Source organism: uncultured Cohaesibacter sp. (assembly GCF_963556055.3).
Lineage (GTDB): Bacteria > Pseudomonadota > Alphaproteobacteria > Rhizobiales > Cohaesibacteraceae > Cohaesibacter.
Genome location: NZ_CAUVYE020000008.1, coordinates 460628 through 575970, shown reverse-complemented (window position 1 = coordinate 575970; position 115343 = coordinate 460628). Strand labels below are relative to the sequence as shown.

The following is a 115343-nucleotide window of genomic DNA, read 5'->3' as shown; positions in this document are numbered from 1 at the left end:
CCGCTTTGCTTGTCGCGGCCAAATTGCAGATCCAGCTCAAATCCATCGACCGTTTCGAGGTTGACCTTGGCGATCCGGACCCTGTTGCGTCCCTCACCCTTGGCAATATAGAGCGCCTTGTCTGCCCGCTCGACCATTGCGGCAAAGCTGTCACCCTCGCCAGACCATTCGGTAACGCCTGAGCTGATGGTCAGACGGAAGGGATGGCCTTCCCAATAAAAGGGTGAATTGGCGATATTGTCCCGCAGCCGTTCGGCAAAGTTGCTTGCGCCGTAAATATTGGAGCATTGGAGAATGATCGCGAATTCCTCCCCGCCCCACCGAGCCGCAAGGTCAAATTCGCGGCAAGTATGGCGCAAAAGGCCCGAAATATGCTGAAGAGCGGTGTCGCCGGCCAGATGCCCTATGCTGTCATTGATCTGTTTGAAATGGTCAATGTCAAACATGATCAGGGACAGAGGCGTGTTTTCGATATCCGCATGCATGACCATTTCCTGACCTTTGGTCAGAAAACCGGCCCGGTTGGCCAAACGGGTCAGATCATCCCTATGTGCAATTTCCGACAGGTAACGATTTTGCTGATGCAGACGCGAAAAGCCCTGAATGAGCATGAAGCTGGAGCCAAAGACAAGCAGGAAAGGCAGAAAATAGGCCAGAACTTCGACAAGCGGCATGATCGGAGACTCGAAATCTCGAAAAGCCAATTGCGTTCCGGTAAGGGACGCCAGACTGCAAAAACCCGCAAAGATGCCGGACACCATGAAAGCATGCCCCGGTGTCCTGATCTTGCTGAGATAGCGATAAAAATTGTCAAAGAATGTCTGCTGCCCTTTTGTCACCATTACCCCCTTCTTGTTCTTCACGCCGGTATTCAGAATCAAGAGCCCCCCCTTGGTTCAGTGGCCCTGTTTAGCCAGACTTTTGATCCAAAGTCACCGAGGGTGCAGGAGTTAGTCGCAACTTACAGCAAGCTTATCGCCGCATTTCCCATCGCAGCCTTAATCAAGGGTTGAAGCCTTCGCTCAACTTGATTACATGCACAGATGGACGGGACAGATGTGTCCCCCCGTCCAGGAGGCTGCGAACCGGTTCGAGCCACTCTGACAGGAAACAGGAGAGACAATCATGACCAATTCGACTCTCAACCGATTTTTTGGCGGGTCACCCGGCCCCGTGATTCTGCGACTGGTTGGCCTGTCCGTCGTCGTGGGTATCGTTCTGAGCGCACTCAATCTGCATCCGCGCCAGATTCTCATCTATTTGCGCAATTTCGTGCAGCATATCTATTATATGGGCTTTGATGCCATCCACTGGGCAGTCGAGTATTTCCTGCTCGGAGCGCTCATTGTCATCCCGATCTGGATCATCATCCGCTTGCTCAAACTGGGGCGCAACGAGCCGTAACATATTGATTTTTTAATTCTTATCATATGCATTATATAAGGCCTTTTCCCTATCTCTCATTGATTTGAGTGCACAGTCCGTATGACTTTGGAATTTCTATAAAGTGAACCTTTCCAAGACATTACGGAGTTTTAAGATGACTTCCCGGCTCCGATGAGTAATAGTGTCATTGTCAGTGATGATCTTCAGAACACAGGAAGCAATCCTTTCAGGGTCGCGTTTTGAAGGTCGTTTGAGAAGGGCACAACCCGGTCATTTTCCTTCTCACAGATATGCGGATGAACCTCGAGCCTTGTGCTCGCTTTCAGGTTGATCAAGGTACACTCGCAACAAATCAACCGTCGCACGATTGGTCCCCGTGTGGCGGTTGCTTGTTTTGGTGACCAGCTTTCGTCGAGATCTCAAACCCTCCCTTGCGCATATTTTGCTTTTCTTTCCGCTTCCCCGATGCTAGGGGGAAGAAACCTCGCGGACCTCTGCCGCACATCGCTTTTCTATCAAACCTGGCATACGGAATTTCTCCATGGAAACGGCCCCAGCAGCTGTCAATGTGCGCGCCTTTACGGTTACCCATCGCATGGTGCTCGGCATCGCGATCCCGATGACATTGGGTCTGCTTACGGTGCCAGTGGTAGGGATTGTCGATATGGCCGTGATCGGACAGTTGGGACAGGCGGCCCTGATAGGCGGAATCGCCATCGGCTCCACCCTGTTCGATCTGGTCGCTGCATCCTGCAATTTCCTGCGCATGGGCACAACGGGCCTGACCGCGCAGGCGATAGGAGCAGGAGACAAGGTTTCCGAACGCGCGGTGGCCTATCGCGCCTTGATGCTTGCCCTCATGATCGGCTTTCTGACGATCCTTATTGGCCCCATGGTGCTGCCATGGGCCCTCACGGCGATGGGTGGGTCCCAGGAGGTCAATGAAGCGGCGCGAAGCTATTTGCTCATCCGGCTTTATGCCATGCCCTTCAGTCTCAGCAACTTTGCCATTTTTGGCTGGCTGTTCGGGCTCAGCAAATCGCGGCAGGGGATGGTGCTGCTGTTCTTGCAGAACAGCGTCAACATCATTCTGACGGTCTGGTTCGTCATGGGGCTGGGACTGGGGGTGACGGGTGCGGCGCTCGGGTCGGTAACGGCTGAAGCGGTGACCGTTCTTGCCGGCCTTGGCATGATGGCCCATCACCTCAGGGATGACTGGCGCGTTCCGACAATGCGTCTGTTTGCCAGAGAAGCCTTTCTGCGCTTCCTTGCAGTCAACAGCGACATTTTCATTCGCTCCATGGTCATGCTCTTCACTTTCACCCTGTTCACCTCTTTGAGTGCGCGGCAGGGCGACGATATTCTGGCGGCCAATGAGCTCTTGATGAAATTCTTCATGTTCGGAGGGTTCTTCCTCGATGGCATTGCCACCGCCGCCGAGCAGTTGGGCGGGCGGGCCATTGGTGCACAATATCGGCCAGCATTTGACCGGACGGTGCGTCTCACGCTTGTTTGGGGCGTTGGCCTCGGGCTGTTTCTCTCGCTCTTGATGATCGGCTTCGGGTCTTCCATCATCAATGCCCTGACCACCGCCGAAGGCGTGCGGGAACTCTCTGGCCACTTTCTCATTTGGGCCGCCCTCACCCCGCTCATCGGAACCTTTGCCTTTCAGATGGACGGGATCTATGTCGGAGCGACCTGGTCGTCGACAATGCGCAATGTCTCCATTCTGTCGACGAGCGTCTTCATCATACTGCAATATCTGGCCATGCCGCATCTAGGCAATCACGGTCTCTGGCTGAGCCTGATGATGTTTCTGGCCACCCGTGGCCTCAGCCTTGCGCTGATGCTCCCAAGGCGGCGGGATGCGGTCTTTGCCCGAGGCTGAACGATCAGCGGAAAGGTTCGGGCGAGATCAGAGAATCTCGAGAATCGCTTCGGTTGGGCGTCCGATCCGGGCCTTGCCCTTGTTGATCACAACCGGTCTTTCGATCAATCCGGGATTGGCGACCATGGCGGCGATCAGCTTTGCCTCATCCTCTTCCTCATCAAGCGCCAATTCCTTGTAGAGCGCTTCCTTGGTCCGCATCAGATCGCGGGCTCCGATATCCAGCATGGCAAGGACCGCCCTGATTTCGTCTGCGCCGGGAACATCCTCGAGATATTTGCGGACTTGAGGCTCAACGCCCTTTTCCTCGAGCAATGTCATTGCCTGACGTGATTTGGAGCAACGTGGATTGTGCCAGATGGTTACGGTCATTGATGTCTCCGATCCGCATGCAGCACTCCCTTGCCGGTGCGCGACACGCTGTTGAGGGGTCCGGTTTGCCAGATGGGCGGGCCATACACGCCCGGTCCTGCCGTGGCAGGTGATGGCTCATGAGTTCAGGGGGCGCTTTGCCCAGTCCTCGCAACTCTCGCCGCGAATATCATCAAGGCTCTTGACGCCGCGGTCCTTCAATTCGGCGGCCATGATGCGCAGCATATAGCTCACGGTTGAAACCCCGCCATAGACCAGACCGGTGTAAAACTGAACGAGATTGGCACCTGCCCGGATCTTTTCCAGAGCGGAAATCGCATCATTGACACCACCGACTCCGATCAGTGGCATGGCCGGTCCAACCCGTTTGCGGGTTTTGGCAAGCGCAATCGTCGATTTGTTAAAGATCGGGGTCCCGGACAGCCCCCCCATCTCATGGGCCACAGAGGTGCATTTGAGACGTGCGGGACGATCGAGCGTCGTGTTGGAAACGACCATGCCGTCAATACCGCGCGCGACAGCCACCGAACAGATATCATCAAGTCCGAACTCGTCGACATCCGGTGCGATCTTGAGAAGAATGGGAACCTTGCGGTTCACCCATTTTGTCTGGGTGTCGCGTTCCTCGAGCACCCTCGCAAGAAGATTGTCAAGCGCGTCACGGGCTTGCAGGTCTCTCAGGCCAGGCGTGTTGGGCGAGGAGATATTGACCGTGAAAAAGGATGCCACATCGGCGAAGGCGGCGATGCCTTTCACATAATCCTCGATGCGATCCTTGCTGTCCTTGTTGGCCCCGACATTGACGCCGATGATGCCGGACTTGTGCTTTTTCATGCGGGCTGTCAAACGCACATGCGCGGCGGCGTGGCCTTCATTGTTGAACCCCATCCGGTTGATCACTGCATCGTCTTCGACAAGGCGGAACAGACGCTTTTTCGGATTGCCCGGCTGGGCCTTGGGCGTCAGCGTGCCAACTTCAACAGCCCCGAAGCCAAGCCCTAGCACCGCGTCAGGCACCTCGGCATTCTTGTCATAGCCAGCTGCCAGCCCCAGCGGATTTGGGAAATCCAGATCCCACAACTTGACGCGTAAAAGTGGCTCGTCAGGTAACTTCGCGCCGCGTACCAGACCGGTTTTCAGGGCCAATATCGACAGATGGTGGGCGGTTTCCGGATCGAGCGTGAAGAGCGCCTTTCGGGTCAGGGTGTCAAGAAGTGTATTCGGCATCGGGCTTCGCTCTTTTTCTATTCCTATTTCAGGGGTGGAAAGACATGAAAACCATTGTCATCCATGGCCAATTCATCTTGTTCGAGAATGGCGTCGAGGGGCAAGTCATCATAAAGATGGGGAAACAGGGCGCCACCGCGGGACGGCTCCCAGACAAGCTTTTTGCCATGCTCTTGCAGTGTCTCGACAGAGACTGTCAGCAGAAGCAGAGAGGGCACATTCCTGAAATGCTTGCGGGCGGTTTCCTCCACCTGACCAGCACTGGAGAAATGAATGAACCCGTCCTCGATATCAATCGGGGCTCCCTTGAAGCGGCCAGTTGACTTTGCGTCATCCCATTGCTCTATGGTGGCCAGCTTGTAGATCAGTTTCTCCATGTCAGCTCATACTCCAGTCGACATTGCGACAGCCTAGGTCTCCTCGGGAAAATACGCAGATTCGCTGCAATTCCAGACTATTTTAATAGCAGCCGATTTCGCCTCGGGAAAGTATCAATCTGTCCGGTTCAACCGAAGCAATCCCAGCTTGTTGTCCCGTTGAGCAAAGTGCCCCCATTTCAGGTGCCTATTATGCGATTTCAGAAACATATAGCCACTACCCTTGGTTGATATTTTGAAATTAATCTTTATGGTTGTTTCTATATTGAATCATGAGGCACGATGTCTAGCTATGCTATCTCACGAACGCATTTGGAAAGCGATCGATTCTCTGGCCAGCCGACAGAATGTCTCCGTCTCCGGCCTGGCGCGGGCTGCGGGGCTTGACCCGACCAGTTTCAATCAGTCCAAGCGTTTTGGCACAAATGGCCGCCCGCGCTGGCCTTCGACCGAATCGATTGCCAAAATCCTTGATGCAACGTCCGTTTCCCTTGAGAGCTTCTTTTCCCTTGGAGCAGACGATACCGAGGGCAAGGACTGGTCATTTGACGATATCCTTGCGCAGAAAGCCCCGCCAAGCTGGCCTGTCCTTGCCGAAGCGGGCTTGATAGTCCCGGCAAGTCAGGAGTACCGGGTGCCGAATGCCCTTTCGGTTCATGATACCCGCGGTGCTCTGACTGCCGTGTTTCCCTTCGCTGTGTTCCATGTCACCCATGACAGGTTCGAGCCCCATTTCAGGAAGGATGCCATATTGCTGCTGGGCCAGCCCTCATCCCTGGCCGAGGGGGATCGGGTGCTGCTCTTCCATTCCCTCAAGGGCATCCTTGCAGGCCTTGTCAGGACAATGGATCGCGGACAATTGAGCATCGCCCCGCTGCGAAAAACAGCCTCCGAAGAGTCCGAGGAAAGACTTCAGGCCTCTTCGGCCCAGTGGATCGCCAAAATTCTCTGGGCAAGTCAGTAGTTTCAGACACCGGTGAGCAAACAGGGATTGTAAAACGACTTCAAATCCTGAAATTTCCGATTATATTGAAGCAATAAGACGTTATCCTGTTTTTCCGCCTGCCTGACAGACAATCGCCAATGCGCAAAATGCCGCAAATGCCTCATAGCCCATCCGCAGATGGCCTTTCGGACGAAGAGACCAAGCGCTCCTTCGTCGGCAGGCTCGTCGGTAACCTTGTGGTTATCGGTGCGGGCACGGCACTGGTGGGACTGATCTTCTATCTCCTGTGGTTCTGGCAGGGCGATGCGGTGGCCCCGGTGGACGCCTACCGGTCCAGTTCCGAACGCATCAAGGCCGAAACAGTGAAGCGGGACGCCCAAAAGGCGGCTGAGGCAGCCAAGTCGAAGGCCGATGAGAATGTCCAGATTCTGCTACAGGGTCCCAAAGCCGGGCAGCTTGTCGCTCCTCCAAGGCGCAATGTGACACCGGGCTTTCAACTCTCCCCGTTCAATCAGGCCACCCCTCTGATCAGGGAAGAGGGGATCCCCATTCCCCCCGAGCCCGAGCCCGAGCCCCTGCCCGATGTCTTTCGCAAGGTTCTGGTGACAAGCCCGACTCGCCTTTCGCTTGTCGTCAGCAAATATCGCAAGGAGGATGTCAATCTGGCCCATTTGCAGCCCGTCTCAAGCGATCTGGATTGCTGGATCGGCGGGAGGGCCGTCAAATGCGAAAAACTGGGCGCAACGAGCCTGCAACGCTTCATAAGGCGCCGTGCGGTGCGATGCGACTGGATCGGCGAGGAAGGCGTAACCAACGATGAGAAGGCCAAGGCGGGATCCTCCGAGGCGGTCTGCTATCTCGGGCCTGGAATAAGGGATTTCAAGGCAGGCGAAGAGCCGAAGAATGTTACGGATCTGGCAAGCTATCTGGTTCAGTTCGGCTGGGCCGAACCCGAGGAGGGCTTCTATCAGGATGAGCTTTTCGAAGCAAAGCAGGCCAAACGGGGTTTGTTTGCAACCAAAGGCAGTTCGGCAAGCGGCGACATTCTGGAACGGCAGCAGGAAAGCCGAGAGGTCTCGGACATTCTGAGCCAGACGACCAAAACCATAACGCCGTCCGACGGCACCAGTCTTCTGTCCGGCAAGCGGGCGGATGCTCTCACGATCATGGAACCCCCGTCAAGCGAACCGGAGGAGGAAAAGGAATTGCCCTTGCCGCCGGGCTTTGAACTTCGCTAGAACGGGATGCGGGGTCTGCCTTGTTCATCTTTTGAGGGGGCGCTATCGTTGAGACCGGCTGCCATCAGAGGCCTTGCGCGGAACCGGCTCACTCGAAACCGGGTCATTCGGGACTGGCTTAATCAGACTGGCTTAATCAGGGAACGGGGTCATTCTTATGCATATTCCTTCAATTGCCAGCGCCCCGGGCGGACGCATTTCAACCCGACTTGACGATGGCGGTCTTGTGGTCGCCTTGCCACCAAAGCGCAACTGGTTCGTGATCGGGTTTCTTGGCGTATGGTTCACATTATGGAGCGTGGGGGGCGTGTTCGCTATCTCCGCCGTTTTCGATCCGGACGAGCGGTTCGATTCCGACAAGGTCTTTGTGCTGTTGTGGCTGTGCGGTTGGGCCCTGGGATGGGTTGCAGCGGGGCGCAAGCTTGTCTGGCTGTCTCTGGGCAAGGAATATATCTGGGCCAACACCGACACGCTTGCTCATAGAAAGCAGGTTCTGGGCCTTGGTCGCGCCCGCGCCTTTCCCAGCCGGGACATTACAAGGCTCGATTGGGAAAAGGCCGATCAGGAAGACGAACCAAGCTCCGCCTTCGACATGAGCGAGAAAGGAAGGCTTGTGCTCGACTGTCGAGGCCAGACGCAGACCTTGGCCAAGGGCATCAATGCAACGGACGGGGCGTTCATACTCGACAAGATCAGGTCGGTTTGCCCGATCGGCTGATCGGGCTGCTATTTTTGCGCAAGCGATGAAAAGGCGAGATCCCCAGAGCGCAAACACCCCCTGTCGAGCGCATCGGCCTTGGCTCCATCGAGAAACTGGGCCGCGATGCTCCGTGCGCAGGAAAGCTTGCTGAGCACATCATGGCCAGCATAGGGCATCTCGATCCGTATCGCATTGGAATAGAGCGGCAAGGTGCTCGCCATGGCCTCCGGGTTGACAATGGTATCCAGCTCCCCGTTGAGAACGAGAATAGGCAGGTTCGATTTCGCGGCCTTGCCGCTCACCATATCCGGCCTGATGGTGTTTGCCGTGGCGTTTTCGATTTGCTCGCAGGCATCGCGATAAAAGAGCAGCGTCATGGGCTGTGCCATTTCATAAAGGGCCTGATCTGCAAGGGGGTGGACATCTTCAGCGCAGGAAATGGCCAGATGCATCAAGAGCCCTATCCCCTTCATCGGCTGCGGCAGGGGCGGCGGAGGCGTCCAGATGCTATCCTCTGCCAGAGCCTTGTCGAGGCTTTGCACCGTTCTGGTGATGTCGGCCGGCACTTGCTTGGCCTTGTGGCGGGCCAGAAAGGCGTTGAGTCGGGTTTGATAGAGGAAGGGAAGCGCTGCCGGTGGCGTGGCCTCTTCGTCGGCAACCCTGGCCTTTCTCATGTCGAAGCCAAGGCGCTGATAATCCCAATAGAGATTGGGGAAGTCGGAACGGCATTTATCCTGAGCGTCGCAAAGCTCGATTACCTTGTCGATCTGCTCGTCAGGTTTCCAGTCAAACAATCGGGTCGCGGCAAAAAGCGGACCATTGAAAATCACCCGATCAATGCCTTTCTCGTCTCTGCCAATCAAACCCTGAGCCACCCGTGCCCCATAGGAATTGGCGATGACGGCCCATGTCTCGATCTTGAGTGCATAGCGCAGGGCACGATAGTCCTCGACAGCAAAGGCGGTGCGATAGTCGGACAGGAGTCTACCGGCTTCCTCGCTCCTCTTGACGCATTTGACTGCGGCCTCCATGTCGATTTCTTCGCCTTTTCTGATCGCCTCGGCGCAGGCGATATCGCCCGCGAGCGGCCCCGTTCCGCGCTGATCCATGAGGATGAGTTCGCGGTCCTTGCGCAGGAATTTGAGGTTTCTGCTAATGCTCTTTTCCAGCCGGATGACCGACTGTCCCGGCCCGCCGGCGAGCACCAGAAGCGGCGGTTTGGTCGCCTTCGGCCCAAGCGGGGCAAAGCGCATGACTGGCAATTGCAGCGACCGATGGGCGATATCGTTCCAGTCAGCCGGGACATGAAGAATGAAGCAGACCGCCTGCTCGCCAGACAATCGAGAGCCGGGACATTCGATCGGCTCCAGGGGCGTGTGACTGTCCTCTGCCCTTGCCGAGACGGCTAGGAGGCCAAAAACGGCAAGACAGAGAAAGAAAGCTCGCAGAAAACAGCTCAGACAGGGCTTTCCACCAGCTTTCATGTCACATCTCCAGAATTCTGAACGGCGAGCCGATCATGCTTCGAGCAAGTCCCCTTTGACGCCCTTTTCAATCAGGGCGATGGTATTCTCGACCCCGTAGAGCGCAATGAAGGAACCAAAACGGGGACCCTGGTCCTGACCAAGCAGAACCTGATAGAGCGCCTTGAACCAGTCACGCAGATTTTCGAAGCCGTGATCCTTGCCAACTGCAAAAACTTCTGTTTGCAGCACTTCGGCATCGGTTTCGTCCATCATTGCAACAAGACGCTTTGCCAGATCTTCCATGGCAGCGGCCTGTTGCTCGGTTGCCTTGTGGAAGGTCTTGTTCGGTTTGACAAAATCGTCGAAATAGCGGATCGCATAGCCCGCCAGCTCGTCGAGCTTGGGATGGGTCTGGGCGCTTGCTCCCGGCGCGTAGCGGGAGATGAAGCCCCAAAGCACATCCTTGTCCTGAGCATTGGCCGCACTCACCAGATTGAGCAGCAGGGCAAAGGTCAGCGGCATATCCGCTTTCGGCGGCATGCCGGAATGGATGTGCCATGCAGGATTGTTCAGCTGCTTGTCGATGTCTTCCTTGCCGATATTGCCAAGGAAAGTGAAATACTCATCCACCGCCTTGGGGATGACATCGAAATAGAGTTTCTTGGCGGTCTTCGGCTTTTGATACATGAACAGCGACAGGCTTTCGGGCGAAGCATAGGTCAGCCATTCCTCGATCGTCAGGCCATTGCCTTTGGATTTGGAAATCTTGGCACCCGTGTCATCCAGAAACAGCTCGTAGGACAGGCTTTCCGGTTGCGGCTTGCCCAAGGCACGACAGATCTTTGTCGAGAGCTTGACCGAGTCAATCAGATCCTTGCCGCTCATCTCATAGGCGACATCCAGAGCGGCCCAACGCATGGCCCAGTCTGCTTTCCACTGACATTTCACCGCGCCACCCGTCACCGGCACCTTGACCTTTTCACCGGTTTCCGGATCGAGATAGACAACCGTACCCTCGGACACATTCCGCTCGATCATCGGCACCTGCAACACCTTGCCGGTGCGCGGGCAAACCGGCAGGAAGGGCGAATAGGTCTTGCGGCGCTCCTCACCGAGGGTCGGCAGGATGATATCCATCACCTTGTCATAGACCTCGAGCATTTTCAGCAGGGTCTCGTCGAAACGGCCAGAGGTGTAATAGTCCGTCGAGGAGGCAAATTCATAGTCAAAGCCGAACTGATCGAGGAAGGCGCAAAGGCGGGCATTGTTATGCTGGGCAAAGCCTTCATGAGTGCCGAACGGGTCGGGAACCTTGGTCAGCGGCAGCCCCAGATGCTGGGCCAGCATGTCCTGATTGGGCAGATTGGTCGGCACCTTGCGGAAGCCGTCCATATCGTCGGAGAAGCACAGCATACGGGTTTTCACCGCGTCGTTGGTGATGGCGCGAAAAGCGGTGCGAACCATCGATGTGCGAGCCACTTCGCCGAAGGTGCCGATATGAGGCAGACCCGATGGGCCATAACCGGTTTCAAAAAGAACCTCGTCAGGCATGCCGGATTTGGCATAGCGCTTGACCAGCTTTCGTGCCTCTTCAAACGGCCAGGCCTTGGACGTGGCCGCAGCTTCAACGATTTCCTCGGTGAGCGCGAGCGGAAGGGCAGATTGCGACGTCATAATAGGGTTCCTTAAGTCAACCTTGAGAATCGGAGCACAGACAGACCGGATGTCTCGGTCTTGCCCCCAAAGGGCGCGACGAGCCGGTTTGTCACATTCATAAATGCAGCGCGGCCCACCCATCCGAGGCGAGCCGCAGGGGCAGTTCTAGCCCATTGGCCGGAACAAGAAAAGAGACTTGTGGTATCAGAAAGCCCCCGGATCCGGCTCTTTTTCACAAAAAGGCATATGAAAATCACGCTTTGATACGCAGGGTTACAAAAAAGAGACACTTCTTTGCTTGATCAAGGCTCTTGGCATGCATAAGTTCGGGCAGTATTTTGAATCTTGAGGCAACTGTGCCCAATTGATGCGCAGGCATCCGAAAAACAGGAACAAAAGAATGACAAAGATCGTCTCACCGGAAGAAGCTCTGATTTATGTGATGGTTTCGACGTCTGCTGCCGACCGGACCATGACCGATTCCGAGCTGTTCAAAATCGGCGAAGAAGTGCAGACCCTGCCTGTCTTCTCCGGCTTCGATCGGGAACGTCTGGTTCCCGTTTCCCGCGATTGCTCGGACCTGCTTGCCGAGGGGGGGGTAGATCTCATTCTGCAAGTGGTTCGGGCAAGTCTGCCCGAAAGACTTCGTGAAACCGCCTATGCCCTTGCGGTGGAAGTGGCCGCAGCCGATTTGCAGGTAGAGCAGGACGAATTGCAATTCCTGCTGATGCTGCGCGACGAGCTGGAACTCGACCGCCTGCATGTGGGAGCCATCGAGCATAGCGCCCGGGTCCGTTATCGCAAAATGTGATCTTGCCTCTTGCGCAAAGGAACAAGCCAACAGGGCAGATGTCTCGGGCGCACGGCGTCAGGCGTGGCAAGCGCTGCTTTTTGTTGGCTTTTCTCAGACGTCTCGCTTACGGACGTGAGACGAGCAATGTCAGGCGAGCAACGTTCGGACAGCACCCGAAGCGCTGTCGATGGACTGCTGGATGGAAATCCGGGCGTGCTTGCAGATTATACGAGTTTCCACTGAGAAGGCTGAATTCTGCCATACCTTTGTTCAACTGGTGCCGTAATTTTGTACATGTCATCAATTTGTCATGGGTTTCATGAATTCAGTCTGCCTTAACCGGGCGTGCTGTGTCGCTGTTCATCCGTTTGCCATATTCGTCGAGACTGGCCCCGATGGCGGCGACATCGAGTGACTGAAAAAGACCTTGCTGTTTCTTGTCATTGCCGGGCGGCTTTTTCATTGTTACGTGTTCCGAGGGGGAGAATGAGCTATGGGAGAAACGTTGACGAGAAAGTCCATGCGCGTCATCAATGACGGCATGAACAAGGCTCATTCGTCTTTCACGGCCCGTCAGACCCGCCGCCATCTGGAACGCACGGCTCACATTTCGTCCGACGTCAGGGAACTGGTAGACTGGTATATCGAGGTCCGTGCACGCCATCTCGTCACCGGGCGTTTTGGCCCCGCTTATGCGCCGCTCATCCGGAAAGCTGTCCGCTATGACAATCTGTGCCGCCTCGTGTCTGGCTGGCGCTATAACGAGAGCGGAATCGAGATGGCCGAGGCCATGCTGCGCCTGATGGAGCCGCAGGTAACCACGACCGGTCTTGAGCGGTTGCCCGCCCATGGGGGCTGCCTGGTGGCAACCAACCACCCTACGGGATTGCCCGACGGACTTGCGCTGTTCGATCAGGTCCGCGAGGTTCGCAAGGATCTGGCGCTGTTTGTCTTTGCCGATCTTTTGTCGATCAATCCCAACGCAGCCGATCTGATGATCCCCGTCGAATGGCGACCACATTTGCGAGACCGCTCGGCGATGCGGCGGACCATGGCCATTGCAGCCGAGGCCTTTCGCAACAATCGCTGTGTGGGGATCTTCCCCTCTGGCAGACTGTCCTACTGGAATGGCTGGCGGCTCAAGGAACGGCCCTGGAATTCCAGCTTCCTGCGCATGGCCAAGAAGCATGATATCCCGATTGTTCCCGGCCATATCCGGGCACGCAACTCGATCACCTTTTATGCCCTGAGCCAGATTTCCACGGAATTGCGGGACATCCAGTCCATTCGCGAATTGCAGAACAAGCATGGAGCAAAATTCCATATCACATTCGGCGAGCCCATCGATCCCGCGACCCTTGCCGGTGATCAGGACGAGATTGCCCGCAAGATGCAATCCTATGTCGAGAATGATCTGCCGCATCATCCGGACCGGGTGTTCGACCCTTCGGCATGAAAAAACAGGCCAGCCCATCCACATGTTGGTCGCCTGGTCGCGGTTCCTGTCTTGCCGAATCTGAGCAGGCGTTTTAGCTAGAGAGGTGAGATCAAGACATCGCCCCTTCACAGCGACCGCAAAGTGCATTGCCCATGGCCAAACTCTATTTCACCTATTCAGCAATGAATGCAGGCAAATCCACCTTGCTGCTGCAAGCTTCCTACAACTATGCGGAACGGGGCATGAGAACGCTCCTCTATACGGCGGCGCTCGATAACCGCACCAAGGTTGGCGAAATTTCCTCGCGTATCGGGCTGAACAGAGAAGCCTTTGTTTTCGAGCAGGGCACAAATCTGTTCGACCATGTCGGCGCACAGTATGATCGGGAAACGGGCAAGGGCCGTCCCGACTGCATCTTTTTTGACGAAGCACAGTTCCTTTCCGAAGATCAGGTCTGGCAATTGTGCCGGGTGGCTGACGAGAAAGGCATCCCGGTGATGTGTTACGGACTTCGCACCGACTTTCAGGGCAAGCTGTTTCCCGGCTCGAAACAGTTGCTGGCTCTGGCAGACGAGTTGCGCGAGGCCCGTACAATCTGCTGGTGCGGACGCAAGGCATCGATGGTGGTCCGCATTGACCACGATGGCAAGATCATTGCAGAAGGGGATCAGGTGGTCATTGGTGGCGAGGACCGCTATGTCTCCCTGTGCCGAAAGCACTGGGCGGAGAAGAATCTGGGAGACAAGGATCGCTCCGATCCGCAGGGCGATCTGCCTTTTGGCATTTGAACGCTTCCATTTTCCTTTACAGCCTCACGCTCTGGCTGATATTTGTCCGGCCTTCTTGTGACCATTTTGTCAGTTGATGAATTGGATCATGCGCAGGACCAGCGTTGGACGCAAAGATGAAGCCATCTTACAGGGATCAGAACGGAATGACGTTGCAAGGCCTCGGGCTTTCGCTGCTGCTTCATTGCGTCCTTTTTGCCGGTCTGGCGCTGATCGCTCCCAGGATCCTTGACCCCATCATGGAACAACCCATAGCGGTCGAGATCATCCCGCCCCCCATACGGCCCGCCCCCATGAAAGGATCGGGCGAAGCCAACGCGAGGCGTGTGTTGGCTCCCCCTGCCCCGGATGATGCGTCCGACATGGCATCGGGGCAGCAAGAGGCAACGGACTCGGGCACTCTCCCGGAGGAGGATGCAAAGGACGGCATGGTCCATGCCAGAGTGATGCTGTCGGCGAATGCACTCAAGGTGCACGCGGATGACGAAACGAGACAGGACTTCAAACACTTGACGAGCGATGAGCGACGCGAGCAGCTCTGCGCGCTGGAGAGCCTTCAACAAATTGCAGCCTGGAGTGATGCTTACAAGCCCGAACGCATGGTCACCTACACATTCGAGGAGGTCCGCTATGAAGAAGGGCATGTCATAGCCAATGGTGCGGTCTTCTGGAGCCATGACAACTGGCACCGGGTCAAATTCGACTGCGAGCTTTCGCAGGATCTGTCTGAAGTGCTGAGCTTTGCCTTTGCCGTGGGAACCATCGTGCCCAAAGAGGATTGGGAAGCCTATTATCTGACCGAATACAAATAGATCAATTCAAAATTGCACTCCGCTCAAAAACAACTTTCTGATATGTACTAATACGAAATTATTGAAGATAAAAAATCCACTCGTTTGCATTTTGTTCTTTATTGTTATGACGTTGAAGATTAATGCGAATCTTTTTGCAAGGAAGCATTTAGTTATAACTATATAACTTTTTGAATCATGTTTCTCTAGATTTCCCTTATTGCTGGAAATAAATGCTTTCGCCAGTCTTCATGTCTCTCGCAGACATCATGATGCAAAAATGAGGATTGATAATGAAAAAACTTGCTTTCGTTGCATTGGCCGCAGGCCTGTTTTCCCTTGGTGTAGCAGCATCGCAGGCTGCTGACAGCGCGAATACCAATGTGCTTTCGCTCGGCAACAAATCTATTGTTCTGGCAGGTTTCAGCGCTGACAACAGCTCTTCCCTGCTGCCTGTTTCAAAGCCTTTCCAGGTTGAAATCGGTGCCTCCTGCGGAGAAACCGGTGACAGCTGCAAGTCCAAGTCCGACTGCTGCTCGGGACTGACCTGTAGCTATTCCAACGGCAAAAAATATTGCTACTAGGAAACGTCTTCGCGGACCAGGAAAGACGAAGGGGCGAGTGATCGCCCTTTTCCCTATTCTTCTCCGTCCTCTTCGGCCTCGTCCTGAAACTCGACGATCGGCAGGGGAGGATTGGCTGCAAATTGGGCTGCGAGCCGGGCGGCAAGCTCAAGGTTGCTTTTCATGGTCGCCTCGGACTTGCCTGTCGGGCCCAGATCGTGGCTGCCGTTGGGGATCCATTCAAGGCTCACCTGTGGCGGCAGGTCAATCGCATCCACTTCATCCCACCAGCCGAAATCATCCCGCTCACCCTGACAGATCAGGATCGGCAGCAGGCTCTTTTCAAGCGGTTCGAGACGCCAGTTCTCCGGCTCGGATTTGCTGATCGGATGGAAGGGATAGCCGAAAACTACGACGCCCTTGACCGCCAGATCAAGCTCTTCATCGCAAGACAGCATGGTAGCGACCCGCCCGCCCATGCTCTTGCCACCGATGAGAAGCGGGAGCCCGTTCCACTCCGCTTTCCAGCTTTCGCCCGCAAGCAACTCGTCAACGGCGCGGAAATAGTGATGGGTCCAGCGTTCCGCCCGTCCGGCCGGACGGCGTTTGCCATCTACGCGTCGACGCGCCATATAGGAAAATTCAAACCGGACCACGACAATGCCATTGGCATTCAGCATGGCGGATATCCGCTCCATGAAAGACGAATCCATCGGCGCACCAGACCCATGGGCCAGCATCAGGACGGCTTTTACCTCTCCTTCGGGCTCGGTTATGAGAAAGTCGAAGGGACTATCGGCGGTGATCGGTGGATTGTCGGACATGTAGAGACTTCTTTTCTGACTAAGCGAGGATCGGGGATGGCTTTCTAGCAGGTTCGTGGCCCGACGCCAAGCAGCATAATGGAGCATTTGCGCATTTCCCGGCTAACGCGCCGCGGATCTCTTTTTCAGAAATCCAGAGCCATTTGTCACGGGATTTTGAGCAGATATTGCAACAAGCGATTTGCTTCCCCTTGCATGGCCCGATAAGAATGCAAATATACGAAACTACTGGAATGAACCATCTCGAGGATTGCATGCAAAACGACAGTCTCTTCTCTCTTTTCGGCCTCGCAGAAGGCACCCTTCGCGTGAGCATTTTTCTGGCCGCCTTTGCTGTCATGGCGCTGGCGGAGTGGATGCTGCCAAAACGGGAAAGAGTCCAGCCAAAGGGGCGCAGATGGTTGACCAATTGGGGCATCGTCATTCTGGACAGCATCCTGACACGCCTCATCATGCCGATCCTGCCCATCGGCGTTGCGCTCTATGCCAGCGCGCACCAATGGGGCTTGTTCAACTGGCTTGCCGTACCCAACTGGCTGGGGCTGATTGTCGGTTTCCTGCTGCTTGATTTTGCAATCTGGCTGCAACATCTGCTCTCCCATGTGGTGCCCATCTTCTGGCGCCTGCACAAGGTGCATCATGTGGATCGGGATATCGATGTGTCAACGGCGCTGCGTTTCCATCCCATCGAGATCCTGCTCTCGCTGGTTTACAAGATTGTCTGGGTGCTGGTGTTCGGAATGCCCGCAATTGCGGTCTTTGTGTTCGAGGTTGTGCTCAATGCTGCGGCTCTGTTCAACCATGCCAATGTGAATTTGCCCGAACGGGTGGACAAGATCCTGCGACTGGTAATCGTCACCCCGGACATGCATCGGGTTCACCACTCGGATGTTCCGCGCGAAACGCATTCGAACTATGGTTTCAATCTCTCGATCTGGGATCGGGTTTTCGGTACCTATGTCGCCCAGCCGGAAAAGGGGCATCTGGGCATGACCGTCGGGCTCAGTCCCTATCAGGATGAAAAGCCGGCACAGTTTGTCTGGTCCCTGCTGTTGCCCTTTCGCAAGCGCCGCGCTGCGCCATCGAAGGGATGAAGCCCTTTTTACGCTTCCTGACCACGGCTTTCCAGAGCCTAAAACTGCGCATAAACGTCCAGTGCGAAATGGCGGGCATAAAGCTCGGCCAGGCGACCCTTTTGAGCCAGTTTCTGCAATCCGTAATTCAGCAGGTTTGCCAGGTCGTTGCGGCCATCGCCATAGGCCATCGACATGCCATCACCGAAAAAATAGTCGTCGTAATAGGGTTTTCCGGCAAAGGAGAAGGGACTGTTTCTTTCCGAAGCGAAAGGCAGCAGCTGGAAGGCATCGGCGAAAATTGCCACCACCTTCTCTTCCTCAAGCAGTTGCCGCGCAGCCTTCAGGTCTGTCACCGGCACCCGGTTGACCCTTTCGAAATAGGCTTTGAGAAAGGCCTCGTGCGAGGTCCCGCCGATGACAGCGACCGGGGCACCATCGAGCGACTGCTTGTCGGTTCTGATATTCTTGTCCTTGAGCCGCAGGAAGCGACCGGGACGCTTCAGGAAAGTGTTGGAGAAAGCGAGCCGCCCCTCCAGATCGGGATGCCGGGTCAAGCCAGTCAGAGCCACGTCGGCATCGGCACCAAGGATCATGTCGGGAATGTCTTCGAAAGGCACGACCTTGATCGTGCAAGCCAGATTGAGCTGCTCGCAAAATGCGCGGGCAAGCTCGACATGATATCCCATCGGCTCGCCACTCTTGTCGCGATAGTTGAAGGGCGGAAAGCCATCCGAGGTCAAAAAGCGCAGACCATTTTCCAGCAATTGCGGATTTGGCTGCTTCAGGCGCTGAGAAATATCGATGAAACCGGTAAAGCTTGCCTCCGCCCATCCCTCGCTGGCGACGGGCTCCTCGGAAAGCGAGGGCCGGTTGCTGGGTGCAAGCCCGGAGGCAGCGGCGCCTGAGCCTTGCCCATTCTCATCCTCTGTTGCTTCCAGAGAGATTTCCGCAGGAGCCCCAAGCTGCGTCTGGTCTTCGCTCTGCGTCTGGGCCACCACCGGAAGAGAGGTGAAAGACAGAAAACCAAACAGAAGCAAAGCCGCCATGGCACAGGACTTTGCAGAATGACAGGCCCCTCGGCGCCAAGACGAGGGCATGAGCGACGGCGAGTTGGCAACAAACCTGCGACAAAACCTCGCATTTAAGGAAAAAGTGTCAACAACTCTTGGTTTTATATTGGTTGCGCAAGCCATGGACTACTCTTTTGGATATATTCTAGCGAGACGTGTTCAATCGATTATTTGATATAAGTTTATTGCCCGACATTTGTCATGACATTTCTGAACAAAGGCCCAATTAAAGCGGATCGGGGAGCAAATCCATCCATTTTCCCTAGCAGATCGACGACCAAAACGCGGGGCCGTTCCAACAATGGCTCCGACTGCCGGGCAGCACCATCCCTGCCTTTCCATCTTGATCTCATAGCATCGGAGTTTTTAGCAAGCTCTCAACTGTCCGTATCCTCTCTGCATCTGGCCGCCAGCAGAGGAAAGGACCTTGCCAGACACCTGATTCGCGCGGGCAAAATCGATGAAGTCGCCTATTTCGCGCAGGCTGCAAAAAGGATTGGCGTTACCTTCGATGCCTCCCCACGCCCTGATCGCGTCATTCCGGTATCCAAGGGGTGCCCGCTTGAGGAATTGAGGCACCATTCGTCCATCCTGATGAAGCCCTTTGCAAGATCACGGGACAATGCTCCGGTCTCAGACAGCTCTCTTCTTTGCGCCCCATCCGGGGCCGACCTAGACCGTCTGGCGGCGCGTTTGCAGGATGATCCGCAGCTCAGAGCCAGGATCATCATGACAACGCCGAGCGCCCTGCGAGCCGCGCAACGAGCCGCCGGTGCGAAAGAAGCAATGCGGACACGGGTGTTCCATCTCAAACAGGCTTTTCCGCACCTGTCTGCTCATGGCCGGATTGGCAGCTATCAGTCCGCTGGTCTGCTGATCGGGCTTGTCGTGGTGCTCATTTGTGCTCTCCTGTTCTTCCCCTTTGCCCTTGTTCTCAATTTGGGCCTGATTCTCGTCTTCCTGACGATGAGCACCCTGCGGATGCTGGCCCTTTGGAAACTGCCCCGGACCAGGGCTGGAGAAGCGGCCACCTTGTCCGGGTTGATGGCGCGCTCTGGCAATCTGACTGAAGATGGCTGGCCCAGCTACTCGGTTCTGGTGCCGCTCTACAGGGAGGGGAGGATTGTGCCAGATCTGCTGCGTGCCCTTTCCGCCCTTGATTATCCGCGCGATCGGCTGACCTGCTATCTGCTGCTGGAGGCAGACGACGACGAAACAAGAGACGCCCTTGCAAGGGTCCATGTCCCGGCCTTTGTCGAGCTGGTGGATGTGCCCGAAGGCGGACCGCGCACCAAGCCCAAGGCGCTCAATTATGCGCTTGCCTTCATCGATTCAGACCTTACGGTGATTTATGATGCCGAGGATCGTCCCCATCCCTTCCAGTTGAAAATGGCGGCGCTTCAGATGATCGCAGGCGACGAGAAGCTCGGATGTCTTCAGGGGCGCCTTGCCATCGACAATGCCAAGGCCAATTTTCTCACGCGTCAGTTTGCCATTGAATATGCAGCCCTTTTCGACGGGCTGCTGCCTTTCCTTGCCGACCAGAAGATGGTCGTGCCGCTTGGGGGCACGTCCAACCATTTCAAGACACGGCTGCTCAAGGATATCGGTGGTTGGGATCCCTACAATGTGACGGAGGACGCGGATCTGGGCATGCGCTTCTGCCGACTTGGCTACCGCATCGAAACCCTGCGCAGCGCTACATGGGAAGAGGCACCGGAAACCTATCTGGCATGGGTCAAGCAACGCACTCGCTGGTTCAAGGGATGGATGCAGACATGGCTGGTGCATATGCGGGAGCCGGTGCGGCTCTATACGCAACTGGGTCGGACCGGTTTTCTGTCCTTCCATATCATGATCGGCAGCATGCTGGTCTCGTCCCTTGTACACCCGCTTTATATCCTGACCTTCGGGGCAAGTATTGCCAGCATCTTCCTGAACACGACGGGCAATCGGGCACTTTTCTGGTCGCTATTCCTGGCCAACAGCATCAATCTGATTGCAGGATATAGCGGGGCCATGCTGCTGGGGCATCACTGGAGCCGGAAACGCTATGGCTTCGAATGGCGAACAATCGCGGGTATGCCTCTTTACTGGCTGCTGATGACACCTGCGGCCTGGCGTGCCCTATTTCAGCTCATGCTCCGCCCGCATCATTGGGAGAAGACCGAGCACGGGTTATCCAAGATCCGGCCACCGGTGGCGCTTGGCACTAGCGTCCCTTCCCTCAATGTGCCAAACATAGCAGACAAAGCGACATCATTCAGACAGAGCGAGTATTTCATGCGCCGTGATCCGTCCATTCCAAAGGGAACGCTCACTTCCTTCTTCCTGCCATCGGACAGTCTCAAATCCAACATGCTCGGCGACCCGACCGAGCGCGAAATCGTTGTCTATGTGCCAAAGGGGCATGACGGCAAGGGATTGCCGTTGCTGGTCGATCTGGTTGGCTTCACGGCGGGTGGTCCGGCGCACACCAACTGGAAGAATTTCGGCGAGAATGTACCTGAGCGGCTGGATCGACTGATCGCAAATGGCGACATGCCGCCGGTCGTGGTTGCCTTCCCGGACTGTTTCACCCGGCTCGGCGGCAACCAGTATGTCAATTCCGCAGCCATGGGCAACTGGGAGGATTTCCTCATCAACGAGATGGTTCCCGCCATTGAAGCGCGCCTTGGCTGTGGCGGGGCTGGCAAGCGTGGCCTGTTCGGCAAATCCTCGGGCGGTTACGGCTCCATCATCCATGCGATGCGACACGCGGATTGCTGGTCGGCAGCGGCTTGCCTTTCCGGCGACATGGCCTTTGAGCTTTGCTATTTGCCCGACATGCCCAACATCCTGCGCACGCTTGCCAAATGGGACTTTTCCGTTGAGGCCTTTCTCGAGAATTTCGAGGCGGGCCCCAAATGGGACGGCAAGGATATCCACGCTCTGATGACGCTTGCCATGGCAGCAACCTATGATCCGGACCCGAGCGCCTTTTGCGGTATCCGCCTGCCGGTCAATCTGCATGATTGCAGCCTGATACCGGAGCTTTGGGACAACTGGCTGAAGTGGGACCCGGTTCTGCTCGCCGATCAGGACGAGGTGATCGACAATCTCAAATCCCTGAAAGCCCTGTGGGTCGAATGCGGCCATGTGGATCAGTATAATCTGGTCTACGGGGCAAGGCGGCTTCACGCCAAGCTCGAGGCGGCCAATGTGCCCCACATCTATGAGGAGTTTGCCGACAATCATTCCTCAATCGATTATCGCATGGACAAGTGCCTGCCCTATCTGGCCAAGGCCCTTTGCCGCGCTTGATATTTTCCCCATCAGGAAGAGAAGATGACAGACCGGCGGGGCTCCTTTCAGGGGCCCTTTCCCATGCCATTCATGGCCTCCTTGTGCCAAGCGGTGACCAAGCGGTGACCATGCAGGGCCGGGCAGTTCACAGCCTCCTTGCTGTCTGTCTGCCTGTTTGGGAATTCCGGTTTACGAGCAAGATGCAAATCAGATAGCTTGAGTGCATCCTTTCGTCATGAGTGATTTGTTTTTCATGTCTCCACCCGCACAGCCAGCCATTGCTCTTTTGTCAGCAGAGACCGAGCCGGATCTGTTCGGCGTGATCGACGAAACCGCGATTGACGCCTCTCTGCCGCCAAAGGAACAGGCCCTGAAGCTTCTCAAGACTGTCTATGGCTATGACAGCTTTCGTGGCAAGCAAGCCGATGTGATCGAGAGCCTGCTTCATGGCAAATGCACCCTGGCGGTCATGCCGACGGGCATGGGCAAGAGCGTCTGTTTCCAGATCCCGGCCCTGATTTTTGGTGGCCTGACGCTGGTGGTCTCGCCGCTTGTTGCCTTGATGGAAGATCAGGTGATGGGACTCAAGCTGGCAGGCATTGCCGCCGAGACCATCAACAGTTCACGGTCCCGACAGGACAATGTGGCTGTCTGGCGCAAGGTGGCTGCCGGAGACGTGCGCCTGCTCTATATCGCGCCGGAACGGCTGATGACAGAACGCATGCTCACCGCGCTTGCGAAACTGCCCGTGAGACTGATCGCTATTGATGAGGCCCATTGCATTTCGCGCTGGGGGCCAAGCTTTCGGCCCGACTATGAGGGCCTGACACGCCTTGGCGATTTCTTCCCCCATGCCCCTGTTGCAGCGCTGACGGCAACCGCGGACGAAGCAACGCGGAATGATATTGCCGACAAGCTTTTCCCCAAGGATGTCCAAGGGGCAAGGGACGGCACGGTCATCGTCTCCGGCTTTGACCGGCCCAACATCCGCCTCTCGGTCGCCTTGCGGCGCGACTGGAAAAAGCAGCTTCTCGACTTTGTCGATCAGCGCAGGAACCAGTCCGGTATCGTCTATTGCCTGTCCCGTCGCAAAACCGAAGAAACAGCCGAGTTCCTCAAGGAGAATGGCGTCAAGGCCTTTGCCTATCATGCGGGGATGGATGCCAATATCAGGGCGGCCCATCAGGCGCTGTTCATGCGCGAGGCAGGCACGGTGATGGTCGCGACCATTGCCTTTGGCATGGGGATTGACAAACCTGACGTGCGCTATGTCTTTCACACCAATCTGCCTTCCAACATGGAGGCCTATGCCCAGGAGATCGGTCGTGCAGGACGTGACGGAGAGCCGTCCGAAGCGATGATGCTCTATGGCCTTGATGATATCAGAATGCGGCGCAGCTTCATCGACAATGAAGGGGGCGACGAGGATCATCTGGCCCGCGAGCATAAACGCCTCGATGCCCTGATCGCCTATTGCGAGGCCCCCTCCTGTCGCCGTCAGGCGCTGTTGACCTATTTTGGCGAGGCCAGCGAGCCTTGCAACAATTGCGACATTTGCCTTGATCCGCCCGTTCTGAAAGACGGAACGGACGAAGCCGCCAAGCTCATTGCTGCGGTCGAGCAGACCGGTGAAAGTTTCGGAGCGGTCCAATTGATCGACATCCTGCGCGGGTTGACCCACGAAAAGATCAAGAAATACGGCCATCACACTCTTTCCTGCCACGGAACGGGCAAAGACAGCCCGAAAGAGGATTGGCGCGCAATCCTGCGGCAGATGGTGGCGGCGAATTTTCTCCGTCTCGACATTCAGCAGCATGGTGCCCTGAAGCTGACGGACAAGGCAAACCAACTGAAGGCGGGACAACTCGGATTTTCCTATCGCCCCGATGTCATGGCTACGGGCGAGCTTTCACGCCCCAGAAAAGCCAAGACCCAGTTGCCTGAGCTTGACGCGGGCGATCAGGATCTGTTCGAAGCCCTGCGCAGCCTGCGGGCGGATCTGGCGCGGGAGCTCAAGGTGCCCGCCTATGTCATCTTCACGGACAAGACCCTACATGAAATCGCCATTCAAAAACCCACGACACGCCCCGACTTCTTGCAGATCCATGGGGTGGGCAGTTCAAAGCAGAAGAAATTTGCCGATCAATTTATAGACGTAATAGAGGCATGGTTGAACTTCTAGTCGTTAAATCTTCACTAATTCTGCTACTTCTATACTTGATATCGATACAGGAAAATTTAACACTCGACATGTTATACATCACTAAACAAAGTTGAGCCCCTTACTTATTGAGGCGACATGTCAAATACGCTGGATCTGGCAACCGTTCTGCTTTTACAGAAAAGCACCTATATTGTTGGGATATTTGCGTTCGTCTATCTTTGGTACACGACCAATCGGCCCACCAGTCTGGTTTTACTGGCGACAGGTTTTCTACTCATGGCTGTCGGCTCAACATTGGCCGGTCTTGGCGAATGGCAGGCAATTCCCGATATCGTCTGGATGCTTGGCAGCCTGTTGCTTGGCATGTTCGGCTACAGCTTCATCTGGTTCGGAGTGAAATCTCTGAGCAGTGGAATGCTCAGGAGATCCGACTTTCTGGTTCTGGCCCTTCCGGTGGGGATCACCTTTGTCGCCATGGCGACCCGTTTTGATGAAGTCAACGCCTATCGGGCGACGGTCTTCAATGCAGCAGCGGCACTCTCCTTCTTTGCCTGTGCGGTCCGTATATATCATGATGGTTCAAAGGAACCGGTGCGGGCCCGCACCGTTCTGACTGTCATCTGTCTGACCTCAGCGCTCCTTAGCGCTGGCAATGCCATCGCCTTCATAGAACCGGCACTGATGGTCATCCATCCCATCGACTCCTTCTTCTACACCATCATGCTCAACTTCGCTCTGGTGCTGTTCATCGCGGCACTGCTTGGCGAACGATCACACGGGCTGCTTCGCAAACAGGCCAATACCGATCCCTTGACCGGGATCTCCAATCGCCGCTCTTTCTTCATGAATTTCATCGCCCAGCCTAAGGATGGAGATGTGGTGTTGCTGCTCGATCTGGATCATTTCAAGAAGATCAATGATCGCTTTGGCCATATTGCCGGTGATGTCGTTCTGCAAACCATTGCGAGGCGGATCGAGGGCTGCATTCGGAGCGAGGATGTTCTGGCGCGCTATGGCGGCGAGGAGTTCATCATTCTTCTGCCGCGGGCCGGACGCGTTCAGGCAGAAATCATCAGCGAGCGGATCCGCCATGCGGTGTGCGCCAATCCGGTGATCTGTGGCGATGCCTCGATATCGGTAACAGTGAGCATCGGGGTCGCACTGGCAGAAGGCGAGAGCGGCTCGCTGCAAGCCTTGATCAACACCGCAGACAGCAATCTCTACCAGGCCAAGGATCTTGGCCGGAATCGGGTCGAGCCCAACAGTTTCAAGCAGGTTGCCTGAGCAGCCTGGCTCCTGTGCTGGCCTGCCCGCCCCCCCCCTGTCCGATTGTCAAGGCACGGCGCAAACCCGTGACGTGCATCTTCCTCGCTCACAATCCCATCAAGCCTGCGTGAAGGCCCTTGTTGTGGCAAGACAATGCCATAAATCCATGTCATGCTTGGCTTCACCCCCTGTGTCTTGCGGAGAAAAACGATGTCACGAGCCCTTTGCCATTTTGTCATCACGACCTTTGCCTTGTTGCTGCTTGTCGCCTCTGCCGAGGCTGAGGAAAAGCTTGAGACGGCAATTTTCGCGGGTGGCTGCTTCTGGTGCGTCGAGAGCGATTTTGACCATGTTCCGGGCGTCATCGAAACAATTTCAGGTTATTCGGGCGGAACAACCACGCAGAATGTCACCTATAAAAATCACGCCGACGCCCAGCATCGGGAAGTCGTCAAGATTACCTTTGACGCCAACCGGATCAGCTATGGCGAACTGCTCGACATTTACTGGCGCTCGGTCGATCCGACCGATGCCGGGGGCCAGTTCTGCGACCGTGGACACAGCTACACAACTGCAATCTATACCCTGACCGAAGATCAGGCCAATGAGGCAGAAGCGTCCAGGAACAAGCTCGAAGCGAGCGGCGTGCTTTCGGCCGCAATTGCAACAGAGATCGCTCCAGCCAAACCCTTCTTCGAGGCGGAGGGCTATCATCAGGACTATTACAATACAAACTCGATCCGATATCGCTATTACCGTTTCGCTTGCGGGCGGGATGATCGCGTCAAGGAAGTCTGGGGCCCTGAAGCCCACAAAGGCATCGAAAAATAGACCCCTTTGGCATGTCGCCTTGTCTTTAGGGCGGATCCCGCTAGGCTTGTCCCATTACCTGATTCCAACAAGGGGCAAGCCATGAAGCTTTACGGCATCAAGACATGCGACACCTGTCGCAAGGCTCTCACGTTTTTGCAAGACGGTGGGGTGGACGCAACATTTGTCGATTTTCGCAAGGACGGCTTGCCGGAAACCGAACTTGACCATTGGCTCGATGCGGTTGGCTGGGAAAAGCTGCTCAATCGGCGCTCGACCAGCTGGCGCGCCCTTGAGGAGGCTGACAAGGCCGACATTACAAGAGACAAGGCTCGTGCGCTCATGCTTGCCAATCCGACCTTGATCAAGCGGCCCGTCTTTGCCATGGCGCATGAAATCATCGTCGGTTTTGGCAAAGAGGAAAAGCAAAGGCTGATGTCCCGGATCCCGGCCTCAGGGGAGACGCCGGGACATGATGGCTGACGCCAAACCGGATGTTGCCAGTCAGCCAACCTCTGGAAAGGCGAGCGGAGTGGAATCACTTCCGCTCAAGGCGTTTCAACGGCGCAAGGACACGACCATTTTGGGCGTCATCCGAATAGGACGCAGATCCTGAACTGGCTCTTGCGACAAGGTCCCTGAGATCCTGCGTGGTAGCATAATCGACGGAGCCGTCCGGGTTCTCCCTTTCCTTCAGTTTTGATGCACAGGAGACCTGGCACCGCCCGCTGTCCTTGGCCACATAGAGCGCCTTGTCTGCACACCTGATGATAGACTTGACGGTCAAGGCATCATCCGGCCACCATGCAACGCCAATCGAGGCACCAACCTCGGCAACGCCGCCGGGCACATTGATCGGCAGACAGACATCAGCAATCAGATCCTGACAAAGCGCGATCACCTGCTTTTCTTCAAGTCGTTCAAACAGCATTATACTGAATTCATCCCCACCTATGCGGGCGACAATACCGGACTTGCCCACCCGTTCCCGAATCCGGCAGGAAATGGTGATCAAGACTGCATCGCCCGCCTGATGGCCGAACTTGTCGTTGACCATCTTGAAGCGGTCCAGATCCATGCAGAGAATGGCGCATCGATCCTGTTTTTTCGCCGCGATGACGCGCTCCAGCTCGCGATCAAAAAACAACCGGTTCGGCAAGTCCGTGAGAGCGTCATGCAACGCTAGAAAACGGTTCTGCTCTTCGCTTTTCTGAAGAGAAACCAGCATCTTGCTGAAGCGCCAGACGATTGCAAGAAGCGTAAGCGCAGCAATCAGGAAAGGCACGGCCAGAGTTGGCAGGGTCTCTGACCAAATCGCCAGAGAGGGCTCGTGTGGCGTCCAGCGCGCATGCACGATCCGTTTGTCCGGTGACAATCCGATGGGCAGCGACCCATAGCTATGGTCAATCTTGTCATCGAGGGTCATTTGAAAATCCTCGACCAGCAACTTGTCTCCCACTGCCTTGAGGAAAGCTTCGTTGACGACCTTGAAGGTCAGCAGCACAGGTGGCGAAGACCCCTGCGCAATCGTGACATCCTCGGGCGGCGTCAAGGCTTCGGCCATCACATAGAGCAGCTTGCCCTTGAATTCCCGAATGGACCAGGCAAACCGGCTGCTCTTCTTGCCTGAGCGATATTTGTCCCGATCAATCTCGGATATCGATTCTGTTGGTGCAGGTATGTCGCCGAAATACCGGGCGCGGGCTTCCTTGATCAGATCAAGGCTTTCGGCAATGGCTATGTCGACTTTTTCGCCACCAACAACCTCGTCCTTGTAGACAGCAACAATCGGGGTGTTTTCAGAAGACACGACGATGGTGAAGGGGATGTCGAAATCAGGCCAGAGCCAGCCGGCGATCTCGCGCTCTACGAAGCCCTCATCCAGATCACCGGTCAAGGCAATATAGGCTTCGTCCCAGCCAGAAATCTGTGCCTGATCGTGAGCGAACAACAATATCTGATTGTCGATTTCAAGGCGTGCCAGCTTCTTTTCCTGGTCATACTGCACCTTGTTGGCGATTTCGCCGGTTCGCTTCAGCAAATAGACATTTGAAAAAACCAGTGCAGCAAGGACACCAAGGCCCGCAAGACCGATCATGAAAACGAGATTTCGCTTGGCTTTCGCCGGTTCTCCAGTCATTTCTTTGCCCTAAAAAACGTCATTTAGAGCCAATTTATCTGACAATAATAAATTTCTCGTTATTAACGGATACTCGCACAGCCCAGCGTTAAACCACAAGCTTAAGCAACATATTCAACAACCTGTGCAATATATGGGCGTGTACAATCAGCGTTCTTGCCACTCGTTGCAATAAAAAAACCTCCCCGGACGAACCGGGAAGGTCGTTTTATTACTCTTGTACTCTCTTAGACTTATTTGGCGATCATAGCTTCAGGTTTCGGAGTTTCCGCCGTTTCTACCGGCAAAATCGGATACTCAACCTTTGGCTGTTCCCCGGTCAGGGTTTTCAAGAAAGCGGTAATTTTCTTGATCTGATCGTCGGTCAGCTCTTCGCCCAGCTGGCTGCTGCTCATGATCGCAACCGCCTGTTCCAGATCCCAAACCTTGCCGGAGTGGAAATATGGAGCAGTCAGCTCGATGTTGCGCAGTGGCCCTGCACGGAAGACATATTCTTCATCGGCAGTCTGGGTAACGGCAAAGCGGCCCTTATCGCTGGCTGGCAGGATGTCAGCGCCCGGTTTTTCGACAACACCGAATGGATAATAGTCTTCACCACCGAGGTTGACGCCAGAGTGACAGGATGCACAACCGGTATCCATGAAGAGTTGCAGGCCCGCCTGCTCTTCTTCGTTGAGCACACTGGTATTGCCTTCCAGGAACTGGTCGAAGCGGGAATATGGCGTAATCAGCGTGGCTTCGAACGCTTCAATCGCCTTTGCCATATTGTCAAAGGTCACCGGCTTGTCTTCGCCAGGGAACGCCTTGCCAAATGCTTCAACATATGCAGGCATGCTGTTGAGCGTTTCTTCAACACGGGCTGGCGTTGAAGCCATTTCAACACCGGCCTGCACAGGGCCCTTGGCCTGTGCCTTGAGGTCTTCCGCACGACCGTCCCAGAATTGGGCGACGTTGAAAACAGCGTTCAGCACGGTTGGGGCATTTCGTGGTCCTTTTTGCCATCCGTGACCGATTGATGTTTCCAGATTGTCGTCCCCACCCATGCCAAGATTGTGGCAGGTATTGCATGAAATCAATGCGGATGAGGATAGACGTGGATCAAAGAACAGCATCTTGCCCAAATTGATTTTATCGCTCGTGACGGCATTGTTTTTCACTGCCGGTACAACCGATGGAATTGGAGCAAAATAGTCTTTGGCCTCTTCTAAGAGATCATTGGCAAATGCCGTTGCCGGTGCTGCCAGGAAAACAGCACACGCCAACGTTGCCCGAAGAGTAGAGTTGGTCATTTAAACCCTCCCATTAGGTTACAACCGTTATAAAGTAACCGGAAGGATGTTTTGTCGCATTGCGTCACGCTATGGCATGATGTTATTAGAACTGTTATAAACAAAGGGGTGGAGAGCTTCAATTTGCTCGACAGGGGTTCATGCGCGTATTTTCAGGAAATGAAAATAGCGAACGGATTTTTGTGCGCTCGCCAATAGTATTTTTACCTAGTTTTTACCCTCCCGGAAAATCCCTTCCCGTCAAGTCATGAACAGGCAGCCGTTTGAGCAATCTTGTTCTTTTGTATAATCCCGCCAATTGTCCCCACCTCTCCTGAGGCTTCAGGCAAGGCCTTCCTCCCCCCGAATCAAACCGGAATGCCAAAAAACAGGCCCGTCCTCACAAGAGGAAAATGACCTGCTTCTCTCATGTGCTGACAATCAGGAAACATGATGAACCGGGACAGACGCCAGATATCCGAACGCGGAGCGCGGAGCGAGAAAGCGCGCTTCATCGCGCCGTCTCTCTCCGATTGCCTTGGGCGGGCACGGCTCACCCGCCTCCCGAACTCATGCATCACTGTCGAGATCGGACCCTTCGTCTCTTGCCCTGAACGCTTCAAGAAAGCGCTGAACCCACGGCTTGGGGTTGTTTTTCAAACCAATCAGATGGAGATCTATCGTCAGGGAAATCGGAGCATCTACCGGTTTGATGAGAATGGATGACGGTGCGAACTCACCCTGACATTCCAGAATGAAGCAAAAATAGTCTGCGTCGGCGATGGCTTGCAAGGCCGACAGGGGAGACTCGCAGGATGTCCGGTTTTCCTCAAAGCTGATCCCGCTCAGCTCGGCGATCCGCTTGATCGAGCTGCCATAGAAAGGAACAGAATCCATGTCTGGCAGCAGCAACTTGAGCGACATGAGATCCTGGATCGGGACAACATCCAGATCAGCAATGGGCTGGTTGACGCTGAAGGCGGCATGCAAAGGCAAACTGATGACCGGCAGCGAAATCAGCTCGTCGCTCATGACAGGTCCGGCCATGAATGCAAAATCGATGTTGCCTTCGCGCAGGCGGTCCCGCATTTCCGCTTCGTTGCTGGAACGGATGGACACCTGGCTGTCAGGCTGGATCCTGCGCACCACCGAGAGGACATGGTCAAAGAACAGACTTTCAATGCCGGAGGCGACCCCGACATTGATGCGGCCAGCCATCGGGTCCGATGCTTCGCGAACGAGCTGAATGGACGCCCGCGCCTGGCGCAGCAGTTTCTTTGCTTCCACAAGAAACAGCTTGCCCGGGGGGGTCAGGATCAGTTCATGCGACGTGCGCGTGAACAAGGGCACCTCGACAATCTCCTCAAGTCGCTTGATCTGACGACTGATCGAGGGCTGAACCGTGTTGAGCAATGCTGCGGCTTTGGTGAAACTGCCGCTTTCTGCTGTCACCACGAAATATTTCAGGTATCTCAGGTCTAGATAGTCTTCCGCTGTCCGACGTGCAAATTCGCCGGCTTCCTCCATGTCATTTTCCCGCATGACGAGCCCGCCTGGTCCTCCTAGCGATCCTGCGATTCGGTTGCGCAGTTCCTCCATCGCTCTGGTCACTTTATCCGGCCTTCGCGCCAATTGCACGCCCGATTCATGCGTTTGGCTGCGGCAACCCGGATTCCGAATATGCGTGCAGGCTTTGATTCAAAAAGCCTTCTTACGCTTGTCTGGTCTTTTTGCGTTTCGCGTCAGGGATAGGTTGCCCTTACGCGCAAACAGCCGGTCTGTTCGGTCTTGCTTCTGTTTCCCCGTCACAGTCAGCAAGGAGCAACACGACCGGAGAACCGGTCGTGTCTGCAAAGCCTTGTCAGCCTTTGATATAGCGATAAACCGCATCGCGGCCCTTGCCATCGACTGACAGATCCGTGAAAGGATTGCGTCTGGGATCCTCGACAACGCGGTAGAGGTTGTAGATCTGCGGCAGGAAGACGCCCCAGTTACCGATTTCCTCGCCGCAATGGGCAGACCAGATAATGCCATCTTCCTTGGTTTCGATCTTGCGCGTACCAATGCCCGAGGATTTGCCGATAACGCCGTAATCGGTTTTCTCCCACTGGTGGATGCGATAGCCCCACGGTTTCGGATCTTCCAGATCCTTTTCGTCAAGACCAAGACCGGCAACGATGATCACATGCTCATAGCAAATATAATCGCGCACTTCCGGCTCTACGTCGGCAAGATCTTCAAAGCGGATGAAGAGATTCTGGCGACGCCCGTCATTCCAGGTTTGCGGTGCATTGTGAATGGCGCCAATCGGGTTGCCATGCTTTGGCGGGATTGGCCATTCGAGAGGCTCATGCTGGGACGGATGCCACAGGATGAAGCATTTTTCCATGTTGCTCCAGAACCAGTCGATCATGCGCGGGGTGACACCCTCATGCTTCCAGTCAAGATGCGTGCCCATGTCGTCTTGAGTAACGGTATAGTCCATATTTTCCTCACAATCGATATTTGCCAAAATCGGATCCAGGCAAACTCAGCTCATTGTTGGGGGCGCAGTCATTACGGGAATCTTGAACGCCGGACGCGGCCCCATTGCGCCATGGCGAAGCGGGCGGGAGCCAGTTGCCCCCGCTCGCTGGAATGATCATTCCGCAGCAACCGGCGCCGGGGCGTTATCCGGATGGTATTTGTAGGTTTCGATCGGAAGATCTTCGAGGGTGACGGACATTTCGCCATCCTTGTCCTGCAACACCACATTTTTGCGGAAGTTCACATCGTCGCGTTCCGGATAGTCTTCGCGGATCATCCAGCCACGGCTTTCCTTGCGCTCCAAGGCTGCACGATAGAACATTTCAGCACAGATGACACCGGAGCGAAGCTCGTTCGCACTCATCAGATAGTGAGGATCCGGAGCAACCACGTCATTCAGCTTGGCTTTCAGGCCCAGCACGATGTCGAGCGCCTTGGTCATGCGTGCTTCATGCTTCCAACCGGAGAACTCGATTGCACTCATGACGTCCTTGAGTTCGTTCAGAACAGACTCGACCGGCAGACCGCCAACGCGTTCCAGCGGAGCAAAGGTGTCCGCACGGAGCTGTTCTGCCTGATCTTCATTGATCTGGCCGAACTCGGTGTTGCCCGCATAGTCCGCAGCGCTTTCACCAGCCCTCAGGCCCATGAACCAGGACCACATGATGCCCGTGCCACGGTTCCGGCCCGGAGGTGTTGGCACCGCACCGGTTGCCCCGTTGCCGCAAGCGCAGACATCACCGGCCGCGAACAGACCTTTGAGGTTGCTTGCCATGGAGCGATCAACATAGAGCGGGCCACATTCACCAACAAAGCCTGGCAGGATTTCCTGCATCACATTGTCATTCTTGAAGGCGGTCTGCTTCTTCTCGTGCAGTCTGTGCCAGAAGTCATGAGCCACAGGGCGGAACCATTCCGGATCGGCCGTTCCGATTTCCGGGCCAAGGTTGCGACCGATCGGAGACGTTGCAAAGCCGTTTTCCAGTTTGTTCTGATAGATCGGGCCATTGCCTTTCTGATTTTCCCAGAACATGAAGAGCGCATGGTTGCCGCCAAGGTCGACGCCACCCAAAGCCCCAAGGTTCGGGTTGTCTTTCATGTGCGGGCGAGCAAATTCGGTAAGGCTTTCACCTTTGGCATTGTAGAGATGATCTTCCGCGCCATAGACAACCATGTGGTGGTCAGCGCTGATCATGTTGATGAAGGACCCGAATTCGGCGTTACGCATTTTCGCACCGGCGCGATAGGCTGCGGCAATGCCATCGCCACGACCAGAGGACCACATACGCATGATGCGCCAGTTCTGGCCACCATTTGCCATGATCACGGCCTTTGACTTGATGATGATCACTTCACCGGTCAGCATCGAGAAGCCCATGGCGCCGACAATGGTGTCGCCATCGGTCAAGAGGTCGGTGATTGAGACCTTTTCAAGATGCCGGACTTTTTTGCGGCGGCACTGACGTCCCAGCACCTGCATGAAATCAAGGTCAACCGTCATCATGGACCATGGAATCATCGGGTGCGCGTTGAAGGGCTTTTCCTTGCCGTAAAACTGAACGCCATAGCCTTCGACGCGTTCAATGGTCGCGCGGGTGTTGCTGGCATAGTCGCGCAGAAGATGCTCTTCGGAGATATAGTCACCCAGGTTGCGCGTCTGATATTCAACATAGGCCTCTTCTCCCCCTTCAGGGATGAAAGAGCAGTGGCCGCCACCCTTGTTGGCCTTGCCACCAAAACCGACAACGGACTTGTCGACGGTCATGACATCAAGTTTGGGGTTGGCATCCTTGGCGGACAGCGCGGCGCACAGGCCCGCAGAGCCGTGTCCAACGATCAGGATGTCGGTTTCAAATGTCTGGCCCATTTCGGAAAGACTGGTCATGGTCTTCGCTCCTGATTTCTATTCGGCTGGATGGGAATGTGGGTTTGCAGGAGTTTCTGACGGGGCCGGAATCTCCTTGTTCAAAGTGCTGGCGACGTAGGTTTCGGGCCATGTTTTGCTGAAATCCGGGCTCACCTTGATGATATGTTCCGAGCAGCTGATTTCACAGAAGTTGCATTCGACGCAATCTTCCGGATAAGCAAAGATGGGGCGTTCCGCTTCCTCGTCCCAGCGGATCACATCCAGCCAGCAGGCGTTGTAGCAATTCTTGCAACCGGTACACAGGTCCGGTTCATACTTGATGGTATTCATGTTTCACTCCCTTTTCATTTCAATGTAGAGCTGATTGCCTCGCTCGCTTCAGAGCCCGCCGGAGCGGATGCCTTGCAGCCAGCAAAGGAAAGGATGAGACCGAGCGCGATGCTCAGATAAGCGGCGCAAATGACGCGATATTCAGATGGCAAGCTGAAGGTGATCGTGTGGGCGGGAACCCAGAAGATAACCATCGAGGGGATGACGATCCTGGCCCAGCCAAGCGCTTCAGGACGACCAAGCAACTGCCAGGGCCAGACGAATTCGCCGTCAACCAGATGATCGATCCAGTAATGGCTGAACATCATGGTAAAGGCGTAGCCGCTCAGAATGTTGCCCCAGATGCTCTGACTGAGAGGCCGGAAGGCCTGCCACCAGACGCCGGTTTCAATGAGGTGGTCAGTCCCCACCGCGACGAGTTGGAAGTCGGCAGATATCCAGATACCGAAACAGCCCCAGACAATCATGCGCAGGGGAATGCGCGAAGGCAGCCAGTAGCCATTGGCAATCCGGCATTTGACACATTCGCCATAGGTGGCCAGCAAGGCAAATTTCACAAAGCTCATGAAGCTGCCATGGGCCTGGGTCAGGCGCCCGATTTCGCTGTGGTAAAGAATGAAACCGATGGTGATCACAACCGGGTAGAGGATGCCCAGACCGTCTGCCAGGCGAAAGCCGCCTTTGCGGGCAGGGCTGGTGTGAGAGGCTGATGTCATTGTAAGCCCTCCGGTTGAAGAAATTTGGGATCTTCCTCGCCATTGAGGACGCGCACCACGCCTTCTGACAGGGCGGTCAGTTCCTCTTCGCCCGGATAGACCGTGACGGAAGCAATCCATTCGACATAGCGGGAGACGGCATCGACGAGGCGGTCGGAATAGGCCATGCCGCCTGTCAGGATGATGGTGTCAAGCCTGCCTTCCAGAGCAGATGCCATGCCGCCGATGGCCTTGCCGATCTGGTAGGCCATGCCATCAAAGGCGAGCTTCGCCCCCTTGTCACCGGCCTCAATGCGCTCGATTACCTCGCGCAGGTCGCGGGTGCCCAGATAGGCATAAAGCCCGCCTTCGCCGCTCACCATCGCCTTGACTTGCTTTTCGCTTGCCTTGCCCGAGAAGCAGTATTCAACCAGTTGCAAGGTGGGCAGATCCCCTGCCCGTTCTGGCGAATAGGGGCTCTTGTCACCGGCATCGGTTGCATCGAACATCAAGCCATCCGCATGGGCAGCAATGCAGATGCCACCTCCCAGATGGGCGGTGATGAGACGCAAGTTCTTGTAGGGTTTGCCTTCTTCCCGAGCGTAACGCTTGGCGACGGCCTTGGAATTGAGAGCGTGACAAAAGCGGCCGCTTTCAAACAGCGGCGAGCCGGAAAGACGCGCCACAGGGCTGCGCTCATTGACCGAGACCGGATCAACGATATAGGCCTTGACGCCCGCCCTGTCGGCGAGCCTTTTTGCCAGTACCGCCCCGAGATTGGAGGCATGCTGAAGGCGGGCGCGGTGGCGGACCTCGTCCAGCATGACATCATTGACTTCGTAGGTCCCCGAGGTCATCGGGCGGATCAGACCGCCCCGACCGACAGTGGCATCGATCCTGTCGAAATCGACACCATGTTCCCTGAGTGCCTCCAGAAGGATCGCGAAGCGATAGTCTTCCTGCTCCATGATCGGTTTGCCGGCAAAGGGTGCCAAATCCTGCTCGGAATGGGAAAGGCTCCAGTCGTGCACCAGTGCATTCCCCTCATAGAGGCCGAACTTGGTGGAGGTCGAGCCGGGATTGATGGCAAGGATGCGGTAATTAGCGGCTGGCATAAAGAACCCCCAGAGCTATCGCGTTGAGCTTGTCTTCAGCGCTTTCAACACGGGAGGGAATAAGCACGGGAATCTTGGCCCCAACCACCACATGGGCGCAGGCCTTGCCACCGAAATATTTTACGGACTTGCCTAGGAAATTCCCCGCTTCGACAGAGGGCACGATCAGGCAATCGGCTTGCCCGGCAACGGGATGGGAGATCCCCTTCGCCTTGGCCGCAGACATGAGCAAGGCATTGTCAAGCGCCAATGGTCCGAAGACGACCGCATCACCGAACTCACCTTCTTCGCCCATGCGGGTGAGCAATTCGGCGTCAACAGTGGAGGGAACGCCTTCGGACACAGCTTCAGAGGCGCTCATGACCGCTATTTTCGGCTGTTTTATGCCAATGCAATCCAGCATCTCGATTGCGTTTTTGATGATGTCCTTTTTCTGTTCAAGTGTGGGGGCCACATTCAGGCCACCGTCCGTGATACCGACCAGCCTCTGCCGTTCCGAGAGGGTATCTTCATAAAACAGGACATCGCTCAGCAGTCGGCCGGTTCTCAGGCCATAACTCTTGTCGAGCACCGCCTTGAAGATCTGGTCAGTGCGCAGATGCCCTTTGAGCAGGATATCGACATGGCCATCGGCAGCCAGTTTGGCGGATGTGACCGCAGGCTCGGCGCTGTCGATGATCTCGGTATTGTCAACCAGATCCCGATAATCGAGTGCACGGGCCATTTCGACGATCTTCTCATAATTGCCAACCAGTGTCGGCATGGCGATGCCAAGGCGCATGGCGTCTCCGGCCGCACCAATGGCAATCTCGTCCTCTGCCTTGACCACGCAAACGCGCTTTGGCCCCAGGGCCTGGGCTCGCTCGCGGATTTCGGCTAGTGATGTCATAGGAGTGGAAGCCACAGTTTTCTCCCTTGAATGTTCGGTTCTTGCAAATGGGCAAGGCGCTCTTGCCTTGCGTGCTGGTCCGGTAACCCGCCCTACAGGAGGATGGGGAATGAGGGCCGACTACCGGACCAACAGCTCTTGACGGCGCAAGTTGCTAAAAATCGCTCTGCCTGACGCTAGTGGAGAACCGCGGTCCGCCCTGCATTCAGGGCTTTGACGTTAAGATCGATGAAGGCCTTCTTGACCGTCTTGGCAACAATGTCGTCCCAGTTGACGTTGGTTAGACCCATGCGCTCGACGAGCGAGCCCAACAGCACGACATTCTGACAGCGCAGGTTGCCCAGTTCCCTGGCGATGGCTTCGGCATCAATCACGTCGGTCTCGACCCTGCCTTGCAAAAAGGCGATGGCGTCATCGGGATAGCTGGCTTTGCCTGCAAGGATGGGCGCAGAGGCGATCTGCTTGTTGTTGACCACGATCTTGCTGCCTGGCTTGACGTAATTCAGCCAGCGCAGGGCTTCCATCGCTTCAAAGGAAACCAGAATGTCGGCCTGACCTTCCCCAATGATCGGAGAGGAAACCTTTTCGCCGAAGCGGACGGTGGTACTGACGCTTCCGCCGCGCTGGGACATGCCGTGCACTTCGGACATTTTTACGTCATAGCCCGCTTCAACCAGACCCTTGCAGAGAATGGAACTGACCAGAATGGTGCCCTGTCCGCCAACGCCGACGAGCAAAATATTGGTGACATCGGACATGTTATTCTTCCTCCACTGGATCGATTGCAAAATGCTTGCAGACTTTCTCGCAGACGCCGCAACCATCGCAGGCCACTTCGTCAATCAGGGCTTTCTTGCCATCAGTCAGCGAGATTGCCGGGCAGCCGATATTGATGCAGTCCATGCAGCCGGTGCAGACATCGGGTTCTACACGATAGGCTGGTGCCTCACGCTGATACTGGGCCGCCTCTTCCTCGTTCAGTTTCTTCAGAACACAGGGCCATTTGGTAATGATGACGGAAGGCTCGTCGAGCCCGACTGCCCATGTCAGCGCACCGCGCACGCTTCTGAGGTCATTGGGATCGACGGTACGGACATGCTCGACACCGAGGGCACGAACCAGCGGCTCGATTTCCAGCTCCTTGGTTGGGGCTCCCTGAAGGGTGAAGCCGGTGCTCGGATTTTCCTGCTGGCCGGTCATGCCGGTGATGCGGTTGTCAAGAATGCAGGTGATGGTGTTGGACTTGTTGTAGACCACATTGACCAGCGAGTTCATGCCGGTGTGAAAGAAGGTTGAATCGCCCATGGTCGCCACCAGACGCGCATCCTTGCCAAACTTGTTCATCACTGTCTGTGCGCCGTGGGCGATACTCGCCGAGGCTCCCATGCAGATGCAGATATCCTTGGCGTTGAGAGGGTCGGCGCCACCGAGACCGTAACAGCCAATGTCACCGGAAATGATCAAATTGCGCTTTTTGGACAGGTTGGCCAGCTCGACAAAAAAACCGCGATGGGGACAGCCTGCACACAGAACGGGAGGGCGGCCAACCACCTTGTCGGCAACGTCTGTCAAATCGATCTGAACAGGATCTTCGCCCTTGAGGGCCTTGGCGACAATCGTCGGGTTCAATTCGCCGATACCCGGAATACGGTCCTTGCCGATGCATTCAATTCCCATCAGCTTGATCTGATTTTCCAGATAGGGTTCAAGCTCTTCGACAACATAGAGCACTTTCACCTTTGCAGCGAAGTCTGCGATCAGTTTCCTGGGCAGAGGATAGGTCATGCCCAGCTTGAGATAGGAGGCATCCGCGCCAAAGACTTCCTGTGCGTATGTGAAACCGACGCCGGACCCGATGACACCGATTTCGGAGCCATTGTCCTCGATGCGATTGAAACGGCAGTTTTCCGCATAGTCCTCAAGCTTGCGCAAGCGGGCTTCCAGATCCACGCGCAGCTTGCGGGAGTTGGCTGGAATCAGATCGAATTTCGGCAGCTTTTCGTATGGCTTGAGCACTTCCTCCTTGCGCTCACCGGTCTTGACGAGCGATTTGGAATGACAAACGCGGGTTGTCATGCGAAACAGCACCGGCGCGTCATAGGTCTCAGATACCTCGAACGCCTCGATGACCATGTCATGGGCTTCCTGACTGTCCGAAGGCTCGAACATCGGAATTTTCGCGAAAGGTGCGTATTGGCGATTGTCCTGTTCGTTCTGGGACGAATGCATGCCGGGATCGTCTGCGGAAACCAGAACGAGCCCGCCATTGACTCCGCTATATGCAAAGCTGAACAGCGGATCGGCGGCAACATTGACGCCCACCATTTTCATTGTTGACAGGGCGCGAGCGCCCGCAATGGACGCTCCGATTGCCGACTCAAGGGCCACTTTTTCGTTGGGTGCCCATTCTGCAATCAGCTCATCCTTGAGCGCTGCCATATTCTCCAGAATTTCCGTGCTTGGCGTTCCTGGATATGCCGAGGCAAAAGAAAGCCCGGCCTCATAGGCTCCACGAGCAACTGCTTCGTTTCCCGTTAGAAATTGTGCCATTTTTGTTTCCTCTCCAGTCCCGTTTCGGGCATGGTCTTGCATGAACAAACCGCTCCCGCGCCGAGACGAGCGCCGAACGCAGAGCGGCTGTTTGGTCCGTTTCTGGCAAGGCATGGAAAGGCCACACCCGACGCGCCATAAACACGCAGCTGAAAAGTCGACAATGCTGGAGAGTGAAGTATTTCCATTGATCCGCGGGAAGCAAAAATGAATATAACTATCCCGTTCTCCCAACTGATGCCTGAAAAAAATCAAGAACTTGAAGGAAGTTGAAATATAATATTCACAGTCGCAGGATCAGGTCCTCCAGTTGCGCAACTAGTCCTCTGCTACAACATGGATCTAATATAGTTCGGAAGGGTTTTGTTTTACCAATACCTTTGATTGCGGATAAGCATACAGATAAGGTATGTAGCCAATAGGGATATTTTTGCGCCAAATCAAAGACAGGAGCGGCATTTTGCTCTCGAGATGCGCGCGCGGTCTGCAATCGACCTGACTGATTGTCAATTCCCCCTATATTCTACACTTCAAAACGAAAAACGCGGCCCCGCTTTCGCAAGGCCACGCTTCTATTTGCCATACTCATCAGGCAGGCTCAGGGAAACTGCGGATAGAGCCAATTGCCCTACCCGCCGGTCTGATATCGTCGGGTCAGAAAGTCAGATTGACCGATCCAACGACGCTCTGGTTGATCTCATTGCCATTCACGCCATGGTGGACGCTATAGAGCAGATCGAAGCGATTTCCCTTGAAGGTCTGGTAGGAAAGCCCCGCCCCGGCAATCGCGAAGGTGCTTTCGTCCAGATAGTCTTCCAGATCATCGACCAGTTCATGCTCGATCCCGAGGGTCAGGCTCGGGATCAGCGTATTTGGCCCGGCATCCTTGGCAAGGGTCAGCTTTGCCCAGACTTCCGAGTAATCCTCTGTGTCACCTTTGACGCCAGAGGAAACAACGCCGAGACTGTCAGCCGTTGCCTCAAGCGTGTTGCGCTGGAACAGCCCGCCGACATCCGGGTGCAAGACCCATCCTTCGGGCACGATGCCAAGATCCTTGGAGCGATATTGACCAACCAGATCAACCTGGGTGTAGAAGCGGTCATCCCCCTGCTCATGGTTCACCGTTGCGAACGGAAGAACATGCTTGAAGGTGCTTTCGCCGAATGAATATTGCATGCGAGCGGCGATACCCCAATGGTCGGAGAATTTGTGAACGACATCAACGCGCCCACCAATTCCGTCCCTCTGGATCACGGCCTCGTCGTCATTCAGGTCCAGAGCTGTCTTTTCGACGAAAAGAGAGGCGGACAAGAGGGTGTCAGGGTTCGGGAAGAACATATATTCGACTTCCGCCTTGCTGATGAACCCGTCTTCCACGACATGGTTGGGCTGTCCATCCGTATATGTTCCCGATGCAGAAAAGTTCAGGTAGGAATTTTCGGAGAGAGCAACCTTGGCACCCAAAGGAATGATAACCGCAAAGGTGCTGTCTTTATAGCCACTCGTCGGGCCGCCTCCGGTGGCCGCACCGATGCGGTCTCTCGAGAGACCCATGCGGCTCTGAACATTCCCCATTTCTTCATCAGAATTATAGGGAGTGAGCAAGCCAGCACTGCCCAGGTTGGCTTGCGCCGCAACACCGAGCGGCAGTGCGTGCCCGCCATTAGACCCCATGTCAGCAGCAAGGGCGCTGCTTGCCATGGAAGCGGCGAAGACACCAATCAAGAAGGTGGATTTTTTCATTCTGTTCCTCCAGTTCGTCAAATTTGAAATCGCTGACGGGTCCCAACAGCAGAGTTTTCGCCGCTTCCTTAAGACGTAGCTGAGCATCCTGGTTCTCAAGAGCGCCTTGTCTCGACCCGCCCCTCGGGCGGGACGAAACAAAGTGCCATGCTCCTTTGGATTACAGCAGGTGTTGCTCACATTCAGCTTGCAACACCTGCCCTCGATCCGAGTCGAAATTGGCTTGGAGCCAGCGATCACGGTAAAGTTTAGGAAATGTAAACGGCCCGTTACCAATACCTTTGCCGCTATGAACCCATACCTCGAAGATAGGCCAACCTTTCAGGTATGGGCTGCGCGTCCTCATGCGCCCTAGCGGGTTGTGTTGTAGCCCCGGAATTGCTGCAAGTGGTCGGACTCTGGCCGATCAAGCAAAAAGACACCGACAAAATCCTTGTAGGGTTCGAAATAGGGGAAGCGATCATAGGTGGCCCAATCAGGCTTTTCGATCTTGTTCCAGATCGTGGCAATCGCCTCTTCCCATTCGCGGCTATTCTCAAACCAGATTTCCGCCAGCCGATGGAAATGCGATTTCATGGGCGTATCCAGAACGGGGCTCGACAAGGCACGGGTGACTTGTGGCAGTTCGCAGATTTTGGCCATAAATTCCTGATCGAACCAGGCATCGGCTGCCTGCGGGTCGACGCCATCGGGATAGTGGAAGGTGAAGATCCAGCGATAGTTCGCTCCATCCTCGATGGAGCGTGGCCCCTTGTATTCCTTTTCCCAGAACATGGGCAGAAACACAAAGGCGGTCGGGTGATATCCTTCCCGCGAGCCCGTCCATGTGCCAGGGCGCAACCCCATGCCGGTCGGCTGGCGGGTGATGTTCAGATAGTCATCGGTAAAGTGTTCGGTAAAGGCCAGACCCTTTGGCGCATCCCCCTGGATGAAAGGAGAAATCAGCCAGTAATGCTCGGTCATGATGAAATTGTATGTGCCGAACTCTTCAGCGCTCTGAGACAATGGCAAGGCGCGGTAGGTGCTGTATTGCGTCACATAGGGCGCGAATTGCGAGATGCTGTCATTGACATGATGCTTGTAGAGCCAACGATAGGCGGCTGGCAGATCGCTGTCATCACGCACGCTCACCATCAGCATGCTGCGCATGGGCTGCCAATTCGGGAACCGGGGATTTTCCATCGATATTTCCTTTCGCGCCCGATTTCTGCCGATCCGGGCTGAAACGCGGGAACCTGGTGCCGCATTGCACTGCTTGCCAATGCGGACTGTCATTTCGGGATAGTCAGCAAAGAGGCGAGTGCCTCTTTGCTTTGGAGGCTGTCTTGCGGAGGGGAGAAACCTTGCAAGAGAGCACGTCGTTCTTTTCGAAGGATGAGCGTTTCGCTCAGCCCGCAGGCGTGGCGGTCTGTTCCTCAGGGTCCTTCTTGAAGGCACCCCGTGGGGCACAGACAAGGATAAGGATCACCGCAACGGCCAGAGCCAAAACGCCATAGCCCCCCATGGCAACCAGAGGCGAGCCACCAACCGCCTTGACAAGACCGGCAAATGCGGCCCCGGCAATTGGCTGGGCGATCATGAAGCTGGTGAAATACATCCCGGTGCCTCTGCCCCGTTGCGCATGGGGCAACAGGCTCAGCACCCAGATCATCATTCCGGCCAAGATGTAGCCGGAGCCATATTGCTGGATGGCGAAGCCGACGATCAAACCCGTCAGGGACTGGGTCAGCGCGATGGTCATGTGGCCAATGCCGATGATCAGGAAGGCAAGGGTCACAAGGCTTGGCACGGAGAAGCGACGGGCGCGCAATTGCTGAAAACTGATAGCCCCGAGGGGGACGGCAAGGCTACAGCCAGCGCCGATCATTCCGGCCGTGGACGGAGACGGCTGACCGGCGGCGGAAACCAGCACACCGACAAACAGCAGCGGAGAAATGAAGACCATGCCGCCACAAACAACCATGAGGCAGAGAATGAGCAATGGTCCCCAGCGGAAGTCTCCTGCCTCGTCAGCCTGCTCGGTCGCCTGTTGATGATTCGGCTCCCACGTGAAGGCAAGAATCAGCACGAAGAAAACCGCCGCGATCGCATAGCAAATGAACGGAACATTCCATCCAATCGAGCCCAGAAACCCGCCGGTTGCAATGGTCAGAATGGCAAAAATCGCAGCGAAGGCAGCGTTGATTTCAAGATAATGCTCGCGCTCCTTGCCCGAGAAGAAATCGCCCAGAAGCGTCATGCTGGTGGTCATGACCATCGCTGTCGCGGCCCCCAGGAACAGACGAGAGACGAGGATACCGATCAGGTCGCCGACAAAATAGGGAATAATGCCAAAAGCGGCATAGCACAGGAGGCCAATCAGGAGCGGTGTGCGGCGACCAATCCGGTCGACCATCGTTCCGGCCAGAGGAGAGAGAATAGCAAGGCTCAATGCCGGGCTTGTGATGGACAAAGTCGTGAGGATCTCGGCATTGGGATGGCTGCTAAAAGCGGCCATCATGCCTGGCAAGACGGGCGAAACCATGGTTATCAGCATGGTTTGCAGCAGAGCCCCCGTAGCGACCAGCAAGATGCCCTGAAGCGCGCCTGCCCGGCGCTCCATCGGCATGGTTCCGGCATTCATTGTCATTGAAATTCCTCCCGAACTCGTTTTGACAATTGAGACAAATTGTTCGACTTCGAAAGGACTCAAAGACTTTTCCAGACGCGACTGGCCCTCATGGGAGGTGCGTCTGAGGAGGTGCGTCTAATCGTTCATGACATGGGTGAGAGACCGGCTTGTCAAAAAGACGGAAGCCAGGCCATTTCCGAGTCTTGGCAGCTCGATCCAAGCAACCAATCTGCTCTTTTTCCTCTCCAAACCACACAACTCCGCTCGAACTGGAAATATTCCAATCCGTTAAAGCCCTTTCTTATCGTTTAATTATTGTGAGAGGCTTTGGAAATATTCGCCAATACCTTAAGTGCGAGGAGTCAATACCTTGGAGGTATAAGAATTTTTACTTAGTAAATACATGAAGTATACTGATCAGAAAGGTCAATACATGGCCACAGCGCCCTGTAAAGCCATCCATCATTTGGGCAAAATCCTCTGTCAGACCGTTCAGACCTTCAGAGACGGCGTTCTTTGTAGGTTCTTTGGTCCAGAGGCAAAGACAGGATGTGGGCCTGGCATAGCCGGAGAAATTCCGCCTCGGCCTCGGCAAAGCGCCGTTTCGGGTTTGAGACGAAATGGACATTGACCATTGGCAGATCGTGATAGGGCGGCAACTGGTGCAGAAGACCGCGCATGACTTCGCGCTGGGCGATGTGAACCGGCAAGGCACCGATGCCAATATTGGCTATGATCATGCGGCGCAATTCCACAAGATTGGATGAAACCCCGCGCCAGCGGGTTGCGGCCTGAATGCGCGCACGCAAGTTGGCCACCGGCTCCAGCGGGCCCCCTTCCACCTCGGTCTGAAAGGACACACTGGGTTCGCCTTCCAATTCGGCAATGTCAATATCGGTGCGGCCAAACAGGCGATGACTGGGGCCGCAATAGAGCGCGAAATATTCGCGGTATAGAATGTCGGCCTGTAGATTTTGCGGGATCTTGTTGAGCAGACAGACACCAAAGCTCGCGCGGTTCTGGGCAACCCGATTGGTGATCTCCTCGCTGTCTGCGACGGCAATCGAAAAGGAGACACGTCTGTGCATTTCGGCAAATGTCTGAAGCAGCTTGTCAAAATGAGGGCACATGACATGGCTGGCGACCACAATATTCAACTGTCCACACAACTCTTCTTCACCCCGTTCCAGAAGAGATGGCAACTGGGAAACCGAGCCGAAAATTGTCGAGCATTCATAATAAAGGATCTCGCCAGCGCTGGTGACACGAAACTGGTTCGGCTTTCTTATGATCAGCCTGTGGCCCGTCATTTCCTCAAGCCTTTTCAGGGCGGCGCTGACCGTGGGTTGCTTCAAACCCAGAAAATCAGCCGCTTTGGTAATGCTCTTCTGCTCAACGACAACCATGAAGGTGCGCAGCAGGTTCCAATCCAGGTTCCAGGGAAATCGTTGCTCATATGGTCGCATCATAGATCTCATCTATATTGGAAATTGGTATTATTTAGTTGCTTGATGATACATCCCGTGTATCTTTCAGCGCAAGGTGACAAAAAATTAGTCACTGCTAAAAATTAGGCAAAACGCCTTGGGAACAGTTCATAGCTTCAAACAGGAGAAATCCATGATCAATCGCCGCAGCATCACAAAAGTCATCGCGGGCGCTGGTGCCCTCATGCTCGCAGGTCTCAGCCTTTCCGCCCCAGCGGTTGCTGACGAATTGGAAGCCATCAAGAAAAAAGGTGAAATCAGCATCGCGATGAGTGGGGCCTATCCTCCGTTCAACTTTGTTGATGAAGAAAACAAGGTGGTTGGCTTCGACCCGGCCATCGGTACCGAAATCGCCAAACGCATGGGCCTTGAAACCAAAATCGTCACCACTGCATGGGATGGCATCATTGGCGGTCTGCTGGCGAAAAAATATGATGCCATTGTTGGCTCCATGACCATCACCGAAGAACGTGACAAGGTTGTCGATTTCGTTGGCCCTTACTACGCTACCAAACGCGCCATCTTCACCAAGGAAGGCTCGCCTATCACCAGCGTCAAGCAGCTGGATGATGCGACCCTTGGCGTAACACTGGGCGAAACCCATGAAGCATGGGCCCGCGAACAGGGCTACAAGATCCGCACCTACAAAGGTCTGCCGGAACTGATGCTCGAGTTGGAAAATGGCCGTGTTGATGCCATCGTCAATGACCGCATCGCCGCCATGCTCGCAATGAAGAAAAACGGCTACAAATTCGTCGAGATCGAAGATCTGGTAGCCGACAAATTCGGCGCAGGCATTGCCATTCGTGAAGGCAATCCGGACTTGCAGGCAGCCATGCAGAAAGCCCTGGATGAAATCATGGCTGACGGCACCTACCTCAAAATTGCTGAAAAATGGGTAGGCGGCGACATTCGCTAACATGCCGTTTCAAGAAGGGGATGCCATCTCAAAAAGGTGTTCCCTTCTTCTTATCCTTTTGAAAGACTCTTTCCATGACCACCGCATATGGCAAATTGACCTGGGAAGAGGTGCGTGACGCGGACAAGGATCGCGTCGTCATCCTCAATGTCTCAGCAACCGAAGACCATGGCCCGCATATGCCGCTTGATACCGACACGGTGCTCGGCATGGCTGTGGCCAATGGAGTGGCTGACAAGGCACCTGAAGAGGTGTTGGTGATGCCACCCATTTCCTATGGCTTCAATGAACATCACAAGGACTTCCCGGGCGTTATCTGGATCCAGCCCGAAACGCTGATCGCGTTCGTGACCGACGTAACCAAATCGCTGGCTCATCACGGATTTCGGCGGATCCTGCTGCTCAATTCCCATGGTTCGAACCACTCCATACTCGATCTCTCGGCCCGCAAGACCGTGATCGAGACAGGCATTATCTGTGTTTCGGCGTCCTATTGGAATCTTTGCGCGGCGCGGATCAACGAAATCCGTGCATCTGAGATTGGCGGAATCGCACATGCCGGGGAATTCGAGGCGGCGATCTATAAATATCTGCATCCGGACCTCGTTGATTTGAGCAAGGCGAAAACCCAGAATCTGCATGACCCTGACAGCCGGTTCTTCAATCTCGATCTGGCAAAAGGTGGCGGCAAGGCGATGCTCATGCGCTGGTGGTCCGAGGTATCCGAAGATGGCACGATGGGCGATCCGACCGTTGCGACCGCAGAAAATGGCAAGGCCTTCCTTGAAGCGGCCATTGAAGAGACGACGGCCCTTGTTCGCGAAATGCGCAAAATGCCGTTTCTGGAACGCAAAGACCATCATTGAGGACCTTCGCATATGGACATAGATCTCATCCTCAAAGTCTATCCCCATTTTCTGAATGCGGCAGTGCTGACCATAGAATTGTCTGTCCTGACATGCCTTCTGGGTCTCATCTGCGGGTCTCTTGGAGCAGCTGCACGTCTGTCCCGCCTCAAGGGCATTCGCTTTATAGGCTCGGCCTATGTCAGTCTGTTTCGTGGCACCCCGGCGCTCATCCAGCTCTTTCTGCTCTATTTCGGCGGCCCGCAGGTCGGCATTCAGCTTGACGCCTTCGAGGCAGGGGTGATCGGGCTTGGGGTCAATATCGGAGCCTATATGACAGAGACGATCCGCGGGGCAATCGTGGCGGTTCACAAGGGCCAGACCGAGGCGGCCCGCACCCTTGGCCTCAGCCGCTGGCAGGCCATGCGCTATGTGATCCTGCCGCAGGCCTTTCGGCTGATGGTTCGCCCGCTCGGGGTCAATATCAACGCCCTCATCAAGGGTACGGCGCTGGTTGCTGCCATCTCGGTGATCGAATTGACCTACACGGCCCAGCGCTTCATCGGCTCGACCTACAAACCCTTTGAAATGTTCATTCTGGCGGGTGTCCTCTACATGATCATCATTTATGTGACAGGACGCGGCATCAACTGGCTGGACAGAAAGGTGCGGATCCAATGATCAATCCAATCTTCAAGGGAGGCCGCCATGGGACTTGATTTTTCCGTTGTGCCAGGCTTCATCGACGTCATTCTGATGGGGATCGTCTGGACCATCGCCATCACGGCCGCGGCCGCTGTCCTGAGCTTTTTCGGCGGTATTTTCTTTGCGGTCGTCGCTCTTTATGCGCCCCCGGTCATCCGCTGGCCGATGAAGGGCTTTGAATGGCTGTTCATGGGAACACCGCTGCTGTTGCAACTGTTTCTGATCTATTTCGGGCTCATTCAGGTTGGCATCGACCTGCCCGCCTTCGTTGCAGGCTCGCTCGGGCTTGGACTGCATTTCGCCGTCTACAATTCGGAACTGATCCAGACCAGCATTCTGGCGGTTGACCGGGGACAGATGGAAGCGGCGCGCACCTTGGGGCTAAGCCGGGGTCATGCGCTTCGCTATGTCGTCATTCCGCAGGCGGTTCGGGATGTCATCCCGCCCATCGGCAACAATATGATTGCGTTGCTGAAGGACTCTGCTCTGGTCTCCGTCATCGGCGTAACCGAGCTTACCCTGTCGGCCCAGCTCGCCATCGGGCGCACCTATCGCCCGTTCGAGTTCTATGCTGTGGCTGCGGTCTGTTATTACATTGTCAATCTGGGCATGGAAGCGGTGTTGCGTCGTTTGGAACGCCGTGTTCAAGCCTCCCGCTAATCGTGCCTGAAGGATCCTATCATGAGTAGCAAACGTCCATTTGTTGATATCCAGCATGCCCAGAAATGCTTTGGCGATCTTGAAGTTCTCAAGGATATCAGCCTTCAGGTTGAACAGCAGCAGATTGTCGCGATCATCGGCCCCAGCGGCTCGGGCAAGTCGACGCTGCTACGTGCCATCAACGATCTCGACCCGCTCACCTCGGGCGAGGTGTGGCTTGACGGCATGCAGGTCAACAAGCTCCTGCCCCATGCGCAATATGAGAAGCATATCAATCAGGTCCGCCAGCAGATCGGCATGGTGTTCCAGCATTTCAACCTGTTCCCGCATCTGACGGTGCGCGAAAACATCACCCTGGCGCCAAAACTGCTCAAGGGCGTCTCCGACAAGGAGGCCAATGAGCTGGCAGAAATGCAGCTCGAGCATGTCGGTCTCAGCGACCGGATCGACTATCATCCCTCCCAGCTTTCCGGTGGGCAAAAGCAGCGCGTGGCCATTGCCCGCGCCCTTGCCATGAAACCAAAGCTGATGCTGTTTGACGAAGCCACTTCGGCGCTTGACCCCGAACTGGTCGAGGAAGTCAACCAGGTGATGAAAAAGCTGGCCGAGGAACATATGACCATGATCATCGTCACCCATGAGATGGGCTTTGCGGAATCGGTGTGCGACCGCGTGATCTTCATGGATGGCGGGGTTGTCGTCGAAGAGGGAGCCCCCGAGGTGATCTTCCGCAATCCGACGCATGACCGCACCCGAAATTTCCTGAGAAAACACCTGGAAGGCGTGAAATGAGCAATAGAGCGTCCCATCTCTTCTATCAGTCCCGCATGCCCCGTCCGTTTCTGGACCGGGCAGAAGGCATCTATATGTATGACCAGTCCGGCAAACGTTACATAGACGGCTCCTCCGGTGCCATGGTCTCCAATATCGGCCATTCCAATCCCAATGTGCTGGCGGCCATGAAGGCGCAGATGGACAAGTCCACCTTCGGCTATCGGCTGCATTTCCGCACCGAGCCGTCAGAAGATCTGGCGGCCATGGTGGCAGACCAGATGCCGGGAGATCTCGACCGGGTCTTCTTTGTCTCGGGTGGCTCCGAAGCGGTGGAAAGTGCCATCAAGCTGGCGCGCCAATATGCCATTACCCAAGGCCAGGCACAGCGTTGGAAAGTCATTTCCCGCTTTCCCTCCTACCATGGGGCAACCCTTGGCACGCTGGCGCTGACGGGCTATGACCCGCTGTGTCGGCCGTTTGATCCGATGCTGCGGGACATGCCGAAAATCGCCTCTCCGACCTGCTATCTGGACCGGGACAATCTGAGCGATGAGCAGCGCGGGCTGAAATATGCCGAGTTGCTGCGTGACGAGATCATCGCACAAGGTCCCGAAAGCGTGCTTGCCTTCATCATGGAGCCCATCGGTGGAGCCTCAACCGGGGCACTGGTCGCACCGGACAGCTATTATGGCCGCATCGCAGAGATCTGCAAGGAATTCGGCATCCTGCTCATCTATGATGAAGTGATGACCGGAGTTGGCCGCACAGGCGCATTCCTTGCAGCGGATCACTGGGGGATCGAGCCTGATATTGTTGCCATGTCAAAAGGCTTTGCCGCCGGATATGCGCCGCTCGGGGCGGTGGTCACCCGCGAGCCGATGGTCGAAGCGCTGCTTGATGCGGGTGGCTTCCTGCATGGCTACACCTATGCTGGCAACCCGCTCGCCTGCTCGGCAGGCGTTGCTGTGCTCAAGGAAATCGAGCGGCTCGACCTTATCGGCAATTGCGCGGCAATGGGCAATTTGCTCAAATCCCGCCTCACGGGCCTCATGGAGCGCTATCCCTTTATTGGCGATGTGCGCGGCAAGGGGTTGCTACTTGCCTTCGAGCTGGTCAGTGACCGCGAAACCATGGCACCGCTGCCCAAGGAATATAATTGTTATCTCAATCTGGTTGAACTTGCCTATGAACGGGGCCTGATCATCTATTCCCGCCGCACCCGTGGCGGTGTAGAGGGCGACCACTTCCTTGTTTGCCCGGCAATGATCGTCACGGAAGCCCAGATTGACGAGATCATGGCAATTCTTGTCGACAGCCTCGATGCACTGGCCGCGAAATTCGATCTGCCGGTGAGCACGTTATGAGACTGCCTGAAAAAGTGACGGGAATGGAAAAAGCCGTCTCAAAGATCAAGGACGGCGCTTCCATCATGGTGGGCGGTTTCGGTGTCCCCGGAACCCCCTTCAACCTCATTGCAGAGCTGGTTCGGCAGGGTCAGAAAGACCTTACCCTTATCAAGAATGACGCCAACGAGAAGGATATGGGCATCGATCATCTGCTCGCCAATGGACAAGTGCGCAAACTGATTGTCACCCATCTGGGGCTCAATGCCCATGCCATCGGGCTGATGAATGAGGGCAAAATCGAGGTGGAATTCTGCGCTCAGGGCATTCTGGCCGAGCGCATCCGTGCTGGCAGCGCCGGGCTCATCGGTTTTGTCTCCGATATCGGTATCGGCACAGAGCTGGCCGAGGGCAAGCAGATGGTCGAGATGGATGGCAAATCCTATCTCATCGAAAAAGCCCTGAGGGCCGATGTGGCCCTTGTTCACGCAGACAGCGCCGATGCCTTCGGCAATCTTTGCTTTGCCAAAACCGCACGCAATTTCAATCCCCTGATGGCGATGGCGGCGGACTGTGTGATTGCCGAATGCGAGCAGTGCCTGCCGCTTGGCGGTCTTGAGGCCGATGCCATCCATACGCCCGGCCCTTTCGTCGACCATGTTGTGGCCATTGATCAACTGCATGAGGAATATGACATTGTCCGACGCTAAAGACAGAATGGTCGCCCGTGCGGCAAAGGAAATCAAACCCGGCATGCTGGTCAATCTGGGCATTGGCCTTCCGACCCGCGTGGTCAATTTCCTGCCTGATGATCTGGAAGCGGGATTGCATACGGAGAATGGCCTGGTGGGCGTCGGCCCGACCCTCGATTATGAGCATGCGGACCGCAATCTCATCGATGCGGGTGGCGCCTATATCTCCGCCTTGCCCGGTGGTGCCTTTATCGACAGCGCCACATCCTTTGCGATCGTGCGCTCGGGACGGCTTGATCTGACCATGCTGGGCGCATTCGAGGTGGCCCAGAATGGCGATCTTGCCAACTGGAAAATACCGGGGAAATTCTCACCCGGTGTTGGTGGCGGCATCGAACTTGCCCAAAAGGCAAAAAAGGTGATGGTTCTGACAACCCACACCGACCGCAAGGGCAAGTCCAAACTGCTTGAGGCCTGCTCCCTGCCACTGACGGCCAGAGGATGCGTGCAACGTATTTTCACAGACATGGCGGTGATCGATGTCACGCCTGAAGGGTTTGCCCTCAAGGAAATTGCGGCAGGCCTTTCGGTCACGGATGTCGTCGCGGCAACGGCGGCCCCCTTGATCATACCGGATGGCGAGATCGCAAAATTCTAGGCCATGATCCGCGGGGTCGATGAGACGAGAGAGAGAGAAGAGAAAGCGAGAGAGAAATGGACAAGGCATTGGAAACACAAATTCTGGCGGCCGTTGACAAGGGCTTTGACAGCCAGCTGGATTTTCTCTCCGAACTTGTCAGTTACCCCTCGACGCGGGGCAACGAACAATTGGCCCAGAATTTCATGGCGCGGGAATTGTCCGACCGGGGCCTCGTTGTTGATCGCTGGAAAATCGATGTCAAGGATATTTGCGATCTGCCGGGCTTCTCGCCGGTGATCGGCAATTATGAAGAGGCAATCAATGTCGTAGGCAGTCATCGCAGCCAGAGCGCCAAGGGGCGCTCGCTCATTCTCAACGGCCATATCGACGTCGTGCCCGCCGGGCCTCTGGACATGTGGGACAAGCCTCCCTTTGCGCCCTCTATCGATGGCGACACAATGTATGGGCGCGGTGCGGGGGATATGAAAGCGGGCCTTGTGGCCAATCTTTTCGCCCTTGAAGCCCTGAAAGCATGCGGTTTTGCGCCAGCTGCGGACCTTTTCTTCCAGTCTGTGGTGGAAGAGGAATGCACAGGCAATGGTGCTCTTGCCTGCCTGAAACGGGGCTACAAGGCTGACGCGGCGCTCATTCCCGAGCCCTTCAGCGAAACGCTTGTCTCAGCGCAAACGGGCGTCATCTGGTTCCAGGTTCATTTGCAGGGCCTGCCAACCCATGTTGCCTATGCGGGTGACGGGGCCAACGCTATCGAGGCGGCTGTGCCTCTCATTGAGGCCTTGCACAAGCTTGAAGCCCGCTGGAACGCTCCGGCGCATCGTCATGCCGATTTTGCCCATCACGATCATGCGCTCAATCTCAATATCGGCAAGATTGTCGGTGGGGACTGGGCAAGCTCCGTTCCGGCCTGGTGTGTGTTCGATGTGCGCATGGGCACCTTCCCCGGACAGGATATGGCAGAGGCGCGGGCTGAAATCGAACAGACCCTTTATCAGGCAGCTGAGGAGAATGCCTTCCTCAGAGCCAACAAACCGAAGATCATCTATCACGGCTTCATGGCCGAAGGCTATGCCCTGTCGGACGACAAAAGCGAGGCGGCCAGGAGTGCGATCAAGACGCTCGAAGGGGCCCACGAAACGGTGAATGGCACAACGCTCGACCAGATGGCCATTACCTGCACGACCGATTCACGCTTCTTCGGACTTTATGCCGATACGCCAGCTCTTGTCTATGGACCCAAGGCGGAGGCTATTCACGGCTTCAATGAAAGCGTATGTCTTGAGAGTGTCAATCGAATCACCAAGGCAACGGCCCTGTTCATTGCCAACTGGTGCGGGCTCGAAAAGATCTAGGAAAAGGGAAAATGCGCGAAGCTGTCATCGTATCCACCGCAAGGACCCCCATCGGCAAGGCCTATCGGGGTGCTTTCAACAATCTCGAAGTCCCAAGCCTTGCGGCGCATGCGGTCAAGGGAGCGCTCGCGCGGGCTTCGCTCGAACCGGACTGCGTTGAGGAAATGGTTTTCGGCTCCGCCCTCACCCAGGGCAGCACGGGCATCAATGTGGGACGCCACATCGTGATGGCCGCGGGAATGCCCGACAGCGTGGCCGGCTCGACCATCGACCGGCAATGCGCCTCGGGCCTGAATGCCATTGCGATTGCCGCCCACATGATCATCAATGAAGGGGTCGATGTGGCCATCGGCGGTGGCCTTGACAGTATTTCCCTGGTCCAGAACAACCATTGGAACTGGCATCGCTACAACGATCCCAATGTGCCCGACAGCTATTACATGTCGATGATAGAGACGGCAGAAATTGTCGCTGCGCGCTATGGTATTTCTCGCCAGATGCAGGACGCCTATGCCCTTCAGAGTCAGCAGCGCATGGCAGCAGCTCAGGACGCGGGGATCTTTGACAATGAGATCATCCCGATTGAAGCCATCAAACTGGTCAGGGACGGAGAAACCGGGTCAGAGTGCGAGGAGCAGGTTTTGCTGATCAAGGACGAGTGCAACCGCCCGCAGACGACAGCCGAAGGGCTGACTCGCCTCAAACCGGTTCTCGGACCGGACAAAAGCATTACGGCAGGCAATGCGAGCCAGTTGTCCGACGGAGCGTCGGCCTGCGTGCTGATGGAGCGCAGTGAAGCGGAAAGACGGAACCTTCAGCCACTGGGCATCTTCCGCGGCTTTGCCGTTGCCGGGTGCGCGGCCGAGGAAATGGGGATAGGCCCGGTTCGCGCCATTCCAAAGCTGTTGGCCCGCAATGGCCTTGGCATCAAGGATATCGATCTTTGGGAAATCAATGAGGCCTTTGCCTCACAGCTGGTCTATTGCCGGGATCGGCTGGATATCGACAATGACAGGCTCAATGTCAATGGTGGTGCCATTTCCATTGGCCATCCCTATGGCATGTCCGGGGCCCGCATGGCAGGCCATATCTTGCTTGAGGGGCAACGTCGCGGAGCAAAATTCGGCGTGGTCAGCATGTGTGTCGGCGGCGGTCAGGGCGCAGCGGGACTGTTCGAATTCTGCTGACAAACAGAACCGAAGCAAATCGCGAGCCGACCGCAGCACCCAGATTGTCACCCAGCCTGAGGGCAAGGATTTACCTGCCGCTCAAACGGACAGGTACGCACGTGTCAATGCTTGCTCACCGAGCCAAATTTCTGACTCTTTTCGAGCCACCGTTTGACGGTGTTGCGATCAATCGCCAGACGCTGGGCGGTCTTTGAGATATTGCCATTTTCCATATGGTAGATCCGGCTCACTTTTGCAGCAATCATTTCATCGAGCGAAGAAGCTGTCTCTTCTCTCTCCATCTCGCTGGCATCGGGAAACAGGGCAGATCTCTGCAAGGGCAAATTCAGTTCGGTCAGCGTTGGCAGGGTCGCGAATTTTTCGGCCAGATTTTCAAGTTCGCGCACATTTCCCGGCCAGCTATGCTGATGCAGTTGCTTGACGATGCGGGTCGGGATATGGGGAACCGCGATTTTTCTCTGCTTGCAAATCTTTATGAGGAAGTGGGAGAAAAGCAATTCGGGATCTCCGTCCCTCTCGCGCAAGGGGGGAATGGTAAGGTCGAGAACATTGAGCCGGTAGAACAGGTCCGCCCTCAAGCGTCGCTGCTCGATTTCCTGTGGCGGGTTCCTGTTGGTGGTGGCAATAATGCGCACATTGATCGGAATGACCTTGTTGTCACCGATACGCATGATTTCACCGGTTTGCAGGGCACGCAGCAATTTGGCCTGAAGGAAAATATCCATCTCCGTCAATTCATCGAGGAACAGGGTTCCCTCATGTGCCAGTTCGAACAGCCCTATCTTGCCCGCCCGTGACGCCCCGGTGAAGGCACCCGGAGCGTAACCGAACAGCTCACTCTCGAGCAGGTCGCCGGGCAGCGCAGCGCAGTTGACCGCAACAAAGGGCCCTTTGGACAATTGTCCGGCATTGTGGATCGACTGGGCGAAAAGCTCCTTGCCGGTGCCGGTTTCCCCGACGATCATGACATTGCAGATGGTCTGGCTGTAACGCTCGGCCATGGTGACGAGCTGTTTCATCTTGTCGCATTTGTAGAGGATGTCGGAAAATGTGTATTTTGCATAAAAGCCACTTTCGGTCAGCTTTTTGCGGATGACATTGCCGGTTTCCTGAATTTTCTGAACCGGCTGGAACAGGATGACAGATGCATTGTCTGCGGCCCCATCGGGGGTGAGCGAGATGTGATCGACGGCCAGTTTTTCTTCGCGATAATTGGCGATCATATTGCGCGCGACGGCTCTCTTGCCAATCGCACGCCTGAATTCCGGAGTGTCGAAAAAATCCAGAATCTGGGTTCCCAGAATCTGCTCGCGCGGATAGGACAGGATGACACAGCCCTGCCGGTTGATCTCCTCGATGCGCCCCTCACCATTGACCAGAACCGCCCCGTCACGGGTGCAATTGAGAACCGTCGACAGTTTCTGTTCCGCAAGGATATATCGATTGAGGTTCTTGTAGACCAGCATGGCCCGTTCGAAGGCGCCAACAATCGTTTCCATGCTGGATTCGATCAAATGTGCATGCAGGCCATTGGACTTAGCCCACTGATAGGCAATCGCATCCCCGATGACGACATCCGGCTTCCAGCGGACCAGACTGTCCATGCGCTCCTGAAAGGACAGTTTCTCGCGCAGTTCGACAGAATGATAAGTGCGATTGAGCGTGCTACAGATCGGCTCGACCATATTGATCAATTGCTCGAAACCGGCGATCCCAATGCGCGTGACTTCATCGGTTTCCTTGTAGACATAGGCCAGAGTGCGCTGGATCGAGGCCTCCACCTCGATCACCTCGATATTGAGTTCGCGGCGAATGAGCCGCGCTGTCCCTCCGCGAGAAATGATGATCTTGGCCCCTTCCGCCATCGCGAGGCGGGCTGCCTTGACGCCCTGATGCAGATCGCCCTGATAGGTTTTCGCCGGATAGTTTGACGTATCGATGATGCTTTGCGCCTTGATGCGAATTTCCTCGTATGGCGCAATAAATGCAATGACCATGGCCTGTCCTCCCAATGCGCGATTTTGAGTGTCCCGGTCATCAATTGCAACGAATTGCTGATGCACTCTACACCACACGCCAATGCAAATTTTAACAAAACAGCTCAGTAAAACTAATTAATACTTTAGGATTTTATTAATCTTTTCAAGGCGCTACGCGTATTGGTACAGGCTTTGCAATTTTAATGGGCAAGGCGCGGAAAGAAACGCCACCGTCTAATTGATTAGATAAAGAGAGGAGACACCTTAATGAAAAAGGATCTTTTTAAAGTCCTTTTGCTCGGGCTTTCGATGCTCGGGCTATCACCGTCACAGGGGCTGACCGCGTCTGACGGCGGTCAGGTCTTGAATATTGCTCATCCCGTGTTGCAACAAAACTGGTCCCCTTTGCAGGGAGGAGGGCACTCAGCGCGCTGGCAGTCATTGAGCTGGGCAGCACCCATGTATTTCGACAAGGACGGCAAACTGACGCCCTATGTCCTTTCGAGCGTAGAGTCCGATAAAAGCTATACCAACTGGACCCTTCATATCGATCCAAAAGCGGTCTTTTCAGACGGCTCCAAGATCACGGCTGAAGATGTGGTCGGCACTTGGAACCTGTCCGCACGTCCAGCAACCAAACATGCCCGCATCAACCTGTTCCTGGGTGGTGTGAAAGGCTTCAATGACGTTGTCGTCGGCAAAGCTCAGGACATGGAAGGTCTGGCAATCAAGGATGAAGCAACGGTCAGCGTCACGCTCGCCGGAGCAGACCCGATTTTCGACCAGAAAATTGCCACTGCCCTTATCGCACCAGTGAAAATTTCACAGGCCGAAGACGAAAATGGCATGGAAAAAGCCGACTGGTGGATGCCAGGCGTTGCCGTTTCCGGTCCTTTCATGCCTGAAAGCATGGACCTCGACCAAGGTGTTGTTACTCTGGTTCCAAACCCGAATTTCTTCGGGCCAAAACCAAAACTGAGCAAAATCGTACTGACAACGGTTGCTGACGCCAGCACCGCCACCCTGATGCTCAAACGCGGCACCATGGACGCTCACACCGAGCTGATCACACCAACCATTATCCAGGATCTGGGTGCCGATTTCCTTGGTGGACCAGCATTGGCCAAAGGTCAGCAGTTCTGGATCAACACCAAGAAACCTCCGATGGACGACATCAATGTTCGCAAGGCACTGATCATGTCTGTCAATCCTGAAGAGCTCGCTCTGGCCGCTTTCCCGGATGGTCCTTTCACCGTTGCCAGCCAGATCCTCAACAAGGTTCCTGGCGTTGATGAAAGCTTCGAGAAATATCCTTTCGATCCGGATGCTGCGAAAGCTGCTCTTGCCGCGTCCAAATACAAGGATGCCAACCGCCTGCCGAAAATCATGTTTGTCGGTATTTCCACCCCGACCCATGAAGCCGCTGCTCAGTATATCGCTGAACAATGGCGCAAAATTCTCGGCATTCAGGGCATCGAAATGAAACCTGCCATCGAAACCTATTCCGGCCCGGACCAGAAGAGCGTTCAGATCTTCCGCGACGATGTCGGGACGCGTGTTCCTGATGCAGTTTCCTACCTGATGGGTTCGATCTATTCGAAATCCGGTAACGCCCGCAACAAACTGGGCGGTTACGAAAATGCCAAGATTGATGCCCTGCTGGATGAAGCTTCGACCAAAGGGGTCGACGATCCTCAGCGCATTGCCCTCGCACAGGAAGCACAAAAGCTCTTCCGCGAGGACTGGACCTACATTCCTTACTACTATGACGTCATGTCGAAATGGGCCATGCCTTGGGTCATGAATTTCGACAAGAACGATGACTGGCAGGTCATCGAACCCTGGAATGTAACCATCGACGAAAGCAAACGCCCATAATTGGCGATCCTGGACGGGTCGTGACCTCTCACTTCCCGTCCTTTTTTCTAAACGCGAGGAAGACTTGATATGGGACGCTACATCTTATTTCGACTGCTCAAGTGGATTCCCTCAGTATTTATTCTCCTTTTGCTGATCTACGCCCTCGTATTCTTTGGCGCAGGCGATCCGATCAAGCTTATCTTCCTGCAGGCACCCGGTGATGTGGCCTACGATCCGGCGAGGGTCGAAGCCATCAGGGATGCCGCCGGGCTGAACCGCCCCTTCATGGTTCAGTTTGGAGATTATCTGCTGAATATCCTGCATGGAAATTTCGGAAATTCGCTGGTCTCTGGCCGCTCCGTAAACTCCATGATCATTGCGGCACTGCCCGTTACCCTCAAACTGGGCCTCACCGCCATTTTCCTTCTGTCGCTGGTCGGCATCATTCTGGGTGTCATCGCAGCGCTTAATCAAAACAAGCTTCTGGACAATCTGATCGTCGGATTTGCGCTTATCGTCTGGGGCATCCCCGTCTTTGTTGCCGGCCCACTGATCATTGTCTTTCTGGTGCTGGTGCTCGATATGGACGTGCCCTATGGCTGGAGTGGCCTGTTCAGCTGGAAGGTCATCGTGCCGCTGCTGGTGCTCGGCCTCAACCCCATGGCGCTCATCATCAGACAGGCGCGTGCCGGCGTGCTGGAGGTCCTCAGCGAGGACTATGTCCGCACCGCTCGTGCCAAGGGTATTCCGCGCTATCAGGTGGTGATCAAGCATATCATGCGCCCGGTGCTGACACCGGTGGCCAGTCAGATCGGCCTGTTGATCATCGCGACCCTGAACAACTCGATCCTCATCGAGAAGGTCTTCGGATTGCCTGGCCTTGGCCGCTTGACGGAAACCGCGATCAAGTCCTCGGACTATCCGGTCATCCTTGCCATCGTACTCATTTTCTCAACCGTCGTAATGACCTCAAACCTGCTGGTTGACCTCAGCTATCCGCTGCTGGATCCCCGTGCAGCTGCCAAAAAGACAGGAGACGAATAATGACGGACAATACGTTAGAGATGCAGCAGGAAGAAAAACAATTCAGTCTGGTCAAGGACGCCTTCGACAGACTGGTCGCCAACAAGCTCGCTCTTTTGGGCATGCTTCTTGTGGTCTTCCTCTTCTTCATCGCCATTTTCGGCCCCTATATCACACCGTATGATTTCCTCTCGCAGGATCTTCATTCTCGCAACCAGGCACCATCCTTTGCCCATTGGATGGGAACCGACGATCTGGGGCGCGATATTCTCAGCCGCGTGATCTATGGTGCCCGCACCGCCGTGATCGTTGCTTTCTCGACCACATTCCTCAGCCTGATCATCGGTATCTTCATGGGCTCGCTGGGCGGCTATTTCGGCGGCAAGATTGACGCCTTCATCGTCTGGCTTATCGACATCACCATGTCGGTGCCATCCCTGCTGCTGGTTATCGTGATCAACGTTTCCATGAAGCCGCGACTGGTGAACTGGATGGACGAACAGTTCCTGATTACCGGCAACGAATTCTATCGAAACACCATTCTGGTGGACTTCGTGCTGGTGTTCGGTTCGCTCGCCCTCATCAAGTGGCCAAAGGCTGCCCGAATCATCCGCGGCCAGATCATGTCGGTACGCAACAAGAACTATGTCGTTGCTGCCGAGGCCATCGGGGTTCCGACACCGAAAATCGTCTGGAAATATGTCATCCCCAACTCAATTGGGCCGATCATCGTCTATATCAGCGCGGCGCTCGGGGAAGCCATGGTCTTTGAATCATCCTTCTCGTTCCTGGGTGTTGGTGTACGCCCACCCATTCCCAGCTGGGGCAACATGATCAGCGATGGCCTTAGGGTCTGGCAGCTCTACCCCCATATTCTGGCAGCTCCTGCCGCAGTGCTCGCACTTGTGACCATCGCCTTCAGTTTCCTTGGGGACGGCCTCAATGATGCGCTCAACCCACGTCAGTGGAAATAGAGACAACAAAGAACAGCAAAAGGGAGGGCGCTTTGACCAGACTTTTGGAAGTGAACAATCTGCACACGCGCTTCAAGGTGCGCAACGGCTACCTTTATGCAGTGAATGGTGTTTCCTTCACGCTCGACAAAGGGGAAATGCTCGGTGTGGTCGGTGAATCGGGATGCGGCAAGTCCGTCTCCATGATGAGCCTCATCAAACTGCTGCCTCCGGCAGCGCAAATAACGGACGGCGAGGTTCTGCTTGATGGCATCGACCTGAGCAACGCCAGTACCGGAGAGATCAACGCGATACGCGGCTCCAAAGTGGGCATGATCTTTCAGGATCCCATGACCTCGCTCAACCCGTTCATGAAAATCGGGGCGCAGCTGGTGGAAGGCATTATCTATCACAAGCGCCTGAAACGCTCCGAGGCCATGAAACAGGCCGCCAAATATCTCGATCTCGTCGGGATCTCGAACAGTGAGCATCGCCTCAATGAATATCCGCATCAGCTTTCGGGCGGCATGCGGCAGCGGGTGATGATCGCAATGGCCCTTCTGAGCGAACCGGAACTGGTGATCGCAGACGAGCCGACAACGGCTCTAGACGTGACCATTCAGGCCCAGATCGTGGAATTGGTAAAGGAGCTGCGCGAAAAGCTCAACATGTCCATCATCTGGATCACCCATGACCTCAGCCTGCTGGCGGGCATGGTCGACCGGATCATGGTGATGTATGGCGGCAGCGTGGTGGAAGAGGCCCCCATTGACGAGATCTACAAGTCTCCTCGCCATCCCTACACCATCGGTCTGCTCAAATCGATCCCGAGCATCCATACCGAGGCAGGCAGCCGGTTGCCTTCGATCGCAGGGGCTCCGCCAAACCTGTTTGTCGAGCCAACCAGTTGTCCATTTGCAGCGCGCTGCGGCTATTGCACCGAGCGATGCAGGAAGGAAATCCCCTCCCTCAAACCGGTGACCGGCGAAGGGGCCAATCCCCATCACCGGATCGCCTGCTGGGTGGATGTGACCCAAAGAGAGGCAGCAGAATGAACATGAATGTCAAACAGCCGCTTGTGACGGTCAAAAATCTCGTCAAGCATTTCCCCGTCAAGCTCGGGGCCTTTGGCAGCGAAAACGCCGTTGTGCATGCCATCGACGATGTCAGCTTCGATATCTACAAGGGCGAAACCCTCGGCCTTGTGGGGGAATCGGGGTGCGGCAAGTCGACAACCGGCTTCACGATCCTTCAGCTTTATCGGTCAACATCGGGCAGCGTGGAATTCGAGGGCGTCAATCTTGCAGCCCTGCCGAAGAAGGAATTGCAGGCGATGCGCAAGCGGGCGCAGATCGTCTTCCAGGATCCCTACTCCACGCTCAATCCGCGCATGACCATCGGCGAAGCTCTGGCCGAGCCGATGAAGGTGCACAAGATCTGCCCGGACAAGGATATTCCGGCTCGCACAGCCCAGCTCATTCGGGATGTCGGCCTCAATCCCAATGTCTCCAACCGCTATCCGCATGAGTTTTCCGGTGGCCAGCGGCAAAGGATCTGTATTGCAAGGGCATTGGCCAGCGATCCCGAATTCATCGTCTGTGACGAACCGATTTCGGCGCTCGATGTGTCCATTCAGGCCCAGATCATCAACCTGTTGATGGATATTCAGGAAAAATATGGTCTGACCTACCTCTTCATCGCCCACGATCTGGCTGTTGTGCGCCATATCAGTGACCGGATCGCGGTGATGTATCTGGGCAAGATCATGGAGATTGCAGACAAGGCAGAACTGTTCCGTCGTCCGGTCCATCCCTACACCAAGGCCCTGCTTTCGGCAGTGCCCGAAGCGGACCCCGACATTGAACGGGGGCGCCAGCGGATCATCCTGAAAGGAGATGTCTCCAACGCCATCGATCCGCCCAAAGGGTGCCGGTTCCATCCTCGCTGTGCCTATGCGACGGAACGCTGTTCGCAGTCGGTCCCGGAACTGGAGGATGTCGGTGGGGGCCATATGGTGGCCTGTAGCCGGATCAGTGAAATCGAAGCGCAAGAGGCGTGATCTTTGCCGGGTCGCGCAACAGCTCGCCAAGCAGCAAGGCGCGACCTGACACTTGCTCAAAATAATCAGCCACCCGCGCGACATGGTCGAAGCGACCGACAGGGGTGGGCACAGTTTCGATGGTAAGACTATGAAGATTGAAGAGTCCAATAACATACCGACACCCTGCCTGAGCAACCATGCCTCCAATTTGCTGGAACTGGACAATGGTGACCTGCTGTGCACCTGGTTTGGTGGCAGCATGGAAGGGTCGGCAGACATCAATATCTATCTCTCGCACCATGATCGGGCGGCGGGAAAGTGGACCCCGGCAATCCGGATGAGTGAGGACAAGGACCGTTCGGAACAGAACCCGGCCCTGTTTCAACATCCGAATGGCGAAATCTGGCTTCTCTATACCGCACAGGTCGGAACAGATCAGGGCACGGCCCTTGTCCGTTGTCGCCGCTCAGCGGATCAGGGCGTCACATGGTCGCCCATCGAAACCCTGTTCGACAAGCAGGGAACCTTCATTCGACACCCTCCCGTGGTGAATCCCCAAGGGCATCTTCTGATGCCGGTCTGGCACAGCAATATCAAGAATGCCTTTGGGGATGATTTCTCCTTGGTGCAGATTTCCCGAGACGGGGGGAAAAGCTGGCAGGAAACCGAAGTTCCACAAAGCGCCGGCTGCGTGCATATGGACATCATGCCCAGTTGCAAGGTGGCCTTTTATCGCCGCCGCAGGGCTGACCGCATTTTCCGTTCACTCTCCGATGACGGGGGGCTCAGCTGGTCTGCACCCGAGCCGACCGAACTACCCAACAACAATTCCTCGATCCAGGCCTGCGAGCTGAAGGATGGTCGTATCCTTCTTATCTATAATCATATCGGGGCCACTGGAGCGGCCGGTGAAAGCTCGGTTCCCCCTTGGGTTCAGGATCGGCAAGGTTTTCTCGACAAATGCCAGATCACCGAGACAAGCGCTGTCTGGGGAGTGCCCAGAAATCCGTTGATCATCGCCAGTACGCGCGACCTTGGCAAGACATGGACGCGGGAACTCGTGCTGGAAGCAGACGCCACATTACGGTCCGATCATGACAAGAATGGTGCCTTTACTGGCGACTATTCCTACCCTTCGATTATCGAAACTGCCGATGGCCACGTGCAGGTCAGCTATTCCTATCTGCGCGACTTCATCATGCATCGCACATTGAGCCTGTGATCACCCCCGAAACAAGGGATCTGCACCCAGAAAGGGGGAGATGTGGAACAAGTCGAAAAACTGGCGATCATCGCAGATGATTTTACCGGAGCGGGAGATGCCGGTGTTCATTTCTCGCGTTGCGGCACACCAACAAAACTGTTTTTGCATCTCCCCTCGCCTGACAGTCTGGCAGGTCAGGAGGGCACGGTATCCATCACCACCGAAACGCGCTTCCTGAGCGTTGAAGACGCAAGAGAGACCGTCTCGAACATGGTCCGGCGTTGCCGCGAAGCGGGTTTCGAACGTTTCTACAAAAAAATCGACTCCACCATGCGGGGCAATCCCGGCGGAGAAATCGAAGCTGCGCTAGAAGCCTCGGGCTGTCGTGCTGCGCTCGTCTGCACCGCGATGCCAGAGACAGGCCGGAGCTGTGAGGGCGGGACTATCTATCTTGACGGACAGCCATTGCATTTGACCGAGATTGGAAGCGACCCCTTTCATCCTCTTTCGATGTCCAACGTGGTAGATCTTGTGCATCTTCAAACGCACATGAAGAGTGCCAATCTGCCCATCGCGGCAATCGAGGCCGGAGCGCAGGCCTTGCAAGAGCGCATCGGGGCAATGCTTGAGGACGGCGTGCGGCTGATCGTGGCCGATGCAACGCTGAGCGACCATCTCGACACTCTGGCACAGGTTGTTCGGCAGCTCGATCTGCTGCCGGCAGGAGCTGGCGGTTTTGCCCGCGCCATTGCTCACTGTCTCTCAAACGTCCACCGCCCGACCTTGGCACAAGAACACGTCCAGATGGATGGCCCGCTTCTCTCGATCATTGGGAGCCTTACCAAAACATCGCTGAGACAGGCCGACATAGCAGAAAAAAGCGGCCTTTACCAGACCATATCGATCCCGCCCAGAGGATCGGCGCAGGAGATCGCGACCATCTGCCGGGATCAAATGCATGGTTCCAATCTGAGCGAGGCCAATATTCTCTTGCGTGTTGAGAATGGCAAATCAAGCGCGAGCGTCACGCGGGAACAGGGCGATCATGTGGCCCATTTGCTTGCTCAGGCAGCCACCGAGATTTGTAAACGCCTGCCGATCAAGACGATTTTCAGCACGGGTGGCGGCACGTCGATTGTCGTTGCCGAAGCGCTTGGCATCGGTTCGATCCGCCTCATGGATGAGTTGATGCCGGGCATTGTGCTTGGCGCCTGTCAGGCGAACCGAAACAATATTGACTGGTTCATTTCCAAGGCCGGAGGATTTGGAAATGACACCCTTTTGACAGACATAGCCGGGCTTCTGTCCGATCCGCTCCTGGAGGAATGCGGGTCATAGAACACCTCTCAGGCGTCAGGTCTGTCCCTCGCCCACGACCGGGGACCCGATTTGAGGATACTGGTCTTTGTTACTGCTGGAGGCAAGAATGGAAAAATTTGATGCGTATGTCGCCATAATCACCTGCTTTGGCAGCGACGATCAGGTCGATTATTCCGCAGTGCGAAGACAGGCAAGACGGCAAGTGGATGCTGGAAATTCCATTCTGGTCGGCGATGTCATCGGCGACTTTGCCAGTCTGTCCCAGGCTGAACGGGTAAGGCTTTGCGCCGAGGTGATCGAGGAAGTGGATGGCAAGGTGCGCGTGATGGCCAATATCGGTGCACCATCTCCCTATCAATCCATTCTTCTAGGCAGGGAAATGGCCAGCTTGGGCGTTGATGGCGTGAGCGTGCTCCCCCCGTGCTACGTTCCACACACACAGCAAGACCTTATCCGTCATTTCACCCGAATTGCCGACAGCTTCGAATTGCCCGTCTATCTCAACACTTTACCCACCGTCAATTTCAACCGGATCGAACCGTCGACCGCTGCGCTTCTGGCAGACCATCCCAATATCTGCGGCATCAAGGAAAGCAGTGGCAATGAAGCGCAATTCATGGACTTTCTCCAGATCGGAAAGGAGAAATCCGGGTTTGATGTCTATGTCGGCAGCGATGCGCTTGTCTATGCCGGTCTCTCGGAGGGTGCCAAGGGCTGCATTTCCGATCTGGGCAATATCCTGCCGAAGACCTTTCATGCCATTTGCTCGCATTTCTCCTCCGGTGCGCAAGAGCAGGCAATGAAAAGTGTTGCCCTGTTTGCTGCGCTATGCAGCGACCTTGAAGCCCTTGGCCCCTCACCCCAGTTGATCAAAAGGCTTCTGTATCTCGTTGACGAGAGCATCGGGACGGGTCGATCACCGATGCTGGAGGCAAGTGCAGACCTGGATATCCGGATCCGGGCCATCATCGAAAAATTCGCCATTATCTGACACGATCACTATCTGACACGGTCACGGCGATCCGAATGTGAAAGTGCAATCCTCTCACCGGGCAGACATGGCCTGCACTTTGAGGCGATGGCCGGTCGTCAGAACGCGTGAGGAAGCGGGCGTCACCGCTGCCTGTCTCGGTAAAAAAACCAAGCTCTTGAAGACTTGCCTTGGCAGCGAGCTTCTCAAAGACAAGACACGTCTTCTGTCTGAGCCTTTTCTCTGCTCCTTTTGCCTTGCGTCTGCTGCCCGCTCGCCGCCCTCCCGCTCCCCACGTTCACTTGGCGAGGGCAAAAGGGAAAGACCCCGGCTCCGCATCCGCTTTGCGACCTTGTTGCAGCAAGAGCAGGAAGAAAATCGGGGTCAAACAGAGAGCGTGTTCCATTCAGGACATTGGATGATTGGTGGGGCCTTATGCGCCTGCCTTATCGAGCCGTGCGATGTCTTCTTCGCTCAATCTGAGCGATGCGGCCTTGGCGAAACTTTCGACCTGCGACACGCTGGTGGCACTTGCGATGGGAGCGGTAACACCTCTCGTCTGAATGAGCCAGGCAAGGGAAACCTCAGCCATCGAGGCCTGATGCTGGCTGGCAACATCATCGAGAATATCAAGCAGGCGCATACCGCCCTCAGTCAGATATTTCTCCACCATGCCACTGCGCTTGCGCCCTTCCAGATCCGCCCTGGAGCGATATTTGCCGGTAAGGAACCCCGCGGCCAGACTGAAATAGGCGATCACGCCGATATTTTCCTTGATGCAGAGATCCTGCAAGGCGCTGTCAAAGCCTTCTCGCTTGTAGAGGTTATATTCCGGCTCCAGCACCTGATAGGATGGCAGACCATTGGCCTTTGAGACCTCAAGCGCCGTGCTCAACAATTTGACATCATAGTTGGACGCACCGATGGAGCGGATCTTGCCAGCCTTCAGCAACCTGTCATAGGCGCCAAGAGTGTCGGCATGATCGGCTTCAGGGTCTGGCCAATGGGAAAAATAGAGATCGATCTCGTCGATGCCCAAACGGGCAAGGGAGTTGTCGACCTCCTTGAGGATCCATTTGCTGGAAAGGCCCTTCTCGCCCGGACCACCCATGTCGGAGCCGACCTTGGTGAAGAGTTTCACCTTGTCGCGCATGCCCGGTCTCGACTTGAACCATTTGCCAAGAATGGTTTCGGATTCCCCACCCTTGTTGCCTTCGGCCCATCTTGAATAGGAATCGGCTGTATCGATGGCATCAAAGCCATGATCGATAAAGGCATCCAGCACGCGAAAGCTCTCCGCCTCGTCCGCTGTCCAGCCAAGCACGTTGCCGCCAAAGACGATCGGCGCAATGTCAAAACCGGTTGTTCCCAAGGGCTTCTTGTTCATATGCTTCCTCCTTCATTCTGTTTGGCATATTGCCTTTGCGGCGCGGAGGGACGCTGTCCGTTGAGCCTGATGCGTCGGTCGCTCGCCTTTACTGTTTATCGGCCGTATCTCCACCGGGTGCAAGATAGGGTTTTACCCCTTTACCTGATCTCTTGAAATCAAACAGGGAGGGTCTTTGCAAATAGCGGGTTTCGCTGGTCTGTTTTTCTGCCTCGCCACTGACGACAAAGGACATGCTCATGCCGCCGCGCCCCAGTGGCTTGAAAGACTTGGAGACGATTTCCTCATACAGGGTCGGCACGCGCTCTTCGCCATAGTTCAGCAATTCGGCAAAGGAGATCTGTCTGTCCGCCGGAGCCCTGTCGGCTTGCAAGCCTTCGAGGCCTTCCCGGAAGAGAGCATAGCTGAGCGCCCCATGACGCAGCAGGCTTGATTCCATCGCAACCCCTTCGGCCTGACTTGCGGTCAGAATACGCATGCCCTTGTCATAGGCAAGCTGTCCAAGCCCCCGGCTTCCCATCGGACCGGGTTTGAAGCCGTTGCTGTTGACCGAGGCTGCGGAATTGCAAGCGTCGATGATCAGGATGATGTCATCGGACTGGATATCGAGAAACAGGTCTGCCAGCCTGCTGCTGCCAAGCGCACGAGACAAGGTCTCTGCATTTATCTGCCGTCCTTGTTGCGTCTGGTCAAAATCTTTCGGGAACAGATAGAATTGGCCATCGCGGCTGGCAAGGCCATGACCTGCGAAGAAGAAAAAGACCATGTCTTCAGGCCTTGCCCGCGCAAGCTTTTCCGCATTTGCCACACCGGCAAGCGCGGCAGGATCGCCATGCCCGCCACCCAATATGTCAAGGACCGCAGCAATCTGCGCCCTGGTTCCGTTTTGCTCTGCGTCAGCACTTGAGGATACCAGCTTGACCGGCAACACCTTGTCAAACAGGCCACTGCCCTCAAGCCCCATGGCCACATCATCAGCTGACACCGAGGCATCGGCACCGGCAAAATTGAGATTCCATGCCGGATTGTCATAGAGATCAATGCCGACGCTGATCACATAGGCGGTGCGGCTGGCCGGGCTATCCGTCTCCGCAGGCTCTGGAAGCCTGTAAGCCTTGCTAACGGTTTCGCTTTTGATGCCTTCGCGGTTGAAGGCATAAGCGGAAAAGGCGGTCGTTTGCTCCCTGACCTCGCTGGCCTCCTCGTTCGATTGTGTTTCGGCCCTTGGCAAAAGGATGTTGTCAAAGCGGATCGCGCGGTTGCCCGCCTTCTCTTCTTCTGTCGGGGTGTGCTGGCCGACAAGCTGGCCATCGCGGAACAGCTTGATGGTGCCGATACCGCTCGTTCTGTCATCCTCTTGGGTTTCGGAGAACTCGACCGACACGCTCACTGTGCCCGGATGGCCAGCATCCGTTTCAATCGCACCAATCTGCAAGCGCGGTTGCAACCGGTTGATGTCAGCGAGCTTGGGCAGGCTCGGGAAATCCTCTCCATTCAGCAGACGTGGCAAAAGGGTTGGCTCGTAATATTCGCGATAGAAAAGCTCTAGCGGCAAGACATGGTTCGGCTCATCGGGCATCACCCAGCCAAGGGCAGGAAAATTGCCCGGATCAGATGCATCATAGCGCCCGTCCTCATCGATGACAGCCCAACCGCCATCAAGCAAGGAGGCAAGGCTGGCAATCTTTTGCCCGTCCTCCACACGCCAGAGACTGACAAGACCGCTTGTTTCGGAAAGCGCCAAAAGCTTGCCGTCGGGTGAAAAAGATCCTCTTCCTCCGAATACATCGAGAATATGGACCTTGCTGCCACCATTCCTTGTGTCCCAAAGCATGCTGCGGCCATCATAGCCATTCAACAGAATGAGGCCCGGCACGGCATCGAATTGCGCACTGCTCAGACTTATGCCCAAACGGGAAACAGGCCCGGCTGTTGTTTCTCCCAAATCATCCAGAAGGGCGAATGTGTTTTCATCTGCGGTTGACAGGATCCTGGCCGTGCCCACTTTGCTTTTGACAAGAACAGCGTCTTTGACGACGGTCAGTTGCTCACCCGTTTTGGCGTCCAGAACGAAGACCCGATCACCGCCGACATATTCAAAAACCAGAATCTTCGTACCATCTTCCGAGAAGGACATCTCGTGATGGTATCCGTCCTCTACCACCTTTGTTGTCCAGAGACGTTTGCCGGTCCCGACCTCAATCATCGTGATCTCTTTGGAAAAAGCCAGAATGCGTGAGCCATCAGGGGAGAGCAGATAATTTGGATAGCTGTTATCGTTGCCCCCTTCGAGGGTGAAGTTGGCCTTGAGCCCTCTCTCGCCCCGATCAATGGCCTCCATGTCAAATATCCGAAAAAAGACATCATCAAGCCAGCTGACATAAAGCAGATCTTTTCCGTTTGAAACGCCATCGGTTTCAAATCTGGTGGTCTTTTCGCCATCCTTTTCCCATCTGATGCGATGTTCCCCTGTCTTGCGGCTGTCATAGCACAGCGTGCCCCTATCCTTTTTGCCGGGGCATCGGAAAAGTCGGCCATGCTGGGTTACAAATTGCCGATTCTTATCAATCGAACCGGCAACAGAGCTCACTTTGCCCGAGAGCAGATCCCAACTGGCCTCTTTGATTTCACCATTAATATAAAGCACGTTGCTGTCTTTTGAGAAATAAAGACTCTTGGGTGACAGGCTGTTGGTGGATATGGTGCGAAGCAACTTGTTGTCCGCCAGAGACCAGACCTCGATGCGGCTTTTGATGGACACTTCCTTTTTCGAAAAGAAATCTCTATGAGAGGCGATATAGAGTTCGTCTCTGGGTTGGTAATAGCCAGCAATCCAATAGGTGAAATCTTTTTCGCCTGAGCCCAGTTCAGGCAACGGATCGCTCAGCGACCTTTTCGCTCCATCAAAAATGACACGAGAGGAAACGGCAGACAAGCGAGGCCGGTTTTCGATCAGGAAGCGGGTGCCATCAAGGGGAATGATCCTGACCTCGTCTTTGTCTGTACCCGTTTTGAAACGTTCGATGACATCTCCACTTTTGGCGTCAAAAAGCTCTATTTCCCCTCGGTCGAGCCCCCAAAGACCGATGCCATTGTCGCCAAAAGCCAAAGACAGGCGGTGTTTTCTGGCACCTATCTTGATGGCTTTTTTCTTCTCGATGTCGATGAGAAGCGCTTTCCCGTCCGCCAAAAGAATGCCCGCGAACCGACCATCTGGAGAGATTGCGGTGCTTACTGCGCCATCGCTATACCAAAAATCAGGCACGTCAAGCTTTTCTCCTGTAAAATCGGCAATTTCATGCATGTCGCCAATCATGCAAGTCGCCGTCGTACAGGCGAGTAACTGATCGCTGTCACCAATATAGGACACAAGAGTAAAGTTGCTTGCAGGCAGTGACGCGATCTTATTGCCACTCATCACATCCCAAAGGGTGAAGCTGTTATCATCGGTAAAGAGCGTTTTGCCGTCGGGCGAAAACTGGAGCATCCTGACCGATTCCCCGGCTGCAACAGAGCGCAATTGCCGCCCGGTCTTTGTTTCCCAGATATGGGTGCGCCCGCCTACCGCCGTCCCAGTTGTTGCAAAAAGTGACCCATCGGGAGAAAAGACGATCTTGTCGATCAGGGAATGGTGTCCTTGCGTCAGAGCCAGAACCGGCTTGTCTTCCCTTTCATCGGGTTTAATGAGAGCTTCGGGAGTTTCCACCTCATCGCTTGCAAAAATGTGGATGCTCTGATCCGGATAATTGATCGCGACAAGCATTCCATCGGGTGAGAGCACGGCGTTTTTGAAATAGGGCTTGCCATCAAATCCAAATGGCATGAGGGCCTTGTCGGGAAACAGCTGGTTGGTAATCACCTTGTCAGCCAGCAAATCGACGATAAAAAGGCCTGCCCCTTTGTCTGTGGCAAACCAGAACATGGTGCGTGGGCCCCGCGCTGTTTGGCGAAAATCGACGAATTCAGGGAAAAACTCCTCCTTGAGTGTCATATGTCTGGAATTGAATGTCCTCATGTCGCGGACACCCAAGGAGAATTTTTTTTCCTTGTTATGTTTATAGAGATAGGCAACGAGGTCGGCCTCCTCAGGAGTGCTCTCATTTGGTCTTGGTGGCACTTCGTCTGTTGCTTCGAATAGCGCCGAGCCGGAAATGGCAAATTTGCTGGTAACAAGGTATGTTTCAGGGTCTGGGCTGTCAGGAGACATGATCCAGTTTGTCAGATCGGTTTTTGCCTGATGGCGGGGAGCATCCTTTTCTCGCCAATCAACCGCAACCGCAACAATCTTGTTCTCCACATTCTCACCAGTTACCAGATAGCGCCCGTCTCGACTGAGGCTCAGAGATTGCCACTTGCCCTTGATCCGGTTCTTGACCGGAGCATTGATATCCTCGGCATCAATGATTTCAACCCCTTCCGAGCGATAGGCAACCGCCACAGAATGACCGTCACCAAGGAAGGTGAGGCCTGTCACAAAATGAGGAAGATCATAACTGAAAATGAGAGATTTAGTTGAAAGGTCATAGATCTTCAGATCTTTGAGGTAAGTAATGGCGAGCTTCTGGTTGTCTTCAGAGAAAGCCATTTTCGCACTCCCCCCTATATCAATCCCTTGAAGGGTTGCGATGGGGGTGAGCGCCCTAGCGGGCAGCAGACAGGCAGCAGAGAACAGGAAGACAATGAAAAGGGACACAACGGGTTGAAAAATAAAAGTGCGCAGTCTTTTGTCCATCATGAAATATTCCAAAACAACTTTAGCAAAATATCTATTCAGCTTCATCTATCTCTACCCCGTCAGGCCCGCCTAGAAGGCGAAACTCCCGAATGGCGAGGGAAACGCCAATCTCGTCCAGCATCTTGTGCACGCCATCCTGAACAACATGACGCAAGGTGAATTGCTCACCGGGAATGCACTTATAGATGACACGAATGATCATGGCATGATCTTCGATCCGCACGATGCCGCAATAATTGAGCGGAGCCACAAGGCGAGGACCATGCTCGGGATCGGCCAGCAATTTGTCGCTGTAATCGGCGAATGTCTTTTGAAGCAGGTCCGTATCTGTATCGAGCGGAAGTCTGAATTCCATTTCTGCGGCAATCCATTGGCGGGAATGGTTGGCAATGGTGTGAATCTCGCCGAAGGGCACCGTATGCAGCGCCCCCAGATAATGGCGGATCTGAAGCGAGCGAATGCCTGCCCTCTCGATGGTTCCGGTGACAGTGCCGACATCGACCAGTTCTCCCACCCGAAACGCATCATCGATCAGGAAAAAGACGCCCGAGACGATATCCCTGACGAGCGCCTGACTGCCCATGCCGAAAGCAAGGCCGATGACCCCGGCACCGGCGAGCAGCGGCACCACATTGACCCCGATTGCCGAAAGCCCGATCAGCGTGGCGATGGTGGCGATGGTTGCCAGCATGACAGAGCGGATGAAGGGCAGAAGCGTCGCGATGCGGTCACGCTGCACCGCTTTGAGCCCTTCGGCTCCATCCCTTGGGGTTGCGGCCCGCAACAGGATCCGGTTCGAGCTGATCACCACCAGATGCCACAGCACATAGGCGATCATCAAGGTGGCGGCAAACTGGACAAGAGCCAATCCCACGCGTTTGGCACGGGGATCGACCAGACCGTCCCACGGGCCGCTCCACAATCGGAACAGGGCAAAGAAGACGATCAATGTCGCGGCGCTCTGCCCCAATTTTGAGAAAAATTGCGGAAAACTGTCCGTTGCATCGAAGGAGGAAGGAGCGATAGCTCTGGAGGCTGCCACCTCTTCGGCAAGTTTTTCTCTGTCGCGCGTGTCAGCGTGAGCAGCCCAGTCATCGATGATGAGGCAGATGACGACGAGAGCCATCAGGATGATGATGGTGAAAATGGCGTCGAGCCCGGCTTTCGGTTGCCCCAACAGCAGCAGTACAGAGGTCACGAACCAGGACAGGCAAACATAGATGATTGCAAACCAATGCCAGACACTGGCAAAGGAGCGCCAACCAGTGCCGCGTATCCGACCCGACGGATCCCGGCCCAGAATGCTGGCAATGGTGGCCCTGTTCCTGAAACAGGTCACGATCACCAGAGCAGCCACAAACAGGCGGAAGGACAGGGCGAAAATCAGCGTGGCCCCTTCGCTCAATCCTCCGCTTTCAAACAGCATCGAGGTTGACGTGAAGAAGAAAGCGAGCGCTGCGATCAAAACGATATTGCCATAAAGCCTTCGGGCGTCACCATCCTTGAGCGCGACGATACGCATCTGCGGTTCATGGGGCGCAAGCGGTATGCGAAGCAGGAGCGCAATCAGGCGTGTTGCCAGCAAGGCGGTGAGATAGGTGATGATCATGGTCTGGGCGGCGGGGTCCGATTTGCTGCTCATCAGGAGCGACCAGCCGCCAATGGTTGCGAAAATCACGATGCCGAGCAGATCAAGCACGGAGCGGACGAGATGATTGTTGAAGAGGCCTGCTCGCGATCCGATCCGGAAGCGGTTTGCCACCCGGCGGAAAAGCAATTCAGCCAAAGCCCCGACCGAGAGCCAAATGAGAATGCGGATCAGCGTGTTCTCCAGGCTGAAACCACTTGCTGAAAGTCGTGCAAAGAAGCTTGAGAAATCTTGCCGCACATTGCCAAGGGCTTGCGAGAGCAACAGAAACCTGTCGCCCGCGACGGTGGCCTTCTCAATCACGAAGTCGAGCAGGGTCGAGGTTCCCTGCATGAAGCCACTGACATCGGCACCGGGCGTCACCGGCTCGGTTGCAAAAGAAGGCACCAGAACAAACAGCGCTGCGGCAAACACAATCGAAAACACAACCGCCCTGAAGGACCGAAAAGCATTACAAAATTTCATTAGGCACATTCACTTTTCTCAATTCAGTGCAGGCAGCTCATGAGGCGCAAATGCCCCCCCTTTTGGGCATAACGTGGCTCATGAAGGGAGGCCTAGCGAAAGCTCCCAGCGCCCTCTTTCCCTTTGCGCTTCCTTGCGGAGGCTCAGTTGAGCAGGCTCACCAATTCCGCTTCATAGGATTTTCTCAAATCTGCATCTGAAACATATTTTTTCACAAAAGCTCTGACATCTTTCAGTGTTGGGCTCGGGATCTGTCTCAGGCTTGCCAGAATTGCAAGAAAGTCACGGCTTGCACAATCACTGTGAGTATATTTCCAGGCGCTCGGGGCTCCGCTTGCACTTGCCTGCTTGACCAGACCACAGCGCTTGTCCGGGTTCGCGTTACGCCAGATGAGAGACATCATGTCGGCAATGGCAGAGCTGTCATCGGCAAAATAGGAATGGGACAGCATATCCGATCCCAACCCGGTCATGTCGATGGTGTCGAAATTGGCAGAGACAGCCTGCTCGCTACCGCCCTGTCCGGCCCTTATGGCATTGCCGTGCAGCTCGCGGGAGGTTTTGAGCGCCCAGTCCTCTTCCGAGGTGTAAAGCGTCAAACGCTTGGCGACAGGTCGGATGGTTTTTGCCATTTCAACGAAGAGACCGGCATCCACATCAGGCGCGGCAAAGAAGACCTGACCAAACAGCGGCCCCTGCTTGACCTTGTCCTGATTGCGCAAGGCGACCAGTTCCAGCGCATCGGTAAGCGCCCGGTTGCCCATGGAATGGGCGACGATATGGATGGTGGTGGCGCCGGATCGTTGTTTGAGATCTTCAAGAAATCCGGCAAGCCGACGGCCGCTCAGGCGCACGACCGCGGTGTCACCAATATAACGGGTCGTCTTGCCTGCCGATGGCCAGGAATAAAGCACCGGAACGCCACTATAATTCATGTCATAGGCAAGCTGAGCGGCCCGTTTGGCGGCGCTATCGAAGGTCACATTGTAACCATGAACGAAGACAAAGGCTTCCTTTTTGCCCTTCTGGGTAAATTCCTTCTGCATGCGCGCAAAATAGCTGTCCACATCCTCGGGTTCAATTTTTTGCACCATCACATGCTTGCTCGGATCGGCACTGAATTCCAGCTTCCATATGGATGGAGCCTCCACAGCTCCGGCAACATGAATTTCGGGCACGCTCACGGTGACCACGCCATATTGCAGATCGCCGCGCTGATAGCCGTAGTAATTGTCAAGATCCTTTGTCTTGGTCTCGGCCCTGTCGGTTGCGTAATAGACTTCGACCTCGCGATAGCCACCCTTGCCATCTGACCGGGCTGCCTTGGCTTCTTCCGGCCGACTTGCCTGCTGTTCGCCTTTTGCCGCTTTTTCATAGCGGCTGGCATCCGCCGCAAGACCGCGCACGGCCGCAAGGCGTGAGAGATCTTCCATGACCCGCGCCACCGCTGGTCCGAATTGCATGCCTTGCCTGCGTTCGGCAAGCTCTTGCTCATAGGCTTGATAGGCCTTGCGGACATTGCCGACCTTATCGAAAAGCGCCCCCAGACGACGATAAAGGGCGGCCAGATTGACCTCCAGCAGATCGCGCTTCATTGCCGCAAAATCAACGGCCACGGCGAGCACCTCGACAGCCTTTGCCTCTTGCCCGCCTTTCTCAAAGAGATCGGCAAGATCGGTATAGAGATCAAACAGGAATTGAGGATCCGTCCCCTCGCTCTTGCGAACCGTTTGAAGGGTCTGCATCAACAGCTCGATTTTTGCAGCGTCATCGGAAACCGACTGCATTTCCAGCTCGAACAGCAGCGGATTGACAGCTTGCTCATTTGTGTTGGCAAAAGCGTTCGGCAAAAAGACCGTTAGCGTCAACAGACATGAAAAGAAGGCACTTGTTCCAAAACGTAAAAATGATACCGTCATCAAAAAACCTCGTGAAACAATAATAATATTTACAGTCATATCCCTATCGTTAAAATGTGGCAACGGTTTGAATTGCCATCATCGTCAAATTCAATATCTCAAACAGTAGTCTTTGTTTTTTCATCTGAATTTTGCCGCCTTGCCAGGAGGTCACATTGCTTGTCCGCTCTTTCATCTTTTCTGTCTTCTTGCTTTTCGGGCTATGCCAGAGCGCAAGTGCAACCACGCGTGCGCTTCTGGTCGGCGCATCCGATTATGACAACAGTTTCGGTATTGCGGATCTCAAGGGGCCAGCCAATGATATCCAGTTAATCAAGGAGATGCTCGACAAACGCGGCATTGATGCTGTTCAGATGCTGCTTGATACTCTTGGCGAGGACAAGAAGCCGACCAAGGCAAACATCATGGCTGCCTTTGCAAGGCTTGCCAGGGAAAGCGAAGCGGGAGATCTGGTCTATATCCATCTCAGCGGCCACGGATCCCGTCAGCCAGATCTGAATGGAGACGAGACGGACGGGCTTGACGAGATCTTTCTGCCCTCCGACGTGAAGAAGACACCTCAAGGGTCGCAAAGCGTGCCCAATGCGCTCGTCGATGATGAAATCGGGGCTGCGCTCGACAAGATCCGCGACAAGGGGGCCTCGGTGTGGCTTGTCATGGACAGTTGTCATTCAGGCGGCGGGTTTCGCGATGTCTCTCGTTTTTCCGCGAGCCGGAATGTTGATCCCGAAACTCTGGGTCTGAATCTCGGTGAGCTGCAAGCCTCCATCGGAAACGAGAAAGGGGACGAGGTCACCTCTGGGCCAGAGATCGAAGGGCGTGGTGGAATCCTCGCCTTTTATGCGGCTCGTTCATCGGAGGTGGCAAAGGAAATCGACCTCAGCGAAGGCAAGGCAAAGGATGATCGCAGCTGGTTCGGGCTTTTCTCGTCAACGCTTGTCAAGACGCTCGAGCGATATCCCAATCTCACCTATCGGCAGCTGTTTCAGGCTGTTTTAAGCGACATCAACAACAATGCCAGCCTTGGCGTTGCGAAGTTGCAGACCCCATCCTGGGAAGGAGATCTCATCGACAGCCCTGCGCTCGGCAGCAAGCAAGGCAAGGCCCGCAGGGCTTTCCTTGTCAAGGGCGACGCGTTGGAGGCAGGCCTTGTGCATGGGGTGCAGAAAGGCTCGCTGGTGGGCCTCATCGGCTCCGACCTGACCAGTGAAGACTATCTGGGCTATGCACAGGTGGAAGAGGTGGAAACCCGCAGCTCCTATCTGAGGCCAGTGGCAAGGGACTGCGAGCCCAACGCCAACGCGCTTTGCGCGCGTTCGGGGCCGCTCTTGCAAGAGGCGCGTTTTGCCCATCTGATCGCCCAGCCGAGGAATCAGGTGATCCGGTTCTCGCCAATTTTCAATCTTGAGACCGAACACCCCTTGAAGGCGGGCGATCCGCTGGTCTCCATCTTTTCGGAAGAATTGCAAAAGGCATCGGACCTTGTCGGGATTTCGGCAGCTCAATCCGAGGCAGCCTATGATGTGCAGATCATTCTCGACCAGGACCATTTGTGGTTCGGACCCAAGGCAACCATTGGCAAGAAACCTGTCGGGCTTCCGCTCCTGATCGACAGAAACCTCAAGACCGAGTTCCCCAAGGCCCTGTCTTCCATCCTCAAGCGCATCATACGGGCCGAGTTTTTCGCGAAATCCATGAATGCCCTCGCTTCGGATGGCGGTTTGTTCAATGAACCCCCGGTCAGGATTTCGGCAGAAGTCGCGGCCAGCAGGCCACAAGACCTCATCTCTTCGTCAGAGGCTGGCTATTCTCCCCAAAGGGAATGTCGTGGTGCCTTCAAGAATATGAATCTCAAAGACAAGGCCGCTCTTGATGCGGGGCAGGATCTCAAACAATGCGACTATCTCGAGTTTGATGCCAAGGGAAGCGCCGGCAATGCGATGGATGTCAATCGCATTCACATCGACCCCAAATATTGCATTCATGCGGACTATGAACTGGTTGAAGGCGACGCCTCGGCCAAGCGTCTGGGAGATCCCATGTTCATTTGTTCCGATTGCCCGGCACCCTACAATTACTCGGCCGGATATGAGCGTGTCTTTGTCATCGCCAGCAAGACACAGGACAATCGGGAGAGCCTCAATCTTACCGGTCTGGTTGAAAACTGTTTTGACGACAGGGACGCACGGTCGGTTTCCGAACGCTCAAGAGATCTGGAACAGGGCTTGAATGCGGTTCTTCAGAAGGCGACACAATCAAGATCCACCATGAGCTTTTCAAGTGCTGTTTCCGATGTCTGGGTGGATGAATTCCAGTGGCGAACGGTGCCAAAGGACTTCGTGCTGGACCAATAGGGATGTGTTTCAAAAAGACCTGCTGGCGGCTTGCCCTTGTGGGCCCGGATGGCTGTGCGTGATGATCGGCAGGGCAATCAGGACGCAAGTTGGTTTGCCTGCTCCGGTGCCCCGGTTGTGGCATGGACTGTTGGCTCGAAAATGATGGTTCTGTTCCGGCCCTGCTCCTTGGCCTGATAAAGTGCCCAATCTGCCATGGTCAGCAATCCCTCAAGAGGCCCTTCCATATCTTCGGTTGATACGATGCCGAAACTTGATGTGACATGGAAGTGATCGCTCTCCTCTGAAAAAGAAAGGTCGGAAACAGCCTTGCGCAGCTTTTCAACCAGCGCGACCGCGCCCGAGCGATCCGTTTCCGGCAACAGCAATGCAAACTCTTCCCCGCCGAGGCGTCCCACGACATCGGAGCTGCGGATATGCGTTTTCAGGCATTTGGCAATACTGGCCAAGACCCGATCACCCACGCCATGCCCGTGTTTGTCGTTGACCGTCTTGAAGTGATCGATATCCAGCATCACGATTGAAACCGGACGATGGTGGCGCCTGCCCTGCTCGATGAATTTGGGGGCGATTTCATAAAAGGCCCGACGATTGAAGAGCCCTGTCAGAAGATCAATCCGGGCGATCAGATCTGCCTTTTTCTTCTCCGCCTCCAACTCCAGACTGAGCGCAAGGGTTCTGATCCAGGTCTTGTGCTGCTCGAAACTGATAACACACATAAACACTAGAATGATCATGAGCATGATCGCGATGATCGAGTTGCTTCTAGTCCCTTGCGAGAAATGATAGATGATCTGGGGTGACACGGACGAGGTTATGAAGATCGGCGGAGCCCATTTCATTTGGTGAAAGGCACTCACCGAACCGGCCGAGAAGCCCAGAGTGACCAGAATGAGATACTCAACTGCCCCTTCAACGCCAATCAAGACATAATAGGAGAAGATCGATGTCAAAAGCACGGCGAGCGCAAAATGCTCGACATAAAAGACCAGTCCCCATCTGACCATTTGCCTCTCTGTCAGAACCGAGCGGTTGAACCAGCGGCAAAGCACCCAGTTGATGGCCACATAAACCCAGAGGACAAGCACGGACAGAAGCGTGACAGGTCTCGTCTCTTCTTGCAGCCCGACAATGATCGGAAGGAAAGAGGCGACCAGCACCGAAACCAGACTCGGAATCCTGTTCTGATAAATAACGCGAACACACTCGGCTCTGATGCGTATCTTGTTGTCCTCAATCTGTGGGCAATCATCAATATTCGTATGAGCGAGAAACATGCCTTGCCTTTTTGTAAATCGGTCAAAACCGGCTGACCATTCAAAAATGTCCGCCCGAATGCAGGTTGTGGCTTTGACCATCCCTCATGGCCGCAACAACAGCGGATACGACAACGGCCCCTTTGTGGGACCGCCTTGCAAATGCTCATGGCCGCATTTTAAGAAGCATGTTAAATGACAGTTTTTTTAATATTGGGTTTCGAAAAGTCGTTTTCTTAACAGACCTGTCCAGAAAGCATGGCTGCGAGAGATATTTCTGCCGCCAAATGCCACTCGTTTCGGATGTGCGATCATGCCTGTGACCGGCTGTCTTCTTCCTGCAAGGAGGCAAGCTCACCAAGAGTTACTGGCTTGAGGGGCGGTCTGATATTGAAATATCCCACCTCGTCCATGCTTTTGCCACTCTGCTCGGCCATCAGCGAAGACACCGTCAGCCCACAGCCCCGACCCTGACAGGGACCCATCCCGGCGCGGGAGAAGGTCTTGAGTTGGTTCGGACCCTGACTGCCCTGTTTTGCAAGGGTGCGAATGGTACCGGCGGTCACCTCTTCACAGCGGCAAATGATGGTCTCATCCTTCGGCGAGATGGCTTCTTTGAAGGGAGGATAGGCCCTGTCCAGAAACGGCCTTGCTGACAGCTCTCGTGCCTTCAAAGCCTGTAGTGATTTGGCTTTGGCCGCCAGCGCAATGGCTGAAATCCTGCCAGCCTGCTCCGCAATCCTCAATGCAGACAGCTTGCCAGCCAGCTCGGCCGCCTTGGCCCCGCCAATCCCGGCTCCGTCTCCCGCGACAAAGACATGGGAGAGGGATGTTTGCCCCCATTTATCAAGATCGGGACAAAAACACGTCTGCTGCTGGTTCCAGCTGTGGGCCAGCCCGAGCGACAGGCTGATCTGGTTGTTCGGCACCACGCCGTGATGCAGCAAAGCTGTTTGGCATTCCAGCCGATGGGGCTTGCCGCGGGCTTCAAAACGGACCGCGCGAAGCATGTCCTCTCCTTCGAGGGAAATGACCTTTGCGCCGGTATAGCGTTTGACCCCGCCCAGCATCAGGGCGGCAAGCAGTTTGCTGCCCTTGAGAAGATAGCGCCAGCCGCGCAAGGCTCCTCCAAGATGGGGCATGGCCGCTGCCATGTCGCCCATGGTCTGGGTCTCGACCATCGCCAGTGGTGGTCTTTTTGCCTTCAGCATCTGGTAGGCCAGCACATAAAGCAGCGGACCGGAGCCGATCAGCACCGCCTCATTCGGGATAAGACCGGATTGCTTGAGCAGGATTTGTCCGGCCCCCACGCTCATCACACTCGGCAAGGTCCAGCCGGGGAGCGGCATGGGACGTTCCACCGCCCCGGTGGCAATCAGAATATGCCCGGCACGGATTTCAAACGAGCAATTGTCTTTCGAATAGGTGATAGTGCCATCCTGCGTCACCTGCCAGACCATGGCGCCGGCAACATGCTCTATCCCGTCCCTTGCCATACGCTTTGCCAAGGGCAAACCGTCGAGATAATCCTGCCCCAAAACGGCCCCGCGCAAGGGCGCGACCCGCTCGACGTCTCGATAGATCTGCCCGCCGAGGGTCGGTTGTTCGTCCAGCAACAAAACCGACAGTCCAAGAGAGGCAGCCTCGTCGGCCGCAGCCATGCCAGCAGGACCTGCTCCGATGATGGCAAGATCAGGATTGCTCATTCTGATGGCTCCTGCGCGTTGAGGGATGGCACGTCTGTTGGGCGAGCTGGCATGGTGATGATCATCCCGGCCTTCACAAATGTTTGGCAAGCCTGCTGAACCATGCCGTCAATCTCGACCAGACAGTCGTAACAGACGCCCATCATACAGAAGGGACCGCGAGGAGAGGCAGAAACCGGGGTCTTGCGGAAGACGCGCACACCGGCGGCCAACAGGCTTGCCGCCAGATTGGCGCCTTCGGGCAGCATATAGTCCTGCCCATCAAAGTGCACAGGCACCAGTGGCTGATCAGGATCGATACCGCCGTTATGGCCATCGTTTTGGCCATCGCTGATATTATGAAAGTCTGAAGCGATCTTCACTGAAAGCCTCCAAATCCGGTGCATCCTGTTTCTTGTCAAACCAGCCCGGCAACAGTCTTGCGTGAACCGCCGCCAGCGTGATGCCGCTGTGGCAGGTCACCAGATAGGCACCTGGCATGGTTGGACTTTCCTGATAGATCGGCTTGCCGTCCCTGGACAGGATCCGCAAGGCGCCCCAGCTTCTCACCAGCTTGACCTTTGCGAGAAACGGGTGGGTACGGATGGCCTGATCGGCCAGAAAGGCAATCCCTTTTGTGGTCACGTCCCGGTTGAAGCCAATCTTCTCGTTGGTCGCGCCGATCTGAATGCCCCCTTCATCGACCTGTCGGGCGGTGACAGAGGGGCGGTTGATCATGCGGGGCAATTTCTCGGTGATGAGCACCTGCCCCCGCTCGGGCTCAAGGGGCGTAACGAAGCCCATTTTCGGACCCAGATCAAGCGCCCCCAATCCGGCGGACAGAATGACCCGGTCGGCCCCGATCCTTGTCCCATCGTCACATGAGAGCGTAAATTGATGCCCCTTTGAAACCGATCTAACCATGTGATTGGAAAGATAGACGCCGCCCATGCGCTGACAGTCGGCATTCAACGCCCGCAACAGTTTGAGCGGATTGAGATGTCCATCCTGATGGTGAAGGATCGCCGATGTCACCTCTGGGCCTACCGTTGGCTCTTCCTTGCGCAGGGCATCGCCTCGCAAGATCTCGAACGGATAATCTCCCCCGAGCTGTTGCTTGAGCTGCTCGTAAACTGCCTGCGTTTGGAGTAGATCGTCATCGGAGAAGAAATACTCGAAGCCGCCATTCTGTTCCAGGCTCACGTTAATGCCGGTCGCATCGGACAACTCCTCGCTGAAATCGCGATAAAGAGAAGCAGAGCGTTGGGTCCATCTGGCATAATGGGGCGCGCCCACCCCTTTGCCCTGAACCCAGATCAGGCCGAAATTTCCCCGGCTCGCGCGATAAGAGCCGTCGCTACCATCGACAATTGTCACCTTGTAGCCTTGCTTGAGCAATCCCCACGCAAGAGACAGGCCCACAACGCCGCCTCCGATAATGGCAAAATCAGTGTTCATGGGAAATCAATCAACCAAACGACAAAGAGGGACAATATCAGGCAAGGAGAGCCCTTGCCCTACCGGGAGACTTCTATCGTCTACAGTTTGGTGACTTTTGCAAGGCTTTCCGTATCCGACTCCTCACCGATATCCTCAAAAATATCAGAGCGATATCGTCATGAGCGGTTTTCACCCAGCCGTTGGCACGGCCTTGCAACCAGTTTGATGCCTTTGCTGGCGCTCTCGTCGGTCAATTCCATACTCTTGCCGACTCTTGCCGAGGGGGGGGGACGTGACAAGGAATGGCTGGCGAAATGCCTGTGGGATAAATCTGCATCGCGTGCGACGAGGACAAGCAAAGTTGCTTGCCCTCCCCCACAGCGCTGTCCCACCACTCAGGGATTGGTGTTCAGCAGTTGCTCGATTTGTTCCATCGTGCCGAGATCGGTTCCCGGCAGGCTGGCGGTTGCAGCACCACAGGCCGCACCGAACCGCACAGCTTCAGCCAGACTGTCACCACGGCTGAGGCTGAAGACCAGCCCAGCCACAAGGGAATCGCCCGCCCCGGTGGGGTTTTTCTCGGTGATGGTCGGGCTTGCAATCCTCTGCGCCCCATCCTCCGAGGAGAAGGCAACTCCGTCCTTGCCGAGGGAAATGACGACTTTTGACGGCCCCAACTCGCCAATCTGGCGGATGCAATCTGCGGCCGACAGGTCCCTGTTGCCCAAAAGCTCATGCGCTTCTTCAAGATTGGGCTTGACCAGTGACGGACGCGCCTTTGCGGCAAGAGCCAAAGCCTCGCCGCTGGTATCCAACAGAACGTGACTGCCACGCTCCTGAATGATTCCGGTCAGTCTTGCATAGACATCCTTGCCGAGCCCCGGCGGCAGACTGCCCGCAAGCACCCACCAGTCTCCCGGTCCGGCCTTGCTTTCAATCTTTGCAAGCAAACTCTCAAGCTCGGCTTGCGAGATTGCTGGCCCGGGGTCATTGACCTTGATGTGGCTGCCTTCCTCATCAGACACGAGGACGACATTGGTCCGGGTCTCGCCCGCAATCTCGGTGAAGTCGACAGCAACACCGAGCGCGTCCATTTGCGAAGCAATCCACTCGCCGCTCTTGCCTCCGGTAAAGCCCATTGCCGTGCTCACGCATCCCAGATTCATCAGCATGCGTGACACATTGAGGCCCTTGCCGCCGCAGTCTTTGCGGCTGGCCGTGGCGCGGTTGACCTCATTGAACTGAAGAGCCGGAGACGTCAGTTCCAGATCAACCGCCGGGTTGAGGGTAAGGGTGTAGATCACTGATCAGCTCCGAAATGGGCAAGCAGGGCTTTCTCGGCTTCTCTGGTCCAGACATTGCCAGCCCCGAGATGTTCGGCAACATCTGGCAGCTTCTCTTTGAGCTCATCAAGACCCATCAGAGGCAAATCCACAAATTGCGGGAAGATGACAATCTTGCCGGGATATTTGCTGTCCATCATCGCCTTGATGCCATCGCGCGCGACATTCATGCCGCCGATTGCAGCCACGCATACGGCGGGTGCAAGATTGCCGGCAACCGTATTTTCCATCACCATGGTCTGGTCATGGATGGTCAGGCCCGAAGTGCCGGTATATTGCATATTGTTCAGATAGACCGGGCTCAGATCAACCTTGGCAAGGGTTCCGTTCGGAACACCGGCAAACAGCACCAGCATGCCGTCCGGCGCCATCAGGGTTGCAGCCTCTTCCATGAGTTTCGCACTTGGAACACAGACCACCACATCGTCTGCACCGGCATTGTTCGTGTTCTGTTTGACACAATCTTCCAGTGACAGCTCGGAATTGGCCGGGTTGAGAGCGATCAGTTCGCGACCATTGGCCTCGGTAAGGGCTTTCAGGCGCGATGTGATTTCTTCAAGGCGCTCATCATTGATGTCGGTGACGATCACGCGGGCCGGACCGTCGGCCATTTCAATGGCACGCTGGACATGCATCTGCCCCATCGGGCCACCTGCACCAATGAAAACAGCTGTCCCCCCTTTGCGCAATTCGCAGCGGTTGCGTTCTTCGCCATAGGAGGCGGCGATATCCGTGCCGCTGGTGCCGATGAAAGCGATATAGTCATAATGCAGACGACCGACATCGGCATCAACCAAGCCGTCCAGCTTGCGGGTGCCAACCATGTTGAGCGTTCCGCGGCGGGCAATGAGGCGGGCGACTTCTGTGACCTGCTCGGCCGATTTTGGTTCGATGAGAACGATATCGTCAAAGCCCTTGCCATCGGTGAATTCTGTCGAGAGGGCATCATAGTCCGCAACGGCAAGACCATTGCGCTCGATTACGGTCTTTCCGGTCTTCTCGGCCAGTGCCTTGATCTCAGCCGGAGCGTCGCTGAGAATGATGGTACCGGCTGCATCGAGCCCTTTTGAAAAGTCGTATGTGCGCTCATGGTCTGCCTGTCCGAGGATCCAGAGGATGCCACCTTCCTTGGGATCAAGACGACGACGCTGGGTATAGGACGCCCAGACGCAGCCCCAAGGCTCGAGCAGAGCGGACTCGACCGTTCCCATGGTCTCGGGCAGTTTGAGCAGGCAGATACCGTGGTCGGTCTCCATCATTTCCTTGCCGATCAGATGATACTGGATAAGACCACCGGGGATCGTATATCCGTAAGCCGTGCTCATGCCATTCTGATAGATGTCGGGCTGTACCGCGTAGCGCTCGCCAACCTTGAACTGATCCTTGAGCGCGTCGCCCACTTCCAGCACGGTCAGGGCGACTTCGTGGCCGAGGCGACCGGGTTCCTTGCTCAGATCCCGGTTATACAATTTGGGATGCTTTCCACCCTGATTGATCAGTTTGACGTCTGAGAAGCACAGGCTGACGGCGTCAATGCGCACCAGAAGCTGTTCGCTGTTCGGCTTCGGAATGTCTATGCTTTCGGGATGTGCATCCTTGCCGATATTTTCCAAACCGGCACCATACATGTTCCAGGTCCAATTTTCATTGGTCATAATATTGCTCCGTTCTTGACTGCTTAACGTCAACTTTGTTCAGGATGCCAGAGGCCCGCGTCAGGCCTCTCGAATGATGTGTCTGACCTCTTCGGGTGTTGCCGCCTCAAGGGCACGTTCAACGACAATCTCCAGATCCTTGCGATCGATCGAGCGCACAAGTTCCTTGACCGCCGGGACATTGACCGGGCTGACGGAGAGTTCCTTTACCCCCAGACCGATCAGGATCTTGGCAAAGTCCGGCTCGGCGACGAGATTGCCACAGACACCGACCCATTTCCCTTCGGCGGTGGCGGCTCTCGTTGTCATGGCAAGCATCTTCAGCAAGGCCGGGCTGTAATTGTCATTTGGTGCAAGCAGATCGGGATTCATCCGATCCATCGCCAGGGTATATTGAGTGAGATCATTGGTGCCGACGGAAAAGAAGTCGGCTTCCTTGGCAAAATGCTCAGCCATCAACGCGGCAGACGGCACTTCGATCATCATGCCAAGAGGGATGACCGGTGCATCAAGAGCGAGCCGGACCTCATCGGCAAGCGCCTTGGCCTTGCGCCACTCGGCAAGCGAGCTGATCATCGGGAACATGATGTGAATGCCGGTCTTGCCCAGATCCGACACCTGAACCTTGGCAACGCGATAGATGGCTTCGAGCTGGCGTTTGAAGATCTCCGGGTGCCGCAGGGACAGGCGAATGCCACGCACACCAAGGAAAGGATTGTCCTCCTTGGACTGCTTGAGCCAGCCAACCGGCTTGTCACCACCGATATCAGAGGTGCGGACAATCAGCGGATGGCTGCCCAGAAGGTCTGCAATGGCAGAAAGCTCTTTGGCCTGATCTTCAACGCTTGGTTCCTTGTCGGCGGTTTCAAACAGAAACTCGGTGCGCAAAAGCCCAACGCCAGCGCCCCCATTTTCGGCGACCTTCCTGGCGTCTTGCACCGAGGCAATATTGCAGACGACCTCGATCTCGATCCCGTCTTTTGTGATGGCCGGTTCATCCTTACTGGCGAATTCGCGCGCCTGCACCAATTGCCATTGCTGGATGCAGGCCTCGACTTGCGCCATGGTATCCGCATCCGGGTCGAGGATCACCTGCTCACTCTGGGGATCGACCGCGACCCGCTCACCTGTCCTGACCGATGTCAGCAAGGAGCTGCCAAGGCCAACCAGAGCCGGAAGCCCGAGGGCCCTTGCAAGGATAGCCATGTGACTGGTCGCCCCGCCAAGCTCTGTACAGATGGCGCGAACCGGTTTCTTGCCCAACTCCGCCGTTTGCGAGGGCGTCAGTTCCCTCGCAATCAGGATGAAGGGCTCATCGGGCCAACGCAGCTCGGTTGATCCGCCTTGCAGTATTGCCACAACACGGCGGCCAATGTCTCTCAAGTCCGCCGCGCGGGCGCGGATGCGTTCGGCGACATTGTCCTCAAGGACCGTTGCCTGCCTGTCGATGGTCTGTTGCCAGGCCCAGGCGGCGCTGTCGCCCTTTTCAATCTGCGCATGGGCCTCTGACAGGATTTCCCTGTCTCTGAGCAATTCGGCCTGAGCCAGAAAAATGCTGGCCTCTTGCGGGGATCTGGTTGCCAGTTCCTCGCTGACGCCTCTGAGCTGCCCGTTCGCCTTGAGAAGCGCGGCATCAAGCGCGCTGCGCTCGCCGGCAACACCCGATCCCGATTTTTCGATGTGAAACTCGCTGGCACTGTCGAGTATGAAGGCATTGGCCATGGCGATGCCCGGAGAGGCCGGAATGCCCTTGAGCAAGGCGCGTCCTTTGGGATCATCAAGAGCAATCAGATCTTCAAGCGGCTGATAGTCGGAGTTGGCCTTTGATGTCTCTTCTACCGGATCTAGCCCTTCGGCCATGGCTTTGGCAATGTGATCGACAGCCTTTCGGGCATCGGGACCACAGGCCGAAATCTCGACCAGATCGCCACATACGGCACCGAGCGAAAGAAGCCGGGTCATTGAGTCCAGGCTCACGCGCAAATCGCCCTTGCCGATCCAAAGCTCGGTGGACTGAAACCCCTCTGCCATTTGCACCAAGAGGGTTGCTGGGCGGGCATGCAAACCTGCCGCGTCGACAATTCTTGCGGTTGCGGTTGCGTCAAAGGACTGATTGCTCGTCTCCGGGATTTCCGGTGGCAAGGATTGATTCAAGGCGGCAGCAATGGTGTCGGCATTGGCGCTTGTTCCGAGTTGGCTGGCCAGAGCCTTGTCCATCACGATGCCGGTCAGTTTTTGCAGCAGCTCGATATGTTCGCTTCCCGCCGCTGCGATGCCAACCGCCAGATGAACCCTGTCGCCCTTGTCATTCCAGATCACGCCATTTGGCAACTGAACGATGACAATGCCTGTCTTGATGACAAGAGATTTAGCCTCATTGACCCCGTGCGGAATGGCGATGCCATTTGCAAGATAGGTGCTGACTGACGCTTCCCGCGCTTCGAGCGCCTGGGTATAGTCTTTTGCAACATATCCCAGTTGCAGCATTTTGCGAGCGATCAGAGACAGCACATCGGCGCGGTTTTCCAGTTTCTGATCGATCAGGATGCCCTCTCGCTCCATCTCGAAGCCGACTGGTGCGGAGGCTGCGAGGGATGCTGTTTCCTGTGCCGTCGCAATGTCTTGCTCTGGCTGGGACGGATTTTCGGCACCTGAGGATGAGCCGACACGTCTTTTTTTGAATTTGGAAAACATCGATTTCCCTCGCAGTTCGTCTTTTCGTGGCTAGGACAGTTTCTGGACCAAATTATCGTAGAAATCGCTGTCCATGAAGTTCCCAATGCTCATATGAAGAGCAGACGGCAACTTTCTTTGCGCCCTGTCGGTCAGCTCACGCTGCGTGATGACAATGTCAGCATTCTCAAGGTCATTGATCGCCTTGTTGGAAACCTCGATCTTGAGGCCCGCGGCTTTGACTTTTTCGCGCAGGACCGAAGCACCCATTGCAGAAGAGCCCATACCGGCATCGCAAGCAACGATGATGCTTTTCACGTCGCTGAAGGCAACGGGAGCAAGGCCTTTGGCTTGCGCCTTGTTGGCAGCCACCTGTGCCTGTGCGGCTTCGAGATCGTCACCAGCAAGTTCGCTACTGCGAATGATCAGGGCACTGATCGCGAACGATACGGCTGCCGCGATCACGATGGAAGATACCGTCAGAACCACACCCATGCCTTTGGTGGACATCAGGAGTTCGGCAAAGATGGAACCTGGAGAAGGAGGGCCTACAAGACCGTTACCCATGATCATGTTGAAAGCGAGGCCAGCCATGCCACCGCCAATGACGGCGATGATGAGGCGTGGTTTCATCAGGATATAGGGGAAATAAATCTCATGAATACCGCCGAAGAAGTGAATGATCGAAGCGCCATAGGCAGATTTCTGCGCCGTGCCCTTGCCAATCAGCATATAGGCCAGCAACACGCCAAGGCCCGGTCCGGGGTTGGTTTCGATGAGATAGTAGATGGACTTGCCGAATTCGGCCGACTGCTGTGCACCGAGCGGCGTGAAGACACCGTGGTTGATCGCGTTGTTCAGGAACAGGATCTTGGCAGGTTCCACGATAATGGAAACCAAAGGCAGAAGCCCCTGTTCGACGATCCAGCCGACACCAGCTCCAAGTCCGTTGGTCAGCGCAGCAACCACCGGGCCCATGACAAGGTAGGCGATGATCGCGGTGATCATGCTGATGATGCCAAGAGAGAAGTTGTTGACCAGCATTTCAAAGCCGGGCTTGATGCGATGATGAATGCGCTGGTCGAACTGATTGATCGCATAAGCGCCCAGCGGACCGGCGATCATGGCGCCAAGGAACATCGGAATGTCGGCGCTGACGATAACACCCATCGTGGTGACCGCACCGGCAACAGCGCCGCGATCCTTGCCGACCATCTTGCCGCCGGTGTAACCGATCAGCAGAGGCAGCAGATATTTGATCATCGGACCAACAAGGGCTGCCAGACTTTCATTGGGCAACCAACCGGTTGGAATGAACAGCGCGGTGATAAAACCCCAGGCGATGAAGGCGCCGATATTGGGCATAACCATCCCGCTGAGGGTCCGTCCCAAGGACTGGATCCCCACCTTAAGATTGTTCTCTAGCATTAAATCCTCCCTTGAGAAGCTTTGAACAATTTAGATTAGAGCTTGATTTAGATCCTCTTGTATGACCGCCGCATCGGACGTCGCCTTCCAGCGATCGGTCACAACCGGCGTTCGGATCAAGTGAGCGAGGGCGCTGAAAATGCGGCTCTGATCCGCTCTGATAGCGGATGTACCTTCATTTTCCGGCACCGCGCAGAAAGCAACAAATACGACGCTTTCGCTACTGCCATGCCATGTCAGGTCTGGATCGGCGGCTCTGACAAAACACAGAACCGGGGCGCAGATATGTTTGGTCACAACGTGAGGGATAGCCGTGCCATGCCCTGCAAATGTGCTCACCAATTCCTCACGATGCATCACATCGCCCAAGAGCGATTCTGCATCTGCGGTCTTGCCAAGCTCACGGAGTTTGAGGCATATTCCCTGGATGATTTCTTCGCGCGTCGAGCCCGGAAAATCTAACCAGATGGCCTCCCGATCCACCTTAATTGTCACTGTTCACTCTCCTCTCACAGGGCCTCGAGCACACCTGAGAGAGCAGTATGAACTGCTCATAGCCTTGACGTGTCATAGTTTGTTCCTCCCTCAGTGATCAAATATGCCACATAAAAAAATCACAAGCAATCATTAATAATCATTTCGATCATAAAAAATTGACCCTCGTGCGGATATATTGTAATCATAATCAAAAGATCTGTTTGAAATTTCAGGAACAATCATGCTAGCGCAGGTCAGGCAAAAAAAATTGCTGGAACACCTCGGAAAAGTTGAGGTGGCGACGGTCAGAGAACTTGTGGAAGCACTCGATAGTTCACCCGCAACCATCCGCCGTGATATAAATCAGCTTAACAATCTAGGAAAGCTAAGGAAAATCCGGAATGGTGCGGAAAGAATTTCACAGGAACAGGGGATAGATTCTGCTCAAAAGAGTGATTCGAATGTGATCTCTTTTGATTATTTTGATCACATTGACTATTTGGAAGCAAAAATGATCGCGGAACGGGCGGTCGCCCTTTGCAAGACCAAGGACAGCATCTATATCGGCACGGGTTCAACGGCCTATCTGATGTTCGAATCTCTTCTCAAGACCAATATTCAGGTCTATTCCAACGCCGTGCCCCTGATCATCAAACTGCTCACCTCGTCCTATCCGCATCTTGTGGTTCTCGGGGGGCAGCATATCGAAAGCCAGGGCATTCTGGTCTCCCCGCCTTCGAAACTCAATTTTCAGGGACGTTTCCTCTTCGTTGATGCCGACGGGCTGAGCGAAGCCGGGCTCACCAAGACCGCGATGCTGGCCTATATGGAAGAAAAGCGCATGCAGAGCCACGTTGAAAAGGTCGTGGCGCTGGTGGGTGTCGACAAGATGGGGAATGACAGCGGCATACCGGTATTCGGCCTTGATGAAATCGATATCGTGATCACGGGGAAGAGTGCCGATCCCGACATGCTCGACATTCTGAGGGCAAAGAATATCGAGGTTATCACCGTTTAGGATGCAGCCTCGCGAGGAGCGACGAAGCGCTTTGCCGCAACTTCGGCTGGCTCCTTCCCTTTCGGATGCGACCTAGACAAAGCGAACGCCCGCATCCCCATCCTTGGCCCAGACGATTTCTCCTTCGACTGTTCGCTCATCAGTCTGCAAGGTCAGCAGGTCTCCCTTGGAAAGCCTTTTCACGCCACGCAGGCGCGCGCCCATATCATTGATATTGACCAGCTCGACTTTCTCCGACTGTCCATTGATGAAGATCACCGCCGGCATGTTGACCGCTTGACGGTCTGCCCGTCGACGATCTTCGACATCAGCAGCCACCTCTGAAAGGAACTGGTCGACTTGACTGGACATGGAGTCAATGATGCTTGCAAGCTTCCGGGAGGTTTCTCCCACCTCTGTCGACTGGACACGGGTCTGCTGAATCATGTTGGACATGGCTGCCACATTCTGTGTCGCAGCTCCGCTGCCTGCCGATGCGCGAGCGATACTCTGGGAGATCTCGCTGGTCGCAGCCGTTTGCTCTTCGACTGCGGAGGCGATATTGGCGGTCACCTCGTTGACTTCACGGATATTGCCTGAAATGGCCTGAATCGACTTGATGGCTGTCTCGGTGGAAGACTGGATAGATCCGACCTGAACGGAAATCTCATCCGTTGCCTTTGCCGTTTGGTCCGACAAGCCCTTCACCTCTGCCGCGACGACAGCAAAGCCCTTGCCCGCTTCGCCAGCGCGGGCCGCTTCGATGGTCGCGTTAAGAGCCAGTAGGTTGGTTTGCTCGGCGATATCCCGGATCATGTCGATGATCTTGCCAATATTCTGGGCGACGCTGGAGAGCTGATTGACATTCTGATCGGTCTCGGTTGCAACGGCCATGGCGTTGGCGGTGATTTGTGTCGCCTTTTCCGATTGATGGCTGATTTGCGCGATGGAAGCGGAAAGCTCGCTGGCGGCTGTGGCGACCGTTTCCACATTGGTCGAGGCCAGATTGGACGCATCCTTGGCCTCTTCTGCGGTTTTTGCCGAATGATCTGAAAGAGAGATCATTTCCGTCGACGTCTCGGTCATGGAACGAGCTTCTTGGGAAAGCTCGGCCTGCATATTGCTGATCGCCTTGCGGAAATGACCGATCATGGTATCCATCTGGCTTTGACGCTGCCGCTCATGATCGCGCAAAATGCCGCTTTGTTGCTCCAGCTTCTCGCGCTCTATGGCGTTTTCCTTGAAGTGCTGGAGCGCCCGACCCATGTTGCCCAGTTCGTCCGATCGTTCAAGATACTGAATTTCAAGATCCGTGTGTCCGACAGAAAGATCATTCATCTGACGCGTGATGGTGCGCAGGGGCACAGTAATCTGGCTTCGCAGCAACGCCGCCAACCCTGCCATGACCAAAACGAGAATGGCGACAAATGCATAGGTGAATGTGTCGCGCATGCTGGCCGCCTGCTTTTCGTCTGCAACGACAGAAACGAGGTGACTGTTGTTCTTCTTCAGGGCCTCAAGGGTCAGATTCTTGTCCTTGTCAAGATTCTCGGCAATGGTTGCAGCCACTGCGTCAAACTCGGCCATCAACTTGTTGCCTTCAGCCGGACCATCGGCAACATAGGCCCTGGCCATTTTCTGTCCGGTTTCATAATAGGGTGCAAAGCTCGCTTCTGTCGTGCGCAGGCTCAAGACCAGCCTCTCGAAGCCGAGCTGTCTTGCAAGCGCGGTCGCGTTGGCGATCTCGGCAGAAAAGCCCTCGGCATGGTCCTTAGCCATGTCGAAGCCGTCATTCAGTCCATCAAGCCCCCGCGTTGCCGAAATATCGGTCAACCATTGCTGAACCTGAACAACATGCAGCTTTACCGTATCAATCGAGTCGATGAGACGCAGGGACGGTTCGCTTGTCTCAATCGCTTCTCGCATTGCCAAATCGGCCGATTTTTCAATCTCGTTGACCAGCCATTCGGAAGCGGCGATATAGACCACAATGAGGGAAAATAGCGCAAATAGAATTGCATACAGCTTGCCGGACATGGTTTTCATTTTGTCACCAGGCTCATTTGTCAAAGAAATTGTTCAGTCGCACATTCATGGTCAGCTTTTCTTGCAAATTGCTCGAAAAGAGACCAATTGATTAGTAATTGATTACTGATGGTGGTTAATTATGTGTTTACGACTTGTAATTTTTAACCATGTAATAACCAAGGAGGCCATGATTTCTATTTGCCTCAATTCCATGTTTCTTGTCGATTTTTCGAGGATTTCCATGGCCTGAAACGTTTGGCCGACTTGCTGGACAGTTCAGCATCCGGTTGTGAGGCGTTTGGATAAAAGGGACATTTGGCGGGTTTGGCCACCCGAATCTGGCGCAGACTGTCTATTGCTTCGGCATGCAAGGCTTCATGTCTTGAACAAAGCGGCAGACGCTGTCTCCTGAAGCCGAAACCCGTCTTCGGAGGTCTGGTTGACGGAGGCCTGTTCTGGCAGGCCTCGGCCCGGTGATATTGGGAGGGGCATCTGTTCGCACCCTATGCCGGAAGCCTTTTTGCCTATTCGTGCATATGGCCTGCATGGCTATGCCGGGTCGCATTGGAGGCGCCGACCTCGACATTGACATGGATGTCGACGGCCTTGCCATCCTTGACGAAATCAAGGCCCATCTCGAAGCTTTCCCCTTTGTGCAGATCGTCCTTCAGATCATTCAGACGCAGGGCAAGGGACTTGGGCGCCAATTCCATTTCCTGCCCGGCCTTGATGGGCATTTCAGCGATTGGAACATAAAGGTCGTTACCGTCTTTCATCATGAAGCCGACCAGTTCCACGCTCTTTGCCTTGCCTGAATGGCCACCTTTGATGGTGAAGAGATGGTGCGAGCGATTTTGCAATGTGACAAAGACCAGCGCATTGTCTCCCTTGTGAGATGCCCGCGTCCAGGCATGGACGGCGCGCATGCCGTCGGCCTCGCTGACATGGCCAGAATGATCAGGATGCGCGTGATCATGATCTTCATGTTCATGAGACGCAGCAAGAGCAACATCGGGGACCGACAGCGAGAGTGGCACGGCTGCGGCGAACAGAAAGGCCAGAGCAAGTGTCTTCAGCATTATATTCCTCCGAAAATGGGCAAGATCTCAATCAAGTTCTGAGATCTGCGACAACAGGACGCCTGAGGGCCAGAAAGGCAGGAAACATGGCCAGAAGGATCGTGAAGCTGACAAACAGCGCCACCAGATGGAATTCCGGCCAGCTGAGGCTTGCTTCAACCAGAATATCTGTGCGCTCACTGACAATGCCCGATATGACTGATGTCGTGGCAAAGCCAAGCAGGATGCCCAGAAGAGCGCCGGACCCGATGAGGGTCGCGGCAAAGCTCCAGACAATGGCAAACAGGAAGCGGCGCGGTGCACCGACCGCCCTTAAAAGTGCAAGCCGTCTGGAGAAGAGCCTGGTCAGGATCACCAGACCGGTCAGCACACCTGCGGTCACCAGAACTTGCGTGATCACGGCCATGACGGACATGACCTGACGCACATCCCCTAAAAGACCGTGAAGCTGGGAAAGGACGGCACCGGGGAAATAGGCCATGCTGTTCGGACGAGAAAATTCCGACTTCAGCGCATAGTTGGCCCAAAGCTGGTCTGCATGAACCAGAATGGCGGGGGTTCCGGGGAACAGCTCGGGATCGAACGGTGGACCAACCTGCCCGCTCCGGGCCTGCCTGTGCCCGGTTCCCAGTCCATGAACCAGCCAGACAGCTTCAACCGGCACAAGAATAGCCTTGTCCCATGGGCTTCCGGTCTTGCGCATGCGTCCAACCACCTTGAAGACGTCACCGTCATGTGCCCCCGCGTCAGCGCTGTCGCCAACGCCGTGGGCCGGGGTGAACCGGTCTCCGACATCAAGATCGACATTGGAACCGATAACCGCTTCGAAATGGCTCGCAAACGCTTTTCCTTCGCCCAGATCGCCTGAGAGATGGGCCATGAATTCAGGTGTTGTACCAATGACGGGATGCCCGGCAAAGCTGTCTCCAAAGGCAATGGGAGCGGCAAACGCCACCTGATCATGATTGGCAATCTCGTCATAGAGTTTACCATCAAGCAAAGGCATGTCCGAGGCTTGCAGATAGACCGTTGCCATGACGTTGGAAATCTCGCTGCCCGGTGAGGCGATGATCAGATCAAACTTTTCTGCCGCCTTGGCAGTGCCACGTCGCAAGCCCCGTTCCTGAGCGATGAGACCGACACCGAGCGCAACGGAAACCGCGATAAGGCCCACAAATACCAGATTTGTCCAACGGAACTGCCACAGCATCGCCTTTACCAGCGTAAAAGGCTTCAGCCCTCTTGTGACGATGAAACCGACCATGAGGCATGGCAAGATGGAGAACAGCAGCAAAAGGCCATCCTGCATGTCGGGTGAGAGCGCTTCCCAGAGCGGCAGCAGCCGATCATAATAGATGTCAGGCATTGCTCACCTCCCTGACCATCTGGCCGTCGACGATCTCGATGACGCGGTCCATCTTTTCATGCAGATGACCATCATGACTGACGGCGATGAGTGTCTTGTTCTCGGCCCGGACCAGAGCAACCAGATCATCAATGAGGGCATCGGCGGCCACTCGATCAAGGCTGGCGGTGGGCTCGTCGGCGAGGATTATGGCAGGGTCATGCGCAAGGGCACGTGCTATCGCCACCCTTTGGCGCTCACCGCCCGAGAAGCTTGCAATCGTGCGGTTTGCGATGTCCCTCACCTTGAGCTTTTCCAGCACGTCCGCGGCATTCTTGCGCAGATCATTCTGGCTGATGCTCCTGATATAGCCCGTTGCAATGGCCGCGTTTGAAAGCGCATCCAGTTCTTCAAAGAGCAGGAAGTCCTGAAATATCATTCCGATGTGATGGCGGCGGAAGCGGGACCGGGCTTCTTCGTTCAGACTTGCGAAGTTGCAATCGCCCCAGTGAACAGATCCGGACTTGACTTTGACCAGCCCGGCGAGCGCAAACAGCAAGGTTGATTTTCCCGCTCCTGACGGACCACGAATACCGATGGTTTCACCCGGAGAAACTGTCAACACATCCAGTGACAGCAAAAGCCGTTCACTGTCGCCGACAATGGAGAGATCTCTCACAACAAGCGCAAAGTCCGACATGATCAGGCAATCTCGTATTTGGCGTGTTCCAGGCGCACCATGCTGTAAAAGCCGGTTTCAGGATCCTGATAGCCACCCAGCGCCAGCCGCCCCTTGACGATGATTTTCTTGTTGAAAGGAAGAACGTCCACAATCCTGTCGGTATAGATGGCCAGAATGTCGTCTGGCCAGTCCGTATCCGGTTCGCAAAATGGGCAGACAGCCATGGGCATTTTTGTGAGAACGAAGAATTTGGATTCCGCTTTCAGCGGAGGCGCCATGAAACCATTCACTGCGATTATTTTGCCTTCATGCGCGGTAGCAATATCCGAGAAAGACAGGTCTTTATTGTAAAGCTCACGCATTTTGATCGATTTTGGCCGAGCCATCAGCTTGGTCGGAGCGGCAAGGCCAAGCAGGCCCGCACTTGCGGCAAAGGCTGTCATTTTAAGAAGACTTCTGCGATCCATGGTAGCGGTCCTCCTGCGCCGAACCGGACCTCAGGGCACATGGTGCCGGGTCTGCGGTCCTCAAGGCATGATCGTGTCAAATGCGGTGTGAAACATAGAGTCGTGGAAGGGACCGAAACCCCTTCCACGATTTTCAAACAGAGCCCGGCTTATTCACCGGTCGCTGCATAGGTCATGACGTGGAAGATCTCGTTCTGTTCGATGGTGGAGTTGAACAGGTGAGCCCAGGGACCACGAGCATAAACGGCCACGTCTTCACCGGAATGAGACTCGGAGGAAAGCGGAACCAAAGACTGCTGAACATAGTCGATATCGGTTGCTTCTTCCTGAGTGACAGCCGGGCGAGTGCCAGTCCAGTCTTTGGTTTCGTCAAGAACAGAACCTGGGCCGTTCAGGAAGCCAACCACTGTGTAGGGCTTGCCGTCCTTGCCAAGCAGAGGCTTGTCGGAATGCATGGTTCCAGCCGGGTCGATGTCATAGCAAAGGCCAAGAATATCTGAGCCACGACCGCAGTAACCGTTGAAGGCAATCGCATGTTCATGGTCGGCAGTGACAACGATCAGAGTGTCTTTCGCGTCGGTCAGTTCAACCGCCTTTGCAATGGCTTCAGCAAATGCAGCGCCGTCGGTAACGGTACGAGCGGCGTTGCCTGCGTGGTTGGCGTGGTCAACGCGACCGGCCTCGATGGTCAGGAAGTAGCCGTTTTCAGAGCCGTCCAGCGCCTTGATGCCGGCTTCGGTCATTTCAGCCAGAGAAGGCTCGCCGGTGCGATCTGCCTCATATTTCATATGAGAGGATTCAAACAGGCCGAGAACCGGCTTGCTCCAATCGGCAGCAGCAAAGGTCTTGTCGTCCCAGATATACTGAATGCCAGCAGCTTTTGCCTCTTCGATGAGGTTTTTGCCATCCTTACGCTTGCCGCCCTTGCCTTCGTCGCCTTTGACGTCGGAGGGAATGAAGTGGCGGCGACCGCCGCCCATGGCGATGTCAACGTTGCCGGATTTCATTGCGTCGATCAGCTGAACCGCGATGTCTTTCTGAGTGCAGCCTTCCGGCAGATAGTTGTCAGATTCGAAATTGCGGTCAGCGGAGTGAGCATAGGCGGAAGCAGGTGTGGCGTGGGTGATGCGGGCGGTGGAGATCACGCCGATCTGTTTGCCCATGCCAGAGAAGAACTCGACGGCATCGGTAACGGTTGCGCCTTCAACAGCGGAGCAATCGCCACGAACCAGCGTTTCGTCGACGCCGATCACACCCGCTTTGGTTTTGACACCGGTATGGAATGCGGTGCCGGTACCAGCCGAATCAGGGGTCTGAGCGTTGGTGTTGTAGGTTTTAACCAGAGCAACATTTGGCAGAGCATCCTGAGGCAGGACGTGCTCAGAACCCATTTTGCCCAACTGCTGGCCAACATAGAGGCGGGTCGCATAGTTGGAGCCAACGCCGTTACCATCAGCAATCAACAAAATGACGTTCTTTGCCTTGCCGGTAATTGGCTGCATCGCAAGACGCGCCTTGACAGCGGCTGCGCCATTTTTAAACCATTCATTATCGGACTGTTTGAAATCCGCAGAAATTGCAACAGAAGAGGTTAGCAGCAGGATTGCCGCAGTAAGAATAGATTTTTTCATCCTGGAAACTCCCGGTCAAGATAATGTGGGAGAAACTATGTTTCAAAGATATAAGATTTATGACATTCAAAACGGGAATTATTTCTTGAAAAACCGGCTCTCTATTTTCGATCCGGCACTTGCCAAAACACGCAAGAATGAATGAGAAACGATGTTCTGTAATAGTCCTTCTGTTCTTTCCATATTCGTATTTATGACAGTATAGTCTGGCTGGTTTTTTGATCGAAAGGGGTTCGCTTTTCCCGAAATTCTCCCATATCGAGGCTCATATTGCCGGAAATACGAAACGTTATACCATAACCTTCAGTTACAAATGGAAGAGTCGCTTTCTCTTTCTGTCTGATAGCTGGAAAGCGCGATGAAACGGACCAACTTTTTCATCGATACACTTTCTTTTCGCTCCGTTCTGCTTGGAAAGCGCACCTTTTTGACCTTCGGACAACCTGAGCTATCCACAAGCAGGAATGACATCGCAATGCTTGAAACCGGACGTCAGGCGCTATCTGCGGCAGAAACACCCCACTTGCTCAAAACCGGGCAAGCGGGGTGTTTTTGTTCCACCGCGTGCGTAGCCAACTGGCTGCACATGCGAATGGATCAGGCCGCGGGGACTGGCCTGTTATCTGCGTCCGAACCAAGGCGCGTCGTTGCGACCCTCTACCCCCCCGTCAGCGACATGGCGCGCTCAACATCCTGAGGCTTTTCAAGGAAATTGTGCTCAAGCGGCTTGAGCTTCAAAGCCTCGTATATCAGTTCCTTCAGACCATCGTCAGAAAGCCCCTGACGAAGGTGAGGCCGAAGTTCGAAATTGACCGTATTGCCAAGACAAAGATGCAATGTGCCTTCGGCTGTTAGACGCAGCCGGTTGCAGGTGGCGCAGAAATGCTGTGATAACGGCGTGATGAAACCGAAATGCACATCGGTCCCTTCCACCTTGACATAGCGGGCCGGACCGCCGCCATACATGATCGAAGGCACCAGATTGAAATGCTCGTCCAGACGGGCCCGGATTTCCTTGAGATCAATATAATGATCGGTTGCCCGCTGACCGCTTGCCCCCACCGGCATGGTTTCAATGAATCTCAGAGCAAAGCCGTTTTCGAGGCAATAGTGCGCGACATCGACGACTTCGTCATCATTGACCCCACGCATGACCAGCATGTTGAGCTTGATCGGCGCGAAGCCTGCCTCTTTGGCCCTTTGCAGCCCGTCGAGCACCTTTTCAAGGCTACCGCCCCGACGCGTTATCAATCGGAACCGGTTTTCGCGCAAGGTATCAAAGCTGATATTGAGGCGGCGAACACCCGCCTCATGAAGGGCTTCGGCGTGCTTTTCCAGAAGAACGCCATTGGTGGAAAGAGAAAGATCCTCAATGCCCGGAATGTCATATAGCTGTTTGGCAAAGCCTGCGAGCCCCTTGCGAACCAAGGGCTCTCCTCCGGTGAGGCGGACGCGAAAGACCCCAAGCTCGGCAAAGGCGGCAATGATACGGGTCAGCTCGTCATAGGTCAGATAGCTGGCGGGAGGGGTGAAATCCTTGAAATGCTCCGGCATGCAATAGAAACAGCGCAGATTGCATTTGTCGGTCACAGACAGGCGGACATATTCGATCTTGCGTCCGAAAGGATCAAAACAGGCCATATCAAATTCCTCCCGTCCTGTTTCTCGTGTCCAATGGGGAATGGAGGGAGCCAAAGCCCCCTCCAGAATTTGCAACGATCCCATCACCCTTCTTTGGGTGTCGAGAAGACTTTCACGTCCGGCAGCTCTCCGGTGAACTTCTCGGCGTCGGCAATGATGGAATAACCGCAGTTGCCCTGTGCGAGTTTCGAAGTGCCGATATCAGGAGACAGCACATTGACGTCACCATAGGCATCAAGGCCACCAAGCTCGACCGGATCAAACCAGCCACCTTCCTGCACGCGCAGAACACCCTTGCGTACCTTGTCGGTCACCACGGCACCGGTGAGAATCTGACCGCGGTCGTTGAAGACGCGGACGACATCGCCGTCGGCAATACCACGAGCCTTGGCGTCATCTGGATGGATCCAGCATGGTTCACGCCCTGCAATGGCATATTTTTCCCGGTTTATCGTGCCGCACAGCTGGCTATGCAGGCGATATTCGGGATGCTTGGTGCTGACAGCCAACGGGAATTTGGCATCCGGGCCATCAAGGCGTTCGATCGGTTCGATCCACATCGGATGGGCCGGACAATCGTCATAGCCCATCTTTTCGATATTTTTCGAATAGATCTCGATGAGACCCGATGGTGTGCCGAGCGGTTCAAGCAGAGGATCTTCCCGGAAGTCCGCATGGCGAACATAGCTTTTTGCCTCATCGGTGATTTCGAATTCGGCAACGCCTTTTTCCCAGAAGCTGTCAAAGTCAGGTACGTCGATCTTCTTGGCTTCGCCCTGTTTGACGCATTCGGCATAGAAGCCCTTGATCCAGCCCATTTCGTCCTTGCCTTCGGTGAAGGCTTCTTTGGCGCCGAGACGATCTGCGATATCGGCCAGAATGTCGAAATCGTTACGGGCTTCAAAGACAGGGTCGATCACTTTCTTCATGGCCAGAATTGCACGGCTTGAATAGTCGCCGACATGCTCGATGTCATTGCGTTCATAGGCCGTTGTGGCTGGCAGAACGATATCTGCATGACGAGCGGTTGCTGTCCATTGGAAGTCGTGAACGATGAAGGTATCCAGCGTCTGGAAGGCCTTGATCATCCGGTTGCGGTCTTGATGGTGGGCAAGAGGGTTGCCACCGACCCAATAGGCAAGCTTGACTTCGGGATATTTGTTTTTCTTGCCGTTGAAGTCGAATTCACCACCCGGATTTTCCAGCATGTCCACGACGCGGGCACATGGAATGGATGCTGCACCAGCCGTGGTCAGCCATGCTGCGCCATCAACCGCAGCGCCACCATCGGAGATGCCGGGCAGAACCGGTGAATTGGCCGAAGGTGCCCCACCGTTTGCATAGTGATAGCTGAGACCGAAACCGCCGCCGGGAAGTCCGATCTGACCGATCATCGAGGCCAGGGTTACCAGCATCCAGTGTGCCTGTTCACCATGATGGGCGCGCTGGATCGACCAGCCGCTCGAGAGCATGGTGCGGGTCGAGGTAAAGACCTTTGCAAGACTCTTGATCGTATCAGCAGGAACACCGCAAATCTCGGAAGCCCATTCGGCCGTTTTTGGCGTGCCATCCGACTCGCCTAGCAGATAAGGCAGGAACTTGTCGAAGCCTGAGGTGTATTCGGACAGGAAGTCTTCGTCATGCAGGCCTTCCGAATAGATCGTGTGGGCCACACCGAGCATCATTGCCACGTCGGTCTGTGGCTTGATGGGAATCCATTCAGCGCCGAAATAGTCAACGGTTTCGGTTTTGATCGGATCGATGACGATGATTTTCTTGCCAGCTTTCTTGAGCTGTTCGAAATATGGGAAGCCACCATGATCGCCGATGAGCCAGCTGATCTGGTTGGTATTGATCGGATCGGCCGCCCAGAAGACGAGGGTTTCGGTGTTTTCAATCACCACCGGCCAGACGGTCTGCTGTTCGTAGACTTCCAGCGTTCCCATCACATGCGGCATGATGATCTGGGCGGCACCGGTGGAATAGTCGCCAGAACTGTTCACGAAGGCTCCGTCAAGACCAAGATTGAGCATGCGGCGCAACAGGCTCTGGCAATTGTGCAGGCGGCCGGGGCTTTTCCAGCCATAGGAACCGGCGAAAGTGCCACTTGCACCATAGGTTTCCTTGACGCGTTTGAGTTCATTGGCCACGAGATCAAGCGCCTGATCCCATGAAACCCTTACGAAATCATCTGTGCCGCGGGTTTCCGGCTTCGAACCGGGGCCACCTTCCAGATAAGCACGGCGGACCATGGGATACTTGATGCGTGTCGGGGAATAGACAGAGTCAAGAATGCCGGGCAACTGTTTGGACGGGAAAGGATCTCCTTCCCAAGGTTTGATTTCTGCAAAGCGCCCGTCCTTGACAATGGCGTTGAAGGCACCCCAGTGGGACCCGGTCAGAATGGCCCCATCGCCACCAGCAGCACGCGCCAACCCTGATTGCAACAGAGCCGGAGCGAATACGCCGAAGGCCCCAAGAGCGGACGCGCCCTTGAGAAAACTACGGCGGGACGTGTAGTTATTGAACGGATGTGACATAATGTACTCCTTCCTTTCCTCCATTGGCGAAGTATGTCTTTGCGAGCCGAAGCCCGAATTCTTTCAAAGTGTCTTGAATGACGCGGCATCCTCTTTGAGCCAGGCCAGCAGGGCCTTGGCTGCATGGGAGTAGAAACCGTGGCGATCCCCCTGCATGACGGCATGGGAAAAAGATGGCAGCCATGAAGCGAGCTGACTTTGCAGGAATGCCGATTGGCGCTTTTCATCTCCCAGCGCAACCAGCCGCGCCATGACGCTGAGTTCTACCGAGACATGATCGGACGGCTCGTGGAAATCATCCGGCAGAGACATCTCAAGGCACCGCAAGAGTGCGTTCATGTCACTGACCGGGGCCTGATAGAGCCGCGATCCCTCACCCATATGGGCCGACTGATAAGGCGGGGCCGAATGACGGCCCGCAACACCATGGAACAGGCGGGAGAAGTCTCCGGCCAGATCCAGATGCAACTGCTGAAGGGTGTTTGCCTGGCTCAGCAAAGACTCGAAATGGGTCACAAGCGGCTCAAGGCTTGCTTCCTCCTTCATGATCGCCAGAAAGGCCTTCCCCTCTTCGCCCTGATAGTGGCTGAGCATGTCGGCGCTCAACTCTCTGGCAAACAGATCCGCGAGCCAGTTGTAGACAAGCTCCCTTTTACCGGGCAGCATTGCTTCGGCATCAGGCATTTCAGCGGAGCGAGGGGCTGAATCACTCATGATGATCCTTTACGTCGCTGGCGTTGAATTGCAGATATTTCTGCAAGAAGCGGAATTGTTCCTTGTCGATCGAGACAAAGCGCTCCATCGACTTCAGGACACCGATCCACTGGTTGGCAAGATAGTGGTGAGCATCTGGTTTGCTGTGGCAAACGGCACAGGAGGCAACATACATTTCCTCCGCATAGCCCCAGAGTGCAGCCTCATCCGAGACCAGATCGGCCTTGTCGACCCATGCATCAAGCTCGACCTGATGCCAGACCAGTTCGGTATCCGGGTCTGTCTCGGTTTTGAGGCGTTTTATGGCATCGGTGCTCGTTTTGCCCACCGTTGCCTGGAAAATCCGCTGGCCACGAAGTGCATAGATGATGCGGTCGACCTGATCCTGTTGCCAACCCTTGAGACTGATCTTGAGCACATCGCCAGAACGGTCCAGAACATCGATCCGGGTTCCGGGAAGAAACTTGCCTGCTGCCTTGCTACCCTCTTTGGCCTCGTCCTTGTCCAGATAGAAAGACTTGGTGGTCAACGTGAAGAGCGTGTCGTCCTTGTCAGCCTGTTTGGCAGAGTTTTCCTGCAATTGTTCGAACATGAGTTTGTAGCCCTGACTCATGTCCGGCATCTTGTGAGCGATACCCTTGTGGCAGGAAATGCAGGTTTCGCCGTTTTCGGCGGCAATCTGCATCTGCTTGGCGCTTTCGGGCCGTTGCGCGTGAAAATCCATTGCCTCGAAGGAATGGCAGTTACGGCACTCACGGCTGTCCGTGGCTTCCATCTTGGCCCAGACAACTTTGGCAAGATCGGCCCGGTGCTTTTCATACAGCTCCGGCGTTGCGAGCTTACCGGTCATCTTGTACCAGACATCCTTGAGCGCAATTGCCTTGGTGACCATCTTGGGGCCCCACTCGCGCGGAACGTGGCAATCGGTGCAGATGGCGCGCACGCCTGAGGCATTGGAATAGTGAATGCTCTGTTTGTATTCCTCGTATGGGGTGCTCATTTCATGGCAGAAAGTGCAAAATTTCAAGCTGTTGGTCGCTTCAATCGCCGTGTGAAGCGCACCCCAGAAGATGATGCCTCCGACTACGCCGACGCCGAGCAACACACCGGTTCCCCAGCGAACACTCGGCTTGAGGAACCAGGCCCGTATCCCCCGCAAGAAATTCATAAAGCATCCTCCCAATTGAACGTTTTTCACGCTTGGGAGAAGTTTAGGACTGCGATGTAAACAGCGTTCGCGAAAGCTATGAACAGGATGTAGAATTATATTAACAGGATGTAAAATTTGTCAGCAGGTCCCCAGATGGCGTTGCATTGGGCGGTGAGGAATGCACACTGGGAGCTGTCACTTTTTATTCAGGAAACAAGCATGACGGAAAAAGCGCTCATTCTGGTGGTTGAAGACGAGTTGACCAGTCGTGCCATGCTGTCGGGCTATCTGAAGGCGGAAGGCTACCAGATCAGGGAAGCCGAAAATGGTGAAAAGGCACGAGCAGCCTTTGCCCAGAATGAGTTCGACCTGATCATGCTGGACATCCGGCTTCCCGACGACGACGGGCTCACTCTGTTGAAGGAGATCCGCAGACAATCGGACGTCGGCATCATTATGGTGACCGGGAAGTCAGACGATGTGGACCGGATCGTGGCTCTGGAAATGGAGGCTGATGACTATGTCATGAAGCCCTTCAATCCGCGGGAATTGCTGGCCCGGGCGAAAAATGTCATTCGTCGCGTGAGGGCGGCCAGAGCCAACCAGACGGACAGCCATATCCTGACATTCCTTGGCTGGCAACTCGATCTCGATCAGCGATGCCTGTTCGATCCCGATGACGAGCAAGTCTATCTCACGCGCGGCGAATTTGAATTGCTCACTGCTCTTGTTGCCAAAAAAGGCCGGGTGTTGACGCGGGACAATCTGCTGAACCATCTCTATCATCGTCAGTGCGATCCCAACAGCGACCGGATCGTGGATGTTCTGGTTGCCCGCCTACGCAAGAAGATCGAGATCAATCCCAAAGAGCCGAAATTGATCATCACGGTGCATGGGGTGGGCTATGTCTTTGCCGCCAGTCAGAGGCCGCAAGGCGAGTAGCGATCATCGGGTGGCGATCATGCCTGACCATTTCTGCAACAGGATATCGGTGGAGCTGGTTCCGTTGGCGGCGATCTTGTTGATCAGGAAATCAATGCGAACGCCATTGCCCGTTTCACTCGCCTGTTCGAGATCTTCGGCCAGATCCGCCATATAGGACAGCCCAACATTCCTGCAAGCGCCCTTGAGTGAATGGGAAGCGTGCTTGAGTTCATCCAGATTGTGCGAGCGATGGCAATCGAGCATCTTTTCGAAAAGCGCACTTGAAGAACTCAGATAGGCATCGATGATGGTCTGGGTCGTGTCAATCCCGAGCATGTCGAGATGCTGCCTCAGAATTCGGTCCTCGAACTGTTCGGCCACAAGGATCTTGCCGGAGACGTCAGGCATCGCTCCCTTGTTTTCGCTGTTGCCGACGCAATCATTGATCGCTTCGACCAGTTCGGTCTCGGCGAAGGGCTTGCCGAGAAATCCGCTTGCTCCGGACTTGAACAATTCCTCGATGTCATTGCTGACCACGCTGGCACTGCTGAGCAACACCGGCAATTTGGCGATCCGGTCATCGTGGAAGGAGCGAATCGCCCTGAGGGTTTCCAATCCGCCCATTACCGGCATCCGATCATCAAGCAGGACCAGATCAAACGCCTCCCGCCCCAGATAGTCCAGAGCCTCAAGGCCATTTTCAACCTCAGTAATCCTGTGATCGAATTTTTTCAGATACCCCTTCACCACCATGCGGTTCACTTCATTGTCTTCGACCAGAAGGATGGACAAACCATATTGCGTTTCAAGAGCTTCCGATGTCTGGCCGGCATAGTCGAGCTGCCCGGAAGACTTGAGCATCGGGATCCTGAACCAGAACAGGCTGCCGCTTGCATTGCGATTTCGATACCCGATCTCGCCACCAAGCGCCAACACCAGTTTCTTGCAGATCGCAAGCCCCAGCCCGGTGCCACCATAAAGGCGGCTGGTGCCTGATTGCTGTTGAGTGAAGGCTTCGAACAGATCCTCTCCAGGTCGCTCGACAAGGCCGATGCCCGTATCCCGCACATCGAACCGCAACATGGCCGGGTTCTCCGGTGCCGGTCTTATGGCAATCTCGACCGAACCGGAATCGGTGAATTTGACCGCATTGCCAACCAGATTGAGCAGGATCTGACAGATCTTTGTCGGATCAGAGCGCAGGATTGGATCAAGATCCTCGGAGATCTCGATCTTCAATTTCAATCCCTTTTCCTGAATATTGGCATTGACCGCATCCCTCACCCGCTCAACGATCGCTGCGAGTTCGAAATCGACGATATCCAGTTCCAGAACTCCGGCTTCGATCTTGGAATAGTCCAGGACATCATTCAGAACCGAACGCAGGACTTCGCTGGAATTGTTGATGCCGCTCACATAGTTAGCCTGCTGTTCGGTGAGCCTTGTGTCATTGAGCAGATGGGCGAGCCCCAGAAGACCGTTGAGCGGCGTTCTGATTTCATGACTCATGGTCGCCAGGAAGGATGATTTGGCCTGATTGGCCGCCTCGGCCTCTTCCTTTGCCTTCTTGTGTTCGGTGATGTCGTTGAGGATCAGAACGGTGCCGAGGAATTTCTCACTGAAATCCAGCATGGGCTGGATGCGAACATCGAACGACCTGATACCGTCACAGGTTTGAAGGTCCGTCTCGAAAACATCCTCCCCCTGATGATCGAGAATAAGCCTTGTCACCTGCTTTTCCAGATCCGCAAATTCCCGGTTGCCATAATAGACCGCGCCGGGATCCTTGGCGCTGACAAAGAGCGCATGGGCGGCGAAATTGATGTTTTGCATGGCCCCGGTTTCATCAAGTAGAATGACAGGATCCTTGAGGCTTTCAAAAATGGTCAGATATTTGTTTTTCTCATTGGTGATCCGCCTGTTCTCTTTCTGGATCTCGGTGAGCTTCTCGCTTTCGCTCATCACGGTCCATTCGGAGCAGAAGCCCAGTTCGATCAGGTCATAGAAACGATGGACGAAGAGCCGGTAGCGCTCCCTCTGTTCCCTTGGATAATCCTGCTCGAGAATCAGGTCGAGATAGGCCTGCCGATAATATTTGATGAGCCCCAGAAACAGGGTCAGCGTCACACCGCGAGCCCGGTGCAGCTTGGCCTGGTTGACACCGAAGGCAGCAATCGGATGGGTGTTGAAGTTTGCCTTCGCCTCCAGTATCGGGGGGCTGTCGGAAAGACTTAATGCCATCAGCAGGGAGTCCGACAGACCACAGACAGCAACGCGCCAGGCTTCGCGCAGCGTCGAGGTGAAATCGGAATATTCTCCCTGTTTTGAATAGACCGCCACGCGCTCGACCAGAAAGTCTTCATTGTTGGCGATCAAGTCCCGCAGCTGTTCCATCATGGCCCCCGGGTGACTGACAATTCTGAGCCATCATAGGAAGGAAAGCCCGTTCACTGATTGATTTCAGACAAATTCCGCACGAATGGAGCAAATTTCCTGCAATGGCTGACAGCCTCGGCTCAGGTGGCTCACTGGATGCTGCACAGACGGAAGTGAACGGCAGAAGGAGGCGCCGGTCGAATTTGCAAATGCCAGAGAAAGAACGCTCTGTCTCTCAGGGTTCGGCAGTGTTCGACAGGGTTCCGCAAGGAAATGGAGCGGGTGAAGGGAATCGAACCCTCGTCGTAAGCTTGGGAAGCTTCTGCTCTACCATTGAGCTACACCCGCGTCCGGCAATTGCACATTTCTATCACAATCCCCGCCGACCTCAAGTCCGGCTTTCGTGTTTTTGTCAGTTTTTTGACAATCCGAACAGCTTTTCCGCTCGGCATCTTGGTGCCCTGATTTTGCTATCGAGCCGCTCTGGTCTCACCAAGGTGAGAAAAAGTGGACAAACCCATCGCACGCGTCGGGCGCTCGGCGAGACTGTGGTATTAATGCGGAAATCTACTTATTTCGAACTTGAAAATCCTCTTTGCAGCCCCATTTATTGGCGGTTGTTTTGCGCCGTGCCAGAGAGAAGAGGGACCCAATTCATGTTTGACCGGATCAAGACCATCCTTAATTCCAAAGCGTTCGAATTCGGGATTACCGGGCTGATCATCTTGAACGCGATCACGCTGGCGCTTGAAACCTGGCCAGCCGCCGAAGAGCGGTTCGGCACGCTTTTTCATGTCTTTGATCGCGCCATCCTGATCATCTTCGTGATCGAGATCGGCCTTCGGCTGGCGATCCATCGCCTGCGCTTTTTCAAGGATCCCTGGTCGATCTTCGATTTCACCGTTGTCGCGATTGCCTTGATGCCGACAACCGGAGCCCTGTCGGTCCTGCGGTCCTTGCGGGTGTTGCGCGTGTTGCGCCTGATCAGCTTTGTCCCCTCCCTCAAGCGGGTTGTCGGGGCGTTGCTTGAAGCCCTGCCGGGGCTCGGGTCGATCACATTGTTGCTCGGGCTCCTCTATTTTGTCTTTGCGGTGATGGCGACCAAGCTTTACAGCGCCGAATTTCCCGAATGGTTCGGCTCGATCGGCAAGTCATCCTATACGCTGTTTCAGGTCATGACGCTGGAAAGCTGGTCGATGGGCATTGTACGCCCCGTAATGGAGACCCATCCCCATGCCTGGCTGTTTTTCGTGCCCTTCATTCTGATGACATCCTTTACCGTGCTGAACCTTTTTATCGGTATCATCGTCTCGGCCATGCAGTCCGAGCACGAAGCCACGGCAGAGGCAGACCGGGCGCAATTGCATGAAGAAACCGAAAGCGTCATGAGCGAGGTGAAGGCCTTGCGTAGCGAGATTTCCGACCTGAAAGCTCTTCTGGTGGCTCGGCAGAAACCGTAACAATCCGCCGCCCCTTGGCGTCGCCCGCATATGCAAGCGGAAGTGGCGGTCATGTTCCCGCCCAATTTGTGGAGATGATGGGCCCCTTGTTCAATAGTCGAGGATCTCAGCCAGCATGACAGAAACAAGGCCACTGCCGCTTCTTTATTCCTTTCGCCGATGCCCCTATGCGATGCGGGCCAGGATGGGACTGTTTGCGTCGGGCGTCGTTGTGGAACTCAGGGAAATCGTACTTCGCAACAAACCTGCCCATATGCTGGAGGTCTCGCCAAAGGGAACTGTTCCTGTTCTGGTCAAGCCGGATGGGACGGTTCTGGAAGAAAGTCTTGATATCATGCTCTGGGCCCTTTCCCAGAATGACCCGCACGGCTGGCTTGTTCCCGAGCAGGGCACGCTGGAGGAGGCATTGGCCCTCATCGCCGAGCTTGACGGATCCTTCAAGCACCATCTTGACCGCTATAAATATTCTTCCCGTTACGAGAATGCCGACGAGGTTGTTCATCGGTCCATGGCCATGGTGGCCCTTGCGTCGCTGGAAGCGCGGCTCGAACTGTCGGAGCAACTGTTCGGGAAGCGGATTTCGATCGCCGATATCGCGCTATTTCCCTTTGTTCGGCAATTTGCCAACACGGATCGGGACTGGTTTGACAGCAATGCACCGGTGAGCTTGCGCAAATGGCTCGTTTGTCATGAGACATCGCAGCTTTTCACGCACATTTTCCGCAGATGGCCAGTCTGGCAAGAGGGGGACCCGGTCACACGGTTTCCCGAACAGGCAGACTGACCCCGGATCGGAATGGCCGTCCGGGATGATTGCGCATAAAGGCCGCCAGCATCAGGACATAACCGGTATCAAGGAATATGTGAAAGGCCATAGAGAACAGGCGAGCTGCTCGCCTGCTCAGATTTCGGCCTTGTCATCGGGGACGCCGGATTGGGGACGCCGGATTGGAGGCACAAGCTTGGGGCGCTGAACAAAATGCCCCCACGACCCGCCCTTTGTCAGGACACCCAGCGACGCAGACGGCCTTTCATCGGCGTGCGCCTGACCGCTTCCGCGACACTCAGGCCAACACTTCCCAGCAGGGAATGGGTGTGCCACAAGGTATAGATCGGAATGGGACGCGTGCCGAATTTCAGTTTGTAGGCCTCGTCACCGACAGTGAAGTCAAAGACCCCGATATCAAATTTAATGCAGTTTGCGATGATGTCTTCCGTCATCAGCAGGCCCGGGGAATAACGCCCGGCGCGTTCGAGATCAAATCCCATCATCAGCATCAGATACCGGCCATCATGTTTGAGGCCATATTCAACCGCGACGATCTGGTCGTTTAAGGTAAACTGGCACAGGCAGACATATTGTTTTCCGGCATCTTCAACGGCCAACTGGCGATAAAACTCAAAAATCTGCGGATCCTGAATCAAATCTTCACCAGGGCGATCCTTGTAGCGGTCCTTATGAAAGGCCCGAAGATGGTCCATGGCAATCGCCACCTCATCGGGCTCGGAGAGAACTTTCATCTCCCAGCCTCCATCCCTTTCCAGGGTGCGCCGCTTACGATCGCGATGCTTGCGTTCGTTCTTGGAGACGTTGGCAGCGCGCCATGCATCATAATCAGTCCCAAGATCAACAGCATGAGCTGAGAAATCCGAAACCTGCATATGGGCGTTGGGGAACAGTTTCAGTATAGCGGGATTGTCCGTTGGCATATGCTTGATGCGCAAGATGTCGTAACGCCCAAGCTTTTTCAACAGTTGGCGGCTGATTGCTGCGGGATCATCGATCCAGTTGTCAATGTCGCGATGAAGGATCGGCATTGCATAGTCGACCAGTCCCATATTGGCATATTCAAGGATGGTGACAGCCAGCTTCTTGCGGGCAATCAAAGGCAACAGACCAACCAAGGCACCCGTTTGCTTGCACCGCATAACCAAGGTCCGCTCTTCGATCTCCGGAAATTTCTCAATGTGGCGTTGCATTGCGACCTGCCAGTTGGGATGTTGAAAGGCCGTCGCATCCGATTGGGCAAATAGGTCCTTATAATCTTTTGAATCGTAATCAAAATTCGATGTAACATTAAGTTCAAGCATGGTGGTCAGTCACAACCCAGAATTTGTCTATTTATTGCCACGCATCCTTTCACAGAGAAGATAAGCAATCGTGAATATGTAATCAGAGCTGGCCAATTCCCCCACTTCATGCCGCGAATAACTGGAAAAATCACAATTTTGGTTAATAGAGATTGAGGTCTGTCATAAATGCTTCGATGGCCTCGAGTGTGGCTTCAGGCCCTTCAAGCAGAATATCGACGCCGCTTTCATGGAAGGTGCGATCCAGAACCGTGAGTTTCAACGCACCGATCTGGCGCTCGATGTCGTTCATCTGATCGAAGCGCCCCGTCACTTTCTTTTGCAGTATCCTTTGCCAGAGGGTAAGGCTTGCGGCATCGATTGCCATGGAGGCAACGCCCGAATAGGCCCGCGCCAGACCGCCCGCCCCCAGTTTGGTGCCGCCAAAATAGCGGACAACGATCACGCCGCAATTGATCATTTCACGGCCGATCAGAACCTTGAGCATGGGCATGCCGGAGGTGCCGGCTGGCTCCCCGTCATCCTTGGCCCCTTCCTCGATGTGATCATCGTCATGGATCATGCGGAAGGCGGTGACATGATGATTGGCTTTGCGATGCTCCAGGCGCAGCTCCGCCAGCCGCTCTTCAAAGGCAGCGATGGGAACGAGGAAGGCAAGAAAACGGGACTTTTTCTCTTCAAGCTCGGCGGTGAATTCTCTCTCGACGGTTTGCAGCATCTTTATCGGGCCACACGAAAATGTTTCGAAAGCTTGAGCCCCTGAGCCTGATAGTTCGAGCCGATGCCCTGACCGTAGAGATGAGAGGGGCGTTCGCGCATCCGCTCATAGGCAAGGCGACCGATGATCTGGCCATGCTCGACGATGAAGGGCACTTCATGGCTTCTGACTTCCAGAACGGCCCGGCTTCCGGTCCCCCCCGATTCTCCAGCACCAAAACCGGGATCGAAGAAGCCTGCATAATGGACCCGAAATTCTCCAACGAGAGGATCAAAGGGGATCATCTCGGCAGCATAGAGGGGAGGCACATGCACCGCCTCGCGGGAGACCAGAATATAGAATTTGTCCGGATCAAGTATGATCTCGCCCTTGCCCCTGCCCTCGATAGGTTCCCAGAAATCAAGCATATTGAGGGCATTTCGTTCGTCAACATCAATCACCGCCGTGTGGCGCTTGGCGCGATAGCCGATAATGCCCTCGCCTGCCAGATCGATGGAAACGGCAATGCCATTGTCGATAAAGGGATCCTCTGATGCCACCAGCGTCTCTTGACGATGCAGAGCCAGATGCTCCTCATCACTGAGCGCAGCCTTGCCCTGCCGGAAGCGGATCTGGGTGAGCCGACTGCCTGCGCGGGCAAAGATCGGGAAAGTGCGCGGGCTCACCTCAAGATAGAGCGGTCCGGTGTAGCCTGAAGGAATCTTGTCGAACTGGCGTGAGTGATCGGTGATCAGGCGGGTGAAGATATCAAGACGCCCGGTGGAGCTTTTCGGATTGGCTGCCGCAGAGATGGCAGACGGTAAAGACAGGCTTTCCATCAATGGCACAATATAGACACAGCCCGTTTCCAGCACCGCGCCATGGCTCAGATCCACCTGATGCAGTTGCAACTGGTCGAGCTTGTCCTTGACCGAGCATTTGGGGCCGGGCAGGAAAGAGGCACGCACGCGATAGGCAACGGAACCGAGGCGCAAGTCAAGGCTGGCAGGCTGGATCTGATCCGGATCCAGAGCCTTTTCATGGCTGACAGCCTCCCCCTCGACCAGCCGGGCAATATCAGCGTCGTTCAGAATGCCTGTGCCGGAAAAAGAAATGCTCGTCATGTGCGGACCTTTGACATTGAATTGGCGGATTAACGCTTTTCTAGCAGGGAAAAGTGGCCGGGGGCAATGGCGATTGCGCGACTATGCGCATGGATGCATGGCTTGACAGATTTCTGCCCCGAAACCGGATCACATCCTTTGCCATATCCAAGATACCGGAATTATCCACAACATATCATTTCAAAATTAGGACATATGATCCGATTTTTTCTCAAATGCGGTTCAAACATTTTCCAAAAGGTCAGCCTAACTGACCTAAAGAACAAAACTGGTTTTTCAGTTTATAGGGAGCGCCATTTGTACGCAATTTCCTTCATCATCAAGAACACATATGCTAAAATGAGGTCTAATACAGGAACATATCTACCTCCTATTCGAGCATGAAAGGAACAGATCATGAGATATTTGTCTGATAACGAAATTGCTTCCGCTCTAGCACGGGGTCGTTCCGAGCGCTCTAAACAATTCCGCACAATCCTGTCGCATCTTTTCGGAAGCCACACAGGACCGGAAATGAGACACCGCGCAAAACACCGCTCTGCAACTACACCTCGCGCGATCTGACCGCTGCCCTCTGAGAGGTTCTGAGGGATCAGACAGAGACGGGATACTGTGATACAGTCAACAGAGAGCAACCGTACCGATGTGCGGTTGCTTTTTTATTTGCCGAGGCAATCAACGCTACAGTAAAGCGGGCTCTGGCAAGTTGTGCACAGGACCTGTCTCTTTCCAATACCTGTAATTTTTGCGCATCAACTCCCGAGAATTCTCTACGCCCCCTTGGCAATACTACATGTTTACGCTGTTAATTTATTTCCATCCATTTCCGTATAATTCTAGGGATTTTTCAATTGCAAATCCGCGCCTTTTTTGACCGATAGCTCGAATTTTAAAGGTCATTTTAACTCGGAGAATATGGAATTTGACTAAGCTCCTGCCAAATTGTCCATACAAATTCAAAAAACGAGGCAAGCTCTGCCTCAACCAGCCAAGTTGAGAAAATGAAAAGGCCAACGACTTTTATAGCCATGACTGCTTTTCTGGTCTCCGGGCTCGCTTTTGCTTATACAACACGAGCGTCGTCTTACGCTCAAACAACATATTACACGCATCTTTCAGCGGAAGAATTGAGCAAAACCGAGGGTAGGATCGAGATCTTTCTGGAAAGCAACATGTCCGGGTTCAACATGTTCAACGATCAGTTGGAGGTGGGGAATTGCAAAATCACATACCGATTGAATTGCGTCGGCAATTGCACCGCAGATCCCGCCTCGAACTACAGCGAATACCAGATCGACCTGAAAGATGTCAGCTCGATCCGCCTGTTCAAGAATTCGCGCAGGGGATTCGGCCCTGAAGGCTCCATCCGGTTTCAGTTCAAGGAAAGCATTCAGGAACGCTTTGATCGCGCACAATCGCTTTTTTCCAAATTCAGCAAGTATAATGACGGCTATACCGGAGCAATGTGGGCGCAGGAAAGACAGTCGGCCGAAGCTTTGGCCGTCAAGCGGGCCGGGTTGGCCGATCTCAACTCCTATGTGATGATGAACAACCCTGCCAAGCACCGGAAAGAATGGTTCCTGCCCAAGAGTCTGGACATCATCAGCCTGTCCTCGATGGATTTTGCCGCAGCCGACTCGATCAAGCTCTATCATGCCAATTGCACAAACTAGTGCGAAATGGCGCACCAATCGCACCGGATTGATTGCAAGGCAAGACTGGCATCGGGATTGACATCGGGGCTGGTATCCCGGTTGACATCGAGACTGGTATCGCCCCATGTCTCTCCCGCCTTATGCCCCAACCGTCTTCGTTTCCGGACTTGAGAGGCCCTCGGTTTTCGCAGGGCCTTTTTATGGTGATTGACAGCCCAGCCCATTGCGGGTACAAAATGTCGCAGTTCGTGGTCATTTGAGCCGGCCGGCTTGCCGCCACGTAAAAGAAAGTTGCTAAAAGGTCGGGATGAAAAGCATGTCACCCGGCCGTATCAATGCGTTGCCGGGTTTTGTTTTTTCAGACCCCGGCATCTTGAACATACGACCTGTTCGCTTGACGATGAGAGCAGGTCCCAGATGAACAGGATCAGGCCATGTCAGACAACA

General features: G+C 55.1%; 95 protein-coding genes, 1 tRNA gene, 1 pseudogene and 1 riboswitch (2 of these 98 running past the window's edge). Of the genes and pseudogenes, 44 read left to right on the top strand and 53 right to left on the bottom strand.

Annotation, left to right across the window (positions count from 1 at the left end; all coding sequences use genetic code 11):
- Nucleotides 1-881, bottom strand: the 5' portion of a protein-coding gene (locus tag ACHZB8_RS04730; RefSeq protein WP_316859003.1) for a GGDEF domain-containing protein. It extends 16 nt beyond the left edge of the window; only the first 881 of its 897 coding nucleotides appear in the window; the start codon lies at nt 879-881; its stop codon lies beyond the left edge, outside the window.
- Between the two features lie 244 nt (nt 882-1125).
- On the opposite strand from ACHZB8_RS04730, the gene ACHZB8_RS04725 reads away from it, so the two are divergent.
- A complete protein-coding gene (locus tag ACHZB8_RS04725) occupies nt 1126-1404 on the top strand; it encodes a DUF6460 domain-containing protein (protein ID WP_316859002.1) in 279 nt (92 codons plus the stop codon).
- Between the two features lie 523 nt (nt 1405-1927).
- Nucleotides 1928-3274: an MATE family efflux transporter gene (locus ACHZB8_RS04720; RefSeq protein ID WP_316859000.1), complete on the top strand. Its 1347-nt coding sequence runs from the start codon at nt 1928-1930 to the stop codon at nt 3272-3274.
- A gap of 27 nt (nt 3275-3301) precedes the next feature.
- Here ACHZB8_RS04720 and arsC read toward each other — a convergent pair whose 3' ends face one another.
- From arsC to ACHZB8_RS04705, 3 genes are all read right to left on the bottom strand, one after another.
- Nucleotides 3302-3646: an arsenate reductase (glutaredoxin) gene (arsC, locus tag ACHZB8_RS04715; RefSeq protein ID WP_316858999.1), complete on the bottom strand. Its 345-nt coding sequence runs from the start codon at nt 3644-3646 to the stop codon at nt 3302-3304.
- Between the two features lie 117 nt (nt 3647-3763).
- Complete coding sequence (locus ACHZB8_RS04710) at nt 3764-4873, bottom strand: quinone-dependent dihydroorotate dehydrogenase (protein ID WP_316858998.1); 1110 nt, start codon at nt 4871-4873, stop codon at nt 3764-3766.
- A gap of 23 nt (nt 4874-4896) precedes the next feature.
- Nucleotides 4897-5250 (bottom strand): DUF952 domain-containing protein, encoded by a 354-nt coding sequence (locus ACHZB8_RS04705; protein WP_316858997.1) that lies wholly within the window; start codon nt 5248-5250, stop codon nt 4897-4899.
- A 292-nt stretch (nt 5251-5542) separates the two neighbouring features.
- Here ACHZB8_RS04705 and ACHZB8_RS04700 point away from each other — a divergent pair, with 292 nt between their 5' ends.
- From ACHZB8_RS04700 to ACHZB8_RS04690, 3 genes are all read left to right on the top strand, one after another.
- Nucleotides 5543-6214, top strand: a complete 672-nt coding sequence (locus tag ACHZB8_RS04700) for a hypothetical protein (RefSeq protein WP_316858996.1) — start codon at nt 5543-5545, stop codon at nt 6212-6214.
- 119 nt (nt 6215-6333) lie between these two features.
- Nucleotides 6334-7434, top strand: coding sequence for a hypothetical protein (locus tag ACHZB8_RS04695; protein WP_316858995.1), 1101 nt, complete (start codon nt 6334-6336; stop codon nt 7432-7434).
- A gap of 157 nt (nt 7435-7591) precedes the next feature.
- Nucleotides 7592-8152, top strand: a complete 561-nt coding sequence (locus tag ACHZB8_RS04690) for a hypothetical protein (protein ID WP_316858994.1) — start codon at nt 7592-7594, stop codon at nt 8150-8152.
- A gap of 8 nt (nt 8153-8160) precedes the next feature.
- Here ACHZB8_RS04690 and ACHZB8_RS04685 read toward each other — a convergent pair whose 3' ends face one another.
- Both ACHZB8_RS04685 and ACHZB8_RS04680 read right to left on the bottom strand, forming a co-directional pair.
- Complete coding sequence (locus tag ACHZB8_RS04685) at nt 8161-9618, bottom strand: alpha/beta fold hydrolase (protein WP_316858993.1); 1458 nt, start codon at nt 9616-9618, stop codon at nt 8161-8163.
- A 33-nt stretch (nt 9619-9651) separates the two neighbouring features.
- Nucleotides 9652-11274 (bottom strand): lysine--tRNA ligase, encoded by a 1623-nt coding sequence (locus tag ACHZB8_RS04680; RefSeq protein ID WP_316858991.1) that lies wholly within the window; start codon nt 11272-11274, stop codon nt 9652-9654.
- A gap of 382 nt (nt 11275-11656) precedes the next feature.
- Here ACHZB8_RS04680 and ACHZB8_RS04675 point away from each other — a divergent pair, with 382 nt between their 5' ends.
- Entirely contained in the window at nt 11657-12067 is a 411-nt protein-coding gene (locus tag ACHZB8_RS04675; protein ID WP_316858990.1) for a tellurite resistance TerB family protein, read from the top strand.
- 307 nt (nt 12068-12374) lie between these two features.
- Here ACHZB8_RS04675 and ACHZB8_RS04670 read toward each other — a convergent pair whose 3' ends face one another.
- Nucleotides 12375-12512: a hypothetical protein gene (locus ACHZB8_RS04670; protein ID WP_316858988.1), complete on the bottom strand. Its 138-nt coding sequence runs from the start codon at nt 12510-12512 to the stop codon at nt 12375-12377.
- Between the two features lie 30 nt (nt 12513-12542).
- Between ACHZB8_RS04670 and ACHZB8_RS04665 the strand changes: the two genes are divergently transcribed.
- The 4 genes from ACHZB8_RS04665 (at nt 12543) to ACHZB8_RS04650 (ending at nt 15650) form a co-directional block, all read left to right on the top strand.
- Nucleotides 12543-13505: a 1-acyl-sn-glycerol-3-phosphate acyltransferase gene (locus tag ACHZB8_RS04665; RefSeq protein ID WP_316858987.1), complete on the top strand. Its 963-nt coding sequence runs from the start codon at nt 12543-12545 to the stop codon at nt 13503-13505.
- A 134-nt stretch (nt 13506-13639) separates the two neighbouring features.
- Entirely contained in the window at nt 13640-14275 is a 636-nt protein-coding gene (locus tag ACHZB8_RS04660; protein ID WP_316858986.1) for a thymidine kinase, read from the top strand.
- Between the two features lie 116 nt (nt 14276-14391).
- On the top strand, nt 14392-15087 hold the full coding sequence (locus tag ACHZB8_RS04655) for a DUF930 domain-containing protein (RefSeq protein ID WP_316858985.1): 696 nt from the start codon (nt 14392-14394) through the stop codon (nt 15085-15087).
- Nucleotides 15088-15359: 272 nt separating this feature from the next.
- Nucleotides 15360-15650: a hypothetical protein gene (locus ACHZB8_RS04650; RefSeq protein WP_316858983.1), complete on the top strand. Its 291-nt coding sequence runs from the start codon at nt 15360-15362 to the stop codon at nt 15648-15650.
- A 53-nt stretch (nt 15651-15703) separates the two neighbouring features.
- Here ACHZB8_RS04650 and ACHZB8_RS04645 read toward each other — a convergent pair whose 3' ends face one another.
- Entirely contained in the window at nt 15704-16453 is a 750-nt protein-coding gene (locus ACHZB8_RS04645; RefSeq protein ID WP_316858981.1) for an alpha/beta family hydrolase, read from the bottom strand.
- Nucleotides 16454-16707: 254 nt separating this feature from the next.
- On the opposite strand from ACHZB8_RS04645, the gene ACHZB8_RS04640 reads away from it, so the two are divergent.
- On the top strand, nt 16708-17547 hold the full coding sequence (locus tag ACHZB8_RS04640; protein ID WP_316858980.1) for a sterol desaturase family protein: 840 nt from the start codon (nt 16708-16710) through the stop codon (nt 17545-17547).
- 38 nt (nt 17548-17585) lie between these two features.
- Here the strand turns inward: ACHZB8_RS04640 and ACHZB8_RS04635 are convergent, their stop codons facing one another.
- Entirely contained in the window at nt 17586-18575 is a 990-nt protein-coding gene (locus ACHZB8_RS04635; RefSeq protein WP_316858979.1) for a transporter substrate-binding domain-containing protein, read from the bottom strand.
- Nucleotides 18576-18800: 225 nt separating this feature from the next.
- Between ACHZB8_RS04635 and ACHZB8_RS04630 the strand changes: the two genes are divergently transcribed.
- From ACHZB8_RS04630 to ACHZB8_RS04610, 5 genes are all read left to right on the top strand, one after another.
- Complete coding sequence (locus ACHZB8_RS04630) at nt 18801-21902, top strand: glycosyltransferase (RefSeq protein WP_316858978.1); 3102 nt, start codon at nt 18801-18803, stop codon at nt 21900-21902.
- 217 nt (nt 21903-22119) lie between these two features.
- On the top strand, nt 22120-24066 hold the full coding sequence (gene recQ / locus ACHZB8_RS04625; protein WP_316858977.1) for a DNA helicase RecQ: 1947 nt from the start codon (nt 22120-22122) through the stop codon (nt 24064-24066).
- Nucleotides 24067-24183: 117 nt separating this feature from the next.
- Nucleotides 24184-25332 carry a GGDEF domain-containing protein gene (locus tag ACHZB8_RS04620; RefSeq protein ID WP_316858976.1) on the top strand — a complete coding sequence of 383 codons (1149 nt, stop codon included), beginning with the start codon at nt 24184-24186 and terminating at the stop codon, nt 25330-25332.
- Nucleotides 25333-25524: 192 nt separating this feature from the next.
- Nucleotides 25525-26145: a peptide-methionine (S)-S-oxide reductase MsrA gene (gene msrA / locus ACHZB8_RS04615; protein WP_316858975.1), complete on the top strand. Its 621-nt coding sequence runs from the start codon at nt 25525-25527 to the stop codon at nt 26143-26145.
- Between the two features lie 81 nt (nt 26146-26226).
- On the top strand, nt 26227-26607 hold the full coding sequence (locus ACHZB8_RS04610) for an arsenate reductase (protein ID WP_316858973.1): 381 nt from the start codon (nt 26227-26229) through the stop codon (nt 26605-26607).
- 55 nt (nt 26608-26662) lie between these two features.
- Here the strand turns inward: ACHZB8_RS04610 and ACHZB8_RS04605 are convergent, their stop codons facing one another.
- The 15 genes from ACHZB8_RS04605 to ACHZB8_RS04535 all read right to left on the bottom strand — a co-directional run bounded on the left by ACHZB8_RS04605 (nt 26663) and on the right by ACHZB8_RS04535 (nt 45327).
- Entirely contained in the window at nt 26663-28264 is a 1602-nt protein-coding gene (locus tag ACHZB8_RS04605) for a diguanylate cyclase domain-containing protein (protein ID WP_316858972.1), read from the bottom strand.
- A 233-nt stretch (nt 28265-28497) separates the two neighbouring features.
- Entirely contained in the window at nt 28498-29553 is a 1056-nt protein-coding gene (locus ACHZB8_RS04600) for a cytochrome-c peroxidase (protein ID WP_316858971.1), read from the bottom strand.
- A 549-nt stretch (nt 29554-30102) separates the two neighbouring features.
- The gene (locus ACHZB8_RS04595) at nt 30103-31143 is read right to left on the bottom strand and encodes a LysR substrate-binding domain-containing protein (RefSeq protein WP_316858970.1); all 1041 of its coding nucleotides are present in this window, start codon (nt 31141-31143) and stop codon (nt 30103-30105) included.
- Between the two features lie 250 nt (nt 31144-31393).
- Nucleotides 31394-32044 (bottom strand): hypothetical protein, encoded by a 651-nt coding sequence (locus ACHZB8_RS04590; protein ID WP_316858969.1) that lies wholly within the window; start codon nt 32042-32044, stop codon nt 31394-31396.
- Nucleotides 32045-32173: 129 nt separating this feature from the next.
- Nucleotides 32174-33943, bottom strand: a complete 1770-nt coding sequence (locus ACHZB8_RS04585; RefSeq protein ID WP_316858968.1) for an FAD-binding protein — start codon at nt 33941-33943, stop codon at nt 32174-32176.
- A gap of 18 nt (nt 33944-33961) precedes the next feature.
- Complete coding sequence (locus ACHZB8_RS04580) at nt 33962-34255, bottom strand: ferredoxin family protein (RefSeq protein ID WP_316858967.1); 294 nt, start codon at nt 34253-34255, stop codon at nt 33962-33964.
- A 14-nt stretch (nt 34256-34269) separates the two neighbouring features.
- Nucleotides 34270-34971, bottom strand: a complete 702-nt coding sequence (locus tag ACHZB8_RS04575; protein ID WP_316858965.1) for a hypothetical protein — start codon at nt 34969-34971, stop codon at nt 34270-34272.
- Complete coding sequence (gene buk / locus ACHZB8_RS04570) at nt 34968-36065, bottom strand: butyrate kinase (RefSeq protein WP_316858964.1); 1098 nt, start codon at nt 36063-36065, stop codon at nt 34968-34970. Before buk ends, ACHZB8_RS04575 begins: the two co-directional genes overlap by 4 nt.
- Nucleotides 36052-36969 carry a phosphate acyltransferase gene (locus ACHZB8_RS04565; RefSeq protein ID WP_316858963.1) on the bottom strand — a complete coding sequence of 306 codons (918 nt, stop codon included), beginning with the start codon at nt 36967-36969 and terminating at the stop codon, nt 36052-36054. Before ACHZB8_RS04565 ends, buk begins: the two co-directional genes overlap by 14 nt.
- Before the next feature lie 161 nt (nt 36970-37130).
- On the bottom strand, nt 37131-37712 hold the full coding sequence (locus ACHZB8_RS04560; protein WP_316858961.1) for an indolepyruvate oxidoreductase subunit beta: 582 nt from the start codon (nt 37710-37712) through the stop codon (nt 37131-37133).
- Between the two features lies 1 nt (nt 37713).
- Entirely contained in the window at nt 37714-39504 is a 1791-nt protein-coding gene (gene iorA, locus ACHZB8_RS04555) for an indolepyruvate ferredoxin oxidoreductase subunit alpha (RefSeq protein WP_316858958.1), read from the bottom strand.
- Nucleotides 39505-40158: 654 nt separating this feature from the next.
- A complete protein-coding gene (locus ACHZB8_RS04550) occupies nt 40159-41247 on the bottom strand; it encodes a hypothetical protein (RefSeq protein ID WP_316858957.1) in 1089 nt (362 codons plus the stop codon).
- A 351-nt stretch (nt 41248-41598) separates the two neighbouring features.
- Nucleotides 41599-42429, bottom strand: a complete 831-nt coding sequence (locus ACHZB8_RS04545) for a hypothetical protein (RefSeq protein ID WP_316858956.1) — start codon at nt 42427-42429, stop codon at nt 41599-41601.
- Between the two features lie 205 nt (nt 42430-42634).
- Complete coding sequence (locus ACHZB8_RS04540; RefSeq protein ID WP_316858955.1) at nt 42635-43876, bottom strand: MFS transporter; 1242 nt, start codon at nt 43874-43876, stop codon at nt 42635-42637.
- A gap of 482 nt (nt 43877-44358) precedes the next feature.
- Nucleotides 44359-45327, bottom strand: a complete 969-nt coding sequence (locus ACHZB8_RS04535) for a LysR family transcriptional regulator (RefSeq protein WP_316858954.1) — start codon at nt 45325-45327, stop codon at nt 44359-44361.
- Between the two features lie 151 nt (nt 45328-45478).
- Here ACHZB8_RS04535 and ACHZB8_RS04530 point away from each other — a divergent pair, with 151 nt between their 5' ends.
- From ACHZB8_RS04530 to ACHZB8_RS04485, 10 genes are all read left to right on the top strand, one after another.
- Nucleotides 45479-46264, top strand: coding sequence for a transporter substrate-binding domain-containing protein (locus ACHZB8_RS04530; protein WP_316858952.1), 786 nt, complete (start codon nt 45479-45481; stop codon nt 46262-46264).
- 74 nt (nt 46265-46338) lie between these two features.
- Nucleotides 46339-47130 (top strand): creatininase family protein, encoded by a 792-nt coding sequence (locus ACHZB8_RS04525; RefSeq protein ID WP_316858951.1) that lies wholly within the window; start codon nt 46339-46341, stop codon nt 47128-47130.
- Nucleotides 47131-47142: 12 nt separating this feature from the next.
- On the top strand, nt 47143-47790 hold the full coding sequence (locus ACHZB8_RS04520) for an amino acid ABC transporter permease (protein ID WP_316858950.1): 648 nt from the start codon (nt 47143-47145) through the stop codon (nt 47788-47790).
- A gap of 27 nt (nt 47791-47817) precedes the next feature.
- Nucleotides 47818-48474, top strand: a complete 657-nt coding sequence (locus ACHZB8_RS04515) for an amino acid ABC transporter permease (protein ID WP_316858949.1) — start codon at nt 47818-47820, stop codon at nt 48472-48474.
- Nucleotides 48475-48495: 21 nt separating this feature from the next.
- Nucleotides 48496-49266 carry an amino acid ABC transporter ATP-binding protein gene (locus ACHZB8_RS04510; RefSeq protein WP_316858948.1) on the top strand — a complete coding sequence of 257 codons (771 nt, stop codon included), beginning with the start codon at nt 48496-48498 and terminating at the stop codon, nt 49264-49266.
- A complete protein-coding gene (locus ACHZB8_RS04505; protein ID WP_316858947.1) occupies nt 49263-50612 on the top strand; it encodes an aspartate aminotransferase family protein in 1350 nt (449 codons plus the stop codon). The genes ACHZB8_RS04510 and ACHZB8_RS04505 overlap by 4 nt, the downstream gene beginning before the upstream one ends.
- Nucleotides 50609-51301, top strand: coding sequence for a CoA transferase subunit A (locus ACHZB8_RS04500; RefSeq protein WP_316858946.1), 693 nt, complete (start codon nt 50609-50611; stop codon nt 51299-51301). Before ACHZB8_RS04505 ends, ACHZB8_RS04500 begins: the two co-directional genes overlap by 4 nt.
- The gene (locus ACHZB8_RS04495; RefSeq protein WP_316858944.1) at nt 51288-51941 is read left to right on the top strand and encodes a 3-oxoacid CoA-transferase subunit B; all 654 of its coding nucleotides are present in this window, start codon (nt 51288-51290) and stop codon (nt 51939-51941) included. The genes ACHZB8_RS04500 and ACHZB8_RS04495 overlap by 14 nt, the downstream gene beginning before the upstream one ends.
- A 56-nt stretch (nt 51942-51997) precedes the next feature.
- Nucleotides 51998-53290 carry an ArgE/DapE family deacylase gene (locus ACHZB8_RS04490; protein WP_316858943.1) on the top strand — a complete coding sequence of 431 codons (1293 nt, stop codon included), beginning with the start codon at nt 51998-52000 and terminating at the stop codon, nt 53288-53290.
- A gap of 11 nt (nt 53291-53301) precedes the next feature.
- On the top strand, nt 53302-54477 hold the full coding sequence (locus tag ACHZB8_RS04485) for an acetyl-CoA C-acyltransferase (protein WP_316858942.1): 1176 nt from the start codon (nt 53302-53304) through the stop codon (nt 54475-54477).
- A gap of 104 nt (nt 54478-54581) precedes the next feature.
- Here ACHZB8_RS04485 and ACHZB8_RS04480 read toward each other — a convergent pair whose 3' ends face one another.
- Entirely contained in the window at nt 54582-56477 is a 1896-nt protein-coding gene (locus ACHZB8_RS04480; RefSeq protein WP_316858940.1) for a sigma 54-interacting transcriptional regulator, read from the bottom strand.
- A 249-nt stretch (nt 56478-56726) separates the two neighbouring features.
- Here ACHZB8_RS04480 and ACHZB8_RS04475 point away from each other — a divergent pair, with 249 nt between their 5' ends.
- The 8 genes from ACHZB8_RS04475 (at nt 56727) to ACHZB8_RS04440 (ending at nt 65851) form a co-directional block, all read left to right on the top strand.
- Nucleotides 56727-58337 (top strand): ABC transporter substrate-binding protein, encoded by a 1611-nt coding sequence (locus tag ACHZB8_RS04475; RefSeq protein ID WP_316858939.1) that lies wholly within the window; start codon nt 56727-56729, stop codon nt 58335-58337.
- Between the two features lie 69 nt (nt 58338-58406).
- Complete coding sequence (locus ACHZB8_RS04470; RefSeq protein ID WP_316858938.1) at nt 58407-59363, top strand: ABC transporter permease; 957 nt, start codon at nt 58407-58409, stop codon at nt 59361-59363.
- Nucleotides 59363-60316, top strand: a complete 954-nt coding sequence (locus ACHZB8_RS04465; RefSeq protein ID WP_316858937.1) for an ABC transporter permease — start codon at nt 59363-59365, stop codon at nt 60314-60316. The genes ACHZB8_RS04470 and ACHZB8_RS04465 overlap by 1 nt, the downstream gene beginning before the upstream one ends.
- Before the next feature lie 32 nt (nt 60317-60348).
- The gene (locus ACHZB8_RS04460; RefSeq protein ID WP_316858936.1) at nt 60349-61350 is read left to right on the top strand and encodes an ABC transporter ATP-binding protein; all 1002 of its coding nucleotides are present in this window, start codon (nt 60349-60351) and stop codon (nt 61348-61350) included.
- The gene (locus ACHZB8_RS04455) at nt 61347-62354 is read left to right on the top strand and encodes an ABC transporter ATP-binding protein (RefSeq protein WP_394706084.1); all 1008 of its coding nucleotides are present in this window, start codon (nt 61347-61349) and stop codon (nt 62352-62354) included. Before ACHZB8_RS04460 ends, ACHZB8_RS04455 begins: the two co-directional genes overlap by 4 nt.
- 52 nt (nt 62355-62406) lie before the next feature.
- The gene (locus ACHZB8_RS04450) at nt 62407-63558 is read left to right on the top strand and encodes a sialidase family protein (protein ID WP_316858935.1); all 1152 of its coding nucleotides are present in this window, start codon (nt 62407-62409) and stop codon (nt 63556-63558) included.
- A gap of 42 nt (nt 63559-63600) precedes the next feature.
- Complete coding sequence (locus ACHZB8_RS04445; RefSeq protein ID WP_316858934.1) at nt 63601-64878, top strand: four-carbon acid sugar kinase family protein; 1278 nt, start codon at nt 63601-63603, stop codon at nt 64876-64878.
- 88 nt (nt 64879-64966) lie between these two features.
- Nucleotides 64967-65851 carry a dihydrodipicolinate synthase family protein gene (locus tag ACHZB8_RS04440; protein WP_316858933.1) on the top strand — a complete coding sequence of 295 codons (885 nt, stop codon included), beginning with the start codon at nt 64967-64969 and terminating at the stop codon, nt 65849-65851.
- Between the two features lie 412 nt (nt 65852-66263).
- Here ACHZB8_RS04440 and ACHZB8_RS04435 read toward each other — a convergent pair whose 3' ends face one another.
- The 4 genes from ACHZB8_RS04435 to ACHZB8_RS04420 form a co-directional block, all read right to left on the bottom strand.
- Nucleotides 66264-67217: an aldo/keto reductase gene (locus ACHZB8_RS04435; RefSeq protein WP_316858932.1), complete on the bottom strand. Its 954-nt coding sequence runs from the start codon at nt 67215-67217 to the stop codon at nt 66264-66266.
- Nucleotides 67218-67305: 88 nt separating this feature from the next.
- Nucleotides 67306-71802, bottom strand: a complete 4497-nt coding sequence (locus ACHZB8_RS04430; RefSeq protein ID WP_316858930.1) for a caspase family protein — start codon at nt 71800-71802, stop codon at nt 67306-67308.
- Nucleotides 71803-71983: 181 nt separating this feature from the next.
- Entirely contained in the window at nt 71984-74065 is a 2082-nt protein-coding gene (locus ACHZB8_RS04425; RefSeq protein WP_316858928.1) for a mechanosensitive ion channel domain-containing protein, read from the bottom strand.
- A gap of 143 nt (nt 74066-74208) precedes the next feature.
- The gene (locus tag ACHZB8_RS04420) at nt 74209-75984 is read right to left on the bottom strand and encodes an alpha/beta fold hydrolase (protein WP_316858927.1); all 1776 of its coding nucleotides are present in this window, start codon (nt 75982-75984) and stop codon (nt 74209-74211) included.
- 155 nt (nt 75985-76139) lie between these two features.
- Between ACHZB8_RS04420 and ACHZB8_RS04415 the strand changes: the two genes are divergently transcribed.
- Nucleotides 76140-78338: a caspase family protein gene (locus tag ACHZB8_RS04415; RefSeq protein WP_316858926.1), complete on the top strand. Its 2199-nt coding sequence runs from the start codon at nt 76140-76142 to the stop codon at nt 78336-78338.
- 77 nt (nt 78339-78415) lie between these two features.
- Here the strand turns inward: ACHZB8_RS04415 and ACHZB8_RS04410 are convergent, their stop codons facing one another.
- From ACHZB8_RS04410 to ACHZB8_RS04370, 9 genes are all read right to left on the bottom strand, one after another.
- Nucleotides 78416-79615, bottom strand: a complete 1200-nt coding sequence (locus ACHZB8_RS04410) for a GGDEF domain-containing protein (protein ID WP_316858925.1) — start codon at nt 79613-79615, stop codon at nt 78416-78418.
- Between the two features lie 290 nt (nt 79616-79905).
- A complete protein-coding gene (locus tag ACHZB8_RS04405) occupies nt 79906-81300 on the bottom strand; it encodes an NAD(P)/FAD-dependent oxidoreductase (RefSeq protein ID WP_316858924.1) in 1395 nt (464 codons plus the stop codon).
- Nucleotides 81297-81662, bottom strand: coding sequence for a (2Fe-2S)-binding protein (locus ACHZB8_RS04400; protein ID WP_316858923.1), 366 nt, complete (start codon nt 81660-81662; stop codon nt 81297-81299). Before ACHZB8_RS04400 ends, ACHZB8_RS04405 begins: the two co-directional genes overlap by 4 nt.
- A complete protein-coding gene (locus ACHZB8_RS04395; protein ID WP_316858922.1) occupies nt 81637-82737 on the bottom strand; it encodes an FAD-dependent oxidoreductase in 1101 nt (366 codons plus the stop codon). The genes ACHZB8_RS04400 and ACHZB8_RS04395 overlap by 26 nt, the downstream gene beginning before the upstream one ends.
- Before the next feature lie 377 nt (nt 82738-83114).
- Complete coding sequence (pfkB, locus tag ACHZB8_RS04390) at nt 83115-84023, bottom strand: 1-phosphofructokinase (protein ID WP_316858921.1); 909 nt, start codon at nt 84021-84023, stop codon at nt 83115-83117.
- The gene (locus ACHZB8_RS04385; protein WP_316858920.1) at nt 84020-85717 is read right to left on the bottom strand and encodes a zinc-binding dehydrogenase; all 1698 of its coding nucleotides are present in this window, start codon (nt 85715-85717) and stop codon (nt 84020-84022) included. The genes pfkB and ACHZB8_RS04385 overlap by 4 nt, the downstream gene beginning before the upstream one ends.
- 60 nt (nt 85718-85777) lie before the next feature.
- Nucleotides 85778-88411 (bottom strand): phosphoenolpyruvate--protein phosphotransferase, encoded by a 2634-nt coding sequence (gene ptsP / locus ACHZB8_RS04380; RefSeq protein ID WP_316858919.1) that lies wholly within the window; start codon nt 88409-88411, stop codon nt 85778-85780.
- Between the two features lie 30 nt (nt 88412-88441).
- A complete protein-coding gene (locus tag ACHZB8_RS04375; protein WP_316858917.1) occupies nt 88442-89818 on the bottom strand; it encodes a PTS mannitol transporter subunit IICBA in 1377 nt (458 codons plus the stop codon).
- Between the two features lie 30 nt (nt 89819-89848).
- Nucleotides 89849-90313 carry a PTS sugar transporter subunit IIA gene (locus ACHZB8_RS04370; protein WP_316858916.1) on the bottom strand — a complete coding sequence of 155 codons (465 nt, stop codon included), beginning with the start codon at nt 90311-90313 and terminating at the stop codon, nt 89849-89851.
- A gap of 223 nt (nt 90314-90536) precedes the next feature.
- Between ACHZB8_RS04370 and ACHZB8_RS04365 the strand changes: the two are divergent.
- A pseudogene (locus tag ACHZB8_RS04365) lies at nt 90537-90707 on the top strand (DeoR family transcriptional regulator); the annotation flags it as partial.
- A 99-nt stretch (nt 90708-90806) separates the two neighbouring features.
- Nucleotides 90807-91313: a hypothetical protein gene (locus ACHZB8_RS04360; protein ID WP_316858915.1), complete on the top strand. Its 507-nt coding sequence runs from the start codon at nt 90807-90809 to the stop codon at nt 91311-91313.
- Nucleotides 91314-91385: 72 nt separating this feature from the next.
- Here the strand turns inward: ACHZB8_RS04360 and ACHZB8_RS04355 are convergent, their stop codons facing one another.
- From ACHZB8_RS04355 to ACHZB8_RS04330, 6 genes are all read right to left on the bottom strand, one after another.
- Nucleotides 91386-93338 (bottom strand): methyl-accepting chemotaxis protein, encoded by a 1953-nt coding sequence (locus ACHZB8_RS04355; RefSeq protein WP_316858914.1) that lies wholly within the window; start codon nt 93336-93338, stop codon nt 91386-91388.
- Between the two features lie 506 nt (nt 93339-93844).
- Nucleotides 93845-94399, bottom strand: a complete 555-nt coding sequence (locus ACHZB8_RS04350) for a copper chaperone PCu(A)C (RefSeq protein ID WP_316858913.1) — start codon at nt 94397-94399, stop codon at nt 93845-93847.
- A gap of 31 nt (nt 94400-94430) precedes the next feature.
- Nucleotides 94431-95765, bottom strand: a complete 1335-nt coding sequence (locus ACHZB8_RS04345; RefSeq protein WP_316858911.1) for an ABC transporter permease — start codon at nt 95763-95765, stop codon at nt 94431-94433.
- Nucleotides 95758-96444: an ATP-binding cassette domain-containing protein gene (locus ACHZB8_RS04340; protein ID WP_316858910.1), complete on the bottom strand. Its 687-nt coding sequence runs from the start codon at nt 96442-96444 to the stop codon at nt 95758-95760. The genes ACHZB8_RS04345 and ACHZB8_RS04340 overlap by 8 nt, the downstream gene beginning before the upstream one ends.
- Before the next feature lie 2 nt (nt 96445-96446).
- Complete coding sequence (locus tag ACHZB8_RS04335) at nt 96447-96893, bottom strand: hypothetical protein (protein ID WP_316858908.1); 447 nt, start codon at nt 96891-96893, stop codon at nt 96447-96449.
- 149 nt (nt 96894-97042) lie between these two features.
- The gene (locus ACHZB8_RS04330) at nt 97043-98524 is read right to left on the bottom strand and encodes an alkaline phosphatase (protein ID WP_316858907.1); all 1482 of its coding nucleotides are present in this window, start codon (nt 98522-98524) and stop codon (nt 97043-97045) included.
- A 358-nt stretch (nt 98525-98882) separates the two neighbouring features.
- On the opposite strand from ACHZB8_RS04330, the gene ACHZB8_RS04325 reads away from it, so the two are divergent.
- Complete coding sequence (locus tag ACHZB8_RS04325) at nt 98883-99221, top strand: hypothetical protein (protein ID WP_316858906.1); 339 nt, start codon at nt 98883-98885, stop codon at nt 99219-99221.
- Here the strand turns inward: ACHZB8_RS04325 and moaA are convergent.
- The 4 genes from moaA to ACHZB8_RS04305 form a co-directional block, all read right to left on the bottom strand.
- Nucleotides 99182-100249: a GTP 3',8-cyclase MoaA gene (gene moaA, locus ACHZB8_RS04320; protein WP_316858905.1), complete on the bottom strand. Its 1068-nt coding sequence runs from the start codon at nt 100247-100249 to the stop codon at nt 99182-99184. The genes ACHZB8_RS04325 and moaA overlap by 40 nt on opposite strands.
- Nucleotides 100249-102705 (bottom strand): trimethylamine-N-oxide reductase TorA, encoded by a 2457-nt coding sequence (torA, locus tag ACHZB8_RS04315; RefSeq protein WP_316858903.1) that lies wholly within the window; start codon nt 102703-102705, stop codon nt 100249-100251. Before torA ends, moaA begins: the two co-directional genes overlap by 1 nt.
- A 63-nt stretch (nt 102706-102768) precedes the next feature.
- Entirely contained in the window at nt 102769-103419 is a 651-nt protein-coding gene (gene torD / locus ACHZB8_RS04310; protein WP_316858902.1) for a molecular chaperone TorD, read from the bottom strand.
- The gene (locus tag ACHZB8_RS04305; RefSeq protein WP_316858900.1) at nt 103412-104587 is read right to left on the bottom strand and encodes a NapC/NirT family cytochrome c; all 1176 of its coding nucleotides are present in this window, start codon (nt 104585-104587) and stop codon (nt 103412-103414) included. Before ACHZB8_RS04305 ends, torD begins: the two co-directional genes overlap by 8 nt.
- A 201-nt stretch (nt 104588-104788) precedes the next feature.
- Here ACHZB8_RS04305 and ACHZB8_RS04300 point away from each other — a divergent pair, with 201 nt between their 5' ends.
- Entirely contained in the window at nt 104789-105511 is a 723-nt protein-coding gene (locus tag ACHZB8_RS04300; protein WP_316858899.1) for a response regulator, read from the top strand.
- Nucleotides 105512-105514: 3 nt separating this feature from the next.
- On the opposite strand, the gene ACHZB8_RS04295 is transcribed toward ACHZB8_RS04300, so the two are convergent.
- Together ACHZB8_RS04295 and ACHZB8_RS04290 are read right to left on the bottom strand one after the other, a co-directional pair.
- Complete coding sequence (locus tag ACHZB8_RS04295) at nt 105515-107887, bottom strand: ATP-binding protein (RefSeq protein WP_316858898.1); 2373 nt, start codon at nt 107885-107887, stop codon at nt 105515-105517.
- Between the two features lie 256 nt (nt 107888-108143).
- Nucleotides 108144-108217, bottom strand: a tRNA-Gly gene (locus ACHZB8_RS04290).
- A gap of 308 nt (nt 108218-108525) precedes the next feature.
- On the opposite strand from ACHZB8_RS04290, the gene ACHZB8_RS04285 reads away from it, so the two are divergent.
- The 3 genes from ACHZB8_RS04285 to ACHZB8_RS04275 all read left to right on the top strand — a co-directional run bounded on the left by ACHZB8_RS04285 (nt 108526) and on the right by ACHZB8_RS04275 (nt 110303).
- A complete protein-coding gene (locus tag ACHZB8_RS04285; RefSeq protein ID WP_316858897.1) occupies nt 108526-109329 on the top strand; it encodes an ion transporter in 804 nt (267 codons plus the stop codon).
- Between the two features lie 115 nt (nt 109330-109444).
- Nucleotides 109445-110113, top strand: a complete 669-nt coding sequence (locus ACHZB8_RS04280) for a glutathione S-transferase (RefSeq protein WP_316858896.1) — start codon at nt 109445-109447, stop codon at nt 110111-110113.
- Nucleotides 110114-110138: 25 nt separating this feature from the next.
- Nucleotides 110139-110303: a hypothetical protein gene (locus tag ACHZB8_RS04275; RefSeq protein WP_316858895.1), complete on the top strand. Its 165-nt coding sequence runs from the start codon at nt 110139-110141 to the stop codon at nt 110301-110303.
- Between the two features lie 28 nt (nt 110304-110331).
- Here the strand turns inward: ACHZB8_RS04275 and ACHZB8_RS04270 are convergent, their stop codons facing one another.
- The 3 genes from ACHZB8_RS04270 to ACHZB8_RS04260 all read right to left on the bottom strand — a co-directional run bounded on the left by ACHZB8_RS04270 (nt 110332) and on the right by ACHZB8_RS04260 (nt 113241).
- Nucleotides 110332-111309, bottom strand: a complete 978-nt coding sequence (locus tag ACHZB8_RS04270) for a GNAT family N-acetyltransferase (protein WP_316858894.1) — start codon at nt 111307-111309, stop codon at nt 110332-110334.
- A gap of 253 nt (nt 111310-111562) precedes the next feature.
- A complete protein-coding gene (locus ACHZB8_RS04265) occupies nt 111563-112138 on the bottom strand; it encodes a YigZ family protein (protein ID WP_316858893.1) in 576 nt (191 codons plus the stop codon).
- 2 nt (nt 112139-112140) lie between these two features.
- Complete coding sequence (locus ACHZB8_RS04260) at nt 112141-113241, bottom strand: 2'-deoxycytidine 5'-triphosphate deaminase (protein WP_316858892.1); 1101 nt, start codon at nt 113239-113241, stop codon at nt 112141-112143.
- 1172 nt (nt 113242-114413) lie between these two features.
- On the opposite strand from ACHZB8_RS04260, the gene ACHZB8_RS04255 reads away from it, so the two are divergent.
- Nucleotides 114414-114914: a hypothetical protein gene (locus ACHZB8_RS04255; RefSeq protein WP_316858891.1), complete on the top strand. Its 501-nt coding sequence runs from the start codon at nt 114414-114416 to the stop codon at nt 114912-114914.
- 220 nt (nt 114915-115134) lie between these two features.
- A riboswitch (SAM riboswitch) is annotated at nt 115135-115214 on the top strand.
- 116 nt (nt 115215-115330) lie between these two features.
- A protein-coding gene (locus tag ACHZB8_RS04250; RefSeq protein WP_316858890.1) for an O-succinylhomoserine sulfhydrylase crosses the window boundary here: on the top strand, nt 115331-115343 show its 5' portion. Its footprint extends 1184 nt past the window's final position; the window shows 13 of its 1197 coding nt (coding positions 1-13); it begins with the start codon at nt 115331-115333; its stop codon lies off the right edge, out of view.

Bases quoted from the DNA above. Each gene is read 5' to 3' on its own strand.
- ACHZB8_RS04725 (WP_316859002.1), top strand. From the start codon at position 1,126: ATGACCAATTCGACTCTCAACCGATTTTTTGGCGGGTCACCCGGCCCC.
- ACHZB8_RS04720 (WP_316859000.1), top strand. From the start codon at position 1,928: ATGGAAACGGCCCCAGCAGCTGTCAATGTGCGCGCCTTTACGGTTACC.
- arsC (WP_316858999.1), bottom strand. From the start codon at position 3,646: ATGACCGTAACCATCTGGCACAATCCACGTTGCTCCAAATCACGTCAG.
- ACHZB8_RS04710 (WP_316858998.1), bottom strand. From the start codon at position 4,873: ATGCCGAATACACTTCTTGACACCCTGACCCGAAAGGCGCTCTTCACG.
- ACHZB8_RS04705 (WP_316858997.1), bottom strand. From the start codon at position 5,250: ATGGAGAAACTGATCTACAAGCTGGCCACCATAGAGCAATGGGATGAC.
- ACHZB8_RS04700 (WP_316858996.1), top strand. From the start codon at position 5,543: ATGCTATCTCACGAACGCATTTGGAAAGCGATCGATTCTCTGGCCAGC.
- ACHZB8_RS04695 (WP_316858995.1), top strand. From the start codon at position 6,334: ATGCGCAAAATGCCGCAAATGCCTCATAGCCCATCCGCAGATGGCCTT.
- ACHZB8_RS04690 (WP_316858994.1), top strand. From the start codon at position 7,592: ATGCATATTCCTTCAATTGCCAGCGCCCCGGGCGGACGCATTTCAACC.
- ACHZB8_RS04685 (WP_316858993.1), bottom strand. From the start codon at position 9,618: ATGAAAGCTGGTGGAAAGCCCTGTCTGAGCTGTTTTCTGCGAGCTTTC.
- ACHZB8_RS04680 (WP_316858991.1), bottom strand. From the start codon at position 11,274: ATGACGTCGCAATCTGCCCTTCCGCTCGCGCTCACCGAGGAAATCGTT.
- ACHZB8_RS04675 (WP_316858990.1), top strand. From the start codon at position 11,657: ATGACAAAGATCGTCTCACCGGAAGAAGCTCTGATTTATGTGATGGTT.
- ACHZB8_RS04670 (WP_316858988.1), bottom strand. From the start codon at position 12,512: ATGAAAAAGCCGCCCGGCAATGACAAGAAACAGCAAGGTCTTTTTCAG.
- ACHZB8_RS04665 (WP_316858987.1), top strand. From the start codon at position 12,543: ATGGGAGAAACGTTGACGAGAAAGTCCATGCGCGTCATCAATGACGGC.
- ACHZB8_RS04660 (WP_316858986.1), top strand. From the start codon at position 13,640: ATGGCCAAACTCTATTTCACCTATTCAGCAATGAATGCAGGCAAATCC.
- ACHZB8_RS04655 (WP_316858985.1), top strand. From the start codon at position 14,392: ATGAAGCCATCTTACAGGGATCAGAACGGAATGACGTTGCAAGGCCTC.
- ACHZB8_RS04650 (WP_316858983.1), top strand. From the start codon at position 15,360: ATGAAAAAACTTGCTTTCGTTGCATTGGCCGCAGGCCTGTTTTCCCTT.
- ACHZB8_RS04645 (WP_316858981.1), bottom strand. From the start codon at position 16,453: ATGTCCGACAATCCACCGATCACCGCCGATAGTCCCTTCGACTTTCTC.
- ACHZB8_RS04640 (WP_316858980.1), top strand. From the start codon at position 16,708: ATGCAAAACGACAGTCTCTTCTCTCTTTTCGGCCTCGCAGAAGGCACC.
- ACHZB8_RS04635 (WP_316858979.1), bottom strand. From the start codon at position 18,575: ATGGCGGCTTTGCTTCTGTTTGGTTTTCTGTCTTTCACCTCTCTTCCG.
- ACHZB8_RS04630 (WP_316858978.1), top strand. From the start codon at position 18,801: ATGACATTTCTGAACAAAGGCCCAATTAAAGCGGATCGGGGAGCAAAT.
- recQ (WP_316858977.1), top strand. From the start codon at position 22,120: ATGAGTGATTTGTTTTTCATGTCTCCACCCGCACAGCCAGCCATTGCT.
- ACHZB8_RS04620 (WP_316858976.1), top strand. From the start codon at position 24,184: ATGTCAAATACGCTGGATCTGGCAACCGTTCTGCTTTTACAGAAAAGC.
- msrA (WP_316858975.1), top strand. From the start codon at position 25,525: ATGTCACGAGCCCTTTGCCATTTTGTCATCACGACCTTTGCCTTGTTG.
- ACHZB8_RS04610 (WP_316858973.1), top strand. From the start codon at position 26,227: ATGAAGCTTTACGGCATCAAGACATGCGACACCTGTCGCAAGGCTCTC.
- ACHZB8_RS04605 (WP_316858972.1), bottom strand. From the start codon at position 28,264: ATGACTGGAGAACCGGCGAAAGCCAAGCGAAATCTCGTTTTCATGATC.
- ACHZB8_RS04600 (WP_316858971.1), bottom strand. From the start codon at position 29,553: ATGACCAACTCTACTCTTCGGGCAACGTTGGCGTGTGCTGTTTTCCTG.
- ACHZB8_RS04585 (WP_316858968.1), bottom strand. From the start codon at position 33,943: ATGACCAGTCTTTCCGAAATGGGCCAGACATTTGAAACCGACATCCTG.
- ACHZB8_RS04580 (WP_316858967.1), bottom strand. From the start codon at position 34,255: ATGAATACCATCAAGTATGAACCGGACCTGTGTACCGGTTGCAAGAAT.
- ACHZB8_RS04575 (WP_316858965.1), bottom strand. From the start codon at position 34,971: ATGACATCAGCCTCTCACACCAGCCCTGCCCGCAAAGGCGGCTTTCGC.
- buk (WP_316858964.1), bottom strand. From the start codon at position 36,065: ATGCCAGCCGCTAATTACCGCATCCTTGCCATCAATCCCGGCTCGACC.
- ACHZB8_RS04560 (WP_316858961.1), bottom strand. From the start codon at position 37,712: ATGTCCGATGTCACCAATATTTTGCTCGTCGGCGTTGGCGGACAGGGC.
- iorA (WP_316858958.1), bottom strand. From the start codon at position 39,504: ATGGCACAATTTCTAACGGGAAACGAAGCAGTTGCTCGTGGAGCCTAT.
- ACHZB8_RS04550 (WP_316858957.1), bottom strand. From the start codon at position 41,247: ATGAAAAAATCCACCTTCTTGATTGGTGTCTTCGCCGCTTCCATGGCA.
- ACHZB8_RS04545 (WP_316858956.1), bottom strand. From the start codon at position 42,429: ATGGAAAATCCCCGGTTCCCGAATTGGCAGCCCATGCGCAGCATGCTG.
- ACHZB8_RS04540 (WP_316858955.1), bottom strand. From the start codon at position 43,876: ATGACAATGAATGCCGGAACCATGCCGATGGAGCGCCGGGCAGGCGCG.
- ACHZB8_RS04535 (WP_316858954.1), bottom strand. From the start codon at position 45,327: ATGATGCGACCATATGAGCAACGATTTCCCTGGAACCTGGATTGGAAC.
- ACHZB8_RS04530 (WP_316858952.1), top strand. From the start codon at position 45,479: ATGATCAATCGCCGCAGCATCACAAAAGTCATCGCGGGCGCTGGTGCC.
- ACHZB8_RS04525 (WP_316858951.1), top strand. From the start codon at position 46,339: ATGACCACCGCATATGGCAAATTGACCTGGGAAGAGGTGCGTGACGCG.
- ACHZB8_RS04520 (WP_316858950.1), top strand. From the start codon at position 47,143: ATGGACATAGATCTCATCCTCAAAGTCTATCCCCATTTTCTGAATGCG.
- ACHZB8_RS04515 (WP_316858949.1), top strand. From the start codon at position 47,818: ATGGGACTTGATTTTTCCGTTGTGCCAGGCTTCATCGACGTCATTCTG.
- ACHZB8_RS04510 (WP_316858948.1), top strand. From the start codon at position 48,496: ATGAGTAGCAAACGTCCATTTGTTGATATCCAGCATGCCCAGAAATGC.
- ACHZB8_RS04505 (WP_316858947.1), top strand. From the start codon at position 49,263: ATGAGCAATAGAGCGTCCCATCTCTTCTATCAGTCCCGCATGCCCCGT.
- ACHZB8_RS04500 (WP_316858946.1), top strand. From the start codon at position 50,609: ATGAGACTGCCTGAAAAAGTGACGGGAATGGAAAAAGCCGTCTCAAAG.
- ACHZB8_RS04490 (WP_316858943.1), top strand. From the start codon at position 51,998: ATGGACAAGGCATTGGAAACACAAATTCTGGCGGCCGTTGACAAGGGC.
- ACHZB8_RS04485 (WP_316858942.1), top strand. From the start codon at position 53,302: ATGCGCGAAGCTGTCATCGTATCCACCGCAAGGACCCCCATCGGCAAG.
- ACHZB8_RS04480 (WP_316858940.1), bottom strand. From the start codon at position 56,477: ATGGTCATTGCATTTATTGCGCCATACGAGGAAATTCGCATCAAGGCG.
- ACHZB8_RS04475 (WP_316858939.1), top strand. From the start codon at position 56,727: ATGAAAAAGGATCTTTTTAAAGTCCTTTTGCTCGGGCTTTCGATGCTC.
- ACHZB8_RS04470 (WP_316858938.1), top strand. From the start codon at position 58,407: ATGGGACGCTACATCTTATTTCGACTGCTCAAGTGGATTCCCTCAGTA.
- ACHZB8_RS04465 (WP_316858937.1), top strand. From the start codon at position 59,363: ATGACGGACAATACGTTAGAGATGCAGCAGGAAGAAAAACAATTCAGT.
- ACHZB8_RS04455 (WP_394706084.1), top strand. From the start codon at position 61,347: ATGAACATGAATGTCAAACAGCCGCTTGTGACGGTCAAAAATCTCGTC.
- ACHZB8_RS04440 (WP_316858933.1), top strand. From the start codon at position 64,967: ATGGAAAAATTTGATGCGTATGTCGCCATAATCACCTGCTTTGGCAGC.
- ACHZB8_RS04435 (WP_316858932.1), bottom strand. From the start codon at position 67,217: ATGAACAAGAAGCCCTTGGGAACAACCGGTTTTGACATTGCGCCGATC.
- ACHZB8_RS04430 (WP_316858930.1), bottom strand. From the start codon at position 71,802: ATGGCTTTCTCTGAAGACAACCAGAAGCTCGCCATTACTTACCTCAAA.
- ACHZB8_RS04425 (WP_316858928.1), bottom strand. From the start codon at position 74,065: ATGAAATTTTGTAATGCTTTTCGGTCCTTCAGGGCGGTTGTGTTTTCG.
- ACHZB8_RS04420 (WP_316858927.1), bottom strand. From the start codon at position 75,984: ATGACGGTATCATTTTTACGTTTTGGAACAAGTGCCTTCTTTTCATGT.
- ACHZB8_RS04410 (WP_316858925.1), bottom strand. From the start codon at position 79,615: ATGTTTCTCGCTCATACGAATATTGATGATTGCCCACAGATTGAGGAC.
- ACHZB8_RS04405 (WP_316858924.1), bottom strand. From the start codon at position 81,300: ATGAGCAATCCTGATCTTGCCATCATCGGAGCAGGTCCTGCTGGCATG.
- ACHZB8_RS04395 (WP_316858922.1), bottom strand. From the start codon at position 82,737: ATGAACACTGATTTTGCCATTATCGGAGGCGGCGTTGTGGGCCTGTCT.
- ACHZB8_RS04385 (WP_316858920.1), bottom strand. From the start codon at position 85,717: ATGACCAATGAAAATTGGACCTGGAACATGTATGGTGCCGGTTTGGAA.
- ptsP (WP_316858919.1), bottom strand. From the start codon at position 88,411: ATGTTTTCCAAATTCAAAAAAAGACGTGTCGGCTCATCCTCAGGTGCC.
- ACHZB8_RS04375 (WP_316858917.1), bottom strand. From the start codon at position 89,818: ATGCTAGAGAACAATCTTAAGGTGGGGATCCAGTCCTTGGGACGGACC.
- ACHZB8_RS04360 (WP_316858915.1), top strand. From the start codon at position 90,807: ATGATCGCGGAACGGGCGGTCGCCCTTTGCAAGACCAAGGACAGCATC.
- ACHZB8_RS04355 (WP_316858914.1), bottom strand. From the start codon at position 93,338: ATGAAAACCATGTCCGGCAAGCTGTATGCAATTCTATTTGCGCTATTT.
- ACHZB8_RS04350 (WP_316858913.1), bottom strand. From the start codon at position 94,399: ATGCTGAAGACACTTGCTCTGGCCTTTCTGTTCGCCGCAGCCGTGCCA.
- ACHZB8_RS04345 (WP_316858911.1), bottom strand. From the start codon at position 95,765: ATGCCTGACATCTATTATGATCGGCTGCTGCCGCTCTGGGAAGCGCTC.
- ACHZB8_RS04340 (WP_316858910.1), bottom strand. From the start codon at position 96,444: ATGTCGGACTTTGCGCTTGTTGTGAGAGATCTCTCCATTGTCGGCGAC.
- ACHZB8_RS04335 (WP_316858908.1), bottom strand. From the start codon at position 96,893: ATGGATCGCAGAAGTCTTCTTAAAATGACAGCCTTTGCCGCAAGTGCG.
- ACHZB8_RS04330 (WP_316858907.1), bottom strand. From the start codon at position 98,524: ATGAAAAAATCTATTCTTACTGCGGCAATCCTGCTGCTAACCTCTTCT.
- ACHZB8_RS04325 (WP_316858906.1), top strand. From the start codon at position 98,883: ATGAAACGGACCAACTTTTTCATCGATACACTTTCTTTTCGCTCCGTT.
- moaA (WP_316858905.1), bottom strand. From the start codon at position 100,249: ATGGGATCGTTGCAAATTCTGGAGGGGGCTTTGGCTCCCTCCATTCCC.
- torA (WP_316858903.1), bottom strand. From the start codon at position 102,705: ATGTCACATCCGTTCAATAACTACACGTCCCGCCGTAGTTTTCTCAAG.
- torD (WP_316858902.1), bottom strand. From the start codon at position 103,419: ATGAGTGATTCAGCCCCTCGCTCCGCTGAAATGCCTGATGCCGAAGCA.
- ACHZB8_RS04305 (WP_316858900.1), bottom strand. From the start codon at position 104,587: ATGAATTTCTTGCGGGGGATACGGGCCTGGTTCCTCAAGCCGAGTGTT.
- ACHZB8_RS04300 (WP_316858899.1), top strand. From the start codon at position 104,789: ATGACGGAAAAAGCGCTCATTCTGGTGGTTGAAGACGAGTTGACCAGT.
- ACHZB8_RS04295 (WP_316858898.1), bottom strand. From the start codon at position 107,887: ATGGAACAGCTGCGGGACTTGATCGCCAACAATGAAGACTTTCTGGTC.
- ACHZB8_RS04285 (WP_316858897.1), top strand. From the start codon at position 108,526: ATGTTTGACCGGATCAAGACCATCCTTAATTCCAAAGCGTTCGAATTC.
- ACHZB8_RS04280 (WP_316858896.1), top strand. From the start codon at position 109,445: ATGACAGAAACAAGGCCACTGCCGCTTCTTTATTCCTTTCGCCGATGC.
- ACHZB8_RS04275 (WP_316858895.1), top strand. From the start codon at position 110,139: ATGATTGCGCATAAAGGCCGCCAGCATCAGGACATAACCGGTATCAAG.
- ACHZB8_RS04270 (WP_316858894.1), bottom strand. From the start codon at position 111,309: ATGCAACGCCACATTGAGAAATTTCCGGAGATCGAAGAGCGGACCTTG.
- ACHZB8_RS04265 (WP_316858893.1), bottom strand. From the start codon at position 112,138: ATGCTGCAAACCGTCGAGAGAGAATTCACCGCCGAGCTTGAAGAGAAA.
- ACHZB8_RS04260 (WP_316858892.1), bottom strand. From the start codon at position 113,241: ATGACGAGCATTTCTTTTTCCGGCACAGGCATTCTGAACGACGCTGAT.
- ACHZB8_RS04255 (WP_316858891.1), top strand. From the start codon at position 114,414: ATGTCCGGGTTCAACATGTTCAACGATCAGTTGGAGGTGGGGAATTGC.